At 71.8% G+C, this 98,132-nt stretch carries 74 protein-coding genes and 2 pseudogenes (1 of these 76 only partly in view); 48 read left to right on the plus strand and 28 right to left on the minus strand.

The annotated features are described in order from the left end of the window. The 3 genes from ABEA82_RS31855 to ABEA82_RS31865 form a co-directional block, all read right to left on the minus strand. Window positions 1-97, minus strand: partial view of a hypothetical protein gene (locus tag ABEA82_RS31855; RefSeq protein ID WP_345665177.1) — the 5' portion only. It extends 428 nt beyond the left edge of the window; 97 of the gene's 525 nt are visible here — the first part of the coding sequence; it begins with the start codon at window positions 95-97; the stop codon falls past the left edge of the window. After that, on the minus strand, window positions 97-540 hold the full coding sequence (locus ABEA82_RS31860) for a phage tail protein (RefSeq protein WP_003993305.1): 444 nt from the start codon (window positions 538-540) through the stop codon (window positions 97-99). Before ABEA82_RS31860 ends, ABEA82_RS31855 begins: the two co-directional genes overlap by 1 nt. A gap of 72 nt (window positions 541-612) precedes the next feature. Then, window positions 613-2,202 (minus strand): phage tail sheath subtilisin-like domain-containing protein, encoded by a 1,590-nt coding sequence (locus ABEA82_RS31865; RefSeq protein WP_345665178.1) that lies wholly within the window; start codon window positions 2,200-2,202, stop codon window positions 613-615. Between the two features lie 293 nt (window positions 2,203-2,495). On the opposite strand from ABEA82_RS31865, the gene ABEA82_RS31870 reads away from it, so the two are divergent. Both ABEA82_RS31870 and ABEA82_RS31875 read left to right on the plus strand, forming a co-directional pair. Continuing rightward, window positions 2,496-3,932, plus strand: coding sequence for a COG1470 family protein (locus tag ABEA82_RS31870; RefSeq protein ID WP_345665179.1), 1,437 nt, complete (start codon window positions 2,496-2,498; stop codon window positions 3,930-3,932). Window positions 3,933-3,936: 4 nt separating this feature from the next. After that, window positions 3,937-5,367, plus strand: coding sequence for an RICIN domain-containing protein (locus tag ABEA82_RS31875; RefSeq protein WP_345665180.1), 1,431 nt, complete (start codon window positions 3,937-3,939; stop codon window positions 5,365-5,367). 31 nt (window positions 5,368-5,398) lie between these two features. Here the strand turns inward: ABEA82_RS31875 and ABEA82_RS31880 are convergent, their stop codons facing one another. The 3 genes from ABEA82_RS31880 to ABEA82_RS31890 all read right to left on the minus strand — a co-directional run bounded on the left by ABEA82_RS31880 (window position 5,399) and on the right by ABEA82_RS31890 (window position 9,023). Next, window positions 5,399-7,507, minus strand: coding sequence for an ATP-binding protein (locus ABEA82_RS31880; protein WP_345665181.1), 2,109 nt, complete (start codon window positions 7,505-7,507; stop codon window positions 5,399-5,401). Next, window positions 7,504-8,187, minus strand: coding sequence for a Pvc16 family protein (locus tag ABEA82_RS31885; protein ID WP_345665182.1), 684 nt, complete (start codon window positions 8,185-8,187; stop codon window positions 7,504-7,506). Before ABEA82_RS31885 ends, ABEA82_RS31880 begins: the two co-directional genes overlap by 4 nt. Window positions 8,188-8,354: 167 nt before the next feature. Beyond that, window positions 8,355-9,023 carry a helix-turn-helix transcriptional regulator gene (locus ABEA82_RS31890; protein WP_345665183.1) on the minus strand — a complete coding sequence of 223 codons (669 nt, stop codon included), beginning with the start codon at window positions 9,021-9,023 and terminating at the stop codon, window positions 8,355-8,357. Window positions 9,024-9,377: 354 nt separating this feature from the next. On the opposite strand from ABEA82_RS31890, the gene ABEA82_RS31895 reads away from it, so the two are divergent. Both ABEA82_RS31895 and ABEA82_RS31900 read left to right on the plus strand, forming a co-directional pair. After that, complete coding sequence (locus ABEA82_RS31895; protein WP_345665185.1) at window positions 9,378-12,251, plus strand: AAA family ATPase; 2,874 nt, start codon at window positions 9,378-9,380, stop codon at window positions 12,249-12,251. 125 nt (window positions 12,252-12,376) lie between these two features. Further along, entirely contained in the window at window positions 12,377-14,014 is a 1,638-nt protein-coding gene (locus ABEA82_RS31900) for an RNA polymerase sigma factor (RefSeq protein ID WP_345665186.1), read from the plus strand. Here the strand turns inward: ABEA82_RS31900 and ABEA82_RS31905 are convergent. After that, window positions 13,959-14,705 (minus strand): glycerophosphodiester phosphodiesterase, encoded by a 747-nt coding sequence (locus ABEA82_RS31905; RefSeq protein ID WP_345665187.1) that lies wholly within the window; start codon window positions 14,703-14,705, stop codon window positions 13,959-13,961. The two genes, ABEA82_RS31900 and ABEA82_RS31905, sit on opposite strands and share 56 nt — an antisense overlap. Beyond that, a complete protein-coding gene (locus ABEA82_RS31910) occupies window positions 14,702-15,820 on the minus strand; it encodes an adenosine deaminase (RefSeq protein ID WP_345665255.1) in 1,119 nt (372 codons plus the stop codon). Before ABEA82_RS31910 ends, ABEA82_RS31905 begins: the two co-directional genes overlap by 4 nt. Before the next feature lie 200 nt (window positions 15,821-16,020). On the opposite strand from ABEA82_RS31910, the gene ABEA82_RS31915 reads away from it, so the two are divergent. Beyond that, on the plus strand, window positions 16,021-16,629 hold the full coding sequence (locus ABEA82_RS31915) for a DUF4190 domain-containing protein (protein ID WP_345665188.1): 609 nt from the start codon (window positions 16,021-16,023) through the stop codon (window positions 16,627-16,629). Between the two features lie 69 nt (window positions 16,630-16,698). Next, the gene (locus ABEA82_RS31920) at window positions 16,699-17,175 is read left to right on the plus strand and encodes a DUF4190 domain-containing protein (RefSeq protein WP_345665190.1); all 477 of its coding nucleotides are present in this window, start codon (window positions 16,699-16,701) and stop codon (window positions 17,173-17,175) included. Between the two features lie 88 nt (window positions 17,176-17,263). On the opposite strand, the gene ybiA is transcribed toward ABEA82_RS31920, so the two are convergent. Beyond that, entirely contained in the window at window positions 17,264-17,833 is a 570-nt protein-coding gene (gene ybiA / locus ABEA82_RS31925) for a riboflavin biosynthesis intermediates N-glycosidase (protein ID WP_345665191.1), read from the minus strand. 201 nt (window positions 17,834-18,034) lie between these two features. Between ybiA and ABEA82_RS31930 the strand changes: the two genes are divergently transcribed. From ABEA82_RS31930 to ABEA82_RS31960, 7 genes are all read left to right on the plus strand, one after another. Then, window positions 18,035-19,570: a gamma-aminobutyraldehyde dehydrogenase gene (locus tag ABEA82_RS31930; protein WP_345665192.1), complete on the plus strand. Its 1,536-nt coding sequence runs from the start codon at window positions 18,035-18,037 to the stop codon at window positions 19,568-19,570. A 56-nt stretch (window positions 19,571-19,626) separates the two neighbouring features. Further along, window positions 19,627-20,874 (plus strand): polyamine ABC transporter substrate-binding protein, encoded by a 1,248-nt coding sequence (locus tag ABEA82_RS31935; RefSeq protein ID WP_345665193.1) that lies wholly within the window; start codon window positions 19,627-19,629, stop codon window positions 20,872-20,874. A gap of 5 nt (window positions 20,875-20,879) precedes the next feature. After that, complete coding sequence (locus tag ABEA82_RS31940; RefSeq protein WP_345665256.1) at window positions 20,880-22,043, plus strand: ABC transporter ATP-binding protein; 1,164 nt, start codon at window positions 20,880-20,882, stop codon at window positions 22,041-22,043. Beyond that, window positions 22,043-22,972, plus strand: coding sequence for an ABC transporter permease (locus ABEA82_RS31945; RefSeq protein WP_345665194.1), 930 nt, complete (start codon window positions 22,043-22,045; stop codon window positions 22,970-22,972). The genes ABEA82_RS31940 and ABEA82_RS31945 overlap by 1 nt, the downstream gene beginning before the upstream one ends. Then, window positions 22,972-23,772 (plus strand): ABC transporter permease, encoded by an 801-nt coding sequence (locus ABEA82_RS31950; protein ID WP_345665195.1) that lies wholly within the window; start codon window positions 22,972-22,974, stop codon window positions 23,770-23,772. Before ABEA82_RS31945 ends, ABEA82_RS31950 begins: the two co-directional genes overlap by 1 nt. A gap of 18 nt (window positions 23,773-23,790) precedes the next feature. Continuing rightward, window positions 23,791-25,209: an NAD(P)/FAD-dependent oxidoreductase gene (locus tag ABEA82_RS31955; protein WP_345665196.1), complete on the plus strand. Its 1,419-nt coding sequence runs from the start codon at window positions 23,791-23,793 to the stop codon at window positions 25,207-25,209. 129 nt (window positions 25,210-25,338) lie between these two features. Continuing rightward, a complete protein-coding gene (locus ABEA82_RS31960; RefSeq protein WP_345665197.1) occupies window positions 25,339-25,803 on the plus strand; it encodes a hypothetical protein in 465 nt (154 codons plus the stop codon). Here the strand turns inward: ABEA82_RS31960 and ABEA82_RS31965 are convergent. Next, window positions 25,800-26,513: a phosphatase PAP2 family protein gene (locus tag ABEA82_RS31965; protein WP_345665198.1), complete on the minus strand. Its 714-nt coding sequence runs from the start codon at window positions 26,511-26,513 to the stop codon at window positions 25,800-25,802. The two genes, ABEA82_RS31960 and ABEA82_RS31965, sit on opposite strands and share 4 nt — an antisense overlap. Window positions 26,514-26,569: 56 nt before the next feature. Here ABEA82_RS31965 and ABEA82_RS31970 point away from each other — a divergent pair, with 56 nt between their 5' ends. Together ABEA82_RS31970 and ABEA82_RS31975 are read left to right on the plus strand one after the other, a co-directional pair. Next, complete coding sequence (locus ABEA82_RS31970) at window positions 26,570-28,429, plus strand: acyltransferase (protein ID WP_345665199.1); 1,860 nt, start codon at window positions 26,570-26,572, stop codon at window positions 28,427-28,429. A 31-nt stretch (window positions 28,430-28,460) separates the two neighbouring features. Beyond that, window positions 28,461-29,081 carry a DinB family protein gene (locus tag ABEA82_RS31975; protein ID WP_345665200.1) on the plus strand — a complete coding sequence of 207 codons (621 nt, stop codon included), beginning with the start codon at window positions 28,461-28,463 and terminating at the stop codon, window positions 29,079-29,081. A gap of 10 nt (window positions 29,082-29,091) precedes the next feature. Here the strand turns inward: ABEA82_RS31975 and ABEA82_RS31980 are convergent. Beyond that, window positions 29,092-29,316: pseudogene (locus tag ABEA82_RS31980) on the minus strand (phosphatase PAP2 family protein); the annotation flags it as partial. 175 nt (window positions 29,317-29,491) lie between these two features. Further along, entirely contained in the window at window positions 29,492-30,826 is a 1,335-nt protein-coding gene (gene gabT / locus ABEA82_RS31985) for a 4-aminobutyrate--2-oxoglutarate transaminase (RefSeq protein ID WP_345665201.1), read from the minus strand. Window positions 30,827-31,079: 253 nt separating this feature from the next. Between gabT and ABEA82_RS31990 the strand changes: the two genes are divergently transcribed. From ABEA82_RS31990 to ABEA82_RS32000, 3 genes are all read left to right on the plus strand, one after another. Beyond that, entirely contained in the window at window positions 31,080-33,296 is a 2,217-nt protein-coding gene (locus tag ABEA82_RS31990) for an ATP-binding protein (RefSeq protein ID WP_345665202.1), read from the plus strand. Between the two features lie 126 nt (window positions 33,297-33,422). Then, window positions 33,423-35,096, plus strand: a complete 1,674-nt coding sequence (locus ABEA82_RS31995) for a PucR family transcriptional regulator (protein WP_345665203.1) — start codon at window positions 33,423-33,425, stop codon at window positions 35,094-35,096. Window positions 35,097-35,234: 138 nt separating this feature from the next. After that, window positions 35,235-36,680, plus strand: a complete 1,446-nt coding sequence (locus tag ABEA82_RS32000; protein ID WP_345665257.1) for an aldehyde dehydrogenase family protein — start codon at window positions 35,235-35,237, stop codon at window positions 36,678-36,680. A gap of 97 nt (window positions 36,681-36,777) precedes the next feature. On the opposite strand, the gene ABEA82_RS32005 is transcribed toward ABEA82_RS32000, so the two are convergent. Continuing rightward, complete coding sequence (locus ABEA82_RS32005) at window positions 36,778-39,615, minus strand: glycoside hydrolase family 3 C-terminal domain-containing protein (RefSeq protein WP_345665204.1); 2,838 nt, start codon at window positions 39,613-39,615, stop codon at window positions 36,778-36,780. A gap of 325 nt (window positions 39,616-39,940) precedes the next feature. On the opposite strand from ABEA82_RS32005, the gene ABEA82_RS32010 reads away from it, so the two are divergent. The 6 genes from ABEA82_RS32010 to ABEA82_RS32035 all read left to right on the plus strand — a co-directional run bounded on the left by ABEA82_RS32010 (window position 39,941) and on the right by ABEA82_RS32035 (window position 48,693). After that, window positions 39,941-41,635: an extracellular solute-binding protein gene (locus ABEA82_RS32010; RefSeq protein WP_345665205.1), complete on the plus strand. Its 1,695-nt coding sequence runs from the start codon at window positions 39,941-39,943 to the stop codon at window positions 41,633-41,635. A gap of 27 nt (window positions 41,636-41,662) precedes the next feature. Beyond that, window positions 41,663-42,697: an ABC transporter permease gene (locus ABEA82_RS32015; RefSeq protein ID WP_345665207.1), complete on the plus strand. Its 1,035-nt coding sequence runs from the start codon at window positions 41,663-41,665 to the stop codon at window positions 42,695-42,697. Next, window positions 42,694-43,629: a carbohydrate ABC transporter permease gene (locus ABEA82_RS32020; protein ID WP_345665208.1), complete on the plus strand. Its 936-nt coding sequence runs from the start codon at window positions 42,694-42,696 to the stop codon at window positions 43,627-43,629. Before ABEA82_RS32015 ends, ABEA82_RS32020 begins: the two co-directional genes overlap by 4 nt. 77 nt (window positions 43,630-43,706) lie before the next feature. Further along, window positions 43,707-45,899 (plus strand): 1,4-beta-glucanase, encoded by a 2,193-nt coding sequence (locus tag ABEA82_RS32025; protein WP_345665210.1) that lies wholly within the window; start codon window positions 43,707-43,709, stop codon window positions 45,897-45,899. Beyond that, on the plus strand, window positions 45,896-47,878 hold the full coding sequence (locus ABEA82_RS32030; RefSeq protein WP_345665211.1) for a beta-galactosidase: 1,983 nt from the start codon (window positions 45,896-45,898) through the stop codon (window positions 47,876-47,878). Before ABEA82_RS32025 ends, ABEA82_RS32030 begins: the two co-directional genes overlap by 4 nt. A gap of 101 nt (window positions 47,879-47,979) precedes the next feature. Next, window positions 47,980-48,693 (plus strand): glycoside hydrolase family 12 protein, encoded by a 714-nt coding sequence (locus ABEA82_RS32035; protein WP_345665212.1) that lies wholly within the window; start codon window positions 47,980-47,982, stop codon window positions 48,691-48,693. 64 nt (window positions 48,694-48,757) lie between these two features. Here the strand turns inward: ABEA82_RS32035 and ABEA82_RS32040 are convergent, their stop codons facing one another. Both ABEA82_RS32040 and ABEA82_RS32045 read right to left on the minus strand, forming a co-directional pair. Further along, entirely contained in the window at window positions 48,758-50,800 is a 2,043-nt protein-coding gene (locus ABEA82_RS32040; protein ID WP_345665213.1) for a glycoside hydrolase family 31 protein, read from the minus strand. Between the two features lie 71 nt (window positions 50,801-50,871). Beyond that, a complete protein-coding gene (locus ABEA82_RS32045; protein ID WP_345665214.1) occupies window positions 50,872-51,885 on the minus strand; it encodes a LacI family DNA-binding transcriptional regulator in 1,014 nt (337 codons plus the stop codon). A gap of 333 nt (window positions 51,886-52,218) precedes the next feature. Between ABEA82_RS32045 and ABEA82_RS32050 the strand changes: the two genes are divergently transcribed. The 7 genes from ABEA82_RS32050 (at window position 52,219) to ABEA82_RS32080 (ending at window position 61,612) form a co-directional block, all read left to right on the plus strand. Beyond that, entirely contained in the window at window positions 52,219-54,159 is a 1,941-nt protein-coding gene (locus ABEA82_RS32050) for an acyl-CoA dehydrogenase family protein (RefSeq protein ID WP_345665215.1), read from the plus strand. A 90-nt stretch (window positions 54,160-54,249) separates the two neighbouring features. Next, entirely contained in the window at window positions 54,250-55,506 is a 1,257-nt protein-coding gene (gene dxr, locus ABEA82_RS32055; protein WP_345665216.1) for a 1-deoxy-D-xylulose-5-phosphate reductoisomerase, read from the plus strand. Window positions 55,507-55,514: 8 nt separating this feature from the next. Beyond that, window positions 55,515-56,807, plus strand: coding sequence for a M50 family metallopeptidase (locus tag ABEA82_RS32060; RefSeq protein ID WP_345665258.1), 1,293 nt, complete (start codon window positions 55,515-55,517; stop codon window positions 56,805-56,807). A 204-nt stretch (window positions 56,808-57,011) separates the two neighbouring features. Further along, a complete protein-coding gene (gene ispG / locus ABEA82_RS32065) occupies window positions 57,012-58,169 on the plus strand; it encodes a flavodoxin-dependent (E)-4-hydroxy-3-methylbut-2-enyl-diphosphate synthase (RefSeq protein ID WP_345665217.1) in 1,158 nt (385 codons plus the stop codon). Between the two features lie 173 nt (window positions 58,170-58,342). Then, complete coding sequence (locus ABEA82_RS32070; RefSeq protein WP_345665218.1) at window positions 58,343-59,191, plus strand: GNAT family N-acetyltransferase; 849 nt, start codon at window positions 58,343-58,345, stop codon at window positions 59,189-59,191. A gap of 117 nt (window positions 59,192-59,308) precedes the next feature. Then, window positions 59,309-59,839, plus strand: a complete 531-nt coding sequence (locus ABEA82_RS32075) for a GNAT family N-acetyltransferase (protein ID WP_345665219.1) — start codon at window positions 59,309-59,311, stop codon at window positions 59,837-59,839. Between the two features lie 72 nt (window positions 59,840-59,911). Then, the gene (locus ABEA82_RS32080) at window positions 59,912-61,612 is read left to right on the plus strand and encodes a proline--tRNA ligase (RefSeq protein WP_345665220.1); all 1,701 of its coding nucleotides are present in this window, start codon (window positions 59,912-59,914) and stop codon (window positions 61,610-61,612) included. A 45-nt stretch (window positions 61,613-61,657) separates the two neighbouring features. Here the strand turns inward: ABEA82_RS32080 and ABEA82_RS32085 are convergent, their stop codons facing one another. Genes ABEA82_RS32085 through ABEA82_RS32095 form a run of 3 tightly spaced genes read right to left on the minus strand, consistent with a single transcriptional unit; the run spans window position 61,658 to window position 63,606 of the window. Beyond that, window positions 61,658-62,557: an aminoglycoside phosphotransferase family protein gene (locus ABEA82_RS32085; protein ID WP_345665221.1), complete on the minus strand. Its 900-nt coding sequence runs from the start codon at window positions 62,555-62,557 to the stop codon at window positions 61,658-61,660. A gap of 51 nt (window positions 62,558-62,608) precedes the next feature. Then, the gene (locus tag ABEA82_RS32090; RefSeq protein WP_345665222.1) at window positions 62,609-63,073 is read right to left on the minus strand and encodes a DUF4439 domain-containing protein; all 465 of its coding nucleotides are present in this window, start codon (window positions 63,071-63,073) and stop codon (window positions 62,609-62,611) included. Then, window positions 63,070-63,606: a hypothetical protein gene (locus ABEA82_RS32095; RefSeq protein ID WP_345665223.1), complete on the minus strand. Its 537-nt coding sequence runs from the start codon at window positions 63,604-63,606 to the stop codon at window positions 63,070-63,072. Before ABEA82_RS32095 ends, ABEA82_RS32090 begins: the two co-directional genes overlap by 4 nt. 206 nt (window positions 63,607-63,812) lie before the next feature. Between ABEA82_RS32095 and rimP the strand changes: the two genes are divergently transcribed. From rimP to ABEA82_RS32140, 9 genes are all read left to right on the plus strand, one after another. Continuing rightward, window positions 63,813-64,322, plus strand: coding sequence for a ribosome maturation factor RimP (gene rimP, locus ABEA82_RS32100; protein WP_345665224.1), 510 nt, complete (start codon window positions 63,813-63,815; stop codon window positions 64,320-64,322). A gap of 2 nt (window positions 64,323-64,324) precedes the next feature. Then, window positions 64,325-65,347, plus strand: coding sequence for a transcription termination factor NusA (gene nusA / locus ABEA82_RS32105; protein WP_345665225.1), 1,023 nt, complete (start codon window positions 64,325-64,327; stop codon window positions 65,345-65,347). 102 nt (window positions 65,348-65,449) lie between these two features. Next, entirely contained in the window at window positions 65,450-65,746 is a 297-nt protein-coding gene (locus tag ABEA82_RS32110) for a YlxR family protein (protein ID WP_345665226.1), read from the plus strand. A 146-nt stretch (window positions 65,747-65,892) separates the two neighbouring features. Continuing rightward, on the plus strand, window positions 65,893-68,961 hold the full coding sequence (gene infB, locus ABEA82_RS32115; RefSeq protein ID WP_345665227.1) for a translation initiation factor IF-2: 3,069 nt from the start codon (window positions 65,893-65,895) through the stop codon (window positions 68,959-68,961). A gap of 821 nt (window positions 68,962-69,782) precedes the next feature. Beyond that, the gene (locus ABEA82_RS32120; protein WP_345665228.1) at window positions 69,783-70,076 is read left to right on the plus strand and encodes a DUF503 domain-containing protein; all 294 of its coding nucleotides are present in this window, start codon (window positions 69,783-69,785) and stop codon (window positions 70,074-70,076) included. A gap of 44 nt (window positions 70,077-70,120) precedes the next feature. After that, window positions 70,121-70,573 carry a 30S ribosome-binding factor RbfA gene (gene rbfA / locus ABEA82_RS32125; RefSeq protein ID WP_039933796.1) on the plus strand — a complete coding sequence of 151 codons (453 nt, stop codon included), beginning with the start codon at window positions 70,121-70,123 and terminating at the stop codon, window positions 70,571-70,573. Beyond that, the gene (gene truB, locus ABEA82_RS32130; RefSeq protein ID WP_345665229.1) at window positions 70,570-71,475 is read left to right on the plus strand and encodes a tRNA pseudouridine(55) synthase TruB; all 906 of its coding nucleotides are present in this window, start codon (window positions 70,570-70,572) and stop codon (window positions 71,473-71,475) included. Before rbfA ends, truB begins: the two co-directional genes overlap by 4 nt. 282 nt (window positions 71,476-71,757) lie before the next feature. After that, on the plus strand, window positions 71,758-75,369 hold the full coding sequence (locus ABEA82_RS32135) for a trypsin-like peptidase domain-containing protein (protein ID WP_345665230.1): 3,612 nt from the start codon (window positions 71,758-71,760) through the stop codon (window positions 75,367-75,369). A gap of 167 nt (window positions 75,370-75,536) precedes the next feature. Beyond that, complete coding sequence (locus tag ABEA82_RS32140; RefSeq protein ID WP_345665231.1) at window positions 75,537-76,490, plus strand: bifunctional riboflavin kinase/FAD synthetase; 954 nt, start codon at window positions 75,537-75,539, stop codon at window positions 76,488-76,490. Here the strand turns inward: ABEA82_RS32140 and ABEA82_RS32145 are convergent. The 8 genes and pseudogenes from ABEA82_RS32145 to ABEA82_RS32175 form a co-directional block, all read right to left on the minus strand. Continuing rightward, complete coding sequence (locus ABEA82_RS32145) at window positions 76,487-77,560, minus strand: oligopeptide/dipeptide ABC transporter ATP-binding protein (protein ID WP_345665232.1); 1,074 nt, start codon at window positions 77,558-77,560, stop codon at window positions 76,487-76,489. The genes ABEA82_RS32140 and ABEA82_RS32145 overlap by 4 nt on opposite strands. Beyond that, on the minus strand, window positions 77,557-78,588 hold the full coding sequence (locus ABEA82_RS32150; protein ID WP_345665233.1) for an ABC transporter ATP-binding protein: 1,032 nt from the start codon (window positions 78,586-78,588) through the stop codon (window positions 77,557-77,559). Before ABEA82_RS32150 ends, ABEA82_RS32145 begins: the two co-directional genes overlap by 4 nt. Then, window positions 78,585-79,496 carry an ABC transporter permease gene (locus ABEA82_RS32155; protein ID WP_345665234.1) on the minus strand — a complete coding sequence of 304 codons (912 nt, stop codon included), beginning with the start codon at window positions 79,494-79,496 and terminating at the stop codon, window positions 78,585-78,587. The genes ABEA82_RS32150 and ABEA82_RS32155 overlap by 4 nt, the downstream gene beginning before the upstream one ends. Continuing rightward, the gene (locus ABEA82_RS32160; RefSeq protein WP_345665235.1) at window positions 79,493-80,542 is read right to left on the minus strand and encodes an ABC transporter permease; all 1,050 of its coding nucleotides are present in this window, start codon (window positions 80,540-80,542) and stop codon (window positions 79,493-79,495) included. Before ABEA82_RS32160 ends, ABEA82_RS32155 begins: the two co-directional genes overlap by 4 nt. A gap of 19 nt (window positions 80,543-80,561) precedes the next feature. Then, window positions 80,562-82,415, minus strand: a complete 1,854-nt coding sequence (locus ABEA82_RS32165) for an ABC transporter substrate-binding protein (protein WP_345665236.1) — start codon at window positions 82,413-82,415, stop codon at window positions 80,562-80,564. 296 nt (window positions 82,416-82,711) lie between these two features. After that, entirely contained in the window at window positions 82,712-85,957 is a 3,246-nt protein-coding gene (locus ABEA82_RS32170) for a MinD/ParA family ATP-binding protein (RefSeq protein WP_425588574.1), read from the minus strand. Window positions 85,958-86,383: 426 nt separating this feature from the next. After that, window positions 86,384-86,545: pseudogene (locus ABEA82_RS38755) on the minus strand (SCO5717 family growth-regulating ATPase); the annotation flags it as partial. A gap of 434 nt (window positions 86,546-86,979) precedes the next feature. Next, complete coding sequence (locus ABEA82_RS32175) at window positions 86,980-87,276, minus strand: DUF397 domain-containing protein (protein WP_345665238.1); 297 nt, start codon at window positions 87,274-87,276, stop codon at window positions 86,980-86,982. 304 nt (window positions 87,277-87,580) lie between these two features. Here ABEA82_RS32175 and rpsO point away from each other — a divergent pair, with 304 nt between their 5' ends. The 5 genes from rpsO (at window position 87,581) to ABEA82_RS32200 (ending at window position 93,005) form a co-directional block, all read left to right on the plus strand. Continuing rightward, window positions 87,581-87,868, plus strand: coding sequence for a 30S ribosomal protein S15 (gene rpsO / locus ABEA82_RS32180; RefSeq protein ID WP_003993372.1), 288 nt, complete (start codon window positions 87,581-87,583; stop codon window positions 87,866-87,868). Between the two features lie 295 nt (window positions 87,869-88,163). Continuing rightward, the gene (locus tag ABEA82_RS32185; RefSeq protein WP_345665239.1) at window positions 88,164-90,380 is read left to right on the plus strand and encodes a polyribonucleotide nucleotidyltransferase; all 2,217 of its coding nucleotides are present in this window, start codon (window positions 88,164-88,166) and stop codon (window positions 90,378-90,380) included. Continuing rightward, the gene (locus ABEA82_RS32190; RefSeq protein ID WP_345665240.1) at window positions 90,377-91,756 is read left to right on the plus strand and encodes a M16 family metallopeptidase; all 1,380 of its coding nucleotides are present in this window, start codon (window positions 90,377-90,379) and stop codon (window positions 91,754-91,756) included. The genes ABEA82_RS32185 and ABEA82_RS32190 overlap by 4 nt, the downstream gene beginning before the upstream one ends. A gap of 27 nt (window positions 91,757-91,783) precedes the next feature. Next, window positions 91,784-92,536, plus strand: a complete 753-nt coding sequence (gene dapB, locus ABEA82_RS32195) for a 4-hydroxy-tetrahydrodipicolinate reductase (protein ID WP_345665241.1) — start codon at window positions 91,784-91,786, stop codon at window positions 92,534-92,536. Window positions 92,537-92,549: 13 nt separating this feature from the next. Then, window positions 92,550-93,005, plus strand: coding sequence for a tetratricopeptide repeat protein (locus tag ABEA82_RS32200; RefSeq protein WP_345665242.1), 456 nt, complete (start codon window positions 92,550-92,552; stop codon window positions 93,003-93,005). 69 nt (window positions 93,006-93,074) lie between these two features. Here the strand turns inward: ABEA82_RS32200 and ABEA82_RS32205 are convergent, their stop codons facing one another. Both ABEA82_RS32205 and ABEA82_RS32210 read right to left on the minus strand, forming a co-directional pair. Continuing rightward, a complete protein-coding gene (locus ABEA82_RS32205) occupies window positions 93,075-93,629 on the minus strand; it encodes a hypothetical protein (RefSeq protein WP_345665243.1) in 555 nt (184 codons plus the stop codon). A gap of 112 nt (window positions 93,630-93,741) precedes the next feature. Next, window positions 93,742-93,981, minus strand: coding sequence for a hypothetical protein (locus ABEA82_RS32210; protein ID WP_345665259.1), 240 nt, complete (start codon window positions 93,979-93,981; stop codon window positions 93,742-93,744). A gap of 176 nt (window positions 93,982-94,157) precedes the next feature. Here ABEA82_RS32210 and thyX point away from each other — a divergent pair, with 176 nt between their 5' ends. The 3 genes from thyX to ABEA82_RS32225 all read left to right on the plus strand — a co-directional run bounded on the left by thyX (window position 94,158) and on the right by ABEA82_RS32225 (window position 97,848). Then, a complete protein-coding gene (thyX, locus tag ABEA82_RS32215) occupies window positions 94,158-94,898 on the plus strand; it encodes an FAD-dependent thymidylate synthase (protein WP_345665244.1) in 741 nt (246 codons plus the stop codon). 211 nt (window positions 94,899-95,109) lie between these two features. Beyond that, window positions 95,110-96,009 carry a 4-hydroxy-tetrahydrodipicolinate synthase gene (gene dapA, locus ABEA82_RS32220; RefSeq protein WP_345665245.1) on the plus strand — a complete coding sequence of 300 codons (900 nt, stop codon included), beginning with the start codon at window positions 95,110-95,112 and terminating at the stop codon, window positions 96,007-96,009. Between the two features lie 153 nt (window positions 96,010-96,162). After that, window positions 96,163-97,848, plus strand: coding sequence for a ribonuclease J (locus ABEA82_RS32225; RefSeq protein ID WP_345665246.1), 1,686 nt, complete (start codon window positions 96,163-96,165; stop codon window positions 97,846-97,848). Window positions 97,849-98,132: the final 284 nt, after the last annotated feature.

Here is a 98,132-nt window from a genome sequence, read left to right on the forward strand (position 1 = left end):
CGGGTCCCGGCCCGGGCTCCGTCCCCGCCGGTACGCCCGCCGGTGTCTCCGCCGGGGCGGGCGCCGCCCCGCCCGCCCTCGCAGCCGTACGCCGCATTACTCGATGACCAGTTCTTCGAACACGATGGTCACGGTCTCCGTCAGGGCGGCCGCCTCCCCGGCCTTCACCGTGCTCGTGTCGATCTTGCTGCACCAGGCGTTGCGGAGGTTGTACCGCTTCACCGGGTTGTCCTCGAAATCCATCATGATGATCGAGGCGTTCTTGCGGGCCGTCGCCATCCGGCCGGCGATGGAGTCGTTGATCCACTGCGTGAACGACGCCGACTGGGTCATACCGCGCACGACGGTGCACTGCCCGTTCTTCTGCACGCCCGGCAGCAGGGACACCTCGGGCCTGCCCTGCGCGGAGTTCTGCTGGTAGGTGATGACGTCCTGTTCGAGGGTGAGGCCGCTGACCTCGGCGAGGTACTCGACCATCACCCCGTCGATCTGCAGGCCGAAGTTGTGTGAGGTGAGGGCGTCACCCGGCTGGAGACTCATGCGTTCGCTGTCCTTGTGAAGGAGGTGGAGGAGGCGGTCAGTGGCGTACGGGGGCGGGGGCGGACGGGCGGGTTACTCCTCCAGCTCGCCGCTGCCGCTGGAGAACTGCGCCAGCCGGAAGATCACGAACTCGGCGGGCTTCACCGGGGCGATGCCGATCTCGCAGATGACCCGGCCGACGTCGACCGACTCCGGCGGGTTGGTCTCCTCGTCGCACTTGACGTAGTAGGCCTCCTCGGGCCGCTGGCCGAAGAGCGCGCCACTGCGCCACTCGTTGACCAGGAACGCCGAGATGTTGCGGCGGATGCGGGCCCACAGGTTGTGATCGTTCGGCTCGAACACCACCCACTGGGTGCCGATCAGGATCGACTCCTCCAGGTAGTTGAAGTACCGGCGGATGTTGAGGTAGCGCCAGGCCGGGTCGGAGGAGAGGGTGCGGGCGCCCCACACGCGGATGCCGCGGCCGGGGAAGGCGCGGATGCAGTTGACGCCGATGGGGTTGAGCAGATCCTGCTCGCCGCGGGTGATCTGGATCTCCAGGTCGACGGCGCCGCGCACGACCTCGTTGGCGGGCGCCTTGTGCACCCCGCGCTCGGAGTCGCTGCGCGCCCAGATGCCGGCGACGTGACCGCTCGGCGGCACGAGCCGGGACTGGCCGCTGGCGGGGTCGAAGGTCTTGATCCACGGGTAGTACAGGGCGGCGTACTTGGAGTCGTAGCCGGCCGTCTCCTGACGCCAGACCCGGATCTGACGGGCGTTCAGGCCCGGCGGCGGGTCGATCACGGCGACCCGGTCGCCCATCAGCTCGCAGTGCGCGATCAGCCCGAGCTGGACGGCCTTGACGGCCTCCAGGTCGATCGCGCCGCGCTGGTAGGCGGCCATCAGGTCGGGGACCGCCACCATGGAGATCTCGTCCACGGCCTCCAGGCCGCCGAAGCCGGTGCGGTCGGCGGAGTCGCCGAGGTACTGGGCCGGGCCGGGGTGCGAGGCGTCCGCCGTCTCGACCGGGGCGGCCGGTGCGGGCGCGGGGGCCGCCAGCGCCACCGTCTGGTTGTCCGGGCGGGCCAGCTGCGCGGCCGGCGCGGCCTCGGTGACGGTGATGAGCTTGGAACGCTCCTTGACCTGGGTGACGACGTAGTTGCGGCCGCCCTTCTTGGCCGTCACGTCGAACGTCTCGGCGGCCTTGCCGCCGTCCTTGACGATCAGTTTGAACCGCTCGGCGGGGCCCTCGCCCTCCGGGTCGGCGACCTCGACGCTCAGATCGCCCTGGGCGATGGCGGTGACGGTGAAGGTGCCGAGCTGCTTCGGCTCACCCGCGGGCAGCTCGGCCGGGGCGGCGCCGGACCGGCCGGTGACGGCCGCGGGGCCCTGGTCGGCGCCGGCCGACGTGCCCTCGGCGGAGCCGCCCACCCGGACGACGTACGCGGCGGAACCGCCGTTGTTGAAGAAGCCGTAGACGGAGTGCGCGAGGTAGTACCCGTCGGTGAACTCACCGAACGCCGCGACGTACTGCGTCCAGTTGGTCACCAGTGTCGGCTCGTTCAGCGGTCCGGTCGGCGCGAGCCCCACGAAGGCCGCCACCGAGGTCCCCACCCCCTCGATCGGGCGCGAGCCGCTGGCCACCTCCTCGACGTAGACGCCGGGCGACAGGTAGGACGGCATGCTCTGCTCTCCTCGGGGTACGAGACACGAAGAGCTCTCACCCTCGCGCGCGGCGGAGCGCCCCGGAAACGGCCTCCGGTGCCGGAGCGGGGGCAATCCGGTTGCCCGCGAGGGCAGGATCCGGGCGGGTGCGCGCCCTCATGAACGCCGATTTCCGCGCCCGGTTCGTCCTGACGGCGAGCGGGGCACAGTCCCTCGCGACCTGACGGCCCCGCGGCATGGTCCTTTCGGTCAGGCCATCGTGCCCTCGCGCTTCCTGACGTGCCACCGGCGCCCCGGCTAGCGTCGCGACAGTGAGCCTGTGGACTTCCCTGGAACCGGCCTCCGCGACCGTCGACCCCGGTGGCAGTACGAGGGTGCGGTTGCGGTTGCGTAATACCGGTGATGTCGTCGATGAGTACCGTTTTGAAGCGGTGGGGCCGGTGGCGCCGTGGACGACGGTGGAGCCGTCTTCTCTGCGGCTGTTTCCCGGTACGACGGGGTCGGTGGAGCTGACGTTCGCGCCGCCGCGCAGTCCGGATGCGACGGCGGGGCCGAACCCGTACGCGGTGCGGATCACGCCGACGGAGCATCCGGAGGCGACGACGGTTCCGGAGGGGAATCTGACTGTCACGCCGTTCACGGAGGTGCGGGCGGAGTTGGTGCCGCCGACGGTGAAGGGGCGGTTCCGGGGTCGGCCCCGGCTGGCGGTGGACAATCTGGGCAACACCAAGCTGACCGCTTCGCTCAGTGGCAGTGACAACGGCGATGAGCTGTCCTACGACCTGCATCCGGCCAATGTGCAGATCGAGCCGGGCCGGGCCGTGTTCGTGAAGACCACGCTCAAGCCGAAGAACATCATCTGGTTCGGGGCCAAGGAACAGCGTCCGTACACGCTGGAGGTGCTGCGCTCCGGCGTCCAGGCCCTGCCCGTGGAGGGGACGTTCGTCCAGCGAGGCTTCCTGCCGCGCTGGCTGGCCACCTTCTTCGGTGTCTTCCTCGGCCTGGCGATCACCTTCGTGATGCTGTGGATCGCCTACAAGCCCGCCGTGACCAGCGAGGCCGAGGGCACCGTGGCCGCCGGTGCCACCCTCGCCCCGAGTGCCTCGCCGACGCCCTCACCGGTTCTGCCACCGGCCCCCACGCAGACCAGCGCCCCGCCGTCCCCCGACGCCGGCGGGGCGGGCGGCGGCTCCGGTGGCGGTGGCGGTGGCGGTGGCGGTGGCGGTGGCGGAGCCCCCACGGTGACGGCCAAGCCCAAGGCGGACACGGCGGCGACCGCGGTGAACCGCCTGGCCGCGGGCGACCCCGGCGGACGGCACATCTGCTACCGCGCCTTCGTCCAGGGCGAGGGCTGGCAGAAGCCGGTGTGCGACGGCACCGTCAGCGGCACGGTCGGGCAGAACAAGCCGATCAAGGCGCTCAACGTGGCGGTGTACGGCGTCGGTGGGTCCGCCGGAAACGTCATGGTGCACGACCCGCAGTCGACCAACGGCCAGGGCAAGTGGCGGCCGAGCTGGACGGCGATCGTCGCGGACGGCAAGGACAACTACATCGGCGGTACGAAGAGGGACACCCCGTTCCTGGTGAACTTCGTCTACAACGTCGGCTCCGGCCAGGCCTGCAACGAGGCCAAGGTCCGCGACCGCGACTGGAGCGGCCAGGTCTGCAACAAGGCGCGCCCCGACCTCAACACCGCCGGGACCTTCGACAACTCGCTCTGGCTCGAAGCCATCAAGCTGACGGTGTGAGGACATGACTCTCTGGACTTCCCTGGAACCGGCCTCCGCGACCGTCGACCCCGGTGGCAGTACGACGGTGCGGTTGCGGTTGCGTAATACCGGTGATGTCGTCGATGAGTACCGTTTTGAAGCGGTGGGACCGGTGGCGCCGTGGACGACGGTGGAGCCGTCTTCTCTGCGGCTGTTTCCCGGTACGACGGGGTCGGTGGAGCTGACGTTCGCGCCGCCGCGCAGTCCGGATGCGACGGCGGGGCCGAACCCGTACGCGGTGCGGATCACGCCGACGGAGCATCCGGAGGCGACGACGGTTCCGGAGGGGAACCTGACTGTCACGCCGTTCACGGAGGTGCGGGCGGAGTTGGTGCCGCCGACGGTGAAGGGGCGGTTCCGGGGTCGGCCCCGGCTGGCGGTGGACAATCTGGGCAACACCAAGCTGACCGCTTCGCTCAGTGGCAGTGACAACGGCGATGAGCTGTCCTACGACCTGCATCCGGCCAATGTGCAGATCGAGCCGGGCCGGGCCGTGTTCGTGAAGACCACGCTCAAGCCGAAGAACATCATCTGGTTCGGCGCCAAGGAACAGCGCCCCTACACCCTCGCCGTGCAGCGCTCCGGCGTCCAGGCCCTGCCCGTGGAGGGGACGTTCGTCCAGCGAGGCTTCCTGCCGCGCTGGCTGGCCACCTTCTTCGGGATCCTGTTCGCCCTCACGCTCACGTTCGTGATGCTGTGGATCGCCTACAAGCCCGCGGTCGGCACCAAGGCCAGGCCCTCGGCGGCCGTCGAGGCCGGCAACACCCTCGCCCCGCCCCCGAGCCCCACCCCTGCCCTCACCTCGGCACCGCCGCCACCGTCGCCGACTCCACAGGAACCGGAGGGCGGAGACGGCGGTGGCGGCGGTGGCGGCGGTGGCGGGGGCGGCGGGGCCGCGCCGCCCCCGGCCAAGAAGCCCCCGAAGCCCGTGGTGCCGGCGACGAACGTCGTGCTGCGCAACACCACCACCAAGCGGTGCGTGGACGTCCCGGGCTACGAGGCGGGCCAGGCCGAAGGCCCCGTACGCCAGTTCACCTGCAACGAGACATCGCAGGACAACCAGCTGTGGGACCTCGACGTGAAGTTCCCGGAGAGGGGTCCGGGCGGCAGCGCGCTCTTCCTGATCCGCAACGTCAAGGACCAACTGTGCGTGGACCTGCCGGCCGAGGGCGCGGCTCCGGTGCGGTCCCCGATCCAGGAGTACACCTGCGACGGCTCGACCGACGACAACCAGTTGTGGTGGGTCGACAAGCAGGAGAGCGGCGCCTACTGGATCCGCAACTTCGCGAGCAACAACAAGTGCCTGGACGTGGCCGGTTACAGCACCGGCGTCAACGACACCAACCTGACGCTCTTCGACTGCTCCAACACGGACGACCAGGAATGGGACATCGTCCGCCCGTCGGAGGGATGACGGGCGGGCCCTGACCCCGCAAGGCCGGCCGCTACCAGGTGCCTTCCCCCGGCACCAGGCGGCCGGCCTTGCGGTACTCGCGGCGGGCGCCCTCCAGCAGGTCGGCCGCAGTGACCGGTTCCTCCCGTCCGGAGGCCAGGTAGGCGGCCGTCACCACGGCACTGCGGATCGAACCGCCCGCCAGCTCGAAGTCACGGACCACCGGCCCCAGTTCGATGCCGTCCGCGCTGGGTACGTGCGACAGGCTGTGCCGCCACAGGGCGAGGCGCTGTTCCGCGTCCGGGAACGGGAAGTCGACCACCAGGTCCAGCCGCCGGGTGAACGCCTCGTCGATGTTGGCGCGCAGGTTGGTGGTGAGCAGCGCGATGCCGTCGAAGGACTCCAGCCGCTGGAGCAGATAGGCGCTCTCCAGGTTGGCGTACCGGTCGTGCGCGTCCTTCACCTCGGACCGCTTGCCGAAGACGGCGTCGGCCTCGTCGAAGAGCAGCACGGCATCGGTGCGGTCGGCCTCGGTGAAGATGCGTTCGAGGTTCTTCTCGGTCTCTCCGACGTACTTGTCGACCACCGAGGACAGCTGGACCACGTAGAGGTCGAGACCGAGGTCGGCCGCGACCACCTCCGCCGAGAGCGTCTTGCCGGTGCCGGACTCGCCCGCGAACAGGCCGAGGACACCTCTGCCCCGGCCGCCGCCCGCGCTGAGCCGCCAGTCGCCGAGGACACGGTCGCGATGGCGGGCGCGCAGGGCGAGTTCGCGCAGCTGGGACAGGGGGCCCTCGGGCAGGACCAGGTCCCGCCAGTCGACGGCGGGCCGGATCCGGCGGGCGTGCTGCTCCAGGCCCGAGGCGGACTGCCGGCGGGCGGCGAGCCGCAGATGGGCGGGGGACAGCGGGGCGCCCTCGAACGCGGCGAGGCCCCGCGCCGCGCGGACGGCACGGGTGATGTGGTCGCTGGCCAGGCGGTACGGGGCCACGGTTGCCGCCAGGTCGAAGTCCGGCTCGCCGCCGAGGGCGGCTGCCCAGGCACCCACCGCGCCCGCCCGTCGCGGGGGCGCGTCCAGGACGAGCGGGTCCCCGTCGCACCACTGGGGGTCGTACGGGCCCGTCCCGGTGACCAGCACGGGCACGTCGGCCGCCTCGGCCAACTGCCGGAAGAGCGCCGCCGGTTGCTTCGGCAGCCCGGTGACGACGACGGCGTGTCCGCACAGCCGGGCCTCACGCAACAGCTCCGGAACGCGGTCCTCGGGGCCGGAGAACCGCACGGCGGAGACCCCCGAGGCGTGCAGCGCCGCGGTGACACACGGCAGTCCGTCGCCCTCGCGGCGCTCCCGGAGGTACGCGGTGACCGGCGGGCCTGCGGTGAGCCGGCCGGCCAGTCGGTGGACGAAGCGGGAGAACTCCGTGTCGTCCATCTCCGGGGTGTCCGGCGGTGGTGCGGGCAGCGGATGCAGATGCCCGGTGAGCGCCCCGTCGGGGGTGTCGTCGCCGAGCAGATGCGCGACGACCCGGTCGGGCACCCGCAACGAGCGGCTGAGGAAGGGGCGTTCGGGCTCCTCCACGGTCAGCAGCCCGAGGGCGGCCAGCGGGGCCGTGGGGCGCAGCCGGGCGCGGGCGCCGGGCAGGTGGACGGGCACGCCGCACAGGTCGAGGGCCAGGGCGACGGTGGCCCGGCGCCTGCTGACGTCGTCGTTGAGGTAGCCGTACAGCGGCTCGAAGCCGCGGTCCAGGTCCGGGGCGAGGGCGGTGAGGAGCAGCGCGCTGTCCAGCGCTGTCAGACCCAGCCGTGCGGCCAGCCCGGCCAGACGGTCACCGGGCGGCCCCCCGGGCCCGGGGAAGTCGAGCGGTAGCGGCTCGGCCGGCCGCAGCAGGTGCCGTACGGCCTCCTCCGAGAGGTACAGGCCGCGCAGCGGGTCGCCGACGGTGGGGTCGTCGGCGGAACGGTGCTCGACCAGGAGGGAGACACGGTGACGCAGTTCGGAGAGCCGGTCGAGGAGGGCGTCGCCGGGGGAGGGGTGCCGGCCTTCCTGGCCGGGGTTTTCCGGGCGGGACCTCTCCTGGCCGGGGCCCGCCGGCCCGCTGCTTGCCGGGCCGGGGTCTTCCAGGCCGGGATCGGCCGTGTCGGGTCCCGGGGATCGGGTCGTCATGTCGCCGTGTTCCGTCCTCGTGCGCGCAGTGCGGACCTCCGGGCCTCCTTCGCCGCCGCCACCTGCCGGGGCCGGTGGGCGCGTTCCTCCGTGCCGGGGGGTGTGCCGTCGAGGGCACGCGTGCGGACCATCGCGCCCTCGGTGACGGGCGGCCCGGCGTCGTACTCGGGGTAGGCCGGGAAGGGCGCGGTGATCACCAGGTCCAGGGAGGGCTTCAACTCGCCGCCGAGCGCGGACCAGATCTCCGCGAGGGAACGCGACTCCGTCTGGATGCCGGCCACCGACACGGGGATCGTCAGTCCCAGCGCGGCGAGCGAGGAGGGCAGTTCGGAGGGCGGCAGCAGCTCCCGCGGGATCAGCGTGGCCAGTACGGCGGACAGCAGCCGGTGTTCGTCCTGGGGTTGTTTCGTCCACGCCGTCACCAGGTACGACAGCCGGAACCAACGCGGCGGCTGACGGCGTTTGACGACGATGTCCCGCTCGTCGTGGACCGGGACATGGCCCCGCTGGCGCCGGTTGATGTCCTCGCGGATGTCGTACAGATAGGCGTTGATCGTGGGGGAGTTGCGGCGGGCGGCCCAGTCACGGGTGGGCGCGTCCAGGGCGACGTCGATGCCGGATCCGGCCAGCGCTCCACCGCTGAGCAGGCCCTTGAGGACCTCGTCCACTTCGTGGATCACCGATGTGCTCCCGCTTCCGCCCTGCCGTGCCGTTCTCGTCCCCGCGTCACCCGCTGCCCCGCCCCGACCGATCGTGCCTTTCATCCCGTCCACGCCCGCAGGGGCGCCGGGGACGGCGGCAGGGCAGAAAGCGCTGCCCTCAGGGGTGAATTCGGGTGCCCGTTCGGTCAGATGTAGCCTTCCCGCAGGGCATGGGCCACGGCATGGGCCCGGTTGCGCAGGTGCAGCCGGGTGGTCAGCCCGTGCATCACGTTCTTGACGGTGCGTTCGGAGTAGGACAGCTTGCTGGCGATCTCACCGGTGTCGAGCCCCTCGGCCACCAGTCGCAGCACGTCCAGTTCCCGCGGTGTCATCCCCGAGGCCGGGGCGCCGGGACGGCCGACGGTGCCGCGGTGCAGGGTGCCCACCTGGTTGATGAGCCGGCCGAGCAGATCGGCGGGCAGGTCCCCGTCGCCGCGGGCGGCCGCGAGCACGGCCTGCACCAGGCGGGTCGCGGTGGCCTCCCGCCGCCACACGATGGCACCGACCCCGCACTCGATGACGTCGAGCAGTTCCGTCTCCCGCAGGGCCCCCACGACCAGCACCGCGCGCGCTCCCTCGCTGCGCACCAGCCGGCGCAGCCGGGTCAGTGCCGTGTCGTCGAGCACGTCGTCGATGAGCAGGGCCACCGTGCCGGGACCGGACGCGGTCTCCTCCCGCAGATCGATCTCCGGGAAGCGGCGCAACTGGCTGACCGCCCCCTCGCGGGAGATCGGGTCCGAGGCGTGCACGGCCACGGGTATCCGGGTCGTGGAGTCGGCCGTGCCGGGGCGAGTGGTCCGCGATGAGCTGAGCAACCGTTTCCCCTATGTCCGCTTACGCGCCACCCCGGTGGTGCCGGTGGCGGATGTGCACTCACCACCCTTCTGCGACGGGAGAGCGCGACGCAATCGTGGATCACCACGAGCGGCACCACGAGATCGGCCTCAGGCAGACCACGAGACAGGCCTCAGCGGACCACGAGACCGGACCACGAACCCGGCCCCCGCGTGACCGGGTGCGACCCGACGGAGACCGAGGGGTGACGGCCCGTTCGGTTCCACCGGGGCCGGATTCCGCCCCCGTGTCACTTGTCACGGCACTGGTTCCCCGCACCCGCCGTCCTCGAACGCGAGCACACACGAGCACACCAGTCCGAGCCAGGAGGCAGGATGCCCGATCCGCAGCGCGAGCAGCCGAAGTCCCCGCGGCGACAGCGTGCCCGGCCAGGCGAACACCGGCCGGCCGCCGCCCTGCTCGAGGCCGGGATCGCCCGTGCCCGCTCCGGTACGGGCGGTCTGGTGCTGCTCCGGGGAGCCACCGGGACCGGCCGGACCAGCGTCCTGGAGGCCGCGGCACAGGACGCCGCTGACCAGGGCGTACGCGTACTGAGCTCGCGCTGCGCACCGGGCCGGTCCGCCGAGCCCTTCGCCGCGGTGCGTCGGCTTCTCGGCGTCTCGGCGGACCTGGAGGGGCCGGACCCGGCGGGTGACGAACGGGAGCAGGCGACCCTGCTGCGGCGGGCCCTGCACGCGTACGGCGGTGAGTCCCCGCTGCTGCTCGCCGTGGACGACGTCCACCTCGCCGACGGCCCCTCGTACCGCTGGCTGGTCGAGACCGCCCGGCACGTGGACCGATTACCCGTACCGGTCCTGCTGGCCGTCACCGAACGCAGTCAGTACGACATCGACCCGCCCGCGCCGGGTTTCGCTCACACCCTCTCGCCCGCCCTCGTCGACACCCACACGCTCGCCCCGCTCACCGCACGTTCGGCGGCCTGCCTGGTCCGCGCGGAGCATCCCCGCGCCCCCGCCGCGTGGGTCGAGAACTGCGTCCGGGCAGGCGCGGGCAGCCCCCTGCTGCTGCGGGCCCTCCTGGACGACCTGAGCGCGTCCGCGTACACGGCCGGTGCTCCCGACGCCTGCCCGGCCGATGCCCCGGCCCCCTTCAGCCGCACCACGGCCGACGCCCCGGGCGCCCCCGTCCCGTACCCCGCCGTACCCGAGACGTCCGCCGCCCTCTACCCCGGCTCGTATCCGGCCGCCGTGCAGTGGTGGCTGGACAGCGCCGGACCCGGCACGGCGGAAGTGGCACGCGTCCTCGCCGCGCTCGACGAGGGAGGGGAGGGAGGGGAGACGACGGCGGCGGAACCGGCCGGTCTGCTGGCCCAGCTCGCCGGCGCCGACCCGGCCCGGGTCGCGGGCTGGCTCACCGCGATGACCGGGCTGGGCCTGCTGCGCCCCGGCCCCGACGGGCGCCCCCGCTACGCTCATCCGCTGCTGCGGGACGCCGTACTCGCCGGTGTCCCCGACGCCCGGCGGCGCGCTGTGCACCGGGCCGCGGCCGAGGCGATGCTGCACCGCGGCGCCGCCACCGCGGCCGTGGCACGGCAGTTGCTGCTGTCCGGCCCGGCGGGCGGCACCTGGGCACCGGCCGTGCTGCGGGACGCCGCCTCGCTCGCTCTGCGCGACGACCGTTCCGACGACGCCGTCGCCTTCCTGCGCAGAGCCCTGGACGAGCCGCTGCCCGACGACCACCGGCAGCGCGTCCTGACCGAACTGGGCTCCCTGGAGTGCGCGGGCCGGGAGTCCTCGGCCGGGATCCCCCGGCTCACCGAGGCGCTGACCCTGCACGGCACACCGCAGGACCGGGTGCGCGCCGCCGTGGCCCTCGGCACCGCCCTGGCCGGGCGGGGCCGGGCCCGCGCCGCCGTGGAGGTGCTGCGCACGGTGGACGGCCAGCTCACCGGGCATCCCGACCTGGGCGCCGCCCTCCAGACCGCGTCCGCACTGCTCTCCGACCAGGACCAGACGGTCCGCCGGGACGTGTACCGCTGTCTGTCCGCCAACGCCGAGCGCTCGCCGGAACTCGTCGGCCCGGCCACCCGGGCCCTGCTCGTGCGGTACGCGGCCACCGCCGCGCTGACCTCGGCGGACGACGCGATGCGGCAGGTGCGCGCGCTGCTCGCCGAGCCGGCCCACCCGCTCACCGAGCCCTTCCTGCTGGGGACGGCGGCCGCGGTCGCCCAGTGGGCCGACGAACTCGACGAGGCCGACCGCCTCGTGGACCGCGGCCTGGCCGGCCAGCGCCCCGACCTGCTGCACCCGATGCACGCGGCGCTGCTCAACACCCGGGCCGACATCGCCGCCGCGCGCGGCGAGTACGCGCTGCTGCCGGCCGAACGCCCCACCCCGGCGAACGGCCCCTCCAACATCCACGCCACCACCCTCCTCGCGCTCGTGGAGACCGGCCGTACCGCCGAGGCCCGGCGGCTCGCGGACGGCTTCGACCTGCGCGAGGCGCCCGACAACTGGGAGCTGAACCGGTTCCTGTACGCACGGGGCGTGCAGCGCGCCGCCGCCGGTGACACGGCCGGGGCGCTGCACGACTTCCTGGAGTGCGGCCGCCGCCAGACCGCCCGCGACGTGGTCAGCCCGGTCGTCACGCCCTGGCGGTCCGCCGCCGCCGAGTGCCGCCTGGCCCTCGGCAGTCCGCAGGAGGCGCTCGCGCTGGCCGAGGAGGAGCTGCGGCTGGCCCGCACCTGGGGCACGCCCCGCGTCGTGGGCCGCGCCCTCCGGGTCCTCGGCACGGTCACGGGCGGCCGCCGGGGCCTGGACCTGGCCGAGGAGGCCGTACGACTCCTCGCGGACGCGCCGGCCGCCACGGAGAGGGAACTGGTAACCGCGTTGATCGCGCAGGGCCGGCAGCTGACCGCCGCCGGGGACCGCGCCCGGGCCCGGGACTGCCTGCGGACCGCCGCAGAACGGGCCGAACGCCTGGGCGCGCTGCGGCTGCGGACCCTCGCGGAGGAGGCGCTGCGCGAGGGCGGGGCCCGCCGCGCCGCCGGCGCCCGCACCGGCTCCGGCGCCCTCACCGGCAGCGAGCTGCGCATCGCCCAACTGGCGGCCGGCGGCCGAACGAACGCCGAGATCGCCGGTCTTCTGCACCTCGCCCGACGCACCGTGGAGACCCATCTGACCAGCACCTACAAGAAGTTGGGCATACGGCGGCGGGGCGAGCTGGGACGGGCGCTGAACGGGAACTGAGAAAACTGTTATCGCCGCCCCCGCACGCCGTCTCCACCTTGTGATCCCCGACATGGCGAGGACCCCGGGACCGGCTGAGAGGGTGCGTGCGGAACATCAGTGACCCCAGGCGTCGAGAGGCCACCGTGGACAGTCAGCACTGGCGCGCCACCATCACGGCGGCGCAGTCCGGCGACCGGCAGGCGCTGGACGAGCTGGTCGCGGGCTGGCTGCCGCTGGTCTACAACATCGTGGGCCGGGCCCTGAACGGCCACGCCGACGTCGACGACGTCGTCCAGGAGACCATGCTGCGGGCGGTCGGCAACCTCGGCTCGCTGCGCGACCCGGACAGCTTCCGGTCCTGGCTGGTGGCGATCGCCATGCGGCAGATCCGCGACCGGGCCCGCCGCCGGACCCCGGACCGGCTGGAAGAGGCACCGGCCGCGGACTTCGCCGAACTGACCGTGCTGCGTCTCCAGTTGGAGGGACAGCGGCGCGAGGTCGCCGAGGCCGTGCGGTGGCTCGACGACGACGACCGGCAACTGCTGTCGCTGTGGTGGCTGGAGGTCGCCGGCGAACTCACCCGGCGCGAGCTGGCCGCAGCCGTCGGCATCACCCGGCAGCACGCCGCCGTGCGCGTCCAGCGGATGAAGGAGCGCCTGGAGACCTCGCGCGGCATCGTCCGGGCCCTGGCCGGCGCCTGCCCGGACCTGCGCGAGCTGACCGCCCGCTGGAACGGCCGGCCCGACTCGGTGTGGCGCAAGCGGCTGGCCCGGCACATCAGGCGCTGCGGCTACTGCGGCGCCCCCCGCGAGTCCGTCGTACCGGCGGAACGCCTCCTGGCCGGCATCGCACTGGTCCCGCTGCCCGCCGGGTTCACGCTGTCGCTCGCCTTCGGCGGCAAGACGGCCGTGGCCGCCGGCTCCGCCGGATGGTCCGCCAAGCTGCTGGGCGCGCTCACCAAACCGGCCGTCGCCATGACGGCGGGCGCGACGATCGTCGCGGGCGGCGCCTACGTCGTCACCCAGCCGCCCGACGCCCCGCCGCCCCGGGCCGAGGCCACCCCCACGGCGACGGCCGCCGGCTCCGAACCGCCACCGCCCTCCTCCCCGCCCCCACCCCCTCCCACCCCGTCACCGTCGAAGGAGTCCGACCTGTACGGCACGGTCGTCGACGCCGTCGACCGCGCCCCCGACCCGGACACCCGCCCCGCCGCCCTGCCCCGCCGCCCCGAGACGGGCGTCACCAGCACCGGCGGACCGAAGGCGGTCATGCAGCACCGCGGCGACCGCGTCACCCTCACCGGCCAGGGCTACGTCCTGGTCCGCTGGCAGATCTCGCCCAGCTCCCGGCCGGGCGCGCTGGTCATGCCGTCCTGGACCGGCCTGAAGGGCAAGCTGTTCCACGTGGCGTCCGGCGGGTGGCGCCGCATGGACGACCCGCTGCCCGGCGCCCCGAACGGCTACGCGACCGGCATGGGCGGACCGGACATCGGTTACGCCGTGCTGCCGCCCGGCACCCAGCAGATGTGGCAGAACGAGTACTTCTACCTCGACGGCACCGTCACGCTCACCCAGAACGAACGGGGCTGCGACTACGGCCTGACCGTCTTCCCGTCGAACCGGGAGGCCGTGGACAAGGACGTGGGCGAGGGCCCCGCGCAGGGCGCCATCCGCTACGGCCTCGTCCGCGACACTGGCACGGACGGCGCGCCGGTGCCGCAGTACGTCACGCGATCGACCCCGGCCGACCCGGCGACGGTGCCGCAGCGCTCGCGCGTGTAGCGCACAGCACGTCGACGCGGTTGGTCGTGATCGAGTCCACGCCCGCCGCCAAGAGCCGGCGCATGGAGCGGCGGGTGTCGGGGGTCCACACGGACAGCAGGTAGCCGTCGCGGTGCACGCGCTCGGCGAGGGGACGGTCCACCAGCGGGAAACGGTAGTTGAGCCAGCGCGGGCGGATGGCCTCCAGCAGGACGGGCCGGGGCGGGGCCAGGGTCGTCCAGGTGAGGGCGATCTCGGCCGCCGGATCCGCCGCCCGCACGGCGAGCATCGCGTCGGCGCCCGCGCAGTAGTAGACGCGGTCCGCCGCCCCGCCCTCGCGCACGGCGTCCATGATCCGGCGCACCGCCCGCACGCCCGGCGAGCCGGGCAGGTCGATCATCACCCGGTGGCCGTCGGTCGCGGCCAGTGCTTCCGTCAGCGCCGGCACCCCGCCGCCGGTCAGCCCCCGCACCTCCGCCCAGGAGAGCGCGGGCAGCGGCCGCTCGTGCTCCCAGAGCCGCTTCAGCGTCTCGTCGTGCAGCAGCACCGGCACGCCGTCCCGGGTGAGCCGCACGTCGATCTCCACCGCGTCGGCGCCCCGGTCGAGCGCGGACCGCAGCGAGGCGACGGTGTTCTCGCGGACGCGGTAGGGGTCGCCCCGGTGGGCCACGGCGGTGACCGGCCGCTCGGAGTGCTCGGGGGAGGGTGTCACCGGTCGGGCCACCGCACGGTGTAGGCGTCGATCTCGTCCTTGATCCGGGCCTTGCCCGCCTCGTCCAGGAAGGACGCGTCGACCGCGTTCTTCGCCAGTTCGGCAAGTCCCCGCTCGTCGAGGTCGAGCAGCCGGGCGGCGACCGCGTACTCGTTGTCGAGGTCGGTGCCGAACATCGGCGGGTCGTCGGAGTTGATCGTGACGATCACCCCGGCCTCGACGAACTTCTTGATCGGGTGCTCGTCGAGGGTGCGGACCGCGCGCGTGGCGATGTTGGAGGTCGGGCACACCTCCAGCGGGATCCGGTGCTCGGCGAGGTGGGCGAGGAGCTTCGGGTCCTGCGCGGAGCTGGTGCCGTGACCTATGCGCTCGGCCCGCAGATGCGTCAGGGCGTCCCACACCGTCTCCGGGCCGGTGGTCTCGCCGGCGTGCGGCACGGAGTGCAGCCCGGCCGCGATCGCCCGGTCGAAGTACGGCTTGAACTGCGGCCGGGGCACACCGACCTCGGGCCCGCCGAGACCGAAGGAGACCAGGCCCTCCGGGCGCAGCCGGTCGTCGGTAGCGAGCCGGACCGTCTCCTCCGCGGCCACGAGGCCCGCCTCGCCGGGGATGTCGAAGCACCAGCGCAGCACGGTCCCGAACTCGGCCTCGGCCGCCTTGCGGGCGTCCTCGATCGCGTCCATGAAGGCACGCTCGTCGATGCCGCGACGCGTGGAGGAGAACGGGGTGATGGTCAGCTCGGCGTACCGCACCTGCTGCCGAGCCAGGTCCCGGGCCACCTCGAAGGTCAGCAGCCGGACGTCCTCCGGGGTGCGGATCAGGTCGACGACCGACAGGTACACCTCGATGAAGTGGGCGAAGTCGGTGAAGGTGAAGTAGTCGACCAGGGCGGCGGGATCGGTCGGAACCTTGGAGTCGGGGTGCCGGGCGGCCAGCTCGGAGACGATCCGGGGAGACGCGGAGCCCACGTGGTGCACGTGCAGCTCGGCCTTGGGCAGTCCGGCGACGAACGCCTTCAGGTCGCGCGGGGCGCGGGAATCGACGAGATGCTCGGTCAAGGGTTCCTCCCCGGAATGGCGCCGGGCCGGCACGAGGCGGGCGGGGCGCGGGGTGATCGGCTGATCGGTGAATCGAGGTCATCGTAGGCGGTGGGGGGAAGGCGCTTCCCGAGGCGGGCCGTTCGGAGGCATCGCGGGCGGGGCAGCGCCCTCAGGGGCGCGGGGAACTGCGCGACCGGCCCCGACGGACCCGCACTGTGGAACCCGCCGGACCGCCCCGTAGCATGGCGGCACGATCAACCCAGGGGGGATGCACCATGACGGACGCTATGCAACCGGACGGCGGCGGCCACGACCCGTGGGCACCCCCTGAGAGCCGCCCGTCGCTCGACAAGGCCCGGCCGCCCACCCAGGGGCCACCGTCCGTGCACGACCAGGCCACGGTCACCTCGATGCCGAGCGTGAGCTTCACCCCGCCCACCGGTACTGGCGCCGTCCCGCCCCCACCCGTCGCCCCGACCGGCCCCGCCACCGGAGGCTACGGCTACCCCGGCTACCCGCAGGGCGGCTACGGCTGGCCCGGCATGCCCCCGGCCCCCCAGAACGGCCTGGGCATCGCGGCGATGGTGCTCGGCATCGTCTCGTGCACGCTCTTCTGCCTGTACGGCGTGGTCTCCCTGATCACCGGCGTCCTCGCCGTGGTCTTCGGCATCAAGGGCCGCAAGCGGGCCGAGGCCGGAGTGGCCACCAACCACGGCCAGGCCCAGGCGGGGCTGATCATGGGCATCATCGGGATCATCCTCGGCATCGCGGTGATCGTCCTGATCGCCGTCGGCATCACGGCCGCCATCAACAGCGACGAGTACGACGACGACTCGTCCTACGGCGCCCACGGGCCGGTCGCCACCGCCCCGTTTTACCGCTGAAACACCCGCTCTCCACCGCGGACTTGGCCACTACGATGCGTGGGTCTGACAACGGAGGGGAGAACGTCCATGTCCAACACCAATCCCGCGCCCGGTGGTTTCGGCCCGCCGTCCCAGCCCCCGCAGCAGCCGCCCGGCACCCCCGGCTACGGCTACCCGCAGCAGCCTCCCGCCGCCCCGGGCTACGGCTACCCCCAGGGCAGCCCCGGCTACCCGGCCGCGCCGCCCACGGGCTACCCGCAGGCGCCCGGCTACGGGATGCCCGCGCAGCCGAGCAACGGCATGGGCACCACGGGACTGGTGCTGGGCATCATCGGCGTGGTGTGCAGCGTGACGTTCATCATGTGGTTCTTCGGCGTGATCCTGGGCATTCTCGCGATCATCTTCGGCGCCATCGGCCGCGGCAGGGCCACCCGCGGTGAGGCCACCAACAAGGGCGCGGCGACCGCCGGCCTGGTCTGCGGCATCATCGCCACGGTGATCCTGCCGCTGCTGGGTTTCCTGCTCTTCGCCAGCATCATGGGCGGACTCGGCGCGGCTTCCTGAACGAGGTATCCGAGTGCGGGGCCGGTCCGCGGACCGGCCCCGCCTCATGCCCCGCGTGACTCATGCCGTGCGCAGCAGCTCCCGTGACTCATGCCGTGCGCAGCAGCTCCCGGGCCTCCATCAGAGCGAACCCCAGCAGGTTCGGCCCACGCCACCGCTCCGGATCCGCCGCCGCCTCGTCGTCCGCGGCCAGCCCGATGCCCCACACCCGGTCCACGGGGCTCGCCTCCACCAGCACTCGCTCGCCGGTGTTCAGCAGGAACCCGCGCAGCTCGGGATGCGCGCCGAACTTGTGGACGGACCCCTCCACGACGATCCGGAACCGCTCCCGCTGCCATATCGCCTCGTCGAAACCGCGCACCAGCCGCCCGGCCTTCTTCGCCTCGGCGGGGTGCCCGGCGTCGAGCACGGCACGCTCCGCGTCATCGTCCCCGAAGAGCCGGGCCTTGCCCGCCATCATCCAGTGCTCGGCCGTCGCGTACTCCACGCCGTCCACCGTGAACGGCGTCGGCCACCACTGGCTCAGGCAGCTCGGTCCGATCCGGCCGTCCGGCCGCGGCCGGTGTCCCCAGAAGTACAGATACTTGATCTTCGCGCCGGCCCGGGACGCCGCGATCAGGGCCTCCCGGGAGCCGACCGCCCCCGTGGTCTTCTCCATGCGGGCGAGTCTGGCACGCACCACTGACACACCGTCCTGCCTTTCTCCGGCCGACTCGACACCTGGTCGACAGATTCCGTTGCGTAACCAAAAATCAACAACGGAATCCCTTGTTGGAGTGACATCCCTCTGTCAGGATCGGCACTCAAATCGAGCCTGAGCCACGCCGGCCCTCACCACGGGGACACGGAGGAGAGCCACATGCAGAACCCGGGCAACGCCACCCCGGACCGATTCCCGGCCGAGGCGCGCTTCGCGGAAGGCGCGCAGTTCATCGCGGGCCGACCGACCAGGGGCACCTCCGGCCGCACGCACGCGGTCGTGGACCCCGCGTCGGGCGAGGAGGTCCTCACCTACGAGCTGGCCGGCACCGCCGACGTCGACCGGGCCGTCGCCGCCGCCCTTGCGGCCTTCCCGGGCTGGGCGGCGACCACGCCCGGCGAGCGTTCCGACACGCTGCACCGGTTCGCCGCGGTCCTCGCCGACCGTGCCGAGGACTTCGCCCGTGCCGAGTCGCTCCAGTGCGGCAAGCCCCTGAAGCTGAGCCGTGAGTTCGACGTCCCGGGGACCATCGACAACATCGCCTACTTCGCGGGCGCCGCTCGGCATCTCCAGGGACAGTCCGCCGGTGAGTACTCCGGCGACCACACCTCGTACGTCCGGCGCGAGCCCATCGGCGTCGTCGGGTCGATCGCACCCTGGAACTACCCCCTCCAGATGGCCGCCTGGAAGATCCTCCCGGCGATCGCGGCGGGCAACACCATCGTGCTCAAACCCGCCGAGCTCACCCCGCTGACCTCGCTGCTCTTCGCCCAGGCGGCCACGGACGCCGGAATCCCGGACGGCGTGATCAACATCGTCACCGGCACGGGACGGGAGGCCGGTGAGCACCTCGTCGGCCACCCCGACGTGGCCATGACCTCGTTCACCGGCTCCACCGCCGTCGGCAAGCGCGTGGCGGAGATCGCCACGGCCACCGTCAAGCGCCTGCACCTGGAGCTCGGCGGCAAGGCCCCCTTCGTGGTCTTCGACGACGCCGACCCGGAGGCCGCCGCCCACGGCGCGGTCGCCGGCGCCCTCATCAACACCGGGCAGGACTGCACGGCCGCCACGCGCGCGTACGTGCAGCGGCCGCTGTACGAGGAGTTCGTCGCACGGACCGCCGCTCTCATGGAGACCGTCCGGCTCGGCGACCCCTTCGCCCCCGGCACCGACCTCGGCCCGCTCGTCTCGCACGTCCAGCGCGACCGGGTCGCCGGCTTCGTCGACCGGGCACGGGCCTACGCGCGCGTGGTGACCGGTGGGGAAGCACCGGAAGGTGAGCTCGCCAAGGGCGCCTACTACCGGCCCACCCTGATCGCCGACGCGGCCCAGGACAGCGAGGTCGTGCGGTCCGAGATCTTCGGCCCCGTCCTGGTCGTGCTGCCGTTCGACACCGACGACGAGGGCATCGCGCTCGCCAACGACACCCCGTACGGGCTCGCCGCCTCCGCCTGGAGCCGGGACGTGTACCGGGCGAACCGTGCCACGCGCGAGATCAAGGCGGGCTGTGTGTGGGTCAACGACCACATCCCGATCATCAGCGAGATGCCGCACGGCGGCTACAAGTCCTCCGGCTACGGCAAGGACATGTCAGCGTACTCGTTCGAGGAGTACACCCAGATCAAGCACGTCATGTTCGACAACACCGCGGTGGCTGCCAAGGACTGGCACCGCACCGTCTTCGGGGACCGCTAGTCGTACACAGGCCGCCTGACCAACGGCCGCCCACCCTCCGAAAGGGCACCACGCGCATGGAGCAGTACGAGCCCGACCGCCTCTCCCCGGCCCAAGTGGCCGCGATACGGCGCAGTTTCAGGAACGGCAGGGCCGCCCTCACCCGACGGTCCCTGCTGCGCGCCTCCGCGGGCGGGGCGCTCGCAGCCGGCGGACTCGGGACGCTGAGCGCATGCGGTATCCCGGCGGCCGGCCAGTCGCTGGGCGGCGTCTCGGCGCAGGACCACTCGGCCGAGGAGAAGACGGTCGCCTTCTCCAACTGGACCGAGTACATGGACGTCGACGACAGCGGCAAGCGCCACCCGACGCTGGAGCAGTTCACGAAACGTACCGGCCTCAAGGTCAAGTACACCGAGGACATCAACGACAACAACGAGTTCTTCGGCAAGATCAAGCCGCAGCTCGCGGCGGGCCAGGACACCGGCCGTGACCTGATCGTCCTCACCGACTGGCTGGCCGCACGGCTCATCCGCCTGGGCTGGGTGCAGAAGCTCGACCCGGCCCACCTGCCGCACGCCTACGCCAACCTGTCGGCCCAGTTCCGCAGCCCCGACTGGGACCCGGGCCGCGCCTACTCCTACGTCTGGCAGGGCATCTCCACCGTCATCGCGTACAACAAGAAGGCCCTCGACGGCGTCGAGGTGAAGTCGGTCTCCGACCTGCTCGACAACCCCAAGCTCAAGGGGCGGGTCGGCTTCCTGTCGGAGATGCGCGACAGCGTCGGCATGACGCTGCTCGACATGGGCAAGGACCCGGCGGACTTCACCGCCGACGACTACGACGCGGCCATCGCCCGGCTCCAGAAGGCCGTCGACAAGGGCCAGATCCGCCGTTTCACCGGCAACGACTACACCTCGGACCTGACCAGCGGCGACTTCGCGGCCTGTGTCGCCTGGGCCGGTGACGTCGTCCAGCTCAAGGCGGACAGCCCCGACATCGACTTCCTCATCCCGGACAGCGGCTACATGACGTCGACGGACAACCTGCTGATCCCCAACAAGGCCCGGCACAAGACGAACGCCGAGCGGCTCATCGACTTCTACTACGAGCCGGAGCCGGCCGCCGAACTCGCCGCCTACATCAACTACGTGTGTCCGGTCGACGGCGTGAAGCCCGAGCTGGAGAAGATCGACAAGGACGCCGCGAACAACCCGCTGATCATTCCCGACAAGGCCATGGCCGCCAAGTCGCACGCCTTCCGCTCACTGAGCTCGAAGGAAGAGACCGAGTTCGAAGCGAAGTTCGCGAAGCTGACGGGGGCGTGACCTCGATGACGACCAAGACGACCAGGACGACCAAGGCAGACCCCACCGGCGACGTCCGCCTGACGGGCATAGCCAAGACCTACGGCGCCTTCACCGCCGTCCACCCGCTCGACCTGACCGTGCCGCAGGGCTCCTTCTTCGCCCTGCTCGGCGCCTCCGGCTGCGGCAAGACGACCACCCTGCGCATGATCGCCGGACTGGAGGAACCTTCCTCCGGGACGGTGTCCCTGGGCGACCAGGACGTGACCGCCCTCCCGCCCTACAAGCGGCCGGTGAACACCGTCTTCCAGTCGTACGCCCTCTTCCCGCATCTCGACATCTTCGAGAACGTCGCCTTCGGCCTGCGCCGACGCGGTGTGAAGTCGGTGAAGAAGCAGGTCGAGGAGATGCTGGAGCTGGTCCAGCTCGGCGAGCAGGCCCGCAAGAAGCCGCACCAGCTCTCCGGCGGCCAGCAGCAGCGCGTCGCCGTGGCCCGCGCCCTGATCAACCACCCCAAGGTGCTCCTGCTCGACGAGCCGCTCGGCGCCCTCGACCTCAAGCTGCGCCGCCAGATGCAGCTGGAACTCAAGCGCATCCAGACCGAGGTCGGCATCACCTTCATCCACGTCACGCACGACCAGGAGGAGGCCATGACCATGGCCGACACCGTCGCCGTGATGAACGCGGGCCGCGTCGAGCAGCTGGGCGCGCCGACCGACCTCTACGAGAACCCGCGGACCACGTTCGTCGCCAACTTCCTCGGCACCTCGAACTTCATCGAGGCCGAGGTCGACTCGAAGAGCGGCGACGAGATCGTGCTGAAGGCGGGCGGCGGCAAGCTCGTCCTGCCCGGAGCTCGATGTTCCGCGCCCGCGAGCACCGGCGGCAGGGTGCTGGCCGGCGTCCGCCCGGAGAAGATCTCCCTCACCCACGCGGACGACGCCGGCGGGATACCCGAGGGCCGCAACCGCATCACCGGCCGGATCGCCGACTCCAGTTTCATCGGCGTCTCCACGCAGTACGTCGTCGACAGCCCCGTCTGCTCCGACTTCGAGGTCTACGCCCAGAACATCGACCGCGACCCGCGGCTCGTGCCCGGCGCCGAGGTCGTCCTGCACTGGAACCCCGCGCACACCTTCGGTCTGGACGCGAGCCAGGACGCGGACGCCGGAGTGGAAGAGGCGGTCTGATGCCGACACTCACCGAGGCGCCACCGCCGCTCGCACCGGAAGCTCCCGAGCCGAAACCCCCGAAGCGCAGGGGCCGCTGGACGCCGTACTGGCTGCTGCTCCCCGGCATCCTCTGGCTGCTGGTCTTCTTCGCGCTGCCGATGATCTACCAGGCCTCCACGTCCGTGCAGACGGGCTCCCTGGAGCAGGGCTACAAGGTCACCTGGCACTTCGCCACGTACTGGGACGCGCTGTCCGCGTACTGGCCGCAGTTCGTCCGGTCCGTGCTCTACGCGGGCACCGCCACGATCCTGTGCCTGCTGCTCGGCTACCCGCTCGCGTATCTGATCGCCTTCCGCGCGGGCCGCTGGCGCAACCTGATCCTGATCCTGGTGATCGCGCCGTTCTTCACCAGCTTCCTGATCCGCACCCTCGCCTGGAAGACGATCCTCGCGGACGGCGGCCCGCTCGTCGGCGCCCTCGACACGCTGCACGTCCTGGACGTCACCAACTGGCTCGGCTGGACCGCCGGCGACCGTGTCCTCGCCACCCCGCTCGCGGTGGTCTGCGGACTGACGTACAACTTCCTGCCGTTCATGATCCTTCCGCTCTACACCTCGCTGGAGCGCATCGACGGCCGGCTGCACGAGGCCGCGGGGGACCTGTACGCGAAGCCCTCGACGACCTTCCGCAAGGTCACCTTCCCGCTGTCCATGCCGGGCGTCGTCTCCGGCACGCTGCTGACCTTCATCCCGGCGGCCGGCGACTACGTCAACGCCGACCTCCTCGGTTCCACCGACACCCGCATGGTCGGCAACGTCATCCAGACGCAGTTCCTGAGAGTGCTCGACTATCCGACGGCCGCGGCACTCTCCTTCATCCTCATGGCGGCCATTCTCCTCATGGTCACCCTCTACATCCGCCGGTCCGGCACGGAGGATCTGGTCTGATGCCCTTCGTCAACTGGCTGAAAAGAAATCTCGTCGTCATCGCGGGACTGCTGACCCTCGGATATCTGCTCCTGCCGAACGTCATCGTCACGGTGTTCTCCTTCAACAAACCGAAGGGGCGCTTCAACTACGAGTGGCAGAAATTCTCCCTGGACGCCTGGAAAGACCCGTGCGGCGTCTCCGACCTGTGCGGCTCGCTGTCCGTCAGTCTCCAGATCGCGGTCTGGGCGACGCTCGGCGCCACCCTTCTCGGCACCCTGATCGCCTTCGCGCTGGTCCGCTACCGCTTCCGTGCCCGCGGCGCCGTGAACTCGCTGATCTTCCTGCCGATGGCGATGCCCGAGGTCGTCATGGCCGCCTCGCTGCTCACGCTGTTTCTCAACATGGGCGCCCAGCTGGGCTTCTGGACGATCCTCATCGCGCACATCATGTTCTGCCTGAGTTTCGTGGTCACGGCCGTCAAGGCGCGCGTCATGTCGATGGACCCAAAACTGGAGGAGGCGGCCCGGGACCTGTACGCGGGTCCGTTCCAGACGTTCGTCCGCGTCACCCTGCCGATAGCCGCCCCCGGAATCGCGGCGGGCGCGCTGCTCGCCTTCGCCCTCTCCTTCGACGACTTCATCATCACCAATTTCAACGCCGGCTCGACCGTCACGTTCCCCATGTTCGTCTGGGGCTCGGCGCAGCGCGGAACGCCCGTTCAGATCAATGTCATCGGCACCGCCATGTTCGTCGTCGCCGTACTGTTCGTCCTGACTTCCATGGTTGTCGGCAATCGCCGCAACAGACAAAAGGCATGACCGTAGGGAGTTGAAATCATGGCCCCTGGCGCCATGAACCGGTGGACCCGTTCGCTCTCCGACGCCCAGCCGGTGCCGTACTGGCTGGACGACCCCGGCCGGCCCCGCCCGCAGCCCGCCCTCACCACCTCCGAGACCTGCGACCTGCTGGTCGTCGGCGGCGGCTACAGCGGACTGTGGACGGCTCTGATCGCCAAGGAACGCGACCCGGGACGGGACGTGGTGCTGGTGGAGGGCCGCGAGGTGGGCTGGGCCGCCTCGGGCCGCAACGGCGGCTTCTGCGCCGCCTCCCTCACCCACGGCCTGCCCAACGGCCTCGCCCGCTGGCCGGAGGAGATCCACCGGCTCCAGGAACTCGGAGCCCGCAACCTCGACGCCATCGAGGCGGCGGTCGCCCGGTACTCCATCGACTGCGACTTCGAACGCACCGGCGAGATCGACGTCGCCACCGAGCCGTACCAGGCGGCGGAACTGCGCGACTGGCACGAGGAGACGGTCCGCCGGGGCCTCGCCGAGGACGTCGAGTACCTGGACGCCGAGGCGGTGCGGGAACAGGTGAACTCACCCACCTTCCAAGCCGGCCTGTGGGACCGCAGGGGCGTCGCCATGCTGCACCCGGCGAAGCTCGCCTGGGGCCTGAAGCAGGCGTGCGTGCGGCTGGGCGTCCGCGTCCACGAGCACACCCCCGCGCTGACCCTGAAGCCCTACGGCGCCGGCATGGCCGTCCACACCCCCTACGGCCGGATCCGCGCCCGCCAGGTCGCCCTGGGCACCAACATCTTCCCGAACCTGGTCCGGCGGGTCCGCTCGTACACCGTCCCGGTCTACGACTACGCGCTCATGACCGAGCCGCTCACCGAGGGGCAGCTGGCGTCCATCGGCTGGAAGAACCGCCAGGGCCTCGGGGACAGCGCAAACCAGTTCCACTACTTCCGGCTGTCCGCCGACAACCGGATCCTGTGGGGCGGTTACGACGCGGTCTATCCCTACGGCGGCCGGGTCCGCGCCGAGTACGACGACCGCCCGGAGACCTACGCCAAGCTCGCCGGGCACTTCTTCACCTGCTTCCCGCAACTGGAGGGCGTCCGCTTCACCCACGCCTGGGGCGGCGCGATCGACACCTGCTCCCGCTTCTCGGCGTTCTTCGGCACCGCCCACCAGAAGAAAGTCGCCTACGCGGCCGGCTACACCGGCCTGGGCGTCGGCGCCACCCGCTTCGGCGCCGAGGTGATGCTGGACCTGCTGTCGGGTGAGCGCACGGAACGCACGGAGCTCGACATGGTCCGCAAGAAGCCCCTGCCCTTCCCGCCGGAACCCTTCGCCTGGACGGGCATCGCCCTCACCAAGTGGTCCCTGGCCCGGGCGGACGCCCAGGCCGGACGCCGCAACCTGTGGCTGCGCACGATGGACCGGCTGGGCCTGGGCTTCGACAGCTGAACCGGCGGGGTGTGAGCCGGTTCACTCCAACGAGGTGCCGGAACCCGCGTAATGACCACCAGGAGACCTCCTTCTCCCTCGTGACGCGCTGCGCGTGCGCGAGTTTCACGAGAGAAGGGGGTCTTCCTGATGACAGGGACGAACACGGCGGTCGAGTGGCTCGCATCCGTCGCACCCGATCCCCAGGCCTGCCGCCGGGAGTGGGAGCGCAACCCGCTCGGGGTCGCCCTGCTGCCGGCCGGCAGCGCCTGGGACGTGCTCATCCTGCCCGGCCAACTCGGCTACCGCACGCTCGACGTGCTGACCCGCGTCCTCGACCGGCCGGGCCCCGTGCTCGTCGACTTCGGCGATGAGCGCATGGGGTTCTTCGTGCCGCCGGGCACCGCGACCCGCTGGCTCGGCACGGGCATCCGCACGGCCGGCGCCGGCACCTGGATCGTCGTGCCCTACCCGGGCCGTTCGTCACCCGGCGGCGTGCGCTGGCTCGTCCCGCCGGACGGCTCGGGCATGCTGACGGACCCGGCGCTGCTGGAGCTGGCGATGCACGAGGCGGCGGCGTGGCTGGCCACGGAGAAGGACGACAGCGACGATTAGGGCGCCGCCGCGGTGGTGCGGGAGGTGTCGTCCGTCCGGGGAACGGCCGCCGTCCGCCGGAGGAACAGCCACCAGGAGGAGAGCAGCACCGCGCCCAGACACCAGCTGGCCACCACGTCCAGTGGCCAGTGGTAGCCGCGGCGGACCAGGCCGTAGCTCGTGCCGAGCACGAGCGCGGCACAGCAGGTGAGGAGGGCACGGCGGGCCAGGGCCGTGCGGAGCAGGGGGATCAGGAGCAGGGCCGCGCACCCGTAGGCGATGGCGGCGGTGGCGGTGTGGCCCGAGGGGTAGTAGCCGGTGCCGGGCGGGACGGCCGGGGTGCCCGGGCGGTCGGTGACTTTCTTCAGCGGGATGATCAGCACCGGTACCAGGGCCATGAGGAGCGCCGCGGCGGAGACGGGCAGCCACCAGCGGGTCGTACGGCGGGTCCGCAGGGCGGCGTAGCCGAGGGCCACGGCGAGGACCGGGACCGCGACCTGGACGTTGCCGAGGTCGGCGAGGAGTTCGGAGCAGCGGTCCGGGTCGATCAGGAGGCGGCTGAGGCGCTCGTCGGCCGCCACGAGCGGACCGTCCACGACCACCTGCCAGGTGACCAGGGCGAAGAGGAGGGCCGGGAAGCCGACCAGGAGGGCGAGGAGGCCCGGCCGTGCCGGCGTGCTCCTGTCCCGCGCGGTGGGGTCGTCGCGTTCCGGGTTCGCGGGGATCGGCATGGGGCACAGCTTGGCACGAGCACAGACGTCCACTCGCGGCCGCTGCGGAGGATCACGTGAACCACCCGGGAAACGACGACGGCCTCTTCGACCACTGCCCGTGGCTCTTCGCCGAGCAGGCCTCGGACGCGCAGCGTGCGGCACAGGAGCAGCGGCAGAAGGAGCTGCTCGCCGGGGCCGGCCCGGTACGGCTCGGTGAGGACTGCTTCGTCGCCGGGACGGCCGCCGTGCACCCGGACGTCCTGCACCTGGGCGACCGTTCGTACATCGCGGCCCACGCCTACGTCACGGGCGACATACGCCTGGGCGCCGACTGCACGATCAACCCCTTCACGGTGGTGCGCGGCACCGTCACCCTCGGGAACGGGGTGCGTGTCGGCGCCCACAGCTCGCTGCTCGGCTTCAACCACGGGACCGCGCCGGGCCTGCCGGTCCATCAGCAGCCGGTCACCAGCCGTGGGATCACGGTCGGCGACGACGTGTGGATCGGCTCCCACGTGGTCGTCGTGGACGGCGTCACCATCGGCGACCACTGCGTCGTCGGCGCCGGCGCGGTCGTCACGAAGGACCTGCCCGCGTGGACGGTGGCGGCCGGCAACCCGGCGCGGCGCATCCGGGACCGGCGGGAGCCACGCGGGGTGGCGGAACGCGCACGGGTGCGGGGCGGCGCGGCATCGGGCGGCGCGGCACGGCACCCGTCGGGAGTGCTCGACGGTGACCGCCGCCAGGACGTGCGGGAGGCGGCTCGGGGCCCGGCGGAGGGAACCGTCGACGATCCCCGTCGCGCACGCCCGACCGTCGTGCGCGAAGCGGCACCGCACCCCGGCGAGGCGGGCCCGGTACTCGCCGAGGAACTGTCGGCCTTCGCGGCCACCGCCCGTGCGCAGGCCCCCGGTCTGCTCGACCGCTGCTGGCGTCCGGACATCGGCCGGTACGTCGACCGGCCCGGCGCCGAGCCCACCGTGCGGGCGCACTGCGACGCCGTCGAGATCGCCGAACTGCTCCTGGGGGAGGTGCCGCCCCAGCTGTTCGCGGCCGAGCACGTGGAGCGACTGCGCGCCCTCCAGGACCCGGCCACCGGTCTGATCCCGGAGTACGGCGAGGCACCGCCGCTCCCCGGCCCGGCGGGGATCCCGGACAACGGTGCCTCGGCCTACCACGTGCTGTGCGTGGGCTACGCGCTGGACCTGCTCGGCAGTTCCTTCCCCCACCCCGTCCACGCGGTGCGCACCACCACGGCGGACCGGCTGGTCCGGCAGCTGGCCGACCTGCCCTGGAGCGACCGTGCCTGGCATGCCGGAGCGTGGATCGACTCCTGGGCCACCGCCGCGCACTGGAACCTGCGCCTCGGCGTCGAAGCGGCCGCGCCCGGGGCGCTGGAGGCCCTCTTCGGCTGGCTGCACACGCACGCCGACCCCTGGACCGGCATGTGGGGCTCACCCACCCCGGAGTCCGGACGCCTTCAGCCGTTCAACGGCTACTACCGGCTCACCCGCGGCTCCTTCGCCCAGTTCGGCCTGCCCGTGCCGTACGTGGAACGCGTGATCGACACGGTCCTCGACCACGCACGCGACCCCCGTTACTTCGCACCGGGCCGGGAGAACGCCTGCAACGTCCTGGACGTGATCCACCCCTTGTGGCTCTGCGCCCGCCAGACCACCCACCGCGCCGAGGAGGCCCGGGCCTGGGCCACGACCCAGCTCACCGCCGCCCTGCGCCGCTGGCATCCGCACCAGGGCTTCCCCTTCGGCCCCACCCCCGACGGCACCGGCCCGGGCAGCCGCGTGCCCGGCCTCCAGGGCACGGAGATGTGGCTCGCCATCATCTGGCTGCTCGCGGATCTCGTCGGCCTCGCCGACGCCCTGGAGTACCGCCCCCGCGGCATCCACCGCCCGGACCCGGTCCGGCCCGACTGAACTGTCGGTGCCGGGTGCGAGACTGCCCGGCATGACCGAACCCGACCCGAAAGCGGACCTGCTCCGCTATCTCCAGGACGCCCGCGACGCGCTGCTGTGGAAGCTCGAGGGGCTCTCCGAGTACGACGTCCGCCGCCCGCTCACGCCGACCGGGACCAATCTGCTCGGGCTGGTCAAGCACGTCGCCGGAGTGGAGCTGGGATATTTCGGCGACACGTTCGGACGGCCGTACTTCGCCCAGGAACCGCCGCCGCCCTGGTGGTACACGGAGGACGCCGAACCCGGCGCGGACATGTGGGCCACCGCCGACGAGTCACGCGAGCAGATCATCGGGCTCTACCGGCAGGCGTGGCGGCACGCGAACCGCACGATCGAGACACTGCCGCTGGACGCGACCGGTCAGGTCCCGTGGTGGCCCGAGGAACGGCGGGAGGTGACGTTGCACCACATCCTGGTGCGGGTCGTCTCCGACACGCAGCGGCACGCCGGGCACGCCGACATCGTGCGCGAACTCATCGACGGGAGCGTCGGCCTGACGAAGGCATCCGGCAACGTGCCGGAGGGCGACCGGATGTGGTGGCAGGAGCACCGGGCCCGGCTGGAACAGGCCGCGCGGGAAGCCGGCGGCGGCCGGTCCCGCGCGGGTGCCTGAAGAGGAGGAAGAGGGAGGTCGGCCGCCCCGGAACAGGGGGGGTGGTTCCGGGGCGGCCGTCCGGACCGGAACGTCGCGCGCCCCGGGGGGTTTGGGGCGGGCGACTGTCCGATCGGTGAGGAGATCCAGAGCCTCAGGCTCCGGTTGTGTGCGCGAGGGCACGACCAGGTCGAAGCTGGGGAGGCCCCGGCCTGATGTCACCCACAGTGCCCTGTGGGCGGGGTGTATCTCTCATCTGGTCAGAACCTACGGCAGCGCCGGGGCGGATGACAGGCCGCAGGGCCCCCTGTCATCCACCTCGCACACCTTCTTCACACGCTCTGCCGCTCGTCGCCCGGCAGCGGAACCGGAGCGGCACCGTCCGGAGGGCTCACCTGCCCCGACGGGGGCTCAGATGCGCGCTGCCGGCGTCAGATACGCGCGAAGCCCTGCTCGATGATGTCGAGGCCCTCGTTCAGCAGGTCCTCGCCGATCACCAGCGGCGGCAGGAAGCGGAGCACGTTGCCGTAGGTGCCACAGGTCAGGACCAGCAGGCCCTCGGCGTGGCAGGCCTTGGCGAGCGCGGCCGTCGCCTCCGGGTTCGGCTCCTTCGTCGTACGGTCCTTGACCAGCTCGATGGCGATCATGGCGCCACGGCCGCGGACGTCGCCGATGATGTCGAACTTCTCCTGCATGGCGGACAGGCGCGCCTTCATCACGGCCTCGATGTGCTTGGCCCTGGCGTTGAGGTCGAGCTCCCTCATGGTCTCGATCGAGCCGAGCGCACCGGCACACGCGACCGGGTTGCCGCCGTAGGTGCCGCCCAGGCCGCCCGCGTGCGCGGCGTCCATGATCTCGGCACGCCCGGTGACCGCGGCGAGCGGCAGACCGCCGGCGATGCCCTTGGCCGTGGTGATCAGGTCCGGGACGATCCCCTCGTCCTCACACGCGAACCACTGTCCCGTACGGCAGAAGCCGGACTGGATCTCGTCGGCGACGAACACGATCCCGTGGTCGGCGGCGAACTTCCGAACGGCCGGCAGGAAGCCCTTCGCCGGCTCGATGAAGCCGCCCTCGCCCAGCACCGGCTCGATGATGATCGCGGCGACGTTCTCCGCGCCGACCTGCTTGCTGATCTGGTCGATGGCCTGAGCGGCGGCCTCGGGCCCGGCGTTCTCGGGGCCGGTCGGCCACCGGTAGCCGTACGCCACGGGCACTCGGTAGACCTCGGGCGCGAACGGCCCGAAGCCGTGCTTGTACGGCATGTTCTTCGACGTCAGCGCCATGGTCAGGTTGGTCCGCCCGTGGTAGCCGTGGTCGAAGACCACCACGGCCTGCCGCTTGGTGTACGCCCGGGCGATCTTCACGGCGTTCTCGACGGCCTCGGCGCCGGAGTTGAACAGCGCGCTCTTCTTGGCGTGGTCACCCGGGGTGAGCTCGGCGAGCGCCTCGGCGACCTCGACGTACCCCTCGTAGGGCGTGACCATGAAACAGGTGTGGGTGAAGTCGGCGAGCTGCGCGGACGCCCGGCGGACGACGGCCTCGGCGGAGGCGCCGACGGAGGTCACGGCGATGCCCGAGCCGAAGTCGATCAGCCGGTTGCCGTCGACGTCCTCGATGATCCCGCCGCCCGCGCGCGCCGTGAACACGGGCAGCACGGACCCCACGCCCTGCGCGACCGCGGCGGTACGGCGGGCCTGCAGCTCCTGCGACTTCGGACCGGGAATGGCGGTGACGACGCGGCGCTCCTGCGGAAGTGCGGTCATGAGGGGCTCCTGGGGTGGTGCGGACGGGGGTGCGGGGACACTTCGCTTCTTTTCTCGCAGGCTAGGGCGGGGGGAGGGGGGTGGTCATGCTCCATGTGGGCGTTGTCGGTGAAGCGGCTTGTCCGGGGTGGACATGGCGCTCTCCCCGACCCGGTCTCCCCTACCCGGCCGTGTAAGCGGTGAACTCCCCAGGGGAGGGCGTTAGATTGGCTCGCTGATGGTGGACGGAGCGGCTGGTCAGGGGGCAAGGGCGATGGACAGCGACGGGACGCAGGAGGCGCGGGGTACGCATGCGAACCCCGTGCCGCGTCCAGCGGGACCGCCGGAGGTGCCCGCGGCGCCGCCGAGCGGGCACGACGCGCCGCCGAGCGGCCACGGTGCGCCGCCCGGCGGCAGCAACCCGCCGTCGGACGGCCGGGCCGTCCCACCCCGGCCGGACCGGGCGCCCGGCGTGCCGCCCATGCCGGACGGGTCCTCCTTCCTGACCTGGCTGCGCACCCCCCGGCCCGAGGCGTCGCCCGGCGTGTGGCGGTTCGGGCACCGGCCGCGGCCGGCCGAGGAGCCCGAGCAGATCCCCACCCGGCAACTGCTCAGCGGGGCCCTGATCGCCTTCCTGGTGGGGTGGCTGATCTGGTCGCTGCTGCAGAACGGTTACCTCGGCAACTGGTGGTGGGTGCCGTTCGACCTGATCGTTCCCGATGCCTGGCGCGGCGGCGACAGCGGTATCGGTGAGACCGGGACGTTCCTGGTGTACGAGGGGTACGAGCTGCTCGTCGCCCTCGCGATCATGGTCGGGGTCAGCCGGCTCGGCCGCTGGGGCGAGGTGTGGCGCCGGTTCGTCGCTCCCCGCTTCCGCAGGCAGGCGCCCCAGGAGGCGCATCCTGCCCCGCAGGACGACCCGGCCGAGTGGAACGAGCTCCGTGCCGCGGGGATGGCCGACGCCGCCGAGCGGCTCTCCGCCGAAGCCCGCTCCGGGCTCATGCGGGACGTCGACCACGCCCGGATCCTGCGCGCCTGGCAGGGCGTGCGCTCCGGGCGGCACAGTCTCGCCACGTTCAGCTCCACCGTTCTGCGGGACGGCGCCGCCGCCTGCCTCCACCCCTCCGGAGAGCGCGACCTGCCGTCCCGGCTCGCCCTGCACGACCTGGTCACCGGGCAGGTGCGGCTGGGCACCGCCGTGGACGACCCCCGCAACCCGTACACGTACCGGGGGGCGGGGCTCGCCCTCGGGCCCGACCTGCTCGGCACCTCGCTCGTGGCCGTCGGCCCCGCCGGCTCCGGAAAGACCGGTGCCGTCGTACGGCCGGTCGCCGAGTCGCTGTGTCTGCACGCTCTCGCCGGGCGGGCCGCCGTCGTCGTGGTGGGTGCCGCGGGGGCGGGGCTCGGGCCGGCCGACGCGTACGACGTGGTGGTGCGGATCGGCAACCAGGAGTCCGAGTACGACCTCGATCTGTACGGGGGGACCACCGACCCTGACGAGGCCGCGGCCGTGCTCGCCGAGGCGCTGGTCGGGGATCTCGCCGATCCGCACCCGGGGAGCGACAGTCGGCGTTCGACGACCGTCCTGGCCCAGCTTCTCGGGCCGTTCCGGGCCGTGCACGGGCGTTTCCCGTCCGTACCGGAGCTGCGCCGGCTGCTGGACGGGTCGCCGGATCCCTTCGCCGCTCTGCGGCAGGGCCTGCACGACGCCGGGCAGGAGTCGCTGCTGCGGGAACTCGACGCCCGCGAGCGGCAGATGGGGCAGCCCGGTGACGTCGGCGGGGTGCTCGCGGACCGGGTCGCGTTGCTGGACCGCCCGGCTTTCGCGTCGTTCTTCGACACCTCCGGGGCCACCCGCCCCTTCACCCTGAAGGCCCTCGACCACCCTGTCCGGGTGCGGATCGACCTGCCCGAGCGCGGGCACGCCGACGCCTCCCGGATGCTGACGCGCCTCGTGCTCGCGCAGTTCACGGCCAGTGTCGCGGTCCGTGAGGACCGGTCGCTGTTCGCCTGCCTGGTGCTGGACGACGCCACCGGGGCCGTGACGCCCGAGGCGGTCCGCGGCATCCAGCGGCTGCGGTCCGGCAACGCCGGGGTCGTGCTCACCCTGCGAACCCTGGACGACGTGGCCCGGCCGCTGCGCGGACCGCTGCTCGGCGCCACCGGCTGCCGGATGGCCCTGTCGGGGCTCACCCCGTGGGACGGGCAGGACTTCGCCGAGGTGTGGGGCAAGGAGTGGACCGAGGCCCGGGACGTCACGGACCGGCAGATCATCGCGGAGACGCCCGCGGGCAAGGCCGTGCACATGCTGCGCCGTGTGATCACCGGCAAGGCCCCGACCGCGCGGGCCGTCACCGTGCGGCAGGTCGAGCGGGAGCGGTGGTCCGCGTCCGAGTTGGCGCACGGGGTGCCGGCCGGGCACGCCGTGTTGTCGCTCACCGACGTCAAGGGCGAGCACGCGCCACCGCTGCTGGTGGATCTTCGGGGCTGAAGTCCGCCGACCGATTACGAGTACGCGGAGAACCGTACGGTGAGGCAGAATCGTCACAGGTCGTTCATACGTGGCGGCCAAAAGAGCACAAAGAACACACAGCCCTGACGCAGACCTGAAGGCCTCATGCCCCCGACGCTCGCCTCGCTCGTCCACCACTCCGCGCTGAAACTCACCGTGCGGGCAGGCGAAGACCGCCTCGACGTGCCGGTCCGCTGGGCGCACGTCAGCGAGCTCGCCGACCCCGTCCCCTACATGGAGGGCGGGGAGCTGCTGCTCGTCACCGCGCTGAAGCTGGACGCCGAGGACCCGGAGGCCATGCGCCGCTACGTACGGCGGCTGGCCGGGGCCGGGGTGGTCGGTCTCGGCTTCGCCGTGGGCGTCAACTACGAGGAGATCCCCAAGGCGCTCGTCGACGCGGCCGAGGAGGAGGGCCTGCCGCTGCTGGAGGTCCCGCGCCGCACCCCCTTCCTCGCCATAAGCAAGGCCGTGTCCGCCGCGATCGCCGCCGACCAGTACCGCGCCGTCACGGCGGGGTTCGCCGCCCAGCGCGAGCTGACCCGGCAGGCGCAGACGGGCGGGCCGGAGGGGCTGCTGGCCGCGCTGGCCTCCCAGGTCGACGGCTGGGCCGCGCTGTACGACGCCTCGGGCGCCGTCGTCGCCACGGCGCCGGAATGGGCCGGTCGGCGGGCCGCGCGGCTCACCGGCGACGTGCAGCGGCTGCGGGACCGGCCCGCGCCCGCCTCGTCGGTGGTCGGCGGGCCGGAGAACGAGGACCGGGTCGAACTGCACACCGTCGGCACCGGCCGGCGCCCCCGGGCGGCCCTGGCCGTGGGCACGGCGGCCGCCCCCGGCACCGCCGAGCGCTACGCCGTCCACTCGGCCATCGCGCTGCTGACCCTCACCACGGAACGCTCCCGGTCCCTCCAGGAGGCCGAGCAGCGGGTCGGCGCGGCGGTGCTGCGCATGCTGCTGGCCGGGGAGCCGGACCACGCGCGCGCGGTCGCCGGGGACCTGTACGGCGGGCTGCTGGACGCGCCGTTCCGCATGCTGGTCGCGGAGCGGGTGCCGGTGTCGGCGTCGGCCGCGCTGGCCCGCGCCGAGGCCCGGGCGGGCACCCCGGCCGTCGAGCGGCCGTCGGCCGCCGCGCTCGCCGCGGCCGACACGGGCGGAGACCCCCTGGCGGCGCTCGCCGACGTCATGGAGTCCGCCGCGGCCCGGGCCGGCGAGGCCGTCCTGGTCGTGCCGGAGGGGGAGCGGCTGGTGGTGCTGGCCGCGGACGGCGGTGCCGCGGCGGCGGCCTGCGGGGAGTACGCGGCCGCCCTGGAGACGGCCCGGGCCCGCATACGCGAGAAGGTGCCCGGCGGCGAGGAGAACGAACTGGTCGTGGGCCTGTCGGCGCCGGCCGGTCCCATCGCCGCGTCCGCCGCGTACAAGCAGGCCGAGCAGGCGCTGTCGGTGGCGCGGCGGCGCGGGCGGGTCCTCGTGGAGCACGAGCAGATGGCGGCCGGATCCGTGCTGCCGCTGCTCGCGGACGACGCGGTGCGGGCCTTCGCCGACGGGATGCTGCGGCCGCTGTACGAGCACGACGCCACGGGCCGCGGCGATCTCGTCGCCTCCCTGCGCGCCTGGCTGTCCCGGCACGGCCAGTGGGACGCGGCGGCGGCCGACCTCGGCGTGCACCGCCACACCCTCCGCTACCGCATGCGGCGCGTCGAGGAGATCCTCGGCCGGTCCCTGGACGACGCCGACGCGCGGATGGAGCTCTGGCTCGCCCTGAAGGCCACCTCGACCGAGTAGCCGAACCGTAGTGTCCACGCCTGTCATTGCTACGGGTTGGACAAACGACCTTCGGCCATCCCGCGCCTACCGTGGATCCCGCAGCAACAGGATCACCCCCAACGCCGAAGGGCCGGAACCCACATGCCGAACACAGATGTGGCAGCCACCCACGCCTTCTGGCTCGCCGGCCGCCAGGCCACCGGCGAGGAGACCTTCGACGTCACCTCCCCGTGGGACGGGCGGCTCGTCGGCCAGGTGAGCGTGCCGACGGACGCGCAGGTCGAGGAGGCCGTGGCCGCCGCGTGCGCCGTCCTGGACGAGTTCGCCGCCACCCCCGCCCACGTGCGGGCCGCCGCCCTCGACCATGTCAGCAAGCGCCTCGTCGAGCGCACCGAGGAGATCGCCCGGCTGATCTCCGCCGAGAACGGCAAGCCCCTGAAGTGGGCGCGCGGCGAGGTCGGGCGGGCCGTGTCCGTGTTCCGGTTCGCGGCCGAGGAGGCCCGGCGCTTCAACGGCGGCGAGGCCCAGCGGCTCGACACCGACCTCGGCGGTCAGGGCCGGCTCGCCCTCACCCGCCGCTTCCCCAAGGGCGTCGTGCTGGGCATCGCGCCCTTCAACTTCCCGCTCAACCTCTGCGCCCACAAGGTCGCCCCGGCCATCGCCGCCGGAGCGCCGATCATCCTGAAGCCGGCCCCGGCCACCCCGCTGTCCGGCCTGGTCATCGGTGAACTGCTGGCCGAGACCGAGCTGCCCGCGGGCTCCTGGAGCGTCCTGCCGGTCGCCAACGACAAGATGCCCGCCCTGGTGCAGGACGAGCGCCTGCCCGTCATCTCCTTCACGGGTTCCGAGAAGGTCGGCTACGCGATCATGGAGTCGGTGCCGCGCAAGCACTGCACCCTGGAGCTGGGCGGCAACGGCGCGGCCGTCGTCCTCGCCGACTGGGCGAGCGACGAGGACCTCGACTGGGCGGCGAACCGCATCGCCACCTTCTCCAACTACCAGGGCGGCCAGTCCTGCATCTCCGTCCAGCGGGTCATCGCGGACGCCTCCGTCTACGACCGGCTCCTGCCGCGCGTCGTCGCCGCCGTCGAGGCCCAGGTCACCGGCGACCCGGCCGACGACGCGACCGACGTCGGCCCGCTGGTCAGCGAGGACGCCGCCCGGCGCGTCGAGACCTGGGTCCAGGAGGCCGTGGACGCCGGGGCCACGCTGCTCACCGGCGGCAAGCGGGACGGGGCCTCGTACGCGCCGACCGTCCTGGCCGACGTACCGGCCGACGTCACCCTGTCCTGCGAGGAGGTCTTCGGGCCGGTCCTCACCGTGCAGAAGGTGAACGGCGAGGCCGAGGCCTTCGCCGCCGTCAACGACTCCAAGTACGGCCTCCAAGCGGGCGTCTTCACCCACGACCTCCAGACCGCCTTCCGGGCCCATCGCGCCCTGGAGGTCGGCGGTGTCGTCATCGGTGACGTGCCGTCCTACCGCGCCGACCAGATGCCCTACGGCGGCGTCAAGCAGTCCGGTGTGGGCCGGGAGGGCGTGCGGTTCGCGATGGAGGACTACACGTACGAGCGTGTGCTGGTCCTGACCGGCATCAACCTCTAGTACATGGGAACCATTTTCATATAGGCTGTGCGAAGAGGCCCGGCACCGATGCCTTCCGGTGCCGGGCCCCTTCTGTGTGCCGGCCTGCTCCGGACCCTCAACCGGAGAAGCCGACGTGCGCGAGCCGCAGCGGGCCACGCAGCCTGAGACGGACGTCGTGCACGCCCGCGGCGACGACGGACGCGCCGAGCGAGACGTAGTCGTACGGGCCTGACGTGGGCGCCGCGGGCGACAGCACCGCGAGTACCGGGCCGCCGTCGAGGGACAGCTCGACCGAGCCCTCGCCGGCCACCTCCACCGTCACCCCGGTGATGCCGTGCCCGAAGTCGCAGCGGCGATACACCAGTTCGCCGGACACCCCGTCCGCCGGAGTCACCGCGTCGCCCGACACCTTCGTCCGGTCGACGATCGCGATGCCGTCCTGCTCGTCGAAGCCGGCCGCCGCCAGACCACCCGCGACCACCGGGCGCGGCAGGGTGGGCTCGCCGTCGAGCGTGACGGTCGTCCGCAGCCGGACGTCCTCGCTGGACGCCCCGGCCAGCAGCTCGTACGCGCCCGGCTCCACGCGCCACCGGTCCTGGGCCACGTCCCAGAACGCGAAGGCGGCGACCGGGACCTCGAAGTCCAGACCGGCCGATTCCCCCGGCGCGAGACTCACGCGGCGGTGGTCCAGCAGCTCACGGCGCGGACGCGGCACGGACGGGTCCACGGCCCGGGTGTAGAGCTGGGCGACCTCGTCGGCGGTGACGTCACCGGTGTTGGTGACCGTGAAGGAGACGTGCACCGACCCGCCCTCGGCCCGGGCCGTCAGGCCGCCGTACGAGAACGACGTGTACGACAGGCCGTGACCGAAGGGGAACAGCGGCGTGCCCTCGAAGTAGAGGTACGTCTGGCGGCTGCCGACCACGTCGTAGTCGAGGAGGCCGGGCAGGTCGGCGTCGTCGGCGTACCAGGTCTGCGGGAGGCGGCCGGACGGGGAGACGTCACCGGACAGCACCCGGGCCAGGGCGGTGCCGGCCGCCTGGCCGCCGTGCGCGGTCCACAGCACGCCCGGGAGGTCGGCCGGATCGACCGCGTAGGGGTAGGCGGACACCAGCGCCAGCACGGTCGCCGGGTTCGCCGCCCGGGCCGCGCGCAGCAGCCGCTCCTGGTGCCCGGGCAGCCGCAGGGTCGTACGGTCCTCGGTCTCGCGGCCGTTGATGTGCGGGTCGTTCCCCGCGACCACCACGACCACGTCGGCCGCCGCGGCGGCCCGCGCCACCGCCTCCTCGCCGCGCTCGGCGACGACCAGCTCGAACACCTCGGGATCCTCGTCGGCAACCTTCACGCCGTCGGCGGAGACACAGACGTGGCGACCCGTTCCCAGGTGCTTCAGGAGGTGCCCGTTCCCGTGTGGTTCCAGACGGAAGGTCTCCTGGACGATCCAGCCGCCCGGCTGGTCGGCGGAGGCCCGGACCCGTCCGTCGTCGGCGACCGACAGGTAGCGGCCGTCGGGTGCGCGCAGGGTCAGCACGCCCTCGCCCCAGTCGACCAGCGCCAGCTCGGTGCCCGCCGCGTCGGTGGTGAGCGGCGGCAGGTCGGTGCGGCCGGCGAGCAGCGCCGGGTCGAGCGCGCCCCCGGCGCCACGCACCTCGTCGGCGGCCCCCTCGGCCACCGGCACGTGCAGGAACGCGCCCGCGGACGTCCTCAGCCGGACCCGGTCCACGCCCTCCGCGAACTCCACGCGCTCCGCGCCGAACCGCTCGTACAGGCCCTCCAGCGGGGTCGAGCGGTGGATCAGCGTGCCGCTGTACCAGTCGAGCTTGCACTCGTCGGCGAGCAGCCCCACCACCGCGACCCGGGTGTCCGGGGCGAGCGGCAGCACCCCGTCGTTCTTGAGCAGCACGACGGCCTGTTCGGCGGCCTCCTGGGCGAGGGCGCGGTGCGCCGGGGTGTCGAACTCGCCGGTGGCGCCGTGCGGGTCGTACTCCGGGTCGAACTCGCCGAGCCGGAAGCGGACCGAGAGCTGACGGCGGACGGCCGTGTCGAGGTCGGCCTCCTTCAGCAGGCCCCGCTCCAGGGCGCGGCGCAGGCGCCCGGTCATCCGCGAGGAGTCCGTGCCGTGGTCGGTGAAACTGTCGACGCCCGCCACGAGCGAGGCCGCGGTGGCCTCCTCGTGCGTGTCGAAGTAGTGCTCGGAGTCGACCAGGTTGCTCGGCGCCCCCGCGTCCGAGCAGACCAGCAGCTCCTCCTCGGTCCAGGTCCGCAGGTGCTCGGCCAGGTACGGCGAGACGTGGTTCGGGCGGCCGTTGACCAGGTTGTACGCCGGCATCACCCCGGCCACCGCACCGGCCTCGACGCTCTCGCGGAAGGCCCGCAGGTCGTACTCGTGCAGCACGCGCGGGCGCACCGAGCTCGACGTCGTGGACCGGTCCGTCTCGTTGTTGTGGGCGAGCCAGTGCTTCAGCACGGGCGCGGTGCGCCAGTAGGTCGGGTGGTCGCCGCGCAGGCCGTGCGTATAGGCGGTGGCGATCGCCGAGGTGAGCTTCGGGTCCTCCGAGTAGCCCTCCTCGTTGCGGCCCCACAGGGGGTGGCGCAACAGATTGACCGTCGGGGCCCAGACATTGAGGCCGACCCGGTCGTCCCGGGCGCGCATCGCGCGGATCTCCTTGGACACCGCGTCGCCGACCCGCCGTACGAGGTCGGTGTTCCAGGTCGCGCCGAGACCGACCGCCTGCGGGAACACCGTCGCCGGGCCCATCCAGGCGACGCCGTGCAGCGCCTCCTGGCCGGTGCGGAACGAGGCGATTCCGAGCCTTTCGACGGCGGGCGCGAACTGGTGCAGGAAGGAGATCTTCTCGTCGAGGGTGAGCCGCCCCAGCAGGTCGTCGACGCGGTGCGCGAACGGGAGTCGCGGATCGCGGAACGGGGCGGTGGGCGGCGTGTGTGCGGTCACGTGGGGATCCCTTGCGATGGATCGGCGAGGCGCTTTCGAAGCGCTTCGATGCTGGTTCGACGACCGGTCGGGTGTCAAGGGACCGGCGCCGTCACTTCAAGCAGTGCAAGAGGAAGGGTCCCTTATGGTGCCCAGGAGGAAGTTTGGGGACGACCCTTGTGCACCCCGGGGCGTTCACTTAACCTCACAGCAACATCGAAGCGCTTCGACTGGGGAAGCCCCGTTCATGGGTCGAAAGCTCGCTTCAGCTCAGCCAGTTCCACTCGAGACACCGCAGCCGACGGCCTCCGCCGGGTGTCCTGGTGTGCCATGAAGGGTTGACGCAATGACGCCGAACGCCGCCTCCGCCTCCGCTGGTCCGAGCCGGAGATCTTTCCTCGCCTCCACGGCGGTCGCCACCGCAGCGGTGGCCGGTGGGATGCCGCTGCTCGCCGCGTGCGGCGGTTCGGACGGCGGGTCGCGGGAGGGCACCACGTCGGGCAAGGACGCCAAGAAGATCCTGCCCAGCTACGTGGCCAGCAGCGTGGTGAAGCCGGACATCCCGTCGAAGAACGGTTCGTCGATGGGCTTCACCAGCAAGCTCGACGTCAGCACCCTCAAGACCTCGGTCGCGAAGAAGCTCGGCAAGGGCGGCGAGGTCACCGTCATGTCGCCGTTCTGGGGCTCGCCGCCGAAGCAGAACAACCCCTACTACACGTCGATGAACGACCTGATCGGCGTCGACGTCCGGTGGCGCAACCAGGACGGCAACACCTACGACCAGAAGCTCGGCGCGGTCCTCGCCTCCAGCGACGTCCCGGACGTGGTGGTCGTCCCCAGCTGGAACATGATGGGCAAGATACCCAGCGCCATCATCAGCAAGTTCGCCGACCTCGGCCCGTACCTGTCCGGGGACAAGGTCAAGGAGTACGCCAACCTCGCGGCGATCCCCAGCGACGCCTGGCAGCGCTCCATCTTCGGCGGCAAGCTGATGGGCCTCCCGCAGCCCGCCCCCTCCGTCCAGACCATCGCGCCCCTCTACCGGCAGGACATCTTCGACAAGGAGGGCTACGAAGTCCCCCGGTCCGCCGAGGAGTTCGTGGCCCTGTGCAAGGACATCACCAACGCCAGGGCCAAGCGCTGGGCGTGCGGTGACATGAAGTGGACCGCGATGAACACCTTCGGCGTGCTCGGGGGCGGGGAGAAGCCGCTCTGGTGGAACCTGGTCGACGGCAAGCTGGTCAACCGCATCGAGACCCCGGAGTACCTCGAAGCCATCGAGTGGACGCGCAAGCTGTTCGCCGCCGGAGTGGTCCACCCCGACTTCAAGCTGGGCAAGAGCCAGACCGTCGACCCCGCCCCCAAGTTCGCCGCCGGCGAGTTCCTGATCTGGAACAACAACATCACCAACTGGTGGGGGGTGCAGGCGCAGCAGGCCACCCAGAACCCCGACTTCAAGGTCTGGGGCATGGACATCTGGAACCACGACGGCGGTGACCCGACGCTGTACGCCCAGAACCCGGCCGGCATCTTCGCCTTCGTCAACAAGAAGGCCTCCGAGTCCGTCATCCGCGACGTCCTGGCGGTCGCCAACGTCACCGCGGCGCCGTACGGCACCAAGGAGTGGATGATGACCAATTACGGCGTCGAGGGCACCCACTACACGATCAAGGACGGCGTGCCCGTCAAGAACGACAAGGGCAACAACGAGGTGCTCAACGCCTACGTCATGGTGGCGAGCCCCGCGGCGACCAGGGCCTACCCCGACTTCCCGGACCTCACCAGGGGCATGGTCGAGTGGGAGCAGCGGATGGGCGGCTTCACCAGGAAGTCGTCGTTCTGGGGCCTGCAGATCACCGAGCCCTCCCGCTGGACCAACCTCGCCAACGACTTCGAGCAGCTCGAGGACGACATCATCCGCGGGCACAAGAAGATCAGCGACATGCAGCAGGCCGTCTCCGACTGGAAGAGCAAGGGCGGCGACAAACTGCGCGACTGGTACAAGAAGCTGCTCGACGAGAACGGCTCGGCGGCGAGCTGACCAGGCTCTGAGGCAAGGAGAACAACCGTGTCCCACAGCACGGTGCCTCGGAGCAGTGCCGAGGCCAGCACGCCGGTGAAGACCCCGGCGGCACCCGACGGCGCCCCCGGCGGCCGCGAGGAACGAGGCTCGGGCAAGCGGAACCTCCGGCTCAGGTTCAGGCGCGACCGCGCCCTGATCCTCATGACGCTGCCGGCCGTCCTCCTGGTCCTGGTCTTCAACTACCTGCCGATCCTCGGCAACGTCGTCGCCTTCCAGGACTACGACCCGTACATCAGCGACAACGGCATCATCTCCATACTGAACAGCCCCTTCGTGGGTATGGAGAACTTCCAGCGGATCTTCGAGGACTCCGCCTTCTGGAACGCCGTCGAGAACACGCTGGTGCTGTTCTTCGTCCAGCTGGTGCTGTTCTTCCCGATCCCGGTCCTGCTCGCGCTGCTCATCAACAGCGTGGTCCGGCCCCGGATCCGGGCCGTCGCGCAGGCGGTTCTCTACCTGCCGCACTTCTTCTCGTGGGTGCTGGTCATCGCCGTCTTCCAGCAGATGTTCGGCGGCGCGGGAATGCTCTCCCAGCTGCTGCGGCAGAACGGGTACGACGGCCTCAACATCATGACCAACCCGGACACCTTCCCCTTCCTGCTCACCGCGCAGAGCGTGTGGAAGGACGCCGGGTGGGGGATCATCGTCTTCCTCGCCGCGCTGGCCTCCGTTCCTCAGGACCACTACGAGGCCGCCGCGATGGACGGCGCCGGACGCTGGCGCCGCATGTGGCACGTCACGCTTCCCGCCCTGCGCCCGGTGATCGCCCTCCTCCTCGTGCTGCGCGTCGGCGACGCCCTGACCGTGGGCTTCGAACAGATCCTGCTCCAACGCGACGGTGTCGGGCCGGGCGCGGGAGAAGTCCTCGACACCTTCGTGTGGTGGAACGGCGTGCGCAACCAGGACTTCGGCTACGCGGCCGCCGCCGGTCTCGTCAAGGGCGTGGTCAGCATCGGCCTGGTCCTCGCCGCGAACAAGGTGGCCCATCTCATGGGCGAGCAGGGGGTGTACAAGAAGTGACCGCCGTCATCGACAAACCGGCGACCAAGCTCCGCCGGTGGTCCGCACCGCCGCGCCCGGCGTGGGAGGAGCAGCCCTCGAAGGCCGGCCTCGCGGGCAAGGGCATCGCCCTGGCGTTCGCCTGCCTGGCGATCCTCTTCCCGCTGTGGATCGTGGTCGTCACCAGTCTCTCCTCCCGCAAGACCATCGACGAGGCGGGCGGCCTGGTGATGGTGCCCAAGGGCATCACCTTCATCGCCTACGAGGAGCTGCTCAGCGGCGGCCAGGTCACCCGCGCCGCGATCATCAGCATCCTCGTCACCCTGGTCGGCACGCTGTTCTCGATGGCGGTGTCCGTGCTGTGCGCCTACGGCCTGTCCCGCAGCGGGACCCTCGGCCACCGGTGGATCCTCATGACACTGCTGGCGACCATGTTCTTCAGCGCCGGCCTCATCCCCACCTACCTGCTCGTACAGTCCCTCGGCCTGACGGACAGCTACCTCGCCCTGATCCTGCCGAGCGCGATCAGCGTCTTCAACATCCTGGTGCTGCGGGGCTTCTTCATGGGGATCTCCCAGGAACTCATCGACAGCGCGCGCATCGACGGCGCCGGGGACCTGCGGATCCTCTGGCAGATCGTCATGCCGCTGTCGCGGGCGGTCCTCGCGGTCATCACACTGTTCTACGCCGTCGGGTACTGGAGCGCCTGGTTCAACGCGTCGATCTACCTGAACGACCAGGACATGATGCCGTTGCAGAACGTCATGATCCAGCTGGTGCAGAGGCAGGAGGCGCCGGTCGGGCTGAGCCAGGCCATCAGGACCGGCCAGCTGTCGGGGCTGGCCATTCAGATGGCGGTCATGGTGATGGCGCTGCTGCCGGTCACCGTCCTGTCGCCCTTCGTCCAGAAGCACTTCAAGAAGGGCATGCTCACCGGGGCCGTCAAGGGGTGACGCCCCTTTGTTCGCGCCGTTCCCCGCGCCCCTGGGTGCCTTCACTTCCCCCCCCTTTGCAAGAACCGAGGTATGTCATGCGCGCGTTTCGCCTCAGCAGGCGTTCAGTGCTCGCGGCCGGCGCTGCGGTCGCCGCCCTTCCGGTCGTCCAGGGGCGTGCGCGGGCCGCCGTCCCCGCCGCAGGCGGTGCCTACCGCTGGCGCAACGTCGTCCAGGGCGGCACCGGATTCGTCACCGGCGTGCTGTTCCACCCCTCGGTACGGGGCCTCGCCTACGCCCGCACCGACATCGGCGGCGCCTACCGCTGGGACGACCGCGCCGACCGGTGGATCCCGCTGACCGACCACATCGGCTGGGACGACTGGAACCTGCTCGGCGTGGAGGCCATGGCCGTCGACCCGGCGCATCCCGGCCGGCTGTACCTCGCCCTCGGCACGTACGCGCAGTCCTGGGCCGGCAACGGGGCCGTCCTGCGGTCCGAGGACCGGGGCGCCACCTGGAAGCGCACCGACCTCACCGTGAAGCTCGGCGCCAACGAGGACGGACGCGGGTGCGGGGAGCGGCTGCTCGTCGACCTCAGGGACAGCGACACCCTGTGGCTCGGCACCCGGCACGACGGCCTGCTCAGGTCGACCGACCGCGGGGCGAGCTGGCAGGCGGTGAACTTCCCGGCCGCCCCGAGCGCCACCGGCCAGGGCGTCACCCTCCTGGTCGCGGCGGGACGTACCGTCTACGCCGGCTGGGGCGACTCCGACGGCCGCTCCGCGAACCTCTGGAGAACCGCCGACGGCACCACCTGGGAAGCCGTCCCCGGGCAGCCCACCGGCACCGCCGCCAAGGTGCCGATCCGGGCCGCGTACGACCGGCACACGCGCGAGCTGTACGTGACGTACGCCGACGCCCCCGGCCCCAACGGGCAGTCCGACGGCAGTGTCCACAAGCTGCGTACGACGAACGGGACGTGGACCGAGGTCACGCCGGTGAGGCCCGGCGGGGCGACCGACGACGGCGGGACCGACTCCTTCGGGTACGGCGGTGTCGCCGTCGACGCCCGCCGCCCCGGCACCGTCGTCGTCTCCACCAACAACCGCTGGGCCCTGGTCGACACCCTGTACCGGACCACCGACGGCGGCCGCACCTGGAAGTCCCTGAAGGACGAGGCCGTCCTCGACGTCTCCGAGACGCCCTATCTCAAGTGGGGCGCGGGCCAGGCGAAGTTCGGCTGGTGGATCCAGGCCGTGGGTCTCGACCCGTTCGACTCCGAGCACGTGGTCCACGGCACGGGGGCCACCCTCTACGGCACCCGCGACCTCAAGCACTGGGCCCCGGAGATCCGCGGCCTGGAGGAGGCGTCCGTACGCCGGCTGATCTCCCCTCCGGCCGGTCAGGCGCACCTGATCAGCGGCTCCGGGGACATCGGCGTGATGTACCACGAGCGGCTCACCGCGTCCCCCTCGCGCGGCATGGCGTCCAACCCGGTCTTCGGCACGGCGACGGGGCTCGCGCTCGCCACGGCCAGGCCCTCGTACGTCGTCCGGGCCGGGTGGGGCGACAACGGCAACGGCGCATACTCGAACGACGGCGGCAGGACCTGGGCGCCCTTCAAGGCCCAGCCCGCCATGGCCAAGTCCGCGCCGGGGCCCATCGCCACCAACGCGGACGGCCGTGTGCTGCTGTGGTCCTTCGGCGCGGCCGACCCGGGCTTCCGCTCGGCGGACAACGGCGGGACCTGGTCCGAGGTCGCCTCCTTCCCGAAGGGCGCCGTCCCGGTCGCCGACCCCGTCGACCCGGAGCGCTTCTACGCCCTCGACACCGGCACCGGCACGCTCTTCGCCAGCACCGACAGCGGCGCGACCTTCACCGCGCGGGCCACCGGACTGCACTCGGGCGACAGCGAGTTCCAGCTGGCGGTGACGCCGGGACGCTCCGGTCACCTGTGGCTGAGCCTGAAGTGGAACGGGCTGTACCGATCCACCGACGGCGGTGCGAGCTTCACCAAGGTCAGCAGCTGCCGGGCCTCGTACACCCTCGGCTTCGGCAAGGCCGCCGACGGTGCCCCCTACCCGGCGCTCTACATGGTCGGCTCCACCGAGGCCATCACCGCCGTGTATCGCTCCGACGACGAGGCGAGGACCTGGACCCGGATCAACGACGACCGGCACCAGTGGGGCTGGATCGGGGCCACCGTCACCGGCGACCCGCGCGTGTACGGCCGGGTGTACATCGCCACCAACGGACGCGGCGTCCAGTACGGGGAGCCCGTCCGATGACCGGGAGGAACCGGCCCGGCCTGAGCGACGCCACCCGGGGCCGTCTCCTCTTCGGCGGCGACTACAACCCGGAGCAGTGGCCGGAGGAGATCTGGCACGAGGACGTCCGGCTGATGAAGGACGCCGGCGTCAACTCCGTCACCCTCGGGGTGTTCTCCTGGTCGAAGCTCGAACCGGAGCCCGGGGCACGGGAGTTCGGCTGGCTGGACACCCTGATGGACCTGATGGGGGACAACGGCATCGGCGTCGTCCTCGCCACGCCCACCTCCTCGCCCCCGCCCTGGATGGGCCGGCTGCACCCCGACACCCTGCCCGTCACCGAGGACGGCCGCACCGAGTGGTGGGGCGGCCGTCAGCACTTCTCGCACTCCAGCGCCACCTACCGGCGCTGTGCCGCCGCCATCACCGAGGACCTGGCCGCCCGCTACGGCGGTCACCCGGCCCTGACGATGTGGCACATCAACAACGAGTACTGCACCTACGACCACGGCGACGAGGCCGCCGCCGCCTTCCGCCGCTGGCTGCGCGAGCGGTACGGCACGCTCGACGCCCTCAACGAGGCCTGGGGCACCACCTTCTGGAGCCAGGGCTACGACACCTGGGACGGCATCCTGCCGCCCCGCCTGCCCCACTACATGCGCAACCCCGCCCAGGTGCTGGACTTCCGGCGCTTCACCTCCGACATGCTCCTGGAGTGTTACACCGCCGAACGCGACATCGTCCGGCGGCACACCCCGCACATCCCGGTCACCAGCAACTTCATGCCGCTGTGGTCCGGGCAGGACGCCTGGCGCTGGGCGGGGGAGGAGGACGTCGTCTCCGTCGACCTCTATCCCGATCCGCGTGATCCGCTCGGCGCCCAGAGCGGCGCGCTCGTCCAGGACATGACCCGCTCCCAGGCCCGGGGTCCGTGGATGCTCATGGAGCAGGCGGCCGGGCCGGTCAACTGGCGCGGCGTGAACCACCCCAAGCCGCGCGGCCTCAACCGGCTGTGGTCCCTCCAGGCCGTGGCCCGGGGCGCCGACGCCGTCTGCTACTTCCAGTGGCGGCAGTCCCGGCAGGGCGCGGAGAAGTTCCACTCCGGCATGGTGAGCCACGCCGGCGAGCAGGGCCGTACGTTCCAGGAGGTCAAGCGGCTCGGCGCGGAGCTGGCGACGATCGCCCCGGAGGTCACCGGCCGGCACCTCACCGCGGACATCGCCGTCCTGCACGACTGGAACGCCTGGTGGGCCGGCGCCCAGGAGGGCCGTCCGTCCACCCGGGTGGAGTACCCGGACGTCCTGCGCGCCTGGCACCGGGCTTTCTGGCAGGCCCACCTCACCACTGACTTCGCCCACCCCGAGCACGATCTGACGTCGTACTCCATGGTCGTCGTGCCTCAGCTGTACCTGCTCACGGACGCGGCGATCGACAATCTCCTCGCCTACGTACGGCAGGGCGGCACCCTCGTCTGCGGCTTCCTGACCGGCGTCGCCGACGAGGACGACCGGGTGCGGCCGGGCGGCATGGACGCCCGGCTGCGGAAGCTGTTCGGCATCCGCACACTGCACGAGTGGTGGCCGCTGGACGCGGGGGAGACCGCCCCCTGCGAGGGCTTCCACGGCACGCTGTGGTCCGAGGAGCTGGAAGTCGACGGCACCGCCGAGGAGACCGTCCCGTACAAGGGCGGCGAGCTCGACGGACTGCCCGCGCTCCTGCGCAAGGGCCGGGCCTGGTACCTCTCCACGCTCCCGGAGCCCGAGGCGCTGCGCGACCTGCTGGCCCGGATCGCCGGCGGCGCGGGCGTCCGGCCGGTGCTCGACGGCCTCCCCGAGCAGGTCGAGGCGGTACGCCGTGGCGAGCTGCTGTTCGTGCTCAACCACGGCCGCGAACCGGTGACCGTGGAGGTGCCCGGCACCCACCACGACCTGCTGACGGGTGCGGACGTCACCGACCGGGTCACCCTCGGCCGGTACGGGGCGGCGGTGCTCCGGCCATGACCGCCTCCGCAGCCGTCCAGGGAGCCCACCTCACCGAGACGACCACGTCCTCGATCTGAGGGCGCGGTACCCCCCATCCCCCCACCCATGGAAGGGACACCATGGCATCACGCACCTTGAGCAGACTGACCAAGGCCCTGCTGGCCCCCGCGCTGGCACTCGGCGCCACCGTCGGACTGGCCTCCGCGCCCGCCTCCGCCGCCGTCTGGAACTCCTGCGACCAGTGGGGCCAGACCAACCTGAACGGCTACACGCTCTACAACAACATCTGGGGCGGCGGGGCCGGCAGCCAGTGCATCTGGGCCAACTCCGGCACCAACTGGGGAATCTGGGCCGACCACCCCAACACGGGCGGCATCAAGTCCTACCCGAACCAGACGAAGGCGATCAACAAGTCGATCACCGCGCTGGGCTCTCTCTCCAGCAGCTACAACGTCAGTGTCCCGTCGTCCGGCGCGTACAACACGTCGTACGACATCTGGGACACGGACCACGACTACGAGATCATGCTCTGGGTCAACAAGACCGGACCCGTGGGCCCGCTCGGCAGTTCGCAGGGCAGTGTCAGCCTCGGCGGCCACTCCTGGAACGTCTTCAAGGGCACCAACGGCGCCAACGAGGTGTTCTCGTTCATCCGCACCTCCAACTCCAGCTCCGGCACCGTGAACATCCTGCCGATCCTGAAGTGGATCAAGGACACCAAGCAGTGGATGGGCAACGAGACGATCGGTGACGTGCAGTTCGGCTACGAGGTCACCTCGTCGTCCGGCGGGCTGAACTTCACCACCAACAACCTGACGGTCAGCAGCAGCTGATCCGCCGCGGGCCGGGGCCGACCGCACCGTCAGGCGCGGCCGGTCCCGGCCCCCGCTCGTGCGGCTACTCCGCCACCGGCAGCCGCGCCCCGTCGCGCAGGAACAGCGGGATGCGGTCCAGCGGTGCGTCGACGGTCACGGACCGGCCGCCCTCGTACGTCTCACCCGTCCACGCGTCCGTCCACGTCGCCCCCGTCGGGAGGTACGCCGTACGGGCGGTGGCGCCGGCCGTCAGCACCGGGGCGACCAGCAGGTCCGGGCCGAAGAGATAGGAGTCGTCGACCGACCAGGCCGCCTGGTCGGCGGGGAACTCCAGGAACAGCGGCCGCATCACCGGCAGGCCCTCCTCGTGGGCCGCGCGCATGACGTCCAGCACGTACGGCTTCAGGCGCTCGCGCAGCCGCAGGTACTTCTCCAGGACCGCCCCGGCCTCCTCCCCGTACGACCACACCTCGTTCGGGCCGCCGGTCATCTCCGGGCCCAGCGGCATCCCCGGGTCGCGGAAGCCGTGCAGCCGCATCAGCGGGGACAGCGCGCCGAACTGGAACCAGCGGACCATCACCTCCCGGTACGCCGGGTCGTCCGGGTCGCCGCCGTGGAAGCCGCCGATGTCGGTGTTCCACCACGGGATGCCCGACAGGGCCGTGTTGAGCCCGGCGGCGATCTGGCGGCGCAGGGTCGGGAAGTCGGTGCCGATGTCGCCGGACCACAGGGCGGCCCCGTAGCGCTGGCTGCCCGCCCACGCCGAGCGGTTGAGGGTGACGATCTCCTCCTCGCCGGTGGCGACGAGGCCCTCGTAGAACGTGCGGGCGTTCTCGGCCGGGTAGGCGTTGCCGACCTCCAGGCCCGGGCCCGCCCAATAGCGCAGGTTCTCCTGGAAGCCCGGCTTCAGCTCCGGCTCACAGGCGTCCAGCCAGAACGCCGTGATGCCGTACGGGTCGAGGTAGTTCTCCTTCACCTTCGCCCACACGAACTCCCGGGCCTCCGGGTTGGTGGCGTCGTAGAAGGCCACCTGGACGGTGGACGCCACCTCCTTGTCGGGCCAGTCGGCGTGCGCCATCGGCCCGTACTGGGTGCCGATGAAGTACCCGCGCTGCTCCATGACCGGGTGATTCTCGCTGAGCGGCGAGACCGAGGGCCAGACGCTCACCACCAGCTTGATGCCGAGTTCGTCCAGCTCGCGCACCATCGCCGCCGGGTCGGGCCACTCCTTCGGGTCGAACTTCCACTCGCCGAGGTGCGTCCAGTGGAAGAAGTCGCAGACGATCGCCGAGATGGGCAGGCCGCGCCGCTTGTACTCCCGGGCCACCGCCATCAGTTCGTCCTGGGTGCGGTAGCGCAGCTTGCACTGCCAGAAGCCCGCCGCCCACTCCGGCAGCATCGGCGTCCGGCCGGTCACCGCGCTGTAGCGGCGCTGGGCGGCGGCCGGGTCGCCCGCCGTGATCCAGTAGTCGATCTGCCGGGCCGAGTCGGCGACCCACCGCGTGCCGTTGTGCGCCAGCTCCACCCGGCCGATCGCCGGGTTGTTCCACAGCAGGGTGTAGCCGCGGCTGGAGGTCAGCACCGGGATGCCGACCTCGGCGTTGCGCTGCACCAGGTCCAGGACCAGGCCCTTCTGGTCGAAGCGCCCGTGCTGGTGCTGGCCGAGGCCGTACAGCTTCTCGTCGTCGTACGCGGCGAAGCGCTGCTCCAGGCGGTGGTGACCGTTGCCGACGGCCGTGTAGAGGCGGGAGCCGGGCCACCAGAAGTGGGCGCGGTCCTCGGCGAGCAGCTCGGCGGAGTCCTCCGTCCGCAGGAAGCGGACCAGGCCCTCGGCGTTCACCTCGACGGTGAGCGCGCCGACGGTCAGCTGCCCGCGACCGTCCTCGATCTTCACCGTGGACGGCGTCGCGGGAGCCTCCTCGAGCAGGGCGCCCGGGAGCCCCTCGAGGACCGGGCCGCCGAGCCGGGCACGCACCCGGACCGCGTCCGGACCCCACGGCTCGATCCGTACGGTCTCCTGGCGACCGCTCCACTCCAGCGCGCCGTCCCGCTCACGGAACATGCCGACGGTGGGGGAGGACTGCGCCAGGCTCACCTGGGGCTGGGTTTCAGCAGGCTGATTCACGTGGCGTGCTCCTGTGCGGAAGAAGACATGGGGGTGCCCCGGAAGGGGCGATGTTCGGTGAGCGGGAGCGACTACGGCCGGCTCGGCGCCGGCCCCGTGCTCGCCCGGACCGTCAGCTCGGGCGCGAGCAGCACGACCTCGTCGCTGCCGCGCCCCGCCAGCTTGGCGACCAGGTGTTCCACGGCGTGCCGGCCCATCTCCTGCGCGGGCAGGGAGACCGACGTGAGCCGCACCGAGGCCTGCGTCGCGACCTGGTCGGGGCAGATCGCCACCACCGACATGTCCTCCGGCACGGCCCGGCCCTGCTGCCGCAGCAGCGCGAGCAGCGGCTCGACCGCCGACTCGTTCTGCACGATGATCCCCGAGGTGTCCGGGCGTTCGTCGAGGATCCGGGCAAGGGTCACCGCCATCGCGTCGTACCCGCCCTCGCACGGCCGGTGCAGCAGCCGCACGCCCAGCTCCCGCGAGCGGGACCGCAGCCCGTCGAGGGTGCGCTCGGCGAAGCCGGTGTGCCGTTCGTAGACCGCCGGGGCCTCCCCGATGACGGCGACGTCCTGGTGCCCCTGCTTCGCCAGGTGCTCCACACACAGCGCGCCCGTCGCCCTGAAGTCCAGATCGACGCAGGTCAGGCCGGTGGTGTCGGAGGGCAGCCCGATCAGCACGGCCGGCTGGTCCGTCGCACGCAGCAACGGGAGCCGCTCGTCGTCGAGTTCGACGTCCATCAGGATCATCCCGTCGGCGAGCCCGCTGCCCGCGACGCGGCGCACCGCGTCGGGCCCCTCCTCACCGGTGAGCAGCAGCACGTCGTACCCGTGCGTGCGGGCGCAGGTCGCCACCGCGATGGCGATCTCCATCATCACGGGCACGTACATGTCCGTGCGCAGCGGGACCATCAGCGCGATGATGTTGGACCTGCTGCTGGCCAGGGCACGGGCCCCGGCGTTCGGGTGGTACCCGAGCTCGCGGATGCTCCGCTCGACCCGCTGCCGGGTGTTCGCGGAGATGGACCGCTTGCCGCTGAGGACATAGCTCACCGTGCTCGCCGAGACTCCGGCGTGCTGGGCGACCTCGGCGAGGGTGACCATCCAGCTCTCCAAGCTTTGTGAAGCGCTTCGACAATGCGCATTGCTGATATGGGCGGGTGAGGGTGGTTCGACAGTAGCCCCAGCGGGAGTGGGTGTCCATAGGTTGTCGAAGCGCTTCGATACCGATTTCCGGAGAGGCGGCCGGACTCCGGATCGGCACCCCGATGCAACACCGTCGTCAGTCGCCCGACAAGTCCGGACGCGGACCGTCCCTTCGGCCGAACGGACGCGCGAGGACTGGTGGGGACGTCCGGTTTCGGGTACCAACGATCCAGTAGCACTGGTCGGTAACGTACAGTCCTCAATAACCCTAGATGCGGCGAGGTGACCCTCATGTCCGCTTCCACCACTCCCTCATCCCGTCCCGCCGTCACCGAGCGGGAGGCCCGTGAGGTGGCGGAGGCCGCCCGGGAACAGCACTGGCGCAAGCCCAGCTTCGCCAAGGAGCTGTTCCTCGGCCGCTTCCGGCTCGACCTCATCCACCCCCACCCCGTCCCGGAGGACGAGGCGGCCCAGCGCGGCGAGGAGTTCCTCGCCAAGCTCCGCGACTTCGTCGAGACGAAGGTCGACGGGGCCCTCATCGAGCGCGAGGCCCGGATCCCCGACGAGGTGATCGACGGGCTGAAGGAACTCGGCGCCTTCGGCATGAAGATCGGCACCAAGTACGGCGGGCTCGGCCTCACGCAGGTGTACTACAACAAGGCCCTCGGGCTCGTGGGCTCCGCCAGCCCGGCGATCGGCGTGCTGCTCTCCGCACACCAGTCGATCGGTGTGCCGCAGCCGCTGAAGCTGTTCGGCACGCAGGAGCAGAGGGACCGCTTCCTGCCGCGCTGCGCCCGCACGGACATCAGCGCCTTCCTGCTCACCGAGCCCGACGTCGGCTCCGACCCGGCCCGCCTCGCCACCACCGCCGTGCCCGACGGGGACGACTACGTCCTCGACGGGGTGAAGCTGTGGACCACCAACGGCGTCGTCGCGGACCTGCTGGTCGTCATGGCCCGGGTGCCGAAGAGCGAGGGCCACCGGGGCGGCATCACGGCCTTCGTCGTGGAGACCAACTCGCCCGGAGTCACCGTCGAGAACCGCAACGCCTTCATGGGCCTGCGGGGCATCGAGAACGGCGTCACCCGTTTCCACCAGGTCCGCGTCCCCGGCGCCAACCGCGTCGGCGAGGAGGGCCAGGGCCTGAAGATCGCCCTGACCACGCTGAACACCGGGCGGCTCTCCCTGCCCGCCTCCTGCGTCGCGGCCGGCAAGTGGTGCCTGAAGATCGCCCGGGAGTGGTCGGCCGCCCGCGAGCAATGGGGCAAACCCGTCGCGCACCACGAGGCGGTCGGCTCCAAGATCTCCTTCATCGCGGCCACCACCTTCGCCCTGGAGGCCGTGACGGACCTGGCCTCGCAGATGGCCGACGAGGACCGCAACGACATCCGCATCGAAGGCGCCCTGGCCAAGCTGTACGCCTCGGAGATGGCCTGGACGATGGCCGACGAGCTCGTCCAGATCCGCGGCGGCCGCGGCTTCGAGACGGCCGAGTCCCTGCGGGCGCGCGGCGAGCGCGGGGTCCCCGCCGAGCAACTGCTGCGCGACCTGCGCATCAACCGCATCTTCGAGGGCTCCACCGAGATCATGCACCTCCTCATCGCCCGCGAGGCCGTCGACGCCCACCTGACGGTCGCCGGGGACCTCATCGACCCGGGGAAGTCCCTGGGCGACAAGGCCAAGGCCGGTGCGAACGCGGGCGCCTTCTACGCCAAGTGGCTCCCCAAGCTGGTCGCGGGACCCGGCCAGCTCCCCACCTCCTACGGTCAGTTCAAACACGACGTGGACCTCTCCGGGCACCTGCGCTACGTCGAACGCACCGCCCGCAAGCTGGCCCGCTCCACCTTCTACGGCATGTCCCGCTGGCAGGGCCGGATGGAGTCCAAGCAGGGCTTCCTCGGGCGGATCGTCGACATCGGGGCCGAACTGTTCGCCATGAGCGCGGCCTGTGTACGCGCCGAACTCCTGCGCAGCCAGGGCGACCACGGCCGCGAGGCCTACCAGCTCGCCGACGTCTTCTGCCGCCAGGCCAGGATCCGCATCGAGGAGCTCTTCAACCGCCTGTGGGCCAACACCGACGACCTCGACCGCAAGGTCGTCAAGGGCGTTCTCTCCGGCACCTACGAGTGGCTGGAGCAGGGCGTCGTCGACCCGTCGGGCGACGGCCCCTGGATCGCCGAGGCGACCCCGGGACCGTCCCAGCGGGAGAACGTGCACCGGCCGATCCGGTAGCCCTCACGGGGGCGTGGGCCGACACGGCGCGCGCCCCCACGAAGGGGGCGCGCTGTCCGCACACACCGGCCTTACGGCAACAATGGAGGAATGAGCGACAGTCCAGCCCCCCTCGCCGACCCACACCTCGTCTACGATCCGGTCGCGGGCGACGGCCCGAAGGACGTGGTGATCCTCGGCTCCACCGGGTCCATCGGCACCCAGGCCATCGACCTCGTGCTGCGCAACCCCGACCGTTTCCGGGTCACCGGTCTGTCCGCCAACGGCGGCCGGGTCGCCCTGCTCGCCGAGCAGGCGTACCGGCTGCGGGCGGGCACGGTCGCGGTCGCCCGCGAGGACGTCGTACCGGCCCTGCGCGAGGCGCTCACCGCGCAGTACGGCACGGGCGAGCCGCTCCCCGAGATCCTCGCCGGCCCGGACGCGGCCACCCACCTGGCGGCGTCCGACTGCCACACCGTCCTGAACGGCATCACCGGCTCCATCGGCCTCGCCCCGACCCTCGCCGCCCTGGAGGCGGGCCGCACCCTCGCGCTCGCCAACAAGGAGTCGCTCATCGTGGGCGGCCCGCTGGTCAAGGCCCTCGCCAAGCCCGGGCAGATCATCCCGGTCGACTCCGAGCACGCCGCCCTCTTCCAGGCCCTGGCCGCCGGCACCCGCGCCGACGTCCGCAAGCTCGTCGTCACCGCCTCCGGCGGCCCCTTCCGCGGCCGTACCAAGGCCGAGCTCGCGAGCGTGACCGTCGAGGACGCCCTCGCACATCCCACCTGGGCCATGGGCCCGGTCATCACGATCAACTCCGCGACCCTCGTCAACAAGGGCCTGGAGGTCATCGAGGCGCACCTCCTCTACGACATTCCCTTCGACCGCATTGAGGTCGTCGTGCATCCCCAGTCGTATGTCCACTCGATGGTTGAGTTCACAGATGGATCGACACTGGCCCAGGCGACCCCGCCCGACATGCGCGGGCCCATCGCCATCGGCATCGGCTGGCCCGAACGCGTGCCCGACGCGGCGCCCACCTTCGACTGGAGCAAGGCCTCGACCTGGGAGTTCTTCCCGCTCGACAACGAGGCCTTCCCGTCGGTGAACCTCGCCCGGCACGTCGGCGAGCTCGCGGGCACCGCCCCGGCGGTGTTCAACGCGGCCAACGAGGAGTGCGTGGAGGCGTTCCGCCAGGGGGCACTGCCGTTCAACGGCATCATGGAGACCGTCACGAGGGTCGTCGAGGAGCACGGCACCCCGCGTTCGGGAACCTCACTCACCGTGTCGGACGTCCTCGAAGCGGAGACCTGGGCGCGGACCCGGGCCCGGGAACTGGCGGCACAGACGGCGGAGGCCCGTGCATGACGACCCTGATGTTCATCCTCGGCATAGTCCTCTTCGCGGTCGGCCTGCTCTTCTCGATCGCGTGGCACGAGCTGGGACACCTGTCGTTCGCCAAGCTCTTCGGCATCCGCGTGCCGCAGTACATGGTCGGCTTCGGTCCGACCATCTGGTCACGCAAGAAGGGCGAGACCGAGTACGGCGTCAAGGCCATCCCCTTCGGCGGCTACATCCGCATGATCGGCATGTTCCCGCCCGGCCCCGACGGCCGGCTGGAGGCCCGCTCCACCTCGCCGTGGCGCGGCATGATCGAGGACGCCCGCTCCGCCGCCTACGAGGAGCTCGGGCCGGGCGACGAGAAGCGCATGTTCTACACGCGCGCGCCCTGGAAGCGCGTGATCGTGATGTTCGCGGGCCCCTTCATGAACCTGGTCCTGGCCGTGGCCCTGTTCCTCACCATCCTGATGGGCTTCGGCATCACCCAGCAGACCAACACGGTCAGCTCCGTCTCCCAGTGCGTCATCGCCCAGAGCGAGAACCGCGACAAGTGCGAGAAGGGCGACGCGCCCTCCCCGGCCGCGGCGGCCGGCCTCAAGGCGGGCGACAAGATCGTCTCCTTCGACGGCGTGAAGACCGACGACTGGAACAAGCTGTCCGACCTCATCCGCGCCACCCCCGGCAAGGAGGTGCCGATCGTCGTCGAGCGCAAGGGCCAGGACGTCACCCTGCACGCGAAGATCGCCACCAACCAGGTCGCCAAGAAGGACTCGGGCGGACAGATCGTCCAGGGCCAGTACGTCCAGGCCGGCTTCCTCGGCTTCAGCGCCGCCACCGGCGTGGTCAAGCAGGACTTCGGCGAGTCCGTGACCTGGATGGGCGACCGGATCGGTGAGGCCGTCGACTCCCTCGCCGACCTCCCCGGCAAGATCCCGGCCCTGTGGAACGCGGCCTTCGACGGCGCCCCGCGCGAGGCCGACTCCCCGATGGGCGTGGTCGGCGCGGCCCGCGTCGGCGGCGAGATCTTCACGCTGGACATCCCGCCCACCCAGCAGCTGGCCATGGCCCTCATGCTGGTCGCCGGCTTCAACCTCTCCCTGTTCCTGTTCAACATGCTCCCGCTGCTGCCGCTCGACGGCGGTCACATCGCGGGTGCGCTGTGGGAGTCGCTGCGCCGCAACGTCGCCAAGGTGCTGCGCCGGCCGGACCCCGGCCCGTTCGACGTGGCGAAGCTCATGCCGGTGGCGTACGTGGTCGCCGGGATCTTCATCTGCTTCACGATCCTGGTGCTGATCGCGGACGTGGTGAACCCGGTGAGAATCTCCTAGTCACAGGGAGTTCATGGCGGCCCGGCACGATGGGGGTCCCCCCGCTCGAGCGAAGCCGAGAGCGGGGGAGTGCCGGGCCGCCTCCCATCGGGTGGCTGTGCGGGCGGGATGTGCCCGGGCCGGGGCATGTGCCGTAATCTCGGAGCCCGGAGCCCGCTGCTCACGGGACCGGACCTTGATCCACGACTTGGGGTTGCACAGCAGATGACTGCGATTTCTCTCGGCATGCCGTCCGTTCCGACCAAGCTCGCCGAGCGCCGGAAGAGCCGGCAGATCCAGGTCGGACCCGTGGCGGTCGGCGGAGACGCCCCCGTCTCGGTGCAGTCGATGACGACGACCCGCACCTCCGACATCGGCGCGACCCTCCAGCAGATCGCCGAGCTCACCGCGTCCGGCTGCCAGATCGTCCGGGTCGCCTGCCCGACGCAGGACGACGCCGACGCCCTCTCGACCATCGCCCGCAAGTCGCAGATCCCGGTCATCGCCGACATCCACTTCCAGCCCAAGTACGTCTTCGCCGCCATCGAGGCGGGCTGCGCCGCGGTCCGGGTCAACCCGGGCAACATCAAGCAGTTCGACGACAAGGTCAGGGAGATCGCCAAGGCGGCCCGGGACCACGGCACCCCGATCCGGATCGGCGTCAACGCGGGCTCCCTCGACCGGCGCCTCCTCCAGAAGTACGGCAAGGCCACCCCCGAGGCCCTGGTCGAGTCCGCCCTGTGGGAGGCGTCCCTCTTCGAGGAGCACGACTTCCGGGACATCAAGATCTCCGTCAAGCACAACGACCCGGTCGTGATGATCGAGGCCTACAAGCAGCTCGCCGCGCAGTGCGACTACCCGCTGCACCTCGGTGTGACGGAGGCGGGCCCGGCCTTCCAGGGCACGATCAAGTCGGCGGTCGCCTTCGGCGCGCTCCTCTCGCAGGGCATCGGCGACACCATCCGCGTCTCCCTCTCCGCGCCTCCGGCCGAGGAGGTCAAGGTCGGCATCCAGATCCTGGAGTCCCTGAACCTCAAGGAGCGCGGCCTCGAGATCGTCTCCTGCCCCTCCTGCGGCCGCGCCCAGGTCGACGTCTACAAGCTCGCCGAAGAGGTCACCGCCGGCCTCACCGGCATGGACGTCCCCCTGCGCGTCGCCGTCATGGGCTGCGTCGTCAACGGCCCCGGCGAGGCCCGCGAGGCCGACCTCGGCGTCGCCTCCGGCAACGGCAAGGGCCAGATCTTCGTCAAGGGCGAGGTCATCAAGACCGTCCCCGAGTCGAAGATCGTGGAGACCCTCATCGAGGAGGCCATGAAGCTGGCCGAGCAGATGGAGAAGGACGGCGTGATCTCGGGCGAACCGTCGGTGGCGGTCGCGGGCTGACGTCATCGGCAGGGGCGCGGGTGCTCTCGGGGGGCGCGGGGAACTGCGCGATCAGCCACCGCCCACCCGCACCCGCCGACAACCCGTCACTCCCGAGCTCCGAGGCGCCCCACCCAGGCAGCGCAGCTATAGTGCGGAGACCAAGCCGACCCCAGTGTGTGAGGGCCCCGCACGTGTTGACGCAGACCACCTCCCGGGTCCTCGAACCGGGCGACCTGGACGCCGCGCTCGCCGTACTCGACCGCGAGCCGGTCGCGAACGCCTTCGTGACGTCACGGGTGCAGATCGCCGGTCTCGACCCGTGGCGGCTCGGCGGAGAGATGTGGGGCTGGTACGAGGACGGCATGCTGACGTCCCTGTGCTACGCCGGTGCCAACCTGGTCCCCATCTGCGCCACCCCGCGCGCCGTGCGCGCCTTCGCCGACCGCGCCCGCCGCGCCGGCCGCCGCTGCTCCTCCATAGTCGGCCCCGCCACGTCCACCGCCGACCTGTGGCGGCTGCTGGAACCCCAGTGGGGCCCCGCCCGCGAGGTCCGGCGTCACCAGCCGCTCATGGTCGCCGACCGGCTGCCGGAGGCCGTCGCCCCGGACCCCTACCTCCGCCGCGTCCGCAAGGACGAGATGGAGAAGATCATGCCGGCGTGCGTGGCCATGTTCACCGAGGAGGTCGGCGTCTCCCCCATGGCCGGCGACGGCGGCCTCCTCTACCAGGCCCGCGTCGCCGAACTCGTCGGCTCCGGCCGGGCCTTCGCCCGCTTCGACGCCGACGGCAAGGTCGTCTTCAAGGCCGAGATCGGCGCCGCGACGGACCGCGCCTGCCAGATCCAGGGCGTGTGGGTGGCCCCCGAGTACCGCGGCACCGGCCTGGCCGCCCCCGGCATGGCGGCCGTGCTGCGCTACGCCCTGGCCGACGTCGCCCCGGTCGTCAGCCTGTACGTCAACGACTTCAACACGGCGGCCAGAAGGACCTACCGGAGAGTGGGCTTCCAGGAGGTCGGCGCCTTCATGAGCGTCCTGTTCTGAAACGCCCTCAGGGGCGCGGGGCGGTATCCGATGTGCGGCTCCGCCGCGTGAGCGCGGGCAATCCCATGCGGCCCGCACCCGTACGCCAACCGAATCCGCCCCTGTAGGCTCCCCGCCATGGACCTGGTGATCGGCCCCCTCGACCTCTCCGCCCATGTCGACGAGGCCCTGGAAGTCCAAGCCGTGGCGTTCGGTCTAGGCCCCGACGAAGTAGCCGTACGCCGTCAGATCGTCCTCCGCCACATGACCTACCCCGGCGCCCGCGCCCTCGGGGCGACGGTCGGCGGCACCCTCGTCGGGTTCGTCTACGGGATGCCCAACGACCGCACCCACTGGTGGTCCACCGTCGTGGAGCCGTACCTCAGAGCCAACCGCCACGACCACTGGCTGGACGACTCCTTCGTGATCACCGAACTCCACGTCCACCCCGGCCACCAGAACCGCGGCATCGGCCGCTCCCTGATCACCACGATCACCGACGGCGCCGCCGAACCCCGCTCGATCCTCTCCGCGATCGACACCGAGAGCCCCGCCCGCGCCCTCTACCGCTCCCTGGGCTACCAGGACCTCGCCCGCCAGGTCCTCTTCCCGAGCGCGCCGAAGCCGTACGCCGTGATGGGCGCTCCGCTTCCGCTGCTGCGCCGATAACCGATTTCCACCGTCCCGTGCCCCACAGATAACCTCCTGCCATCACCCACACGTAGCAGGAGCAGAAGAACCATGGCGAACGCACCGGTCCAGCGCATGTCCCAGTTGTTGGCGAAGACGTTGCGCGACGACCCGGCGGACGCCGAGGTCCTCAGCCACAAGCTCCTCGTCCGCGCCGGCTATGTACGCCGCACCGCCGCCGGCATCTGGAGCTGGCTGCCCCTCGGCAAGAAGGTGCTGGCCAACGTCGAGCGGATCGTCCGCGAGGAGATGGACGCCGTCGGCGCCCAGGAGGTCCTGCTCCCCGCCATCCTGCCGCGCGAGCCCTACGAGGCCACCGGCCGCTGGGAGGAGTACGGCCCCGAGCTGTTCCGCCTTCAGGACCGCAAGGGCGGCGACTACCTCCTCGGCCCCACCCACGAGGAGATCTTCACCCTCCTCGTGAAGGACCAGGCCTCCTCCTACAAGGACCTGCCGGTCATCCTCTACCAGATCCAGAACAAGTACCGGGACGAGGCCCGGCCCCGCGCGGGCATCCTGCGCGGCCGCGAGTTCCTCATGAAGGACTCCTACTCCTTCGACACCGAGGACGAGGGCCTCGCCCAGTCCTACGCGCTGCACCGCGAGGCCTACCAGAAGATCTTCGCGCGCCTCGGCCTCGACTACCGCATCTGCGCCGCGACCGCGGGCGCGATGGGCGGCTCCAAGTCCGAGGAGTTCCTCGCCCCGGCAGAGGCCGGCGAGGACACCTTCGCCGACTGCCCGAACTGCGACTTCGCGGCCAACACCGAGGCGATCACGTACGAGCTGAAGCCCGTCGACGGCTCGGACGTGCCCGCCGCCGAGGACATCCCCACCCCCGACACCCCGACCATCGAGACCCTCGCCGCCCACCTCGGCGTCCCGGCCTCGGCCACGCTGAAGAACCTCCTCGTGAAGGTCGACGGCGAGATCGTCGCCGTCGGCGTCCCCGGCGACCGCGAGGTCGACATGGACAAGGTGGAGGCGCACTTCGCCCCGGCCACCGTCGAGCTGGTCACCGAGACGGACTTCGCCGCCCGCCCCGACCTGGTCCGCGGCTACGTGGGACCGCAGGGCCTGGACAAGGTCACCTACATCGCCGACCCGCGCGTCGCCCCCGGCACGGCCTGGATCACCGGCGCCAACAAGGCCGGCACGCACGCCAAGAACGTCGTCGCGGGCCGCGACTTCGAGGTCGACCGGTACGTCGACGTCGTGGTCGTCCAGGAGGGCGACCCCTGCCCCAAGTGCGGCACCGGCCTCGTCCTCGACCGGGCCATCGAGATCGGCCACATCTTCCAGCTGGGCCGCAAGTACGCCGACGCCCTCAAGCTCGACGTCCTCGGCCAGAACGGCAAGCCGGTCCGCGTCACCATGGGCTCCTACGGCATCGGCGTCTCGCGCGCGGTCGCCGCCCTCGCCGAGCAGAGCGCCGACGAAAAGGGCCTGTGCTGGCCCAAGGAGGTCGCCCCGGCCGACGTCCACGTGGTCGCCGCCGGCAAGGCCCTCCAGACCGAACTGGCCCTCGACGTCTCCGGGAAGCTGGCCGCGGCCGGCGTCCGCGTCCTGGTCGACGACCGGGCCGGCGTCTCCCCGGGCGTCAAGTTCACCGACTCCGAGCTGATCGGTGTCCCGCAGATCCTGGTGGCCGGCCGGCGCGCGGCCGAGGGCGTGCTGGAACTGAAGGACCGCCGCACCGGCGAGCGCGAGGAACTGACGGTCGAGGAGGCCGTCGCCCGCCTCACGGCGTAGGCATGTGACGCTGCCGGCTGTGAGGGCTCCGGGAGACCGGAGCGCTCACAGCCAGCTCGCGAACTCCAGGAGCAGTTCCGCGTCCCGCGGCCGCCCCACCCGCCCAGCGCGCACGCCCGACTCCACGGCCCGGAACAGCGTCCACCCCCGCAGCCGTTCCTGGTCCACGTCGAGCGACTCCGCGAGCCGTTTGACCCGCCGCCGGGTCGTCGCGGCACCGGACGGCTGCGCGATCAGGTCCTCCACCCGGTCGCGGACCAGGCGGGCGAGGTCGAACGCCGACTCGCCGACCACCGGGTCGGGCCCCACGGCGAGCCACGGCATGCGTTCCCCGGCCAGCACCTTGCTCTGCCGGAACGTGCCGTGCAGCAGCCGGTGGTCCGGCGGCGCGGCCAGCAGTTCAGTACGCGCCCCGAGCGCCAGATCGACCAGCTGGGCCACCTCGGGGTCGCGCCGCGCGCTCGCCCGCATGGCCTCGGCCTGCCGCCCGGTCCGCTCGGCCACCGTCTCGAAGGGAAAGTCGGCGGGCGGCTCGACCCACAGCCGCCGCAGCGTCCCCGCCGCCTCCAGCAGTGCCTTCGCCTCCGGCAGCGACCGCACCGACACATCCGGATGCAGCCGCTCCAGCAGCAGCACACCCTCGGTCGCGAAGGGTTCCAGCAACTGAACGGCACCCCGCCCGCCCCAATGCGCGAGCGCGGCCCGTTCCGCCTCCGGCCGGGCCCGGCCCGGCGCCAGCTTGAGCACGGCGGGCGTCCCGTCGGCCCTGCGCACCAGCACGACCAGACTGCTGCGCCCGCCGGGCACCTGCACCCGCTCCACGGTCAACTCGCGTAGCGCGACGGCCTGTTGCGCCGCCTCGGGCAGCTTCTCCAGCCAGCCGTCACCGTCCGGGGCCGTCTCGCCGAGCGCCCTGACCAGACGCGTCGGCGGTTCGAAAACCATGCGCGAGTCGTTCCCTTCGTACTGTCCGCGGTGCGTGCCCGCCCCTGCTCGTCACGCCGTGGGCGCCGCCCGGGGCGGAGCCGTGCCCGCCCGCTCGACGAGCCCAGGGAAGGCTACGCTCTCGCCGCGCCAGCGCACCGCCCGCACCGCCGCCTCCCGCAGCGCCTCGGCCGCCAGGGACCGCCGCGGGCCGCCCGCCGCGCGCACCAGGTCCGAGTACACCCCGGCCACCCGGTCCTCCAGCTCGGCGGCGAGCCGCACGGCCGCCGCCGCGTCCGGCACCGGGAACGGCAGCGCGTACCCGGCGGACGCGGCCAGGGGCCTGCCCCCCAGGTCCTTGATCTCGCGCACCAGTCCGTCCCGGCGCGCCCGGTGCGCGTCGTACGCCGCCCGTGCCTCGGCGCGGCGCCTGTCGCCGACCCGCCCGCCGACGACGCCGTACCCGTACACCGCGGCGTGCTCGGCCGCCAGCGCAGCCTGGAGGGCCCGCAGCTCCCCGTCCTTCGCCTCGCTCACACGCCACCTTCCGTCAGCAGGTACACATGGGCCGCCCCGGCCGCCGCCACCGAGGCCAGCAGTCGCGCCAGCTCGCCCGGCACGTCGAGCAGCGTCCCGGCCCGCCGGTCGGCCAGCTCCCGCTCCGCCGCCGCCAGCACGGCGAGTGCGTCCTTGTCGTTCCCCGGCACGGCAGCGGCCGACGGGGAATCGGGGGAGGGAGGGGCGGAAGGGGCTGTGGAGGAAGGCGTCTTGCGGCGGTCCGCTCCGAAGGCCCGCGCGTGCCGCGCCGCCTCCTCACGCAGCGGCCGCAGCAGCCCCGCCAGCGCGGGACGGGCGGCGATCACCGCGTCGTACCGCTCCACCAGCCCCTCGCTGTCCCGCGCCGCACGCGCGCGTGCCCGGCGCTCGGCGGCCGACTGACCGTCGCTCCGGCCGCCGGGGTCCTCGGTGCCGGCGGTGCAGCCCGCCAGGGCGAGTGCCGTCGAGCCGACGGCGAGCAGACTCCTTCTGCGCGGCCCCGAACGGGTGCGCGGCGATGAGGGGAACGGCACGTCAGACGTCCTCAGGGGGCTCGAACGAGAAAGAAGAGACTCTCAGGGCTGCACGCCCGTGATCACGGTACCCGGGCTGCCGCCCAGGACCACTCAGCGGCACCGTTCGTCACCGGGTGGACGGCAACACTCCCCGCGACCGGATACCCTTTGACCAGACACGCGCCCCATCCCACAACAGCACACGCGGCCGAGGAGTCACCCGGATGAGCACCACCCAGAGCGAGAGGCTGCGAGAACTGCTGGAGCCGCTCGTCACCTCCCAGGGCCTGGATCTCGAAGAGATAGCCGTGGACTCCGTCGGACGCAAGCGTGTGCTGCGCGTCGTCGTCGACTCGGACACCGGTGCGGACCTGGACCAGATCGCCGATGTGAGCCGCGCGCTCTCGGCGAAGCTCGACGAGACCGACGCGATGGGCGAAGGGGAGTACACCCTCGAGGTCGGCACCCCGGGCGCGGAGCGCCCCCTCACGGAACACCGGCACTACGTCCGCGCCACGGACCGGCTGGTGAAGTTCCAGCTGACCGAGGGCGACGAGCTGGTGGCCAGGATCCTGAAGGTCGACGACGAGGGTGTCGACACCGAGGTGCCCGGAGTGAAGGGCCGCAAGGCCACCGCCCGCAGAATCGCCTTCGGCGACATCGTCCGGGCGCGCGTGCAGGTCGAGTTCGGCCGCAAGGACAACAAGGACAACAAGAAGGAAGAGGAGGCGTAGCCGTGGACATCGACATGAGCGCCCTGCGGGGCTTGGTTCGGGAGAAGGAGATCTCCTTCGACCTGCTGGTCGAGGCGATCGAGTCGGCCCTCCTCATCGCCTATCACCGCACCGAGGGAAGCCGCCGTCACGCGCGCGTGGAGCTCAACCGGGAGACCGGCCATGTGACCGTGTGGGCGAAGGAGGACCCCGACGACCTCGAGGAGGGCCAGGAGGCCCGCGAGTTCGACGACACCCCCACCGGCTTCGGCCGTATCGCCGCCACCACGGCCAAGCAGGTCATCCTGCAACGCCTGCGCGACGCCGAGGACGACGCGACGCTCGGCGAGTACGCCGGCCGCGAGGGCGACATCGTCACGGGCGTGGTCCAGCAGGGCCGCGACCCGAAGAACGTGCTCGTGGACATCGGCAAGCTCGAGGCCATCCTGCCGGTGCAGGAGCAGGTGCCGGGCGAGACGTACGCGCACGGCATGCGCCTGCGGTCGTACGTCGTCCGGGTGGCCAAGGGCGTCCGCGGCCCGTCCGTCACGCTCTCCCGCACGCACCCCAACCTGGTGAAGAAGCTCTTCGCCCTCGAGGTGCCGGAGATCGCCGACGGGTCCGTGGAGATCTCCGCGATCGCCCGTGAGGCCGGTCACCGCACGAAGATCGCCGTACGCTCCACCCGGTCCGGACTGAACGCCAAGGGCGCCTGCATCGGCCCCATGGGCGGCCGGGTGCGCAACGTGATGGGCGAACTGAACGGCGAGAAGATCGACATCGTCGACTGGTCGGAGGACCCGGCCGAGATGGTGGCGAACGCGCTGTCCCCGGCCCGGGTCTCCAAGGTGGAGATCGTGGACCTGGCGACCCGGTCGGCCCGTGTCACGGTGCCCGACTACCAGCTGTCCCTGGCCATCGGCAAGGAGGGGCAGAACGCCCGCCTCGCCGCCCGGCTGACCGGCTGGCGGATCGACATCCGCCCGGACACGGAACCGGCCGCGGGACAGGCCGGCGAGCAGGCCGGGCGACAGTCCGGGGAATAGATCCAAGCCGCGCGTCGTTCAAATCACGACAGGTTTTGGCGCGGCAACTGTTCGAATCCTGCCCCAAAGGGGTGAGGCGCGTACGGGGAGGTAGACTTAGCTGTGTCTGGCCGGACGCGCGCCCGCGCATGCCCTGAACGCACCTGTGTGGGGTGTCGGGAGCGAGCGGTCAAGGTCGATCTGTTGCGGATCGTAGCGATCAAGGACGCGTGCGTTCCTGATCCACGCGGTACGCTGCCCGGCCGGGGTGCGTACGTACACCCCTCCCCGGTCTGTCTCGACCAGGCGGTACGCCGCCGGGCGTTCACGAGGGCACTGCGCGTCCCGGGAGCGCTCGACACAAAGGCGTTGCGCCAGTACGTCGAGCAGACAACAGTTGCCGAGCAGGCAACACGGTAAGAACGTGCCGCACGGAACCCCGTGCGGTCTAGGTACCTCGCGAGTCGAAAGCAGGTCGAGATTGCGATGAGCACTCGATGAGTACGCGATGAGTACGCCCATGAACTAGCGACGGTCCGGCTTCACCCGGACCTCAAAGGAGCGAAGTGGCTAAGGTCCGGGTCTACGAACTCGCCAAGGAGTTCGGTGTCGAGAGCAAGGTCGTCATGGCCAAGCTCCAGGAGCTCGGTGAATTCGTCCGTTCGGCGTCTTCGACCATCGAAGCGCCCGTTGTACGCAAGCTGACTGACGCCTTCCAGCAGGGCGGTGGCAACGGCAGGTCCGCGAAGCCCGCGGCCCCCAAGAAGGCCGCCCCCCGTCCCGCCGCGCCTTCTCCGGCGCAGGCTGGGGGCACCTCCCACGGCGTTAAGCCAGTGGGGGAGCGTCCGGCTGCACCCAAGCCGCCGGCCGCACCCAAGCCCCCGGCGGCCGAGCAGCCGTCGGCTCCGTCGGCTCCGGCGCCGACCCCCGGTCCGCGTCCGACGCCGGGCCCCAAGCCCGCGCCGCGTCCGGCCCCGGCCGCGCCCGAGTTCCAGGCGCCGCCCTCGACGCCGTCGTCCCCGGCCGGGCCGAAGCCCGGCGCGCGTCCCGGTGCTCCCAAGCCCGGTGGCCGCCCGTCCGGCGGTCCGGGCCAGGACCGTGGCGGCCAGGGCCAGCGTCCTGGTGGCCAGGGCCCGCGTCCCGGCGCCCCGGCGCCGCGACAGGGCGGTCGTCCGGCCGGTCCGCGTCCCGGTAACAACCCCTTCACCTCGGGTGGCTCCACCGGTATGGCGCGCCCGCAGGCGCCCCGTCCGCAGGGTGGCCGTCCCGGCCCCGGCGGTCCCGGTGGCGGCGGTCCCCGTCCCCAGGCGCCCGGCGCCCAGGGTGGCGGTCCGCGTCCCCAGGCTCCGGGTGGCAACCGCCCGACCCCGGGCTCGATGCCGCGTCCGCAGGGCGGCGGCCCGCGTCCCGGCGGCGGCTCCGCCGGTCCTCGTCCGAACCCCGGCATGATGCCGCAGCGTCCCGCTGCCGGCCCGCGTCCCGGCCCCGGTGGCGGCGGTCGCGGTCCGGGCGGTGCGGGTCGTCCCGGCGGTGGCGGTCGTCCTGGTGGCGGCGGCTTCGCCGGTCGTCCCGGTGGCGGTGGCGGCGCCGGTCGTCCCGGTGGCGGCGGCGGTTTCGCCGGCCGTCCCGGCGGTGGCGGCGGCTTCGGTGGCGGCGGTGGCCGTCCCGGCTTCGGCGGTCGTCCCGGCGGTCCCGGTGGCCGTGGTGGCACGCAGGGCGCGTTCGGCCGTCCCGGCGGTCCGGCGCGTCGTGGCCGCAAGTCGAAGCGGCAGAGGCGCCAGGAGTACGAGGCCATGCAGGCTCCGTCGGTCGGCGGTGTGATGCTGCCTCGCGGCAACGGCGAGACCGTTCGCCTGTCGCGCGGTGCCTCGCTCACCGACTTCGCGGAGAAGATCAACGCCAACCCGGCGTCGCTCGTCGCGGTCATGATGAACCTCGGCGAGATGGTCACGGCCACGCAGTCCGTCTCCGACGAGACGCTGCAGCTCCTGGCCGACGAGATGAACTACACGGTTCAGATCGTCAGCCCGGAGGAGGAGGACCGTGAGCTCCTCGAGTCCTTCGACATCGAGTTCGGCGAGGACGAGGGCGACGAGGAGGACCTGATGGTCCGCCCGCCGGTCGTCACCGTCATGGGTCACGTCGACCACGGTAAGACCCGGCTCCTCGACGCCATCCGCAAGACGAACGTCATCGCGGGCGAGGCCGGCGGCATCACCCAGCACATCGGTGCCTACCAGGTCGCGACCGAGGTCAACGACGAAGAGCGCAAGATCACCTTCATCGACACCCCGGGTCACGAGGCGTTCACCGCCATGCGTGCCCGTGGTGCGCGGTCGACGGACATCGCGATCCTGGTCGTCGCGGCCAACGACGGCGTCATGCCGCAGACGGTCGAGGCGCTCAACCACGCCAAGGCGGCCGAGGTCCCGATCGTCGTCGCGGTCAACAAGATCGACGTCGAGGGCGCCGACCCGACCAAGGTGCGCGGTCAGCTGACCGAGTACGGCCTGGTGGCCGAGGAGTACGGCGGCGACACCATGTTCGTCGACATCTCCGCCAAGCAGGGTCTGCACATCGACTCCCTGCTGGAGGCCGTGGTCCTCACGGCCGACGCCTCGCTCGACCTGCGGGCCAACCCGAACCAGGACGCGCAGGGCATCGCGATCGAGTCCCGTCTCGACCGCGGCCGTGGTGCCGTGTCGACGGTCCTCGTCCAGCGCGGCACGCTGCGGGTCGGCGACACCATGGTGGTCGGCGACGCGTACGGCCGAGTCCGGGCGATGCACGACGACAACGGCAACAGCGTCGCCGAGGCCGGTCCCTCGACGCCGGTTCAGGTCCTGGGCCTGACCAACGTCCCGGGTGCGGGCGACAACTTCCTGGTGGTCGACGAGGACCGTACGGCCCGTCAGATCGCCGAGAAGCGCGCCGCCCGTGAGCGCAACGCCGCGTTCGCCAAGCGCACGCGCCGCGTGTCGCTGGAGGACCTGGACAAGGTGCTGAAGGCCGGCGAGGTCCAGCAGCTGAACCTGATCATCAAGGGCGACGCGTCCGGATCGGTCGAGGCTCTGGAGTCCTCCCTCCTCCAGCTGGACGTCGGCGAAGAGGTCGACATCCGCGTCCTGCACCGCGGTGTCGGTGCGGTCACGGAGTCGGACATCGACCTGGCCATGGGCTCCGACGCCATCGTCATCGGCTTCAACGTCCGGGCAGCCGGCCGTGCGCAGCAGATGGCGGAGCGCGAGGGCGTGGACGTCCGGTACTACTCGGTCATCTACCAGGCGATCGAGGAGATCGAGGCGGCCCTCAAGGGCATGCTCAAGCCGGAGTACGAGGAGGTCGAGCTCGGTACGGCGGAGATCCGCGAGGTCTTCAAGTCGTCCAAGCTGGGCAACATCGCGGGTGTTCTCATCCGCTCCGGCGAGGTCAAGCGCAACACCAAGGCGCGCCTCATCCGCGACGGCAAGGTGGTCGCGGAGAACCTCAACATCGAGGGTCTGCGTCGCTTCAAGGACGACGTCACCGAGATCCGCGAAGGGTTCGAGGGCGGTATCAACCTCGGCAACTTCAACGACATCAAGGTCGACGACGTCATCGCGACGTACGAGATGCGCGAGAAGCCGCGGGTGTAACCCACGGTTCCCTGGTCGGCCGACGCGACACACCGCGTCGGCCGACCGGCCTTTCACACCCTCCGAGCGCCTGACGACCACCGGGGGCGCCCCTCGCTGACTGCGGTGAAGCCGCCGATGGACTGCGAGGCGAAGCTCTACGGGGGTGCTGGGCGTGGCTCCTGCGAGGGCGCCGGGCTGAGCCTCTCGTGGGGGTGCTGGGTAGGGTTCCTGCGAGGGTGCCGGGCAGTCCTCCCGTGGGGGTGCTGGCGAAGCTGCCGCGAGGGTGCTGAGCTGAGTCTCCTAGGGGGTGCTCGGCAAAGCTCCCGCGAGGGTGCCGGGCTGAGCCTCCTGTGAGGATGCTGGCAAGGCTGCCCCGAGGGTGCTGAGCTGAGTCTCCTGTGAGGGTGCTGGCGAGGCTGCCGCGAGGGTGCCGAACCGAGCCTCTGGGGGTGCTGGGCCGAGTCTCTCGGGGGGGTGCTGGGTACGGCTCCCGCGAGAGTGCTGGGCTGAGCCTCCTACGGGTGTGCTGGGTAAAGGTCCTGCGAGGGTGCCGGGCTGCGTCTCCCGTGAGGGTGCTGGCGAGGCTGCCGCGAGGGTGCCCTGCAAAGCTCTCACGGGGGTGCCGGGGCGGCGCCCCGCGAAGGGGTGCAGGGGACGCAGTCCCCGCCGGGGTCCGGGGCGGAGCCCCGGGGGCCCGGGCCTCCTGGCCGACCGTGTCGGGTGGGTGGGTGGGCAAAACCCCGTCGAGCCACCGCCAGGTTCGCGGTACCGTTCTTGACGTCCCTGCCAACCACACGGCAGGGCCATCGATCCCGTACCGGCGGGTCATCCGGATACACATGTACGTGGGGACGCTGTCCTTCGACCTGCTCCTCGGCGACGTACGGTCGCTGAAGGAGAAGCGCTCCGTCGTCCGCCCCATCGTCGCCGAGCTCCAGCGCAAGTACGCGGTGAGCGCGGCCGAGGTGGACCACATGGACCTCCATCGCAGGGCCGTCATCGGTCTCGCGTTGGTGTCCGGCGACGCGGGGCACCTGAGCGAGGTGCTCGACCGGTGCGAACGGCTCGTCGCCGGCCGCCCCGAGGTGGAACTGCTGTCCGTCAGGCGGCGCTTCCACGGCGAAGACGACTGACGACCCAAGAACGACCCAGACAGGAAAGAACGGGAGACGGACCAGTGGCCGACAACGCGCGGGCCAAGAGGCTGGCGGACCTCATCCGGGAAGTGGTGGCCCAGAAGCTGCAGCGCGGGATCAAGGACCCGCGGCTCGGCTCGCACGTCACCATCACGGACACCCGGGTCACGGGTGATCTGCGGGAGGCGACCGTCTTCTACACCGTGTACGGGGACGACGAGGAGCGAGCGGCTGCCGCCGCCGGCCTGGAGAGCGCCAAGGGCATCCTGCGCTCCGAGGTCGGCCGGGCCGCCGGTGTGAAGTTCACGCCGACCCTGACCTTCGTCATGGACGCCCTCCCCGACACGGCCCGGAACATCGAGGACCTCCTCGACAAGGCGCGCCAGTCCGACGCGAAGGTGCGCGAGGCCTCCGCCGGCGCGAAGTACGCCGGTGAGGCCGACCCGTACCGGAAGCCGGACGAGGACGACGAGACGGACGACACCTCCGAATGACCCAGAAGCACACCACGCCCGACGGCCTCGTCATCGTCGACAAGCCGTCGGGCTTCACTTCGCACGACGTCGTCGCCAAGATGCGCGGCATCGCCCGCACGCGCCGCGTCGGGCACGCCGGCACCCTCGACCCGATGGCGACGGGCGTCCTCGTCCTCGGCGTCGAGAAGGCCACGAAGCTCCTCGGTCACCTCGCACTGACCGAGAAGGAGTACCTCGGCACCATCCGGCTCGGGCAGAACACCGTCACGGACGACGCCGAGGGCGAGATCACCTCCGCCACGGACGCCTCCAAGGTCACCCGCGAGGCCATCGACGCCGGCATCGCCAAGCTGACCGGCGACATCATGCAGGTGCCGTCCAAGGTCAGCGCCATCAAGATCAACGGAGTGCGGTCCTACAAGCGGGCCAGGGAGGGCGAGGAGTTCGAGATCCCGGCCCGGCCCGTCACGGTGTCCTCCTTCGGCGTGTACGACGTCAGGGACGCCGTCGCCGAGGACGGCACGCCCGTACTCGACCTGGTGGTCTCGGTCGTCTGCTCCTCCGGCACATACATCCGGGCCCTGGCCCGTGACCTGGGTGCCGACCTCGGCGTCGGCGGTCACCTCACCGCCCTGCGCCGTACCCGCGTCGGCCCGTACAAGCTCGACGCGGCCCGCACCCTCGACCAGCACCAGCAGGAGCTGGCCGTGATGCCGATCGCCGAGGCCGCCGCGGCCGCCTTCCCGCGCTGGGACGTCGACGCCCGGCGGGCCAAGCTGCTCATCAACGGCGTACGGCTGGAGATGCCCGACGAGTACGCGGGCTCCGGCCCGGTCGCCGTCTTCGACCCGGAGGGCCGCTTCCTCGCCCTCGTCGAGGAACAGCGGGGCAAGGCCAAGAGCCTGGCCGTCTTCGGCTGACGCACTCGGACGAACGCCGACGGACGGGCCGGGGGACCGGCTGTCCGCCCGTGGAGCGGCGACCACGGGGTACCTCCACCGCCGCCGCTCCACGGTCCCCCCTCGGTTCCCCCACCCCTAGGGTGTATCCAGCCATCCCGTCCCTTTCACCCGTCCGTGCGGGCGCTCGGAGTGAACCGGGGGAGTGGAAGGGGGCGCTTTCGCCGAGCGATCTGTCCTGCTGATCATCTCGCCCCTACCGTCGAACGCAAGGGCACGGGTGTACGGCGGGGAGGCACGACGATGACGTCGCGGAACCGGTCCCGGGAGACGGACGGCAGCGCGGAAGGCTCCCAGGACCTCCCCGGAGCAGGGGACGAGGCAACGACGGCCGTGCATCGGGCGACGACGGCGGCGGAGCAGACCGCTCAGTCCCCCGGCGAAGCGCTCGTCCGTATCCAGGACCCCGCCGGCCGCCCCCGTGGCACCGGCTTCCTGGCCGACCTGCGCGGCACGCTCATCACCAGCCACGAGGCCGTCGACGGCCTCGCCCGGCTCGTTCTGTACGGGGCCGGGGGCTGCCGCCGGGTGGTGACCGCCGACGCGGTCACCCCGCTGCCCGCGCTCGACCTGGCCCTCGTACGCACCGAGGGGCTCGGAGTGCCGCCGCTGCCGGTCACCGTCCGGGGCGGGCCCGGGACCGGCGCCTATGTGCGGATCGCCGCCGGCGGCTGGCGCGAGGCCCGTGTGCTGGGCTCGACCCCCGTGACGTACACGGCCGGGGACCGCGTCCACCGCCTCGACGGCGCGCTGGAGCTGGCGGTCGGCACGGCAGGGCGGGACGCGCTGCGGCGGGGTGGCGGAGCGGCCGGCGGCCCCGTGCTCGACACGGAGACCGGCACCGTCGTCGGAGTCCTCGGCACCGCGCTCAGCTCCGGCCACAGCGACGTCGGCTTCGCCGTACCGCTGCACGCACGGGTACCCGGAGCTGCGGGCCCGCTCGCCGAACTGCTCGCCGAGAACGCGGTGACGGTCCCCGCCTACGGTGCCGACCTCAACATGGGGGGCGTGCTGGAGCTGACCGGCACCTCGGTGGCGCCGACCGGCCCGCCGGACCGCGCCGGTCTGCCGGAACCGGTCGAACGGGCGGCCGTGGCGGCCGAGTTCGGCGCGTTCACGGACGGTCAGGCGATCGTCCTCGGTCTCGTCGGGGCGCCCGGCAGCGGCCGTACGACGGAACTCGCCGCGCTCGCCGCGCGCCGCGCGAAGAGCGGGCTTCCCACGCTGTGGCTGCGCGGCTGCGAACTCCGGGACGACGACACGTCGGTGGCGGACGCGGCCCGCCGGGCGCTGACCCGGGCCGCTTCCGCCGTGGCGGCGTCCCGCGCCCCAGCCCTCCCGGCCGACCTGGGCGACACCACCCCCGAGCGGCTCGCCTCCCTCGCCGCCGGCCTCGGCCGGCCTCTGCTGCTCCTCCTCGACGGCCCCGAGGAGATGCCGCCCGCCCTGGCCCGCCGGTCGGCCGACTGGACGGACGGGACGGTGCGGTGGCTGCGGGAGACGGGAGCGCGGCTGGTCGTGGCATGCCGGGCGGAGTACTGGGAGGGCGCGGGGTTCCCGACGGAGGTGCTGCACCGGTCCGACGGCGCCGAAGGGGACTCCGCGTGCGTGCGGATCGGCGATCTCACCGAGGACGAGGCCAGGGAGGCCCGTCGGCGCCATGGCGTCCCGGAGAACGCCCTCGTCGATGCGGACGCCCGGCACCCCCTGACCCTCCGGCTGCTCGCCGAGATCCGGGCCGCCGTCACCGAAACCCCTGCTGTACCCGACGTCCCGGAAGTCGCCGGACGTCTCCACCACCCCGACGTCCGCGGTGCCTCGTACGCCCCGGCACGCGCCGTCGTTCCCCACGGCCCCGGCGCCCCCGCTGCCCCCGGCGGTCCCACCGTGACCGTCGACCGCGACGACGTCTTCGCCGCCTACCTGGACCTGATGTCCCTGCGCACCGCGCAGCGCCTGGCGGCCGGCAACGGCCTGCGCGGCACCGCCGTACGCCGGCTGGCCGCCAAGGTGGCCGGGCAGGTGCACGAGGCCGCCCGGCGCACGCTCGGTCCCGGACCGGGCGATCTGGACCGGGAGGCGTTCGAGGCGGTGTTCCCGTGGGGGCCCGCCCCGGAGCGGCTCGGTGGCGGCACCGGCTGGGCCCCGGCCGTCCTCGCCGAGGGCCTCCTCGTGCCCGCCGGCCCCGGTTACCGCTTCGCCCACGAGGAACTCGCCGACTGGCTGCAGGGCATGCACCTCGACCTCGACGAGGCCCTCCAGGCCCTCGTCCACCGCCCCGAGGACGCTCAGTCCGACCCCGTGCCGCACCACCGCATCGGGCCCGTCGTGCAGGCCCTGCTCCACCTCGCCCGCCAGCACGGCACCGGCCGACTGGCCTCCAGACTGGCCGACCTGGTGCACGCCCTGGACGCCGTTCCCCGGTCCTGGTGGGCCGCCCGGCTGCTCGCCGGGACCCTGCGGGCCGTGCCCGACGCGACGCCCTACGTCGAGGTGCTGCGGCTGCTCGCCGACCGGACCGTGGCCTGGCGGCGGCAGGAGCGGCCCGTGCCGGAGGAGGTCGGGCCCGCCTTCTGGACCGATGTACGGCTGCCGCAGGACACGCGCCTCACCCTCCTGCGACGGCTGGTCCACGCCGACGGCCCGCCGTGCGAGGCCGGGCCCCGGTTCCTGGACGCCGTCGCGCGGCTGCTCGCCGCCGATCCCATCGCCGTGCAGCCGCTGCTCGCCCGCTGGTTCGTGGACGAGCAGCCGCTGCCCGCCACTCCGCACGCCACCGTGGCCACGGCGGCGCAGGCGTTGCTGTACACACACCGCCACCGCGCCCTGGACGAGCTGACGGACGCGCTCGCCGACCGCGCGCACCGCCGGGCCGACGAACTGCTCGCCGTGCTGGCCGAGGAGGAACCGTCGGCGGTGTGCCGGGCCGTCGACCGGTGGGCCCGCGACGAGCGGCCGGCGCGGCGGGCCGCCGCCGTGACGCACGGCCTGCGGGCCGCGCCCCACGTCAGCACCGGCGGCGACCGCGCCCTGCTGCGCTACACCGCCCTGACCCTGCTCGCCCGCCCCGCCGACCGTCCCCTGCACGGCGGCGCACTCGCCCTCCTGATCCAGGACCCGCACACCCGGGACCGGTACCTCCCACGGGCGCTGGAGCACTTCGCGGCGGGCGACCCGCAGCTCCTCCCGGACGCGCCGGCCGGTGCCCTCCTGACCCACCCCGAGCCGGTCCTCCGTGCCTTCGCGTCGCGACTGGAGCGGCCGGACGCGGAGGAGGCGCTGCGGGCACTCGCCGACGCCACCCCGCCGGGCCTGGCCCCGCGCGTCGCCGCGCTGCTGCGGCAGGCGGCCGAGCGGCGGCCGGAACTCGCCGGGCAGACCGCCGCCTACGTGGACCAGCGGCTCGACCGGGGCCCCTCCGTCCGGGCCGTGCTCCTGCCGCTGGTCACCGGCCTGCTGGAGGGCGGCCCGGTGCGACTGCGCTGCGCACTCGCAGGCGTCCTCACCCCGCCCGGCATCCCCGCCTCCCGCCCGCTGCGCCGCGAACTGCGCGACCTGCTCATGGCCCGGGAGCAGGACACCGACGTCCTGGACGCGCTGCTGCACGCCGTCGCCCGGAACAGCGGCGACGACCTGCGCGACCTCGTCCACCGCATCGGCTTGCTCCTCGTCCGCACCCCCGAGGGGGCCGCCCGCTTCGACCGCGCCCTGGTCGACCTCGGCCGGCACGTGCCCGGTTTCGCCGCCCGCGCGGCCGGCTGGCTGGCCGACGCGCCCGGGCAGTGGGCCGCGCTGGTCGGGCCCAGCTCCCGCCGGACGATCGAGAACCTGGCGGGCGTGCGCGTCCCCGCGTGACCGGCATCCCGGGCGCCGGGCCGGAGTACGGTGTCGTGCGCCCTGCCACAGCCCCCATGCCGATGCGAGCCGGGGGCACCCGGCATGGCACCCTTAGACCTGCGTACGAGCAACCACGGACAACCACGGACACGGGTTCGACGAGCTTTCGACAAGGAGCAGGCACAGTGCAGCGCTGGCGTGGCTTGGAGGACATCCCCCAGGACTGGGGGCGCAGCGTCGTCACCATCGGCTCCTACGACGGAGTGCACCGCGGACACCAGCTGATCATCCGGCATGCGGTGAACCGCGCCCGGGAGCTGGGTGTGCCCGCCGTCGTCGTCACCTTCGACCCGCATCCCAGCGAGGTCGTGCGCCCCGGCAGCCACCCGCCGCTGCTCGCCCCGCACCACCGCCGCGCCGAACTCATGGCCGACCTGGGGGTGGACGCGGTGCTCATCCTCCCCTTCACGACCGAGTTCTCGAAGCTGTCCCCGGCCGACTTCGTCGTCAAGGTGCTCGTCGACAAGCTGCACGCAAAGGCCGTCGTCGAGGGCCCCAACTTCCGCTTCGGCCACAAGGCCGCCGGCAACGTGGAGTTCCTCGCCACGCAGGGCAAGACCTACGACTTCGAGGTCGAGGTCGTCGACCTGTACGTGACGGGTGAGGCGGGCGGCGGGGAGCCGTTCTCCTCGACGCTGACCCGGCGCCTGGTCGCCGAGGGCGACGTCGAGGGCGCCGGCGAGATCCTGGGCCGCCCGCACCGGGTGGAGGGCGTGGTCGTGCGCGGTGCGCAGCGTGGTCGTGAGCTGGGCTTTCCGACGGCCAACGTCGAGACGCTGCCGCACACCGCGATCCCCGCCGACGGTGTGTACGCCGGGTGGCTGCACGCGCAGGGCGAGGCGATGCCGGCGGCGATCTCCGTCGGTACGAACCCGCAGTTCGAGGGGACCGAGCGGACGGTGGAGGCCTATGCCATCGACCGGGTCGGGCTCGATCTGTACGGCTTGCATGTCGCGGTCGACTTCTTGGCGTTCGTGCGGGGGCAGGCGAAGTTCGAGACGCTGGACGCGCTGCTGGAGCAGATGGGGCAGGACGTCAAGCGGTGCAGGGAGTTGGTGGCGGCCGAGGGGGCTGTCTAGGGCTGCCGAGTGCCGTCCGCGGGTGCTTCGTGGCTTGGCGCGCCGTTCCCCGCGTCCCTTGAGGGCGATGTCGCAACCGCCCAATGGCAGGCCACCTGCGATGCTCCGCCCCCGCTCAGCACCTCAAGGTCCTGGCTCCTGCACGCGTCCGCCACGCCCGCTCTTTCCGCCTCGCCGCTCGCCAGGATCTGGCAGCGGGCGTGGAAGCGGCAGCCGGGCGGCACCCGCGTCGGGTCCGGGGGTTCGCCCGTGAGGACCACCGGGGCGCCGGGAGCCTCCGGCAGCACGGACAGCAGCGCCTGGGTGTAGGGGTGCCGTGGGGCCGTCAGGACCTGCTCCACCGCGCCCGTCTCCACGATCCGGCCCAGGTACATCACGGCGACCCGGTCGGCGATGTTCCACGCCAGGCCCAGGTCGTGGGTGACGACCAGCGCGGACAGGCCCAGCTCGGTGCGCAGCCGCAGCAGCAGCGCGAGGATCTCGCCCCGCACGGAGGCGTCGAGGGACGCCACCGGCTCGTCGGCGACGAGGAGTTCGGGTTCCAGGACGAGCGCGCCCGCGATGACGACGCGCTGGCGTTGTCCGCCGGACAGCTCGTGGGGGTAGCGCAGGAAGAAGCGCTCCGGGGGGCGCAGGCCCGCCCGGGAGAGGGCCTCGGCGACCGCCGTCCGCTCGTCGCCGCCGTAGCCGTGGATGCGCAGCCCCTCGGCGACGGCGTCGTAGACCGTGTGCCGCGGGTTGAGCGAGCCGCTCGGGTCCTGGAGGACCAGCTGGGCGCGTTTGCGGTACGCCTTGAGGGAGCGGCCGGAGTACTCCAGCGGGCGGCCGTCGAAGGTGACCCGGCCGGCGGTCGGCTCGACCAGACCCAGCAGACAGCGGGCCAGGGTCGTCTTGCCGCAGCCGGACTCGCCGACCAGCGCGACGATCTCGCCGGGCCGGATGTCGAGGTCGACTCCGTCCACCGCACGGGACCGGGGGCCGCCGTGCCGGCCGGGGAAGGTGACGTGGAGGCCCCGGGCGCTCAGCAGAGGTGCTGTGGTCACGTCGGGGGACGTGGGGGACATGGTCATGGCGTGCTGGGCCTCGCTTCCTCCAGGGCCTCCGGTTCCCGCGCCGCCTGCTCGTCCGTGGCTTCGGGCTCGGCTCCCGGCGGGCCCACCAGGACACACGCCGCCCGGCGTTCCGGCCCCGCCGGGCGCAGCTCCGGGTCCTGCTCGGCGCACGACTCCAGCGCCACCGGACACCGCGGATGGAACGTGCAGCCGGACGGCAGCGCGGCCGGGTCGGGCGGGTCGCCCGCCAGCCCCTGCGGTGCGAACCGGGACGCCGGGTCGCCGATGCGCGGGAACGCGGCCGACAGGGCCCGGGCATACGGGTGCCGGGCGTCCTCGTACACCTGGGCCGCCGGGCCCTCCTCGACGACCCGGCCCGCGTACATCACCGCCAGCCGGTCACAGGTGTCGGCGAGGACCGCCAGATCATGGCTGATCATGATCAGACCGAGGTCCTGGTCCGCGACGAGCTGTTCGATGAGCCGCAGGATCTGGGCCTGGACCATCACGTCCAGCGCGGTGGTCGGCTCGTCGGCGACGATCAGCCGCGGATCGCAGGCCAGGGCCATGGCGATCATGACGCGCTGGCGCTGACCGCCGGACAGCTCGTGCGGGTAGGCGTCCGCGCGGGCGGCGGGCAGCCCCACCTGTTCCAGCAGCTCCCCGGTCTTCTTCTTCGCGCCGGCCGGGGTGGCCTTCCTGTGCAGCAGGATCGGCTCGGCGATCTGGTCGCCGATGCGGTGCACGGCGTTGAGCGAGTGCATCGCGCCCTGGAACACGACGGAGGCCCCGGCCCAGCGGACCGCCCGGACCCGGCCCCACTTCATCGACAGCACGTCCTCGCCGTCGAGCAGGACCTCGCCGGTGACGCGGGTCCCGGACGGCAGCAGCCGCAGCAGGGCCAGCGCCAGCGTGGACTTGCCGCAGCCGGACTCCCCGGCGAGACCGAGCTTGCGGCCCGCGTCCAGCCGCAGGTCCACGCCCCGCACGGCGGCCGCCCCGCCCGGGTACGTCACCGCCAGGTTCCTGACGTCGAGCAGACTCAACGCGACACCCCCAGCCTGGGGTTGAGGACGGACTCCACGGCCCGCCCGCAGAGCGTGAACGCCAACGCCACCACGGCGATGGCGATGCCCGGCGGCACCAGGTACCACCAGTCCCCGGCGCTGACCGCGCCCGCCTCCCGCGCGTCCTGGAGCAGCCCGCCCCACGAGACGATCGTCGGGTCCCCGAGACCGAGGAAGGCGAGCGTGGCCTCGGCGAGGATCGCCGTGGAGATGATCAGGGTCGTCTGGGCCAGCACCAGCGGCATCACGTTGGGCAGCACGTGCCGGGACATGATGTGCCAGTGCCCGCCGCCGAGCGCCTTCGCCCGCTCGATGTACGGCCGGGTCTCCACCGCCAGCGTCTGCGCCCGCACCAGCCGGGCCGTCGTCGGCCAGGTGGTGACGCCGATCGCGACGACGGTCGTGGTCAGCGAGCGGGACATCACGGTGGCCAGGGCGATCGCCAGCACCAGCGTCGGCATCACCAGGAACCAGTCGGTGATCCGCATCATCACCGTCGCGTACCAGCCCTTGAAGTGCCCCGCCGTGACCCCGATCAGTGTGCCGATCGCGACCGACAGCACCGCGGCGAGCAGCCCGACCAGCAGCGACACCCGCGAGCCCCAGACCACCAGACCCAGCAGGTCCCGGCCGAACTGGTCGGTGCCGAGCGGGAAACCGGCGCTCGGACTCTGCATCGGACGCCCCGGCGCGCCGGTCACACTGCTCACGTCCGAGCCGACGAACAACGGCGCGAACAACGCCAGCAGCGCGCACAGCGCGAGCACGGTCAGGCCGTACAGCCCCGCCCGCTCGGCGCGGTACTGCCGCCAGAAGCGGGCGACGGAGGCACGGCGCCGCTGCCGGGCGAGGGCGCGTGGGCTCAGGGCCGGGTCGGTCGTCGTCATCGGGCCACCCGGGGGTCGAGCAACGGATAGACCAGGTCGGCGAGGGTGTTCATCACGATCACCGCCGCGGCGAACACGAAGAACAGGCCCTGCACCAACGGCAGGTCGGGCACGCTCAGCGCCTGGTAGAACAGCCCGCCGAGGCCCGGCCAGGAGAACACCGTCTCCACGAGGATCACGCCCGCCACCGTCCGGCCCAGGTTGATGAAGATCAGCGTCACGGTCGGCAGCAGCGCGTTCGGCACGGCGTGCCGACGGCGTACGAGGTCGTCGCGCAGCCCCTTGGCCCGCGCGGTCGTCAGATAGTCGCTGCCCATCTCGTCCAGCAGCGCCGACCGCGTGACCAGCAGGGTCTGCCCGTACTCCACGGCCACCAGCGTCACCACCGGCAGCACCAGATGGTGCGCCACGTCGACGACGTACGCGAAGCCCTCCTTGCCGCCCGACTCCATACCGCCGGTGGGGAACATCCCCGGCAGCGGACCGATGCCCACCGACAGCACGATGATCAGCAGCAGCCCGAGCCAGAAGGACGGGATGGAGTACAGGGTCAGCGCGAGGCCGGTGTTGAAGCGGTCGCCGAGCCCGCCGCGCCGCCACGCCGAGCGCGTGCCCAGGAAGATGCCCAGTGTGGTGTAGAGGACGAAGGCCGTCCCGGTGAGCAGCAGGGTGTTCGGCAGCGCTTCGGTGATCTTGTCGATGACGGGGGCACGGAACTGGTACGACGTGCCGAAGTCGCCGGTGAGCGCCTTGCCGCAGTAGTCCGTGAACTGCCGCCACAACGGCAGGTCGAGTCCGAACTCCGCGCGGTAGGCGGCCAGCTGCTCGGCGGACACCTGACGTCCGCCGGTCATGGTCTTCACGGGGTCGCCGGGGATCAGCCGGAAGAGGAAGAAGCTGGTGACGAGCACGGCCAGCAGCGACACGGCCGCGCCCGCGACCTTGCCCGCCAGGTACCGCGGGTACGCGGAGCCCCTGCGTACCCGCGGCCCGGGGGCCGTCTGCTGCTTGTCCCCGACCAGCGCGGGAGTCGCTTCAGCGGTCATGAGTACCCGCTCGCCCGCGCTACTCGCGGTCCTCGGCGGTGGCCCGCCGCCGCATCGCCGCGAAGGCGCCGAGCCCGCCGAGGATCACGACACCCGCGACGATCCCGACCACGACGCCCGTCGACGACGCGTTGTCGGACGAGCCGCTCGAATCCGCCGGGACCGCCGACCACCAGCTCCAGTAGCCGTCCTGGCCGTAGATGTTCCCCGCCTTCGCCGGCATGGTCGTGATCGACTTGATCTGGTCCGTCCTGAAGGCCTCGACCGCGTTCGGATACGCCATGACGTTCATGTACCCGAGGTCGTACAGCCGCGACTCCATCCGCTTGACGATGTCCGCCCGTTTGGCGGGGTCGTACTCGGCGAGCTGCCGCGCGTAGAGCTCGTCGTACTTCTTGTCGCAGATGAAGTTGTCCGTCGCCCCCGTCTCCTCGGGGGTCGCCGGCAGGGCCCCGCAGGTGTGGATGGACAGCACGAAGTCCGGGTCGGGGTTGACCGACCAGCCGTCGAAGGCCAGGTCGTACTTGCCGGCGAGCCAGGGGTCGGTCACGTTGTCCAGGCAGTTGAGCTGGACGCCGATGCCGAGCTCGCCCCACCACTCCTGGAGGTACTTGCCGACCGCCTTGTCGTTCGGGTCGGTGGCGTGGCACAGGACGCGGTAGGTGATGGGCTTGCCGTCCTTGCCGACGCGCTTGCCGTCGCCGTTCTTCTTGTACCCCGCCTGGTCCAGCAGCCGGGCGGCCTCGGCCGGGTCGTACGCCAGCTTCTGGTTCGCGGACGGTTTCCAGAAGTAGTTCTGGAACCGTGGCGGGATGTAGCCCTCACCCTCGACCGCATGCCCCTGGAACACCTTGTCGATGATGGCCTTGCGGTCCACGGCCAGGAACAGGGCGTTCCGCACCCGCTGGTCCAGCAGGGAGGGATGCCCGTCGCCGAACTTCCTGCCGTTCTTCGCCTTCGCGCCCGGGTTGGTGGCGAGGGCGTAGAAACGTCGGCCGGGGGCGTCGTTGACCTGGATGTTGTCCGCGCCCTTCAGGGAGGCCGCCTGAGCGGGCGTCAGGGACGGCGACCCGGCGACGAAGGACACCTCGCCCTTGCGCAGTGCCGACACCGCGGCGTCCTGGTCCTTGTAGTAGCGGAACACCAACTCGTCGAACTTCGGCGTGCCGCGCCAGAAGCTCTTGTTGGCCTTGAGCCGCACATAGCTGTCCGCCTTGTACCCGGTGAGCGTGAACGGCCCGTTGCCCACGACGGGGAAGCTCTTGTCGTTGTTGAACTCGGAGAAGTCCGAGACCTTCTCCCAGACGTGCTTCGGCACGATCGGCACGTCGAGGGCGGTCATCGTGGCCTGGGGTTTCTTCAGCTCGATGACCAGCTTGGTGGGGCTCGGGGCCGTCACCTTGCGGAAGTTCCCGACGTAGCTGCCGTTCGCCGTGGCAGCGCCGGAGTCGGTCATCATCTTGTTGAACGTCCACGCCGCGTCCTCGGCGGTGGCCTGCTCGCCGTCCGACCACTTGGAGTTGGAACGGATCGTGTACGTCCAGGTCAGCTTGTCCGGTGACGGCTCCCACTTGGTGGCGAGGCCCGCGATGGCGTGGTTGTCCTTGGGGTCGTAGTTCGTCAGGTACTCGTACATGAGCCGGTGGATGCTCGTACTGAGCAGCCGGACCGCCAGGAACGGACTCAGCGAGTCCACGCTCTGCGCCACCGCGACGGTCAGCACCTTCTTGCCGTCGTCGGCCGCCCGGGCCTGCTGGGGCGCCGGATCGAGCGGGGTCGCGAGACCGGCGGTGAGGGTGAGCGCGGCTGCCCCGGCCACGGCGACGAGCCTGAGGCCGCGCGGGAGGCTGCGTGTCTGATCGTTCGTGCCCATGGTCGGACCTCGCGTCATCGCTCGGACGGGAAGGACGGGTTGATCAGCTGTCAGATGGATGATGTGTGTGTATCAGCGGCCGTCTCCACCCGTCAACGGCGCGTTCACCCCTTGTGGCCTGCGGAAATAACGAATTGGCGAGCTTTTCGTGCCCATTGGTCGAGACCACTGACGCCCTCCTGGCCAGGGCCTGGCAACGAATTCCGCCCCCGAACGCGCCGCGGCCCGCGCCGAGGGCGACGGCACGGGCCACGAAGGGGATCGGCCCCTCGAAAGGGGCCGATCGGGTGAGGCGATTACTGCGTCGGAGGCGGGGGCGGCGGGGTCTGCCCGTCGGGCTGGGCCGGGTGGCCGGGGTGACCGGGCTGCCCCGGCTGGGGGTAGCCGTAGCCCGGCTGCGGGGGTGCGGCCGGGGGCTGCCCGGGCTGGGCGTACGGCTGCCCGGGCTGGACGGGCGGTTGTCCCGGCTGGCCCGGCTGACCCGGGTGCCCCTGCTGTCCCGGCTGCGGGTAGGGCTGCTGGCCCGGTGCCTGCGGGTACGGCTGCCCCGGGGGCTGGGCCTGGGGCTGTCCCGGCTGGGGGTAGGGCTGTCCTGGCTGGGCGTACGGCTGGCCCGGCTGCGGCTGCGGCTGCTGAGGGTGCTGCTGCGGGTACGGGCCCGGCTGCCCGGGGATCTGCTGCCCCGGCGCGGGCTGCTGCTGTCCGGGATACGGGGCCTGGCCCGGGACGGCCTGCCCGGGGACGGACTGACCCGGCATGGGCGGGGCGGCCACCGGCGGCGGGTTGCCGTCGGACGTCCACAGGCCGTGTGCCTGCTGGTGGCGGGTGAAGTCCTCGGCGACCATCGCCGCGAGGTTGAAGTACGCCTCCCGCACCTTGGGCCGCATCATGTCGAGGTTGACCTCCGCACCGGCGGAGAGATGCTCGTCGAAGGGCACCACGATGACGCCACGGCAGCGCGTCTCGAAGTGCGACACGATGTCCTCGACCTTGATCATCTTGCCGGTCTCGCGCACCCCCGAGATGACGGTGATGGAGCGGGCGACGAGGTCGGAGTACCCGTGCGCCGACAGCCAGTCCAGCGTCGTACTCGCGCTGGAGGCACCGTCCACGGACGGGGTGGAGATGATGATGAGCTGGTCGGCGAGGTCCAGCACACCGCGCATGGCGCTGTAGAGCAGACCGGTACCCGAGTCGGTGAGGATCACCGGGTACTGCTTGCCCAGCACGTCGATCGCGCGCCGGTAGTCCTCGTCGTTGAACGTCGTGGACACGGCCGGGTCGACGTCGTTGGCGATGATCTCCAGCCCGGACGGCGCCTGGGAGGTGAACCGCCGGATGTCCATGTACGAGTTCAGGTACGGGATCGCCTGGACGAGGTCACGGATGGTGGCCCCGGTCTCGCGCCGCACGCGGCGCCCGAGGGTGCCCGCGTCCGGGTTGGCGTCGATGGCGAGGATCTTGTCCTGCCGCTCGGTGGCGAGGGTGGAGCCCAGCGCGGTGGTCGTGGTCGTCTTGCCGACGCCACCCTTGAGGCTGATCACGGCGATCCGGTAGCAGGACAGCACGGGCGTGCGGATCAGGTCCAGCTTCCGCTGCCGCTCGGCCTCCTCCTTCTTCCCACCGATCTTGAACCGGCCGCCACCGGCCGCCGGACGGCTGCTCTTCGCCTTCTGCTTCTTGCTGTTGAGCAGCCGGTCGGACGACAGCTCCACGGCGGCGGTGTAACCGAGCGGCGCGGCACCGGGGTTGGTCGGCTGCCGCTGGTCGTGCTGCATGGGCTGCGGCCAGGCCGCGCCGGTCCGGGGGTCTACGGGCGGCTGCGGCTGCGGCTGCCCGGCCTGTGGCGCCTGCCCGGCCTGCTGCGGCTGACCGTGCTGGTCCGGCTGGCCGACGTGCGGAGGCTGCGCCTGCGGGGGCACGCCGGGGTGCGGGAAGCCGTAGCCGCCTGGTGCCTGGGGCGGGGTCGGGGCCGGGCCGCCGGGCTGCGGGAAGCCGTACCCGCCGTCGGGCTGCGGTGCCGGGGCAGGGGCGGCTTCGGGCTGCTGGGCAGGGGGCTGTTGTGCGGCCGGGGCCGGGGCGCCGGGGTGGGGGAACCCGTAGCCGTCCTGGGGGTTGGGCGCGGGCGCCGGCGGGGTGTCGGGCTGCGGCGCGGCAGGGGTCGGTGCGCCCGGGTGCGGGAATCCGTAGCCGCCCTGCGGGTTGGGCGGGGTCGGGGCCGTGGCGCCGGGCTGCGGGAAGCCGTAGCCGCCTGGTGCCTGGGGCGGGGTCGGGGACGGTGCGCCGGGGTGCGGGAAGCCGTAGCCGCTTCCGGGCTGAGGTGCGGCCGGGGGCTGGGCGGGCGGCTGGTGCGGTGGCGTGGGCGCGCCCTGCGGGGTCCATGCGGCGGGGGCGGGCTGCGGCGCCTGAGGCTGGAACGGCTGCTGCGGCTGCTGGGCCGGCACCGACGGCTGCGGCGGCACGGGCGGCTGCTGCCCCTGCGGGTTCGGGTCCGCGGGGTGCGACTCCGGCTGCGCCTGGGGCTGCGGCTGAGGCTGGGCGGGCCACTGGCTCGCCGGGGCCGGGGCGGCCGGCTGGTACGACGGCGGCAGCGGCGGCATGCCCTGTGGGGCCGGGGGAGCGGTCCAGCCGGGCTGGGCGTCCGGCGCACCCGGCACGGCGGCGTCCTGCGGAGCGCTGTCCTCGGGAGCGGCGTCGGCGGGCACGGCGTCGGTAGGTACGGCATCGGCCGGCTCAGGAGCTGCCGGGGTCTCGTCCGCGACCCCTGCATCGGCCGAGGCCTCATCGGCAGGCGGCGCATCCTCGCTCACCGAGTCCTCAGGCCCGGCCTCACGAGCTACTGCCTCCTCGGTCTCCGCCTCCGGGGCCTCGTCCTCGGGAGCCTCATCGGCCTCGTCCTCGGGCGCGGTCACCTCGGGTTCGACGTCCTCCGCCTCGGAATCGGCGGCAGCAGACTCGGTCGCCCCGGCCGCGTCGGGGGAGTCCGCCAGGTCGGAGGAGACGTCACTGTCCGCCACCTCCGGCGAACCGGCCGGCGCAAGGGAGAAGTCGCCGTCCTCGTCGGTGTCGGAGGGCGCGGCCTCGACGTCACCGCCGGAGTCCTCTTCCTCGGCCTTGTCCTCGGCCTTGTCCCTGGCCTTGTCCCTGGCCTTGTCCTCGTCCTGGCCCTCGTCGACCGACTCCAGGCGCGCCTCGACCTCGGCGGCACGCTCCTCGATCTCCCGCTTCAGGGCGACGGCGGAGAACCGCATGGTGGCACCGCTGTCCAGATCGGCGCTCCCCGGCTCCTCGGCATCGGAAGCCGGGGTGGCGGGAGCCTCCGGCGCGGCGTCAACCTCTGCGGCAGCCGGAGCCTCCGGAGTGGCCGGCGCAACCGGTGCAGCCGGCGCCTCCGCCGGAGCGGGCGGCGTCCACTGCGCCTGATACCCGCCGACGGGGATGTTCGGCACGGCCGTAGGAGAGGCCGGATCAGCCGCGGGCGCCTCGGTCTGCCCCTGCGGCTGCCCGCCCTGCGGCTCGAACCCCACCGGAAGCTTGGGCACGGCAGACGGCCCCCCTGCCGACGGCGCGGGCGGCGCGGGCGGCGTGAAGGGTGCACCCGGACCAGGCGCGGGCGCCGGAGGCGTGAACGGAGCGCCCGGAGCGGGCGGGGGCGCGGGCGGAGTGAACGGCGCTCCAGGAGCCGGAGCGGGCGCCGGAGCCGGAGCCGGAGTCGAGGCCGGACCGGAGGTCTGCCGCGGGAACGACGAAGACCCACCGGAAGGATTGGCATGCGGCGGCGGAGTGAGCCCGGGCAGGGGAGGAACCGGCCCACTGGACGTACCGGAACCCCCGGAACCCCCAGCGCCGCCGGGACCACCGGAAGCCCCGGCACCCCCGGCCGGACGGGACCCGGGCGCGCCGGAAGCACTGGACTCCTCGGACGCCCCCGCCCCCTGCCCCGAACTCGAACTGCCCGAGGCGTTCTGCGTGTACCAGGCCGGCGGCGCGTAGTCGATGGTGAACTCGCCCGTCACCTCTGCCGCGGACTCCGCGTCGGGCTGGTCATCGCCGGGTGTCGCCCAGCCCCCGCGGTTCCCGTCCCGATCGCTGCTCACAGTGTTCCTCCTGGTGTGGTCGAGCACCCTCATGCCGTGCTGGGGCGACCCTTGCTTGTCGTCCGACGTCGTACGAAGTCGTGCTGAGGTCGTATTGAGGTCGTCCGAGGTCGTCCGATCCAGGCTCCCCCGCGCTCCCCCTGGGACGCCGACGCCCGCTCAACGGGCACTCACGTCTCGTCCCAGCCTAATCACCACAAGCCCCACCTCGGCAGGCCCGTCCACCCACGAGCGCCTGTCCACCACGTCACAACCTGCCAAGAAGCTGCCCGGAAGTGACGCACGCAGCGGACATCTTGGTGAACAAATAGGGCGATTGGCGTGAAGAATCGCGAACCACCTTGTCATCCAGGCGTCTTGAGGTCACAAAAAAGCGCGACGAGGGGCGGCCGATCACCGGCTCACCCCTCGACGCACCCTGCGAGAACCGCGGAAGCCCCGCGAGAACGGCAGAAGCCCCGCGAAAGCTACTGCCCGACCCCCGGCCCCCCGTCGCGCGGCCCCGGCTCCAGGTCGAACTCCCCGTCCCGGGCCCCCAGCACGAACGCCCGCCACTCCGCCTCGGTGTAACGCAGCACCGTCTCCGGGTCGAGCGAGGACCGCATCGCCACGGCCCCCTCGGGCAGGTAGGCGATCTCGACCCGCTCCTCGTGCTCCTCGGTGCCCGGCGCGCTGTGCCACTCGACACCGGAGATGTCGAGGGCGTAGAGCTCGTCCCGCTCCCGCTCCTTGCGTGCCTTGATCTCCTCAGCCGTCTCCGCCATGCCGCAGCGACCCCTTCCCGGCGTATCGTTCTCTGGGCCCGGACCGCGGCCGCCGACGTGCGGACGGACCCGAGCCCGCTCACCCTAGTCGCCCGCCCGGCCCCGTCCGGCCGGTTCGCGGACCACCGTGAAGACGCCCGCGAGTGCCTGGTACCCTGGTCGACGGCCGTTTGTGTACGCACCCCCGGAGCCCAGCGCCCTGGAGGCCGCGCCCAGCGGATCCCCGCCTCCCGAGTAACGGAAGCTCCCCCGAGACACAGACCGGGGGCACTCGGTGGCCCATCACAGACTACGAGGAGTACGCGTGCCGCTCGACGCCGCTACGAAGAAGCAGATCATCACCGAGTTCGGCCAGAAGGAGGGCGACACCGGCTCCCCCGAGGTCCAGGTCGCCATGCTCTCGCGCCGCATCTCGGACCTGACCGAGCACCTCAAGACCCACAAGCACGACCACCACTCCCGCCGTGGTCTGCTGATCCTGGTGGGTCAGCGTCGCCGCCTTCTCCAGTACCTGGCGAAGAAGGACATCCAGCGCTTCCGTGCGCTGGTCGACCGCCTCGGCATCCGCCGTGGTGCGGCGGGCGCCAAGTAAGACGCCGTGAAGGGAGCGGTTCCCGGCAGGAAAAGGGAACCGCTCCCTTTGCTGTACGTGCGGAGTGTCACCACTGCTTTGTAGTGTGGTAGCACAACGCAATACGGACGACACAGCACGACAAGAACGAGGAGAGGCGCACCCAGCCGCCGCCGGTCCTCGGTAGTGGCCCCCGGGGGAATGCGAACCCCGGGTGCTTCGATCGAAGACCGGCCCGCACCGCACGGAGCGCTTCTCCGCAACCGTCCCCCTGCCACACGGGCAGCGACGGGACGAAGACGAGGAGATAACGCTAGTGGAGAACGAGACCCACTACGCCGAGGCCGTCATCGACAACGGCGCCTTCGGCACCCGCACCATCCGCTTCGAGACGGGCCGCCTGGCCAAGCAGGCCGCCGGCTCCGCCGTGGCGTACCTGGACGACGACACCATGGTGCTGTCGGCCACCACCGCCTCCAAGAACCCCAAGGACCAGCTCGACTTCTTCCCGCTGACGGTGGACGTCGAGGAGCGGATGTACGCCGCCGGCAAGATCCCCGGCAGCTTCTTCCGCCGTGAGGGCCGCCCCTCCGAGGACGCGATCCTCACCTGCCGCCTGATCGACCGCCCGCTGCGCCCGTCCTTCAAGAAGGGCCTGCGCAACGAGATCCAGGTGGTCGCCACGATCATGGCGCTCAACCCCGACCACCTGTACGACGTCGTCGCGATCAACGCCGCGTCCGCGTCCACGCAGCTGGCCGGCCTGCCCTTCTCCGGCCCGATCGGCGGCGTCCGCGTCGCGCTGATCAACGGCCAGTGGGTGGCCTTCCCGACGCACTCCGAGCTCGAGGACGCCGTCTTCGACATGGTCGTCGCGGGCCGCACCCTGGAGGACGGCGACGTCGCGATCATGATGGTCGAGGCCGAGGCCACCGAGAAGACCATCCAGCTGGTCAAGGGCGGCGCCGAGGCGCCGACCGAGGAGGTCGTCGCCGCCGGTCTGGAAGCCGCGAAGCCCTTCATCAAGGTGCTCTGCAAGGCCCAGGCCGACCTCGCCGCGAAGGCCGCCAAGCCGACCGGCGAGTTCCCGATCTTCCTCGACTACCAGGACGACGTCCTGGAGGCGCTCACCGCCGCCGTCCGCCCGGAGCTCGCCTCCGCGCTGACCATCGCCGGCAAGCAGGAGCGCGAGGCGGAGCTGGACCGCGTCAAGGCGCTCGCCGCCGAGAAGCTCCTGCCGGAGTTCGAGGGCCGCGAGAAGGAGATCTCCGCCGCGTACCGCTCGCTGACCAAGACCCTGGTCCGTGAGCGTGTCATCAAGGAGAAGAAGCGCATCGACGGCCGCGGTGTCACCGACATCCGCACCCTGGCCGCCGAGGTCGAGGCCATCCCGCGGGTCCACGGCTCCGCGGTGTTCGAGCGTGGCGAGACCCAGATCCTGGGCGTCACCACCCTGAACATGCTCCGCATGGAGCAGCAGCTGGACACCCTCTCCCCGGTGACCCGCAAGCGCTACATGCACAACTACAACTTCCCGCCGTACTCCACCGGCGAGACCGGCCGCGTCGGCTCCCCCAAGCGCCGCGAGATCGGCCACGGCGCCCTCGCCGAGCGCGCCCTCGTGCCGGTCCTGCCGACGCGCGAGGAGTTCCCCTACGCGATCCGCCAGGTCTCCGAGGCGCTGAGCTCCAACGGCTCGACGTCCATGGGCTCGGTCTGCGCCTCCACCATGTCGCTGCTGAACGCCGGTGTGCCGCTGAAGGCCCCCGTCGCCGGTATCGCCATGGGTCTGATCTCCCAGGAGATCGAGGGCGAGACGCACTACGTCACCCTCACCGACATCCTCGGTGCGGAGGACGCCTTCGGCGACATGGACTTCAAGGTCGCCGGCACCAAGGAGTTCGTGACCGCCCTCCAGCTCGACACCAAGCTGGACGGCATCCCGGCCTCCGTCCTGGCCGCCGCCCTCAAGCAGGCCCGTGACGCCCGCCTCCACATCCTCGACGTGATGATGGAAGCGATCGACACGCCGGACGAGATGTCCCCGAACGCCCCGCGGATCATCACCGTCAAGATCCCCGTGGACAAGATCGGCGAGGTCATCGGCCCCAAGGGCAAGATGATCAACCAGATCCAGGAGGACACCGGCGCCGACATCACGATCGAGGACGACGGCACGATCTACATCGGCGCGGTCGACGGACCGTCCGCCGAGGCCGCCCGCACCACGATCAACGGCATCGCCAACCCGACCATGCCGGAGGTCGGCGAGCGCTACCTGGGCACCGTCGTGAAGACGACGACCTTCGGCGCGTTCGTGTCGCTGCTCCCGGGCAAGGACGGTCTGCTGCACATCTCGCAGATCCGCAAGCTCGCCGGCGGCAAGCGCGTGGAGAACGTCGAGGACGTCCTCGGCGTGGGCCACAAGGTCCAGGTCGAGATCGCCGAGATCGACTCCCGCGGCAAGCTCTCCCTCATCCCGGTGATCGAGGGCGAAGAAGACGCAGAGACGAAGGACGACACCGACAAGTGACGTCGAGCAGCTCGACGGCGACGGCCCGCACCTCCTCGGAGGCGCGGGCCGTCGCCCGTACCCAAACCCTGATCAAGGGCGAGAACGGCATCGGCACGGTCCGCAAGACCACCCTCCCCGGCGGCCTGCGCATCGTCACCGAGACCCTGCCCTCCGTCCGCTCCGCGACCTTCGGCATCTGGGCGCACGTCGGCTCCCGCGACGAGACCCCGGCGCTGAACGGCGCCACGCACTACCTGGAACACCTGCTCTTCAAGGGCACCAGCCGCAGGTCCGCCCTGGACATCTCCGCCGCCCTCGACGCGGTCGGCGGCGAGATGAACGCGTTCACGGCGAAGGAGTACACGTGCTACTACGCGCGCGTGCTCGACACCGACCTGCCCCTCGCCATCGACGTCGTCTGCGACATGCTGACCGGCTCGCTCATCCGCGAGGAGGACGTCGACGTCGAGCGCGGCGCCATCCTCGAAGAGATCGCGATGACCGAGGACGACGCCGGCGACTGCGTGCACGACCTGTTCGCGCACACGATGTTCGGCGACAACTCCCTCGGCCGCCCGGTCCTCGGCACGGTCGACACGGTCAACGCCCTCACCGCCGACCGCATCCGCCGCTTCTACAAGAAGCACTACGACCCGACCCACCTCGTGGTCGCCTGCGCCGGCAACGTGGACCACGCCAAGGTCGTACGGCAGGTCCGGGCCGCCTTCGAGAAGGCCGGTGCCTTCAGGGAGACGGGCGCCGAGCCCGTCGCCCCGCGCAGCGGCCGGCGTGCCCTGCGCACCGCGGGCCGGGTCGAGCTGATCGACCGCAAGACCGAGCAGGCGCACATCGTGCTCGGCATGCCGGGCCTGTCTCGCACGGACGAGCGGCGCTGGGCCCTGGGCGTGCTGAACACCGCCCTGGGCGGCGGCATGTCGTCCCGCCTCTTCCAGGAGGTCCGAGAGAAGCGCGGCCTGGCCTACAGCGTGTACTCGTACACCTCGGGCTTCGCCGACTGCGGCCTGTTCGGCGTGTACGCGGGATGCAGGCCGTCGCAGGTGGACGACGTGCTGAAGATCTGCCGCGACGAGCTCGACCATGTCGCCGAGCACGGACTGTCGGACGACGAGATAGGGCGTGCGATCGGTCAGCTCCGGGGCTCCACGGTCCTCGGCCTGGAGGACACCGGAGCGCTGATGAACCGCATCGGCAAGAGCGAGCTGTGCTGGGGCGAGCAGATGTCCGTCGACGACATGCTGTCCCGGATAGCGTCGGTCACCCCGGACGACATCCGCTCGGTCGCCCGCGAGATCCTGGGGCGGCGGCCCTCCCTGTCGGTCATCGGCCCGCTGAAGGACAAACAGGCGGCCCGCCTGCACGACGCCGTCGCCTGACAATCCCCCTGGTTAAGGAAGCACAAGATGAGCAAGCTGCGCGTGGCGGTCCTCGGCGCCAAGGGCCGGATCGGCTCGGAAGCCGTACGAGCCGTCGAAGCCGCCGAGGACATGGAGCTGGTCGCCGCCCTCGGCCGGGGCGACCAGCTGGAGGCGCTGACCGAGACGGGCGCCCAGGTCGTGGTCGAACTGACCACGCCCGACTCGGTCATGGCCAACCTCGACTACTGCGTGAGCCACGGCATCCACGCGGTCGTGGGCACCACCGGCTGGACCGACGAGCGCCTCGCGCAGCTGAACGGCTGGCTGGAGAAGTCCCCGCAGACGGGCGTGCTCATCGCGCCCAACTTCTCCATCGGGGCCGTCCTGACCATGAAGTTCGCGCAGCTCGCCGCCCCGTACTTCGAGTCCGTCGAGGTCGTCGAGCTGCACCACCCGAACAAGGTGGACGCCCCCTCCGGCACCGCCACGCGCACCGCCCAGCTCATCGCCGAAGCCCGCCGCACCGCCGGCACCGCCCCGGCCCCGGACGCCACGACCACGGCCCTGGACGGAGCCCGTGGCGCCGACGTCGACGGCGTCCCGGTCCACGCCGTCCGGCTGCGCGGTCTCCTCGCCCACCAGGAGGTCCTGCTCGGCGCCGAGGGCGAGACCCTGACGGTCCGCCACGACTCGCTCCACCACAGCAGCTTCATGCCGGGCATCCTGCTCGGCGCCCGCCGCGTGGGAAGCGTCCCGGGCCTGACCTTCGGCCTGGAACACTTCCTGGACCTGAGCTGAGCTGCCGACCGTCATGCGAGCGAAGCTCACCTACGCCCTCACGGCCGCCGTCCTGGTCGTCTACTTCGTCCTGGTCGGCAGCCGCGGCGTCCTGCTCATCGAGACCGGCACCCCCCTCACCGTCACCTTCGGTGTCGCGGTGCTGATCCTGCCGGTCATCGGCGTGTGGTTCCTGTGGAAGAACACCCAGTTCGTCCGCAAGGCCAACGCCCTGGCCGCCGAACTCGAAGCCGAGGGCGGCCTGCCCGTCGACGAGTTGAAGCGCACCCCCAGCGGGCGGATCGACCGCGACTCGGCCGACGCGGTCTTCGCCAAGCGCAAGGCCGAGACGGAGGCCGCCCCCGAGGACTGGCGCACCTGGTTCCGCCTGGCCGTCGCCTACCACGACGCCCGCGACACCCCGCGTGCCCGCAAGGCGATGCAACGCGCCATCGCCCTGCACGAGGGCAGGCAGATCGAAGCGGCCTGAACAGCACCCCGCTCATGCCTGTGGGGCCGGACCGCGTACGGTCCGGCCCCACAGGCATGAGATCAGGCGTCAGTGCGCCTGGTGCTCCTCGGCCCACGCCTCCACGGAGTCGGCCGCCCGGTCGAAGGCCTCCACCCGCCCCAGGAAGTCCGCGTTGTGCGTGGTCATCAGCGGCGGCGCACCGTCCGCCGACTGCCCCTGCCGGACCAGCAGCAGCGCCTGACCCTGCACGGTCCGGGGGAGCCCCAGCCAGCGCACCGGCTGCTGCACCGTACGCACGGCGGAGACCTGTGCCCAGGACGCCGTACGCGTGGTGAGGAAGCCCACCTGCCGCAGCCCGCGCGGGCTCACCCACACGCCCATGCGCAGCAACCGCAGCGCCCCGGCGATGACGAGCAGCGCGAGCCCGAAGACGACCGTGGCGGAGGTCAGTTCGGCCGTCGCCGCGATGATGACGGCAGCGAACAGCACGAACGAGGCGAGCAGCAGCGCGAGCGCCGCCGCGGCCACCCGCCACGGCCCGGGCCGGTACGGCCGCCGCCAGCGGTCACGGTCGTCGTAGGGCAGCGGAACGTCGTCCGCCGCCTCGAAAACGCGGTCGGCCGTCAGGAAGGGCAGGGGCACGGCTGGTCCTCACTCGATCCATGCGTGGGCTGTGCCCGGTGAGGCTACCGATCTGTGTCCCCGGTCACCACTGGCGGGGGGCCGGATGGAGTCACCGCCGACCGGCGGCTGCTCAGTGTTTCTGCGACGCCTGGGACTGCTGGGGGCTCGAGTCCGGGCTGTCGGACGACAGCGCGGGAGTCCCGATGACCAGGGACCCCACGAGTCCCGCCACGACGGTCAGACCCAGCAGCCAGCGCCCGGCCATCTGACCGACGGACGGCCGCTCGCGCGGTGGGGGAGTGACATTGCTGCGGAACCTGTCGGCCTCGGCGACGAAGGCAAACGGTACGGGTTCACGCCGACCGAACATCAGGGGTGCGTCTCCCTTCAGGGTGGAACGGATCACTTTCATCAGTAGAGACGAAAGAACTCCCTCAGAGGTGCCCTGTTTCACCGACTTCATTGCGGCACGCCACCGATCGCGCTGTTTCCGCCGCGCCGTAGAGTGGCGTCGCCACACGACGAGATGGGAAGGCCCTGCCAACCGTGACCGACACCCCAGCCGACGACCCCAAGCCCAGCTTCCGCAGCGACGTCACCGTCGAGCTGGTCAAGCACACCGCGTCCGACGCGGACGTCCTCTTCGCCGCCCGCGTCTCGACCCTCGGCGAGCAGTCCCTGGACGAGCTGAAGAAGGACCCCGAGCGCTCCAGGGGCCTGATCAACTACCTGATGCGGGACCGGCACGGCAGCCCGTTCGAGCACAACTCGATGACCTTCCTCATCAGCGCCCCGATCTTCGTCTTCCGCGAGTTCATGCGGCACCGCGTCGGCTGGTCCTACAACGAGGAGAGCGGCCGCTACCGCGAGCTCCAGCCGGTCTTCTACGTCCCCGACGAGTCCCGCAAGCTCGTCCAGGAGGGCCGCCCCGGCAAGTACGTCTTCGTGGAGGGCACCCAGGCCCAGCAGGAGCTGGTCGGCCGTGTGATGGAGGACTCCTACCGGCAGGCCTACGAGGCCTACCAGGAGATGCTCGCCGCCGGCGTCGCTCGCGAGGTCGCCCGTTCCGTCCTCCCCGTCGGCCTGTACTCCTCGATGTACGCCACCTGCAACGCCCGCTCGCTGATGCACTTCCTCGGCCTGCGCACCCAGCACGAGCTGGCCAAGGTCCCGTCCTTCCCGCAGCGCGAGATCGAGATGGTCGGCGAGAAGATGGAGGCCGAGTGGGCCCGGCTCATGCCGCTCACGTACGCGGCCTTCAACGCCAACGGACGCGTGGCGCCGTAACGCGATCCGGTGCCCCGACCAGGTACAGATGTACGGTTCAGCCGCGCGAAGTGTCCGTATTGCGGCATTTCACGAAGTTCATCTAGCCTGATCAAACGGGTCCGGCACTGCTTGAACCCCCGAGCAGGCAGTGCCGGGCTCCACCTTTGTCGCGACTTGTCGCCTGCCCCTAGGGCAGACCCGGTCCTGAGCAACGAGTAGCGTGTAACCCATGGCTCCGACCTCGACTCCGCAGACCCCCTTCGGGCGGGTCCTCACCGCCATGGTCACGCCCTTCAAGGCGGACGGCGCACTCGACCTCGACGGCGCGCAGCGGCTCGCCACCCACCTGGTGGACGCAGGCAACGACGGCCTGATCATCAACGGCACCACCGGCGAGTCCCCGACCACCAGCAATGCGGAGAAAGCGGATCTCGTACGGGCGGTCCTGGAGGCCGTCGGCGACCGCGCCCACGTCGTGGCCGGAGTCGGCACCAACGACACCCACCACAGCATCGAACTCGCCCGCGCCGCGGAGCGCACGGGCGCGCACGGCCTGCTCGTCGTGACGCCGTACTACAACAAGCCGCCGCAGGAGGGCCTCTACCGGCACTTCACGGCCGTCGCCGACGCCACCGAGCTGCCGGTCATGCTCTACGACATCCCCGGCCGCAGCGGCGTCCCGATCAACACCGAGACACTCGTCCGCCTCGCCGAGCACCCCCGGATCGTCGCCAACAAGGACGCCAAGGGCGACCTCGGCCGCGCGAGCTGGGCCATCGCCACCTCCGGCCTCGCCTGGTACTCCGGCGACGACATGCTGAACCTGCCCCTGCTCTCCGTGGGCGCGGTCGGCTTCGTCTCGGTCGTCGGCCACGTCGTCACCCCCGAGCTGCGCGCCCTGGTCGAGGCGTACACCTCGGGCGACGTCCAGAAGGCCACCGAGATCCACCAGAAGCTGCTCCCGGTCTACACGGGCATGTTCCGCACTCAGGGCGTGATGACCACCAAGGCGGCGCTCACCCTGAAGGGCCTGCCCGCCGGACCTCTGCGCGCCCCCATGGTCGAGTGCGCGCCCGAGGAGATCGAGCAACTCAAGATCGATCTTGCCGCCGGCGGGGTACAGCTCTGACACCAGACTTCGCGCGGTTCCCCCGCGCGCGTGCTTCACAACTGAATAAGCGGGCCACCGGTCCCGCACCACACCACGACAACTGCTTCTGCACGAACGTCACGCGCGCCACGTGCCCCACCGGTACGTGGCGCGTGTGGTGAGGAGAGTCTTTTGAGTCATCCGCATCCCGAACTCGGCCCGCCCCCGCCGCTCCCCGAAGGCGGCCTGCGCGTCACCCCGCTCGGCGGTCTCGGTGAGATCGGCCGCAACATGACGGTCTTCGAGTACGGCGGCCGTCTGCTGATCGTCGACTGCGGAGTGCTCTTCCCCGAGGAGGAGCAGCCCGGAATCGACCTGATCCTGCCGGACTTCTCGTCCGTCAGGGACCGCCTCGACGACATCGAGGGCATCGTCCTCACCCATGGTCACGAGGACCACATCGGCGGCGTCCCCTTCCTCCTGCGCGAGAAGCCGGACATCCCGCTGATCGGCTCCAAGCTGACCCTCGCCCTCATCGAGGCCAAGCTCCAGGAGCACCGCATCCGCCCGTACACCCTCGAGGTGGCGGAAGGACACCGCGAGCGCATCGGCCCCTTCGACTGCGAGTTCGTCGCGGTCAACCACTCCATCCCCGACGCGCTGGCCGTGGCCATCCGCACCCCCGCGGGCATGGCGGTCCACACCGGCGACTTCAAGATGGACCAGCTCCCGCTGGACAGCCGCCTCACGGACCTCCACGCGTTCGCGCGCCTGAGCGAGGAGGGCATCGACCTCCTCCTCTCGGACTCGACGAACGCCGAGGTCCCGGGCTTCGTCCCGCCCGAGCGGGAGATCTCCAACGTCCTGCGGCAGGTCTTCGCCGGCGCCCGCAAGCGCATCATCGTCGCGAGCTTCGCCAGCCACGTGCACCGCATCCAGCAGATCCTGGACGCGGCGCACGAATACGGCCGCCGGGTCGCCTTCGTCGGCCGCTCCATGGTGCGCAACATGGGCATCGCACGGGACCTGGGCTACCTGAAGGTCCCCCCGGGCCTGGTCGTGGACGTGAAGACGCTCGACGACCTCCCGGACAGCGAGGTGGTCCTCGTCTGCACGGGTTCCCAGGGCGAGCCCATGGCGGCGCTCTCCCGGATGGCCAACCGGGACCACCAGATCCGCATCGTCCAGGGCGACACGGTGATCCTGGCGTCGTCCCTGATCCCCGGCAACGAGAACGCGGTCTACCGCGTGATCAACGGCCTGACCCGCTGGGGCGCCAACGTGGTCCACAAGGGCAACGCCAAGGTCCACGTCTCCGGTCACGCCTCCGCGGGCGAGCTGCTGTACTTCTACAACATCTGCCGCCCGAAGAACCTGATGCCGGTGCACGGCGAATGGCGCCACCTGCGCGCCAACGCCGAGCTGGGTGCCCTGACCGGCGTCCCGCACGACCGCATCGTCATCGCCGAGGACGGCGTCGTCGTCGACCTCGTCGAGGGCAAGGCGAAGATCTCCGGCAAGGTCCAGGCGGGCTACGTCTACGTCGACGGCCTCTCGGTCGGCGACGTGGGTGAGCCGGCCCTCAAGGACCGCAAGATCCTCGGCGACGAGGGCATCATCTCGGTCTTCGTGGTCATCGACTCGTCCACCGGCAAGATCACCGGCGGTCCGCACGTCCAGGCCCGGGGCTCCGGCATCGAGGACTCCGCCTTCAGCGACGTGATCCCCAGGATCACGGAGGTCCTCGAACGCTCCGCCCAGGACGGCGTGGTCGAACCCCACCAGATGCAGCAGCTCGTCCGCCGCACGCTGGGCAAGTGGGTCTCCGACTCGTACCGCCGCCGCCCGATGATCCTGCCTGTCGTGGTGGAGGTCTGACGGTCCGTCGGGCCGGAGCAAGCGCCAACTGGGAGCGGGGCGCCCCGATTTGCATCGAGGCGCCCCGCTCCAGTAGGTTTACAACTCCTTCCGAAGGGGCACCCGGCCGACTCAGGCCCGGGAGTGATGCCCGGCCGAGGAGGGGAAATCCGACTCAGAAACTTCTGATAAAGTCGGAACCGCCGGAAAGGGAAACGCGAAAGCGGGAACCTGGAAAGCACCGAGGAAATCGGATCGGAAAGATCTGATAGAGTCGGAAACGCAAGACCGAAGGGAAGCGCCCG

The organism is Streptomyces venetus (assembly GCF_039540295.1).
Classification (GTDB): Bacteria; Actinomycetota; Actinomycetes; order Streptomycetales; family Streptomycetaceae; genus Streptomyces; species Streptomyces venetus.

What these genes read in the sequence shown, in the direction of transcription:
- ABEA82_RS31860 (WP_003993305.1), bottom strand. Translation starts at nt 540, where the DNA reads ATGAGTCTCCAGCCGGGTGACGCCCTCACCTCACACAACTTCGGCCTG.
- ABEA82_RS31865 (WP_345665178.1), bottom strand. Translation starts at nt 2,202, where the DNA reads ATGCCGTCCTACCTGTCGCCCGGCGTCTACGTCGAGGAGGTGGCCAGC.
- ABEA82_RS31875 (WP_345665180.1), top strand. Translation starts at nt 3,937, where the DNA reads ATGACTCTCTGGACTTCCCTGGAACCGGCCTCCGCGACCGTCGACCCC.
- ABEA82_RS31880 (WP_345665181.1), bottom strand. Translation starts at nt 7,507, where the DNA reads ATGACGACCCGATCCCCGGGACCCGACACGGCCGATCCCGGCCTGGAA.
- ABEA82_RS31895 (WP_345665185.1), top strand. Translation starts at nt 9,378, where the DNA reads ATGCCCGATCCGCAGCGCGAGCAGCCGAAGTCCCCGCGGCGACAGCGT.
- ABEA82_RS31915 (WP_345665188.1), top strand. Translation starts at nt 16,021, where the DNA reads ATGACGGACGCTATGCAACCGGACGGCGGCGGCCACGACCCGTGGGCA.
- ABEA82_RS31920 (WP_345665190.1), top strand. Translation starts at nt 16,699, where the DNA reads ATGTCCAACACCAATCCCGCGCCCGGTGGTTTCGGCCCGCCGTCCCAG.
- ybiA (WP_345665191.1), bottom strand. Translation starts at nt 17,833, where the DNA reads ATGGAGAAGACCACGGGGGCGGTCGGCTCCCGGGAGGCCCTGATCGCG.
- ABEA82_RS31930 (WP_345665192.1), top strand. Translation starts at nt 18,035, where the DNA reads ATGCAGAACCCGGGCAACGCCACCCCGGACCGATTCCCGGCCGAGGCG.
- ABEA82_RS31935 (WP_345665193.1), top strand. Translation starts at nt 19,627, where the DNA reads ATGGAGCAGTACGAGCCCGACCGCCTCTCCCCGGCCCAAGTGGCCGCG.
- ABEA82_RS31940 (WP_345665256.1), top strand. Translation starts at nt 20,880, where the DNA reads ATGACGACCAAGACGACCAGGACGACCAAGGCAGACCCCACCGGCGAC.
- ABEA82_RS31945 (WP_345665194.1), top strand. Translation starts at nt 22,043, where the DNA reads ATGCCGACACTCACCGAGGCGCCACCGCCGCTCGCACCGGAAGCTCCC.
- ABEA82_RS31950 (WP_345665195.1), top strand. Translation starts at nt 22,972, where the DNA reads ATGCCCTTCGTCAACTGGCTGAAAAGAAATCTCGTCGTCATCGCGGGA.
- ABEA82_RS31955 (WP_345665196.1), top strand. Translation starts at nt 23,791, where the DNA reads ATGGCCCCTGGCGCCATGAACCGGTGGACCCGTTCGCTCTCCGACGCC.
- ABEA82_RS31960 (WP_345665197.1), top strand. Translation starts at nt 25,339, where the DNA reads ATGACAGGGACGAACACGGCGGTCGAGTGGCTCGCATCCGTCGCACCC.
- ABEA82_RS31965 (WP_345665198.1), bottom strand. Translation starts at nt 26,513, where the DNA reads ATGCCGATCCCCGCGAACCCGGAACGCGACGACCCCACCGCGCGGGAC.
- ABEA82_RS31975 (WP_345665200.1), top strand. Translation starts at nt 28,461, where the DNA reads ATGACCGAACCCGACCCGAAAGCGGACCTGCTCCGCTATCTCCAGGAC.
- gabT (WP_345665201.1), bottom strand. Translation starts at nt 30,826, where the DNA reads ATGACCGCACTTCCGCAGGAGCGCCGCGTCGTCACCGCCATTCCCGGT.
- ABEA82_RS31990 (WP_345665202.1), top strand. Translation starts at nt 31,080, where the DNA reads ATGGACAGCGACGGGACGCAGGAGGCGCGGGGTACGCATGCGAACCCC.
- ABEA82_RS31995 (WP_345665203.1), top strand. Translation starts at nt 33,423, where the DNA reads ATGCCCCCGACGCTCGCCTCGCTCGTCCACCACTCCGCGCTGAAACTC.
- ABEA82_RS32010 (WP_345665205.1), top strand. Translation starts at nt 39,941, where the DNA reads ATGACGCCGAACGCCGCCTCCGCCTCCGCTGGTCCGAGCCGGAGATCT.
- ABEA82_RS32025 (WP_345665210.1), top strand. Translation starts at nt 43,707, where the DNA reads ATGCGCGCGTTTCGCCTCAGCAGGCGTTCAGTGCTCGCGGCCGGCGCT.
- ABEA82_RS32030 (WP_345665211.1), top strand. Translation starts at nt 45,896, where the DNA reads ATGACCGGGAGGAACCGGCCCGGCCTGAGCGACGCCACCCGGGGCCGT.
- ABEA82_RS32035 (WP_345665212.1), top strand. Translation starts at nt 47,980, where the DNA reads ATGGCATCACGCACCTTGAGCAGACTGACCAAGGCCCTGCTGGCCCCC.
- ABEA82_RS32045 (WP_345665214.1), bottom strand. Translation starts at nt 51,885, where the DNA reads ATGGTCACCCTCGCCGAGGTCGCCCAGCACGCCGGAGTCTCGGCGAGC.
- ABEA82_RS32050 (WP_345665215.1), top strand. Translation starts at nt 52,219, where the DNA reads ATGTCCGCTTCCACCACTCCCTCATCCCGTCCCGCCGTCACCGAGCGG.
- dxr (WP_345665216.1), top strand. Translation starts at nt 54,250, where the DNA reads ATGAGCGACAGTCCAGCCCCCCTCGCCGACCCACACCTCGTCTACGAT.
- ABEA82_RS32060 (WP_345665258.1), top strand. Translation starts at nt 55,515, where the DNA reads ATGTTCATCCTCGGCATAGTCCTCTTCGCGGTCGGCCTGCTCTTCTCG.
- ispG (WP_345665217.1), top strand. Translation starts at nt 57,012, where the DNA reads ATGACTGCGATTTCTCTCGGCATGCCGTCCGTTCCGACCAAGCTCGCC.
- ABEA82_RS32075 (WP_345665219.1), top strand. Translation starts at nt 59,309, where the DNA reads ATGGACCTGGTGATCGGCCCCCTCGACCTCTCCGCCCATGTCGACGAG.
- ABEA82_RS32080 (WP_345665220.1), top strand. Translation starts at nt 59,912, where the DNA reads ATGGCGAACGCACCGGTCCAGCGCATGTCCCAGTTGTTGGCGAAGACG.
- ABEA82_RS32085 (WP_345665221.1), bottom strand. Translation starts at nt 62,557, where the DNA reads ATGGTTTTCGAACCGCCGACGCGTCTGGTCAGGGCGCTCGGCGAGACG.
- rimP (WP_345665224.1), top strand. Translation starts at nt 63,813, where the DNA reads ATGAGCACCACCCAGAGCGAGAGGCTGCGAGAACTGCTGGAGCCGCTC.
- ABEA82_RS32120 (WP_345665228.1), top strand. Translation starts at nt 69,783, where the DNA reads ATGTACGTGGGGACGCTGTCCTTCGACCTGCTCCTCGGCGACGTACGG.
- truB (WP_345665229.1), top strand. Translation starts at nt 70,570, where the DNA reads ATGACCCAGAAGCACACCACGCCCGACGGCCTCGTCATCGTCGACAAG.
- ABEA82_RS32135 (WP_345665230.1), top strand. Translation starts at nt 71,758, where the DNA reads ATGACGTCGCGGAACCGGTCCCGGGAGACGGACGGCAGCGCGGAAGGC.
- ABEA82_RS32145 (WP_345665232.1), bottom strand. Translation starts at nt 77,560, where the DNA reads ATGACCATGTCCCCCACGTCCCCCGACGTGACCACAGCACCTCTGCTG.
- ABEA82_RS32155 (WP_345665234.1), bottom strand. Translation starts at nt 79,496, where the DNA reads ATGACGACGACCGACCCGGCCCTGAGCCCACGCGCCCTCGCCCGGCAG.
- ABEA82_RS32160 (WP_345665235.1), bottom strand. Translation starts at nt 80,542, where the DNA reads ATGACCGCTGAAGCGACTCCCGCGCTGGTCGGGGACAAGCAGCAGACG.
- ABEA82_RS32165 (WP_345665236.1), bottom strand. Translation starts at nt 82,415, where the DNA reads ATGGGCACGAACGATCAGACACGCAGCCTCCCGCGCGGCCTCAGGCTC.
- ABEA82_RS32175 (WP_345665238.1), bottom strand. Translation starts at nt 87,276, where the DNA reads ATGGCGGAGACGGCTGAGGAGATCAAGGCACGCAAGGAGCGGGAGCGG.
- dapB (WP_345665241.1), top strand. Translation starts at nt 91,784, where the DNA reads ATGAGCAAGCTGCGCGTGGCGGTCCTCGGCGCCAAGGGCCGGATCGGC.
- ABEA82_RS32200 (WP_345665242.1), top strand. Translation starts at nt 92,550, where the DNA reads ATGCGAGCGAAGCTCACCTACGCCCTCACGGCCGCCGTCCTGGTCGTC.
- ABEA82_RS32210 (WP_345665259.1), bottom strand. Translation starts at nt 93,981, where the DNA reads ATGTTCGGTCGGCGTGAACCCGTACCGTTTGCCTTCGTCGCCGAGGCC.
- dapA (WP_345665245.1), top strand. Translation starts at nt 95,110, where the DNA reads ATGGCTCCGACCTCGACTCCGCAGACCCCCTTCGGGCGGGTCCTCACC.